An 83,627-nucleotide genomic window follows, 5' to 3' on the forward strand; every position below is an offset into this window, starting at 1 on the left:
TAGGCGGTCCGGACATCCTGCGGGCGGTGCTCGGCGAACAGATCGCCGAGCGGGACCTCACCGACGCGACCAACTTCTCCCTGGTCGAGGTGCTGGCCCCGACGATGATCTCGTACGCGAGCCCGGAGCTGGCCGCCCAGATGCTGCCCCGGTTGCTGTCCGGGCGCGAGCACTGGTGCCAGGGGTTCTCCGAGCCCGGCTCCGGCTCCGACCTCGCGTCGCTGAACACCCGCGCCACGCGGCGCGACAACGGCGACTGGGTGGTCAACGGCCAGAAGGTGTGGACCTCGCTCGCCCAGTACGCGCGGCGCTGCGTCCTGCTCACCCGGACCGCTCCAGGCCACGGCGGAATCACCGCGTTCTTCGTCGACATGGACACCCCCGGGATCACGGTCCGCCCGCTGCGCACCATGCACGGCATCGACGAGTTCGCCGAGGTGTTCCTCGACGACGTCGTCGTGCCGAACGAGCGGATGCTCGGCAGCCCCGGCGACGGCTGGCGACTCGCGAACGACCTGCTCCCCTACGAGCGGTCCACCTGCTTCTGGCACCGGATCACCTATCTCTACACCCGGCTCGACCTGCTGCTGGCGGACGTCGAGAAGGAGGAGACCGAGCCGACGGCGACAACCGACGCCGCCCTCGGCGCCGCCTACCTCGCGCTGCACACGATCCGCAGCCGATCACGCGACACGCAGCGGCGGCTCGCCGCCGGCGAGCACCTCGGCCCGGAGACGTCCGTCGACAAGATCCTGCTCGCGACAGCGGACCAGAAGCTGTTCGACACCGCACGCGACGTCCTGCCCGGCGCCGTCGAGCTGACCGACACGCACTGGCGCACCGAATACCTGTACTCGCGGGCCGCGACCATCTACGGCGGCACCGCCGAGATCCAGCGCAACATCGTCGCCCGCCGGCTCCTCGACCTGGGCAGGGAATAGCCATGGACACGGCGGAACGGAAACTGCCCGCCAGAGCCGCCAAGCCGGCGCTCTCATCCGCGCCCAGCACACCGCCCCCCGGCTGACCGGGGCGTAGCCGAACGGCCTGGGCCTACCAGCGTGCCGACCGGCATGCTGGCTGACGCGGCCGGTGACGTGCCGGCTGGGTGACCAGACGTCTGCGCCAGGTCGTCGATCTGCGTTCACGCGACGAGTTGTGCGCGAATGGTGAATATGTGGTTCCACCCGCACGGTCGACCCGGCCGCCGATCACACGCGGCGACCTTCGCGCGATCGTCCGCTTCGCCCTCATCCTCGGAGGCCCACGCGCCTACAGGTTCCCCGCGGCACTCCCCAGCGCCGACGAGGGGACATCCGAGACGAAGCGGACCAGATCGCCAACAGAAGACGGATACATCAACAGAAAGACTATCCAAACCGGATAGATTGATGGCCCGTTGTCATCTTGTCAACCCGAAGGATGATCGGACTCTGTTCACATCGCAAGGCGACGCCTGTGGCGGCGAATCCGCGCACACTGGGGGCACGCAGCACCCCTGACGGGCCATCCCGCGATCGCCAGGGCCAGGGCACAGCAGATCAGGGCACCACGAACCACGACCCAAACCGCACCGGAACAGACCCGGTCCGATCCGGTCACCACCGGGCGAGACCATGTCTGCCCAGGTCAGACGAGATCAGTGGCAGGTCGGCCGGCCAGCGGACATGCTGATCGGCTGGACGGCAACCGTCACGTCCGACCGGTGCCGGGTGCCGTTACGCCAGCACGTGCAAGAACCCGCAGGAAGCAGGAGGAGGACAGGTGTCGACGCAGGCCCCGACCCCACAGGATTCGATGTCTCCCGCCGGGCCGGGTGAGCCGGTCACCGCGCTGCCCTCCACCTCCGACTCGCGGCTCGCCCGGCAGCTCGGGTTCATCCTGGAGATCGACAAGCTCAAGTCCGTGCTGCGCCGCAGCCGCCTCGCCGACGACTCGCGTGCGGAGAACGATGCCGAGCACTCCTGGCATCTGGCGATGATGGCCGTGGTGCTCGGCGAGTACGCCGACGAGGAGGTCGACACCGGCCGGGTGCTGCGCATGCTGCTCGTCCACGACCTCGTGGAGATCTACGCGGGCGACACCTTCGTCTACGACCAGGCCGCGATCGCCGAGCAGGAGGCCCGGGAGAAGGCCGCTGCCGACCGGCTCTTCCCGCTGCTCCCCCGCGACCAGGCGGTCCAGCTGCGCTCCCTCTGGGAGGAGTTCGAGGCGCGGCGCACACCCGACGCGCGTTTCGCCCGCGCGCTGGACCGGCTGCAGCCGCTGATCCTCAACTACGTGACCGGCGGCGGGAGCTGGCAGACCCACGGGGTCCGCGCCCAGGACGTGCTCGCCCACCAGCGGGTCGTCTCCGAGGGCTCGCTGGCCCTGTGGGAGTACATCAACCAGCTGGTAGGGGACGCCGTCCGCCGCGGCTACCTGGCCGCCTGACCAACTGGCCGGCCAGGCCGCCTGACCGGCAGGTCAGCGGCCGGGTCACCGCCAGGCCAAGCCAGGCCGACGGTCCGCTCACCGCCAGGCCGGCGGCTGACTCACCGGCGGGCCGGCTGGCTCAGAGCTGGACCCGGCTGGCCGCCAGATGGGCGAGCATCGCCTGGTTGGCGGCCCAGCCGTCCGGGAACCTGACCGGCTCGCCGAGATGCACCGGGTCGCTGGTCGGGTGGGCGTCGAGCAGCTCCCGGATGCCGGCGCGGGCGACCACGAGGCAGGCCTGCCGATGCCTGGACGCCAGCACGCACAGCCGGCCCGCCTCCAGGTGGAAGGCGGTGGCGTCCCGCCGGCCGGACAGTGGGTGCAGCACCACGGTGACCTCGTACTCCCGGCCCTGCAGCCGGTTCGCCGTGTCCACCACGACCTGGCCGTCCCAGCCCGCCGAACCGGGCCCGGCACCGGACGCACCGGAGCCGGAGCCGGCCGCAGGATGATCCGCGTCCCCTTCGGTCGTGGCGAGGCCGCCGAGCGCGGCGCGGATGGCGACCACCTGGTCCCGGTGGGCGGCGCCGACGGCGATCCGTCCCGGGGTGATCCGTGTCTTTTCTCCGCCCGACGTCGCCAGGGTGCCCCGCTCGAGGATCCGTCGGGTGAGCTGCGCGACCGCCGCGACGGCTTCCGCGTCGGTCCGCATGGTGTGGCGGGCCGGCAGCTCCAGCAGGCCCCAGCCGGTCGTGGCGGCGACGTCGAGGACGTCGTCGACGGGGCTTTCGGCGCGTCCGGGCACCACCAGCCCACGCTCACCGAGGTCGGTACCCGTCCGGAAGCCGGTGAAGGGATAGAAGGCGTCCGCGACGACGTCCTGGGCCGTGCGCGGCAGCCGCCAGGACACGGGCAGGCGATGCACCGGCAGGTCGGGGTTGTTGCGCTGCAGCACCGCCACTGCGCTCTGCATCGGGTTCCAGACCAGCCCGTGCCAGCGGTCGCCCGTGACCGTGGAGAACGGGTCGAGCTGACCGGGGTCGCCGACGAACAGGGCGCGCTCGAAGCGTGCGGCGATGGCCAGCAGGGTGTCGGAGCGCATCTGGTAGGCCTCGTCGACGATCGCCCACGGCCAGGTTCCGTCACGGACGTAGGCCCATTTCGCCGCGGTCGAGATCGTCACCTCGGGATCCCCGAGGCTGTCGACGTCGCTGGCGGTGACGACGTTGGACAGGCCGGCCAGGCGGGCCGACGGAAGGTAGCCGGTGCGGCCGAGACGTCCGATGCGGGCGGCAGGCAGCTCGTCGGCCAGCCGGGCCGCGAGCCGTTCGACCAGGTCGTCGACCTGTTCGTTGGTCTGGGCGACGATCATCAGCGGGGCACCGGAGGCGGCGAGGACCGCCGCCGTCCGCACGACCAGGGTGGACTTCCCCGCTCCGGGCGGCGAGTCGACGATGACACCGCGATGCCGGCCGGCGCGCAGGTCGTCCAGGATGGCGAGGGTGACCGCCTCGGCCTGCGCCGCCGGCGAGAGCCCGGCGGATCCGGCGAGCCCGGCGGACCCCGCAGCGACCTCGCCGACAGCGCTCACTCCCAGGCCTCCGCGGTGTCCTTCTCGGTCGGTTCGTAGGGTTCGGGTGGGCCGCCGTGAGTCCAGGGGGTGTCGGCGGTGTCCGGCATCGGGGCGGAGCGCACACCGTCCGCGAGGACCGCGCTGTAACAGAGCGACTCGCCGACCTCCGCCACCGTGCCGGGCGCCGGTGCCGCCGACCGGCCCATGCCGCTGCGCGCCTCCAGGGTGATCAGCAGGCCACCGCCCGCAGGCGGGACGTCGATCGCCTCGATGACGCATTCCTGCCTGCGGCGGCTGCTCGCGACGACCTTGGCGCCGACGGTGAGCCGGACCGGGTCCTCGGTGCGCACCGTGAGCAGCGGACGGGTCACCAGGCGGCCCTTGCCCCGCCCGTTCGGGATGCGGCGGTCCCACTCGACGGCGACGACGGTGCCGCTGAAGGCCTCGCCGGTCACCCGGTGCTGCGCCATGACCAGTGGGTCGTCGAAGGCACGGTCGGCGTCGTAGCCGGCCTGTGCCTGCTCGATCCGGTTCAGCCGGCGCGCGGCGGCGACCGCGCCGTCCCGGCGGGCCTGCGGGAGCCCTTCTTCGACCATGTAGGTATGGAAGCCGGTGTAACGGGCGCGGTCGGTCTCCCACCGTGCCGGTACGGAGGCCCCGGCAGGCAGGCCGCCGAGCAGGTCGAGGGCACGCCAGACAAGGTCCCAGGTCGGCTGGAGCTGGGTGCGCAGCAGGTTCTCCAGGCGGGTCACCGCACGCGCGACGCCGGCCGGCCCCGCCGCCGGGTCGGCGGCGGGAGCCGCGGTGTCGGCTACGGTTGCCGCGACGGCCGTGTCGTAGGCGGCGATCGCGGGCGCGAGCTGCTCGGTGTCGAAGCCGGGGTCGGTGGTGGGCCCGGCCGGCGGGCAGTGCCGGGGATCCTCGGCCAGCCGGGCGGCGGCCGCCCCGGGCAGGCCCGGCGGTGGGTCGATCCATCCCAGCAGCGCGGCGAGGTTCGCGTCCTCCAGCGCGCTCTGCCCGGTGGCCCAGTGCAGGCCGAGCAGGTCGGTGACCGCGAGCATCAGCGAGGACCCTGGGATCTCGGCCCGCTCGGCGAAGAACGTCAGCCAGCGACCCAGCAGGGGCACACTCGGCGCGACCGCGTACTCGCCTTCCGTCGAGCGGAAGCGGGTCGACCGGGCGAACAGCCGGACAAACTCGACGCCGGCCGGGTTGGGCACGACAAGCTGCGGCGCGTCGAGCGACCGTGGCCCGTTGGTGAGCTCCTCGGTCGCCGCCGCGAAGCCCAGGACGTGCGGCAGCATGATCTGGGCAAGCTGGTCGGCGAACGCGAAGCGCAGATCCCGGTTCCGGGGCTGGGCCACCACGAGCAGCGTGGCCTCGTCCCGCGCGGTGCCGACCATCGCCGCGAGCGGGGCGTTCGCCTCCCCGGCCAACGTCAGCGGCACGAGGACGAACGGGCGCGCCGACAGGTGCGCATGGCGCACGGTCGCGGTCGGCGCCGCGTTCCCGGTCGCCACCGCGAGCGCCCGGGCGTACGAACTGATCGCCGTCACCCGCGCTCACCACCGGAAGCGGATGCCGCAGCGACAACCTGGGCCGGCGGCGGAGGCGGGGCCGGAGCCGGGCCCGGGCCCGTTGCCGGCGGAGGGACCGTTGCCGGCGGAGGGACCGGGGCCGGCGCGGCAGCCAGGACCTCCGCGTACATCCGCGCCGTGATCATGAGGTGGGCGGCGGCCTCGGCCTGGCTCTCGGTCGGTGTCCGGGTGCCGCCGGCGAGGTCGAGCACCTCGGCGACGGTGTCGATGCCGCCGAGTTCCTCACGCACGCTCGCGCCCAGCGCGGCGGTGCGGCCCGCGGCCTCCTGCCGGCAGCGGAACGCCAGCTCGCAGACGGACAGGCAGTCCGGCGCGTAGCGGGCCGGCAGCTGGTCGAGCGCCTCGGTGAGCTCCCCGGCGGGCCTGCTCGGGGCACCGTCCGCGGCCGGTGCGAGATCGAAGGTCAGCTCGGGCGGCAGTGCGTCCAGCAGGGTCTGCACCGTCGTCAGCCGGGCCAGCTGATGGTCGAGCGCGAGCAGCTGGCGCCGGACGTCGACCCTGGTCGCCATGGGCACGTTCGAGAAGTCCTTCGGGCAGACCAGGACGACGTCGTGGGAGACCGCCCCCGGCGTGCCGAGCATCCGGCGCAGCGCCAGCACGTAGACGGCGGCCTGCACCGCCGCGGCGGCGACCTTCTCCCCGTCCGCCTGACCGTCGACGACGGCGAAGGACTTGATCTCCACCACGTGCGCCCGCCCGTCCGGGCGGATCACCAGCAGATCGGGCTCGAGGTACACGTCCTGCCCGCCGACGGCGAGCCGCAGCAGCGGATGCGCCAGCAGCACCGTCCGCGGCGCCTCGGCACGCGACCCGGCACCGGCGCGGGACGCGGCCTCGGACCGCAGCACCGCCTCGGTGCGCTCCAGCCGCCGCGCGGGACCCTCCGCGTCCGAGCCGGCACCGGACGCACCCAGATCCAGGTAGATCACATCGCCGGACGTCGCCTCGTCGACGCCGGCGTCCACGTCCGCGTCGGAGTCGGAGTCGAGGCACTCCGCGAGCAGGGTGAGCAGCGCGGCGCACTCGTCCGCGGTCACCCGCGCCTCGAACACGTTGCCGCGGACGATCGCGAACGGGGACTGGCCGAAGGGGGCCGCGAACCCGATCTGGCGGGCCAGGAGCTCCTTGTCGATCCCGGCGGCGTCCAGCACGGCCCGGCGGGCACAGCCGGGGTTACGGGTCAGCGCGGCGATGGTGCGGGCGTCGTGACGCCGTCGCGGGGCGCGGCCACGGAGGCGGTCCAGGCGTTGCTCGGTCCGCTCCTCGGTCCGGTTCTGCACTGGCCTCCCGCGCCCCTCCCGTCGTGGCGGCCCTCGCCGCGGAGCAACCGCGGCAAACGATGCCTTCGACAGGGACGTCCGTCCAGTCTTGTGCCGGCATGTCGGTCAAAGAGTTGTCCTGGAAGCCGACTGGACCGGCCCCGGACTGCCGCCCGAACGGATCGCGGGCACGGCGGCGCGTGGACGGGCGGGGTGGCACCGGTCCCGCCCACGCACCGTTCGTCGGCAGTCAGCTCGTCGGCAGTCAGTCGGTCATCTGGAGATGGCGACGCGGTCGACGATCCACTGACCGAGCTCCTCGGTCATGGCGGTGTGCGGGGTCGGACGGGACGAACAGAGGAAGTCGTCCAGGTCGGACTGCTCCGGCGGCAGCGCGTTGATGTCGACGTAGAGGTCGTCGTTCGTCTCGACGCCGCGCACCGAGACAGCGCTGACCGACGGGACGAAGCACGCGGTGCGGTGGGCCACGTCCAGGCCCTCCCCGATCTCCTTGAGCGCGTCGGCGAGGATGCCGAACGAGTCGAGGGTGCCGCCCGGAGCACCGTCGATGTCGGGGAAGTCGTTCGTGGTGATCTTCCGCTCGCCGAGCAGCCCACGCAGGTCGGCGACGAGGCGGTCCCGCCCGCCCGCCTGGGTGTAGAGGACGGTGTCCGTCAGGTACGGGCCGCTGCTGCGCAGGGCCTCGACGCCGGGGGCGATGCCGTTGTGCCGCCCGTCGCCCACCCCGTTCGCGACGCCGATCAGGCGCGGAATCTGGGGCCAGCCACCGGCCCGCTCCAGGGCCTCCAGGAACTTCTTGCGAGCCGGATCGACCCGCGGCGTGCCGTCGACGGTCTCCAGGTGCCGCCAGAGCAGCTCCCGCGACGCCGGGCTGTTGATCTGCCGGGCCAGGGTGTCGTCGACCGGAGCCAGGTGATGCGCGATCGCCTGCAGCGCGATCGGGACGGACGCACCGCGGTGCGGGCTGTCGAATGACAGGTACACGCCGGTCTGGTGATCGATCCGCTGCGTCTCCAGCTGCGCCAGCGCGAGGCGGGTGACCAGCCCGCCCATGCTGAAGCCACCGACGACCAGACGCTCGTCACCCATCCGCTCGGCCATCGCGCGCATGATCGCCTCTTTCGCGACCTCCGCGTTGACGAGAATGGATTCGCTGCGCTCGTTGAATCCGATGAGCACGACGTCCCGCTGGCGGTCACGCAGCTGCGTGATGAAACGGTAGGGGTCGCTGTCGAGGCCCTCCCAGAGCCAGTCGAAGTCCGTGGGCCCCATGTTGAAACCGTCCGCCAGCAGTACGGGACGGACAATTCCGTTGTTGCCCTTTCCGTACCAGACGCGAGCCGATCCGTCCCGGAACTTCCAGACCGCGTCGGGCTTCGGCGCCACCACACCGGCGCGCGCGTCGGCGGGGATGACGAGCCCGACCGGGCCCATCGCCTGCTTCATCTTCCCCAGATCCTTGCCCGCCATCGATGAATCCCCCTCGGTAGGACGACGAGTACGCGAGGAGTATCACCGAGCACCGGAGAGATCGCCGGGCCGAGCCGTTCAGCCCCGGTCACGGCGAAATTCACCGGCGCGAGAAATCAGGTCAGATTCCGGCTCGGCGAAGGAACTGCCGGAATTCGCCGCCGACGTTACCGGTGCCTCCCGATGTCCCCGTTCCCGACGCCTTCCCGCCGCCCCCGGCACTCCCGCCGCCCCCGGTGCCCGAACCGGCGGCCGAGCCGGCCGAAGCCGACGACACCGACGAGGCGGACTTGGACTCCTTCGGATCCTTCGACTCCTTGGACTCCTTGCCGGTGGCCGCGGACTGCCGGGCGCGGGCCGCCCGGTCGGTCTGCCAGCGCTGCCCCAGGTGCACCGCGGCGGGCAGGATCGCGGCACGCACCAGAAGGGCGTCCACCGCGATCCCGATCGCCAGGCCGCCGCCGAGCATCTTGAGGGTTCGGGGCGGCTGGGCGGCGACGGACAGGAAGATGAACATCATCACGAAGTTCATCGTGAGCACGACGTGCCCGAGTTCGGCGTGGCCGCGCCGGATCGCGTCACGCCCGTCGCGGATCGGGTCGGGGCGCGCGCCGTCACGGCGGCGGGCGAGCAGCCGGGCCGCCCCCCGCAGTCCGCCTGCCCCGCCAGCCTTCGACGGTTCCGCCGCACCGCCACCGCCGCCCTCGCGCAGGCGGGCGAAGAGGATCAGGTTCATCACCGGGGCCAGGCCGAACACGCAGACCATCACCGGTATGAGGACGAACGGCTCGACCGGGCTGGTCATGACATGGAGGTGCCGGGCGGCGTCGACGTCCTGGAACACGGGGCGGAGCATGCCGCCGGCGGCCACCACGGCGAGCACCGCGGCCACGCCCAGCAGAACCGCGAGTGCGGGCAGCCCGGAGGCGACGAACACCATGAGACCGACGGCGACCAGCACCACGGCCAGGAACAGCGGCAGCGTCGAACGGAACTCGTCGGCCGAGTCGTCGAACATCGCGGTGGGTCCGCCGACCGCGGCCTCGGTGATGCTGCCGCCGAGGGTTGCGGGGAGCACGTCGTCACGCAGGTGCCGGACCAGGTCGCTGGCCTCGGTGGTGCGCGGGCCGGCGACGGGCAGGACCCGGATGACGGCCGGGCCGAGGGTCGGGTCGTCAAGGGAGATCTCGGCCGTCCGCACCCCCGGGGTCGCCCGGATCGCGGCCGCGACCTGGGCCGGCTGCACGATCCGGTCGGCGGGGTCCACGGGCGTGCCCCGGTCCACCGTCACCAGGATGGGGCCGTTCAGGCCGGGGAAGAATCCGTCACTCACGAGGTCGTAGGCGCGGCGAGTGGTCAGCGACGTCGGATCGGTGCCCGCGTCGCCACCGCCGATGCGCAGCCCGTCGGTCTGGTTGGCCAGGGCCATCAGGACCACGCCGACGGCCACCGCGACCAGCGCCGGGTACCGCCCGACCTGGGCCGCCCACCAGGACCGCAGGCCGGGCCGCCGGGCCAGGCCCGCGCCGGCCATGGCCAGGTAGTGCCGCTCGGCCCAGCCGAGCAGCCGGACTCCGCCGGTGGCGAGCAACGCCGGCAGCAGCGTGAGCAGCGCCAGCACGGCGATCATCACGGCCGCGGCGGCGGCGACGGCCAGGCCGCCGAACTCGTTCGGGAGCAGGCCCGCCACGACCAGCAGCGCGATGCTCACCCCCAGGCCGCCGATGACCACCGCGGCCCCCGCGGCCGTCGTCGCCGACGCCGCGGCCTGCTCCCTGTTCTGGCCGCGCAGCAGGGCCGACTGGGCCCGGTGCACGGCGACCACGGCGCCGCCCAGGCAGGTGCCGAAGGCGAGCACAGCCGCGGTCACCGGTGCGAACGGGGTCAGCTGCGCCGTGTGCGACAGCCGGCCGGTCACCGCGACGGCCTGCACCGCGCACACCCCCGCGGGCAGCAGGCAGACCACGACGCCCAGGCGTGACCGCAGCGTCACCCCCAGCAGGACGATCATCGCGAAGGCGGCGACGGCGAGCGGTGCCGGCGAGAGGTCGACGGAACCGATCATCGTCGCACCGGGGCCGGACATCTCGACCTGGATCTCGGGGCCGTCATAGGCCCGGGCGGCGGCGATCACCGCGCGGACCGCGTCGAGGTCCGGGGTGAGCGCGTCGTCGGCCATCAGGACGGACACCAGGGCGGTGCGCCGGTCCGCGCTGATCGGGTCCACCCCGGCCGTCGTCGCGCCGAGCGGTCCGGCCGGGTCCGCGACCAGGGTCACGCCGCGAAGCCGCCCGATCTCCGCCACCAGCGCGGTGATCCGTTCCCGGGCCCGCCCGGCGTCGACGGTGCCTCGGCGCGCACGGATCACGATCGTCTCGACGTCGGGCAGCTGTCCACCTGGCGACGCCCGCGCGACACCGTCCATCGCCCGCGCGGACTCGGAGCCCACGGGCGCGACCTCCTGGGCATACCGGGCGCCGCCCTCGCGGATGTGCTGCACGGCGGGCACAAACGCGACCAGCCATGCCGCCAGGACAAGCCAGCGATGACGGGAGCAGGAACGCGCGAGAATCCCCACGACCCCGGCAAGTTTCTCGGGCCTGTCGGTCATTCGAACACCCTAGAACGGAAAAATGACCCCCTTTCCGCCTTTGGTGGGGGCGGCGGCAATGGTCCGCGTACTCTCTTTTCCCACCCTTTGCCGGCGACCAGATCGCACCAACACCCGAAACGCCGTCGAACTCCCCCAAGGTGCTCTTCGTCTGGCCGGTCACGAGGGGCGTCCCGAGCCACCGCCGTAATTCCCGCTCAAGGCACCAGCGGCGACGCGAGCCCGCCAGAGGCTCATCCGGAACCGGCCAGTGATACGCCCCACCTGCCGCCGACCGCACGATTCCCCACCACCGCAGCGCCATCGCGGACGGCGCCGCGCCACTGCACCACCTCTCATCACGTCATCACCACCGCACCGGCGCAGCACCGCCGCGGTCATCGCGGCGACGCCGGAATTCCGGGCAAGGGCCACCCGGCTACCGCCACGGCGGCCGTGGCGGCGATGATGACGACGGTTTGACGATGGCGACGGTCTGACGGCACCGAGAATCGAGGACGCGCGATGGAGACGACCGCACCGTCCGGGCGGCAGCTTGAGCTGGAACACGGCGACAGCCGGGTGGTGATCACCGAGGTGGGCGGGGGCCTGCGTGACTACCGCGTCGGAGGGTTCGCGGTCCTCGACGGGTACGGGGCCGACGCCATGGCCAGCCGCGGGCGCGGCCAGCTGCTGCTGCCCTGGCCGAACCGCGTCGACGGCGGCCGCTACACCTTCCGCGGGACCGAGCACCAGCTGCCCGTGAACGAGGTCGCGCTGAACAACGCAAGTCACGGCCTGACCCGCTGGCTAGGGTGGGGCCTCGAACGCCTCGACGTGAACGCCGCCCGCGCCGACATCATCCTGCGGGCCCAGTCCGGCTACCCGTTCACCGTCGCGTTCTCGGCGCTCTACCGACTGGCCGACGACGGGCTGACCGTCACCGTCACCGCGACGAACCTGGGTGCGCAGGCGGCACCGGTCGGCCTGGGCGCACACCCGTACTTCGTCCTCCCCGGAGCGGACGGGGCCCCGGTGATGGTCGACGACCTGACGGTCACCGTGCCCGCCGAGACCCGCTTGCTCGTCGACGGACGCCTCCTTCCCGTCGGCACCGAGAAGGTCGCCGGCGGCCCGTTCGACCTGCGTCACCCCCGCCCGCTCGGGGATCTCGCGCTCGACACCTGCTTCACCGACCTGACCCGCGACGCCCAGGGCCGGGCCGTCGTCACACTCGCCGCGGCCGGCGGCGCGCTCACCGTCTGGCAGGACGAGACCTGGCCCTACCTGCAGCTGTTCACCGGAGACTCGTTCGGCCCCGGTCAGGCGCGGCGCAGCATCGCCGTCGAGCCGATGACCTGCCCGGCGAACGCCTTCAACAGCGGGGACGGGCTGCGGGTGCTGGAACCCGGCGAGTCGTTCGGCGGCTCCTGGGGTGTATCGCCCCAGCTGGGTGCCGGCCCGGGCTGACCCGGACCTCGCCGGCCCGGACCGCGCCGACCCGGACCGCGCCGTCGGGGGCCGGCGCCGCGCGGGACCGAGCGCCGGCGGCCACGCCCCGCTGGCGGCGCCGCCCCCCGACGACGGCACCTCGACGGCGACGTTCCCACCGGGCTCGCCCCGCGCGGCGAGCCCCTGACCAGAAGCCACCGCCTCCGGCAGCGCCTCGACTCAGTCGTGACGGACGCGAAAGAGCAGCAGGAACGCCGCGCCGGCCGCGGGCGCCCTCCGATCGAAGCCGAGCGGCTCCGGCCTCACCTGCCCGATCAGAACACGCCCGTGCTCCCCGCGGGTGAACACCCGCCCGTACCGGTCGACCTCCCCCACGCCGTGACCGCGACGCGAGACACCAGCCCCGCAGATGTATCCCCGCCGGTCCGCGTTCCCGACTATCGACTCCACGGGGCGCTCACCTCGGTAGATCTCCCCGTTTCGGTCCACCCGGCCGATCCGCCGGCACCCCCTGATACCGGTGGCGTACACCTCCCACGACGCGTCGACGAAGCCGATCCGCCGGAGCCCATAACGACGGTAGATGTCCATCGAGCCTATTTCCGCGTCGACTCGAACCCGCGATACACCCGACGATGCACCACAAGATCGAAAATGCTCATTGTTCCGCTCCCCCGAATCCGCTTCATTCACGACCGGCGCGGCGCGCGGTACCCGACCAAGGCCGCCCGATTCCGGATAATCGCGATCCGACCGGCGGCGACACGCCGATCCTCCCCCGCCACAGAACGGTGAACAACAAATCTGATTTGTTTATTTGTTGCCAGGTTTGTAGCTTTGACCCATACAGCCCCGACCGGTGCCCTGGTACCGTTACGCCCATCGGCCCGCGCGAGCGGAGCCCGGCCCGGCACCGGGAAACCGACGCCGGCAAACCATCCACGTTCGGGGGGGCGTCGGGTGTCGGTCAATCGTCGTGGGCGGCCCGAGGCTCCCATCAGGAGCGGCCCGGGGCCGCTCCGGGACTTCACGCAGGCGCTGCGCGCGCTGCGCGTGGCGGCTGGCACGCGTACCTACCGTGAAATGGCCGAGGCAGGGCATGTGTCGGTGTCGGCTCTCACCAGGGCCGCGAGCGGCGAGGCGTTCCCGTCGCTGGCGGTCACGCTCGCCTTTGTCCGCGCCTGCCATGGCGACCTCGACGAATGGCGCGCCCGCTGGCAGGAGACACACGCTCGCCTCGACGCGGAACGCGAACGCACTCACCTCGGTGCCGGCCCCGACACAACCGGCGCCGCACTCACGTCGGTCCCCGCCCACTGGTCCGTCCCGTGGCCACGCAATCCGCATTTCGTCGGCAGGCGCCTCGAGCTGGCCACGCTGCGGGCCCGGCTGACAGGCGACCAGCAGGCTGGGCTGCCCCAGGTGCTGCTGGGTCCTCCCGGGGTCGGGAAAACCCAGCTCACGGTCGAGTACGCCTACCGGCGGGCGGTCGACTACGACATTGTCTGGTGGATCGACGCGGAACAACCCGCGACAATGCTCGCCGCCCTCAGTGACCTCGCGTCCCGGCTTGGCATCGCCGTCCGGGGCGACGTCCAGGCGTCCACGCGGGCCCTCACCGAGCACCTGACCGCTCCCGGCCCGCACAGACGCTGGCTGCTCGTGCTGGACAACGCGGGCGCGCCAGCACCTCATTTCGGGCTGCTCTCCGCCGCGGCCCTGGCACCCGGCGGACATCTGCTCATCACGTCCCGAGATCCGGGCTGGTCAGCCTTCGCCGGCCAGCTCGAACTGGACGGCCTGCCATCGAGCGACGCGGTCAGACTTCTGGTCAGCCGGGTCCCATGGCTGACCGACGCCGATGCCGACCGCGTCGCGCACGCGTTGGGCTTCCTCCCCCTCGCCCTGGAACAGGCAGGATCCTGGCTGGCCGAGACCGCGACCCCGGTCGATACCTACCTTGAGCATCTCGCCGTCCGGATACGTGACGTGATGAGCCGCAACACGCCGCACGCCCATGCCTCGGTCGCCGCGACGTTCAGCGAGGCGTTGGACAACCTGGGCGACCCGGCCGCGGCGAGCCTGGCCCTGCTCTGGGCTCACTTCGGGCCCGAGCCCGTGCCACTCGGGTTGTTCCATCCGGGCGCGGCGACCGTCCTGCCCGAGCCACTGCGGACCGCGGCGAAGGATCCGATGCAGTTCCGGGATCTGGTGCGCGTCCTGGTCCACACAGGCCTGGTCCGCCCGGTCGGAGACAACCGGGTCGCGATGCATCGCCTGGCACGGCTGTTCCTGCAGGAGTCAGCTCCGCCCGCGCTGCGCCACGAACTGTCGACGTCCGTACACGGGCTCCTGACAGCCGCCTGGTCCGGGAACCAGGCCGCGCTCTCGACCTGGCACGGCTACGCGGAGATCTATCCGCATGTGGTCGAGTCCCGCCTGGTCCAGAACACCGCACCGGAATGCCGCGCCCTCATCCTCTGGCTGATCTGGGCGCTGCGGGCCGCCGGCGACTACCCGAGCAGCCGCCAGCTGGCGGAACAGGCGTACCAGCACTGGAGCACCTCCATCGGGTCCCACCAGTTGGACACCATGCTCGCCGCGGTCAACCTCGCGGCCACCAGGTGGGCGCAGGGCGAGCCGGAGGCGGCACAGCGAGTGATCGCCCACGCCTGGCGCCGGCACCGCGCACCCGCCACCGCGAGCTCCGACGGCAGCGCTTTCCCGGACTGTCCTGACGACATCGAGAACACCCTGCTCCCGCGGGTCCGGCGGACCTACGGCGCCGATCATCCTCATGCGATCACCGTCACCGCTCATGTCGCCGCCAGCAACTGGGCGCTGGGCGACTTCGCTGCCGCGGAGCGCCTCTTCCAGGAGGTCTGCGCCAGAGCCGGCCGAGTTCTCGGCGCAGACCATCCCCACACCATCCGGGCCAGTGCCTTTCTGGGCTCCGCCCTGCACGAACAGGGCGAGCGGGGCAGTGCGCGCACGCTGCTGCGCGCCACCCTCGTCCGCGCGCGGGAGTTCCTCGGCGACAGCCATCCGGACACGATCCGCACAGCGGCGAACCTGCTCACGGTTCTCCGGGCCGACGACGCCGACGGTTTCCCGGGCGCCGTCGCGCTGGCTCCCGATGCCGATGCCGATACCGGCGYCGGCGCTGATGCCGGCGCTGATGCCGGCGCAGTTCCGCTCTCGCTGTGCGTCGACATCCTTGCCAGGGCCGCCCAGGCTGCCCGGTCCGGAGCCGACAGGCCGGGCGACTGAGCCGGCCGGCGCGGCTGAGCCGGCCGGCGCGGGTGAGCCCGTTCGCGCCTCAGGTTGGTCGACGTGCCGCAAGCAGGTCGAACTCGGCCTGCGCCTCCTCCGGCGAGGAACGCAGCCGGCGGACCAGGCCGCGCACGGCCTCGATTCCCTCCGCCTGGTAGCGCTCCTCCAGGACATCCGCGCCGCGGTAGGGCCAGGAGCGCGCCGGGCCGGACCGGATGTAGTGGACGCATTCGCGGGCCATCCGCGGATCGTCCCGGTAGAAGTGCAGCTGCGCCCAGGTCGCGAGCGCCTCGTTCAGGCCGGTGCCGGCGGACCAGGCCGACGTCCCGACCGCGGCGGCACGGGCGCCGTGTTCGTCGAGGCCGGTCGCGATCGCCGCGTGGGCGTGGTCGTGCAGCAGGGCGAGCTCGCAGAACTCGGCGGCCCGTTCCCAGATCGGCTCGTCGAGCACCGCGTCGCCCCGCAGTGCCGCCGCGACCTTGGTCAGCGCCCCGGCGCCGATGAGCACCGCCGGCGCGGAGGTCGGCACCAGCATGCCGGACCGCCCGAACCGCCCCGCGCCACCGGAGAACCGGAACACGCCGAAGGTGTTCGCGCCCGAGCCCAGATAGTCGGAGACGACCTGTTCCCGGGCGCCGACCAGGGCGCGCAGCTCGTCCAGGGCCGCGGCGAGCCCGGCCCGGAACTCGAGGTCGACCGGCGGTTCGGCGACGACACCGCCCACCGACCGCTCGATCGCCGCCGCGGCACGCGGCCCCAGCTCCGCCACCAGCCTCGCCCGCACCTGCGGGTCGATGCGGTTGCGGGACCGGGCGCGGACGTGCCGGTCGACGTACCGGATGACCAGCTCGCAGTAGAGGCCGGCGAAGCTGGGGAAGTCCTCGGCGCAGCGCTGCCGCCAGATCATGGGCGGCTCCGGGAAGCCCGGCGGCACGGCGGAGTCTTCGTCGAGCCGGGTCGGGCGCCCCGCCAGCGCACGACGGACGTTGCGGACGAACCCGCCCATCGCCTCCCGCCGCACGTGCACGAGATCGGTGTCGGGGCCGACGTCGACGACATGGGCCCCGAACGTCAGCAGGAGCTCGCGGACCCGTTCGACCAGCTCCTCCTCACCGGCGTCGAGGACCCCGGGCGCGACCTCGCCGGCCTGTTCCTCCGCCAGGAAACGCGCGTCCGGTTCACAGGTGCGGCGCAGGCGGGTGGCCGTCGTGTCATCCGTGACGTAGGTCGGCGGCGGGTAGTACCGCAGGCCGGTGAGGTCCTCCAGGAACGGGACGATCGTGCGCAGCGACTCCCCGATCCGTTCCACGTTGCCGTTCGCCAACGTCGGCACCAGCGTGAAGACCGGGAAGGTGACGTCGACACGCCGAGGCCCCACCGGCGGTGGACCGGCGGCGGGCCCGGATCCGGCCGTGGGACCGAAACCCGCAGCGGGACCGGAACCGGCAGATTCGGCCGCGATGGGCACCTCGTTCTGCTCCGAGGCCCCGACGGGCCGGCCTGGCTGCGCCGGCTCGGAGCCCGCGGCCACACCGAGATCACCCAGCTCGGGACCGGTCGCCATCCCGAACTCCTCCGGCTCGGAACCCGCGGCCGCTCCGAACTCCGCGAGCTCGACCCCCGCCGCCACGCCGAACTCCCCGGCCTCACCCTCGCCGGTCACCGCCTCGCCGGACTCGCGCCGCAGGCCCTGGCGCGCCACCAGCGCGGACGACCAGGGATCCATCCGGCGCAGCCGAAGCTCGGCCAGGGGCGGCGGCGGGGCGGGCACCGACGGGGTCCAGCTCATCGGGCAGACGAAGGCGTCGAGGGAACCCCGGGAGCCCGCGACCTCCAGCGCGCGGCGCCATTCGGTCTCCACATAGCCGGACACCGCGCTGGCCTCCGACCAGAAAAGCCCGAACAGATCAGCACGTTCGATGGCGGCTTCGAGCTCGGGCTTCCATTCCCGGGGACCGGGCGTGTCGAACCCGTCGAGGAACAGCGTGATGCCCAGGCTCTGATAGTTCTCGCGGAAGCGGCGCACGATCTCGGCATCACTCGACGCATACGATCCGTACACTTCACGGAACATCGCGCCCGACCGGATGACGACCTGCGGCAGCCCCGACGACACCGCCGGCTCGCCGGCCGCGGCGGTATCCGCCACCTGGCTGTTCTCGACCGCGAGATCCAGCGGGAGCTGCGCGATCGGCAGCCCGCCCACGCTGACCTCCACCTGCCCGAGGCGCCGTCGCCGCGCGTCACCACCCGCCGTCGCAGCGACCTCGAACGACGCGGTCTGCGCGGTGCCCTCCCACTCGACAACACGGCGAGCGGGGCGGAACCGCAGGCCGGACGCACTGGGAACGATCTCGATCCAGGTACCGGACGCGATCCCGTCGGCCGCCGGCGGCACGGTGACCAGGACCGGATACCAGCCGGTGGCCGCGACAGCGGCGGGCTGCCGGACGACGAACTCCCCGGCGGCCGGAGCCGGACCCGACTCCGGCCGCGACTGCGGTTCCGGCTCCGACTGCGGATCCGGCTCCGACTGCGGATCCGGCTCCGACTGCGGATCCGGCTCCGACTGCGGATCCGGCTCCAGATCCGGCCGCGGACCCGACTTCGGCTGCGGTTCCGGCAGCGGTTCGGGCTGCAGATCCGGCTGCGGAACCGGATCCGGCTGGACCACAGCTGCCTGGGCATCCGGGCGCGACGCCCGTGCGGTGGGGCTGGGCAGCGCCTGCCCTGGCACCGTGCCGGCCGGGCCCGCTTCGCGCTGCAGCGACTGCTGGGCGACACGGCGGCCGGCCGCGGAGATCGCGCGGCCGAGGTCCTCCTCCCCCGGGGCCGCCTCCCAGGTTCCGCCGGTGACCTTGACGATCACTTCGGCCAGCTCGGCAGCACGCGGCGATCCGTCGAGGACGACCACGTCGACGGTGATGCCCGCATGCGCACAGTCGTAGGCGGCCTGGAGCAGGTCACCGGGAGCGGTGAGGGCATCGGTGACCAGCAGCAGGCGGGCGAAGGCCGGCTGCTGCTCCAGCCCGGCCAGGTGGCGCCAGGCCCGTTCCAACGCGGAGGCCACGGTCGCCTCACCACTGCCGCTCCCGGCAGCAGCGCCGCCTGCGCCCGCGCCGGTTCCCGCGCCGGTTCCGGCGTCGGCGCCCGGCGCGGTGGCGGTGGCGGTGCGCATCGTTCGTTCGAAGGTGGCCCGATCGCCGGCACGGCCCTCGTACACGACATCCGCGGAGTCGGTGAAGCCCACCAGCACCGTGGGCAGGGCCGGCGGCAGCTCGGCCAGTGTGTTCGACACGCTCTCGACCGCGACATCGAGCTTGCCGCGGCCGGACCGTCCGTGCTGATTCGAGTCCGCTTCCGTGGTTCCCGACTGGCCCGGCGGCCGGTTATCGGAATCGGGCCGGCCAGCCGGCTGCGTGGATCTGGCGAGTTCCTCGGCCAGCCGCACCCGGCGACGCCCGGCGGCGGGGAATGCCCGCGTTCGGGCCCGTGCACGGCCATCTCTACGGCGCCCGAACAGCGGGCGGGCAGAATCAACGGCGAACGGCCGCGCCATGGACGCCGAATGGTCAACCAGAACAATCCACACCGCGCCGACTCCCCCCTGACCGACGGCAACCGGAACGGGACCTCGGGTATGTGGATCAGCGTACGCGAAGGTCGGCCCACGGCCTGCCACGGGATGTCGTCAGGTGGTCTTCTTCGCACGGCTGGGCTGCACGCGGCGGGGCTCGCCGGCCATCTTGGGATGGTCCGGCGGGTAGGGCAGGTCCGTCAGGCCGCGCTCACCGACGTCCCGCTCCCACCACTGAAGCAGAGGTGTGAGCTCGTGCCGGGTGTCGTCGATGCCCGCCCACGGGTCGCCGAGGCGGGCGAGGCGGTCGGGCACGGTGATGACGGTGAAGTCGCGCGGTTCGAGGCCGGGCAGCTCGTCCCAGCTCACCGGGGTGGACACCGGCGCCCAGGGCCGCGGCCGCGCCGAGTACGCCGACGCGATCGTGCGGTCGCGGGCATTCTGGTTGTAGTCGACGAACACCTTGGCGCCGCGTTCCTCCTTCCACCAGCTGGTGGTGACCAGGTCGGGGCGGCGGCGTTCCAGCTCCCGGCCGAACGCGATGGCCGCCTGGCGGACCTGCGTGAACGTCCACCGCGGCTCGATCCGGACGTAGATGTGCAGGCCGCGGCCGCCGCTGGTCTTCGGCCAGCCGGTCCAGCCCAGCTCGTCGAGCAGCGCGTGGGCCTCGCCCGCGACGACGACCGCGTCGGCGAAGTCGGTGCCCGGCTGGGGGTCGAGATCGATCCGCAGCTCGTCGGGGTGGTCCACGTCGGAGCTACGCACCGGCCACGGATGAAAGGTGATGGTGCCCAGGTTCACCGCCCAGGCGACGACCGCCGCCTCGGTCACGCAGATCTCGTCGGCGGCGCGGCCGCTGGGGAAGGTGATGCGCGCGGTCCGGACGAAGTCGGGCGCGTTCCTGGGCACGCGTTTCTGGTAGAAGGCGTCACCCGGTGTGCCGTCGCGCTGGGTGAGACGAGCACCCTCGATCACGCCGTTCGGCCATCGCTCCATCGTCGTCGGCCGCTGGTTCAGCGCACGGACGATCCCTTCGCCGACGGCGAGGTAGTAACGGACCAGGTCGATCTTCGTGACGCCCGCCTCGGGAAAGTAGATCCGGTCGGGATTGCTGACCCGCACCGTCCGGCCGGAGACGTCCAGCTCGATGGGCTCGCCGTACTGCGCTGCCGCCATCGTGCGACGCTATCGCCGCCGCCGGTCATTGCAACCACCTCGGCCCGGGAATGTCCGCCGGTCCGTCAACCGTCCGCCGCACCGGTCGCATTCGGGACGAAAGGCCCGGGCAGCGGACCGGTCGCACGGCCCGGTGTCCCCGGCGTTCGACGGTCACCGGCCGGGCCGACCGGTCAGGGCAGGGCCATGACCAGCGCCGACGCCTCCGGTGCCCGCGCCATCACCCCGCCCGCGGGCACCGCCCGCCCGGGTGACCTTCCGCCCCCGAGGGTGCGACCTTCGGACGCCGGCAGCCCGACTCACGCACGCTGCGATCCCCGGGGGTCGACCGGCAGTCTCATTCCATGGGTATGGCGACGACCGGCATCGCGGTCCCCGTAGGCGCCGGACACGGTCTCGGCGCTGTGCCAGGCCTGCCCGCGGCTCTGTCCGAGACGCTGACGTCCGTCCTCGTGTTCCTCGGTGACCGGGTCTACAAAATAAAGAAGACGGCCGATCTCGGGTTCCTCGATTTCCGTACGCGTGAGGCACGTCTCGCCGCCTGCCAGGCCGAGGTCAATCTCAACCGCCGGCTCGCCCCCGACGTGTATCTGGGCGTCGCCGACATTCTCGGCCCCGACGGCACACCGCTGGACCACATGGTCGTGATGCGCCGCCTGCCCGCGGAGCGCCGGCTCTCCGCCCTGCTCGCCGCCGGCAGCGACGTCACCGGGCCGCTGCGGGCCGTCGCCCGGCTGCTCGCCGACTTCCACGCCCGCGCCGCCACCTCACCGGAGATCACCGAGGCCGGGTCCACCGCGAACCTGCGCTGGCTGTGGGACGAGGTGCTCGAAAGCATCGAGCCGTTCCTCGGGCCGGTGCTCGACACGACCACCATCGACGCCATCCGCCACCTCGCGAACCGTTACCTCGACGGCCGGGCTCCGCTGCTGCGCGAACGGCAGCGCGACGGACGCATCCGCGACGGCCACGGCGATCTGCTCGCCGACGACATCTACTGCCTCGACGACGGTCCGCGCATCCTGGACTGCCTGGAGTTCGACCGGCGCCTGCGGGTCGGGGACGTCCTGTCCGACATCGCCTTCCTCGCGATGGACCTCGAACGCCTCGGCCGGCCCGACCTCAGCCGGTTCCTGCTCGACCAGTACCGCGCCTACACCGCGGTGACCCATCCGCTGTCGCTGGAAAGCCTCTACATCGCGTACCGCGCGTTCACCATGTGCCGGATCGCCTGCACGCAGTACGCGCAGGGCGCGACCGCCGCCGCGGCGGAGGCCCGGGCGCTGGCCTCGTTGGCCCTGGCGAGCCTGCGCCGCGGGCGGATCCGGCTCATCCTCGTCGGCGGCGCGGCGGACACCGGCCGTTCCGCGGTGGCCGCCAGACTCGCCGAGAGCGAGGGCTGGACGCTGCTGCGGGCCGCGTCGGTCGAGCGCGAGCTCGCCCACCTGGCCCCGGCCGGCTGGACGGACGCCCCGGCCACCACCGCGGTCACCGCGAACGCCATCGCTGCCACCGCGACCACCGCAACCGCAACGACAACCGCCACCACCACCGGGACCGCCGCCACCGCGACGGCGGTCCGCGACGAGCTGCTGCGCCGGGCCAGAACCGCCGTCGAACGGGGTGAGACGGTGGTCATCGACGCCTCCTGGGCCCGCCGCCATGACCGGGAGCAGGCCGCCGCCCTCGCCCGCGCGACGTTCACCGACCTCATCCAGCTCCGCTGCGCGCCCCCCGGGCCCGGAGCGGGAATCGCCACCGCCGGCGCTGGCACCCACCTCGACCGGTCGACGTCGGCCGGTCCGGAGCACACCTTCCACACCGACCCGTGGCCGGAGGCGAAGACCCTTGAACACGGACCCACGCCGTCCGACATCCACCGGGCGGCGCGGCGGGCGGCCCGGTGAACCGCCGGCCACCCGCCCGCMGGAGGCCACCCACCCAGCCTCCGCACCGACCGCCCACCCGCTCCCGGGCCCGCTCGCGCCCGCGGCCGCGTCGCGGTCCGCCGCGTCCCCGCCTCCGGCCAGGCACCCCGCCCCGCGCCCCACGGGCACCAAGGGCCCTTCACTCACACCGCCCCTACCGCCGGCTGGGCCGCTGCCACAGGCCGGGCCATTGCCACCAGTGGCGCCCGTCGCGCCCGTCGCGGTCGCCATGACCGGCGGGCCCGGCGACGGCCTGATGTTCCCGACGGTTGCCCGGCTCGAGCTCGACGACCTGCTGACCCAGCTCGTCGAGCGGGCCCAGGACGTCCTGGCGACCCAGAGCCGGCTGCGCGGCCTGCTGCAGGCGAACCGGCTCATCGCCACGGACCTGCGGCTTCCGGTGCTGCTCCGGCACATCGTCGAGGCGGCGACGGACCTGCTCGGGGCCCGCTACGGTGCCCTCGGTGTGATCGCTCCCGACCGCACCCTCGAGGAGTTCGTGCACGCGGGCATGACCGACGCCGAGGTCGCCCGGATCCGCTACCTGCCCACCGGGCAGGGCATCCTCGGGCTGCTGATCGACGACCAGCGGCCGCGGCGCGTCGACGACATCGCCGAGGACCCCAGCGCCTACGGCTTCCCGCCGGGCCACCCGCCGATGCGGACGTTCCTGGGCGTCCCGATCATGGTGCGCGGCGCCGTGTTCGGGAACCTGTATCTGACCGACAAGCACGACGGCATGCCGTTCACCGCCGAGGACGAGGAGCTCGCCCTCGCCCTGGCGGCCAACGCCGGGGTGGCCATCGAGAACGCCCGGCTCTACCACGAGTCGCAGCAGCGGCACCTGTGGATGACCGCCTCGGCCGAGATCACCAGGCTGTTCATGGCCGGAGCCGACGACGCGCTCGACGCGCTGGCCCAGCGTGTGCTCGAAGTCGCCGACGCCACGTTCGTCGCACTCGCGCTGCGCGCCGAGAACGGCCCGGACGACCACGCCCGCATCGCCGTCGCAGCCGCAGGTGCACCCGGAGCGGCCGGTTCCGGGGCCGCCAGCGGCAACGGTGGCGGTGGCGGCAACGGTGGCGGCGTCGCAGGCCGGGCGGGTCGGCGGATCCCGCTGGAGCACACCCTGACCGGCCGGGTCCTCACCGAGCGCCAGGCACTACGGGTGGACAACGCCCAGCTCGACGCCCTTCCCGACGAACGCACCGAAGGTACCGGGCCGCTGATGGTCGTCCCGCTCGTCGCCGGCCTGGACCAGTGCGACGGCGCCCTGCTCGTCGGGCGTGACCACGGCGCGCCGGCCTTCACCGACACCGATCTCACCCTGGCCACCAGCTTCGCCGGCCACATCGCGATCGCCCTCGAGCTCGGCCACGCCAAGGCCGACCAGGAACGCCTGCTCGTCCTCGCCGACCGCGGACGCATCGCGCGCGACCTGCACGACCATGTCATCCAGCGGCTGTTCGCCGTCGCGCTCGGCATGCAGGACCTCGCGCAGTACGAGAACCCGTCCAACTCCGACCGCATCACCAGCTACATCGAGGACATCGACGCCACCATCAAGGACATCCGGCGCACGATCTTCGAGCTCCGCAGCGCCCACCCGACAAGGGTCGCCCGGCTGCGCGGCGCCCTGGAGGAGATCTGCGACGACATCCGGCCGGCGCTCGGCTTCACCCCGACGATCACGCTGACCGGCCCACTGGACTCACTGGTGGACGACCGCCTCACCGACCATCTCATCGCCGCCGCCCGGGAGGCCCTGACCAACACCGCCCGCCACGCCCGCGCCGGCACCGCCGAGCTGCGACTCGCCGTGCAGGGCGACAGCGTGACCCTCGACGCGATCGACGACGGCGTCGGCATCGGCAGCTCGACCCGCCGCAGCGGCCTGGACAACCTGCGCACCCGGGCGGAGATCGTCGGCGGCAGCTTCTCCCTGTCGACCCCACCCGGCGGCGGAACCCACCTGCGCTGGACCGCGCCTCTGTGACGTCCTGGTCCTGATCCTGGTACCTCCGGCTCCGAAGGGTGAGATCACGCGGCAATGATCGTTGCCGCAAAGGCGACCCGATGATCCTTTGCCCAGGGCGGCCCCAGCGTTGCCCGTGGTCGGCGCAGCACGTCATCCGTGCCCTCGCCCAGAAGGCGGGCCGCCTCAGCCTCAACGGTTCTCGAGTCATAGAGATGGATCGCCCAGCCGCGGTTCCGGGCCACGTCGGCCAGCACCTGCCGGTACATGATGGCGTCGGCACGGCTCTCGTACGGGACGCGTCGTTGCACGGCGATGTCGGCCGGGAAGCTGGCCGGCCAGGTCCGCAGCGAGAGTGAGGTGATCGGTGCGGGCACCGCCGCGGCCAGCTCCGCCAAGGCCGCCGAAGCGGCTCTGACCACCGAGGCGCGGACATCAGCCACCAGCACCGCGAGTTCGGTGTCGCGCAGCGGCTCCCCCGACCGGTGGAGCTGGTGAGGACCACCAGCATGGTGGATCGGTGCGACCGGCACGCCTGGTTCGATCAGCTCTATCCGCCGACGGTCCACGACCTGATGGTCCGCCGTAGCCGCGACAACCACAGCCCAGCCGAGATGATCGGCGGTACCCAGACGCATGGCGGTCATGGTGCCACCATGCGCGGGAACAGCCGCAACGTCGGGCTTGCCATCTATTCGCGATTACCGCATCCGCCCGCGGCGTCCTCAGGCTCCCAGCGCAGCAGGTCGCCCGGCTGGCAGTCGAGCACCTCGCAGAGCGCGGCGAGGGTCGCGAAACGCACCGCCCTGGCGCGGCCGTTCTTGAGTACCGCCAGGTTGGCGGGAGTGATCCCGACGCGGTCCGCGAGCTCGCCCACGGACATCTTCCGCCTGGCCAACATCACGTCGATGTCGACGGCGATCGGCATCAGATCACCGTGTCCAGCTCGGCCTGTAGCCGCGACGCCTCGACGTCGCGGGCGACGGCCTGGGCGAGCAGCATCCGCAGCACGAGCACGATGAGCGCGACCCCCAGGATGGCCAGGCCGACCCCGCCCATGATGACGGTCACGCCCGGATCGTCCCGCTGGCCCGGCGCGTTGAGGCCCGTGACCGTGAACCACACGACGGCGGCCACCACGATCGCGGCGATCACGCCGTCCACGTACCGGAAGGCGGCGTGCGAGAACACGGTTCCGTGCCGCACCATCGTCACCAGCCGCCCCACGCAGACCAGGACGACCTGGACCGACACCATGCCCAGGATCGTGATCACGCGCAGCGAAGTCAGTGGCAACGACCCGTCCTCGGGGTCGCTCCCACTGACCAACGCCCACAACATCCCGGCCTGTACGAACACGGTGCCGGCGAGCACCACCATGAGCACGGCGCGCAGCGCACCCACCGTCAGCTTCCCCATGACCCACCCTCCCATCGAGCCACGATGGGAATCTATCGAATCTCGATAGGTAGCGCAATGGCAGGGACGGGAGACAGGCGGCGGTGTCGCGCCGTGGCGGACGCCACCGCCACGCCTCCCTCGCTTCCCTCGCTTTCGGCCGCGGCCAGGGTCCGGCCCTGGGACCGGAGGACGCGGCACATTCACGGCCACGCCCGGTGGCGGGACATCCGATCAGCCGTTCATGACGTCAGCGACCCGCACCCGGCCCGTCGTGATGGTCTTCCGACCAGTCGAGGCCGCAGAACACCTTCACCCGCGGCCGAGTTCGGCGATGAGGAAGCGTGTGTCGAGCCAGGGCCGGGTGGCCTGTCCGGTGAACGGGTCAGTCAGGTCGCGGCCGTAGCGGTCGGCGACCTCGGTATCGTCGTCCTCGCGGACGGTCCAGCCATTCGGGTACAGCCACCGGGCCGGGTGCGGACGGGGCTCGGTGTTGAACAGCGATCGCGCCTCGATACCGGACCGACGGCTGAGCCGCTCCAATGTCGCGGTGTCGGAGGCCAGACGGTCCAGGTCCGCGAAGCGATCCAGCGCGAGGCGGCTGCCGACGGCGGACAGCTGGTGGATCCGCCGCAGCAGGTGTTCCTCGGCGGCGGCGGGCAGGTAGCCGAGCAGGCCCTCCACGATCCACACAGTCGGCGCTGTCGGAAGAAACCCTGCCGCGGTGAGCGCCCCCGCCCAGTCCTCCCGCAGGTCGGTGCCGACCGCAACACGCCGGCAGCCAGGCGCAGTCCGGCTCCCGCGCAACACGTCGTTCTTGAACGCGAGCACCTGCGGCTGGTCCAGCTCGTAGAGGGTGACGTCGGACGGCCAGGACAGTCTGAACGCCCGTGCGTCCAGGCCCGCGGCGAGCAGGACGACCTGGCCGGCGCCGGCGCGGACCGCGTCCAGGATGACGTCGTCGTAGAACCGCGAGCGCACGCCGATGAAGCGGGAGGCATGCAGCGACAGCTTGTGCTGGTCACTCACCGGCTCCCCGTCGGCGGGCCAGCGCAACGGGAACGGGACCGGCGAGTCCACCGCATCCAGGAACTCGGCCCCGAACGGGTCGTCGATGAGCGCGTCGGGCATCGACGACTCCACGCTCCGAGACGCGGCTATACCGAGGGCCGTGATGCCGGGACCGGTGACGATGTCCCAGGTCTGCTGCTCTGCCATGCGTGATTCCCTTCACCGTGGGGAAACGTCTGACACAGGATGGCGTCCCGCTGGCACATCGTGGTTCGACCGGACCGTCGCAGCCGTTCACGCCGATCCATGGGGGTAGCAGGTCGTGCACGTGGTACGCAGTGTTGCCACACGGGATCACCTGGAAGGCGTCGCGTATACGGCCTGGCCGGGACCCACCCCTCGTTCTGCCCTGACGGAGATCGCCGCTGCGAAGGGCGGGCCACACCGCCGTGGGCGCGGCCGTCGCCGTGTGGACCGACCTCCGGCGGCGACCGGGCGTGGACCAGCCATGAGAGAATGCGGCGGCGAGCACGGCCAGGTTCGGAGGCTGGAGTCGATGGACGATCGACTGACCGATGACGAGGTGCGGGAACTCGCGCGTGTCTTCTACGGACCCGCCGACGCCGCCCGCCTTCTCGCCCGGGCCGGTCTCGCGCGGCAGCGGCAGCCCCTGTGGCAGGCCGGGAACGCGGTGCAGTTCTGGGCCGAGGTCAGCGCCTTGCTCGATTCCGGGATCCTGGAGAACGGTCGGCTGCGGATCCTCGCGGGCGCCCGCGAGGCCTTTCCGGGAAACCCGGTCTTCGCCTCGGGGGCCTGGCCCGGCCCGCGGCCGGCCCGCGGCCGAGGCGAGACGGGAACTGGGGCGTCTCCCGGGGCCGCCGCGCCAGCCCGGGTCGAACCGGGCGAGTGGCGCCGTCATGCGCTGGTCGACCATGACAGCCCCTTCGGTATCGACGAGATCGTCGATACCGTGGCGACGACCCTGTGCTCCCCGTCCGCCGGGCAGTTGGTGAGTCTGTTCGGGGAGGGCGGAATCGGCAAGACGACGGTCGCCTATGAGGTCGCCGGCACCTGCGCGGCTACTGGTCACTTCGCGCGGATGGCCTGGGCGTCGGCCAAGCACGTGTCCGCAGCGATGCCGGGAGAGAGCGTCCCGGGCGTTGTCGGCGCCAACTGGCTGGATGTCGTGCGGAGCATCGCGGTGCAGCTCGGCCTCGATCTGGGTGTCAGTAAAGCGCTCTGGGAGAACGAGGTCTCGCGTGGCCTGCGGCGGCTCACCGCCGACCGGGCGTTTCTCGTGGTCGTCGACAATCTCGAGAGCACCGAGGACGCGCAGGACGCCGTCGAGCGCCTGATGGGCCTGGGCCTCACCGGCCAGCACCGGGTCGTCGTCACGACCAGGTGGTCCGTGCAGACGGGGTTCTCGCCGGTGCAGGAGTTCCGGGTCAGGAGGATGCGAAACAGCGATGCGATGGCCCTCATCCGTCACCTCGGGCGCTCCGATGGCGACCTCATGTCAGCACCCGAGGAACAGCTTCTACCCGTGCTGGAGGTGACCGAGGGCAATCCCTATCTCATCAAGCTCGTGGTCAAGCACTATCTGGCCAGCCATCGATCACTCGACCTGGTTCTCGATGACCTGCGGGATCTCGCCGACGAGTCGACGGGCGGTTCGCCGGCCCTTGGTGACCACGCTCGTGAGCATCTGTACCTGCGCTCGCTCGCCGAGCTGGGGCGCCGCTGCGGCGACGAGGCCGCCGAACAGCTGATGTTCTGCTTCTGCCTGAAGGAGAAGGGCGGGGCCGCCACCTACGAGGAACTCCTGGACAACAGTGGGATAGGGAGCGAACCGCTGTTCAGGGCCACGCTGGAGTCGGCGTGCAGGCTCGCGCTCGTCCGCGCGTCGGACATGAACCGGCGGTACTCGATCCATGGCCTCCTTCACGAGTTCACCTCCCGTCAGCTCGGGCTGACGTCGCCCCTCGGGCGGGAGGACCGACCGGCGCGGGCGTAGCGGTCACTCGTCGTCGTAGCCGTGCTCGCCGCACGGGCAGCGCACTCCCGCGGGCGGGCCCGCAGCGCTTCGGGGAACTCGCGACCTGGGCCGCGGCAGGGACCGAGGAATCGCCACGCGAACCCCCTCGCGCACTGCCTGGAGGAATCCTCGCGGGCTTCTCACCTGGGTGCGGAGAAAGAGGACGGCGCCCTGGGCGAGGGTGGTCGCGACCCGCGCGGGCCGGCGTGCCCAGGCGTGGATCCTGCACATCTCGTACAGGCACTGCAGCAGGGCGCGCGGATTCGGATCCTGCCCCGTTCTCCTCAGACATCGCCGAAGAATGAGCTCCGCCTCGTGTGGCCTGCCCCTCGCCCGTTCCAGGCGCGCGGCGACCAGGTTCATCTGGAGCTCGGCGTTGCTCGACTCACCGATAAGCAGCAGGAGCTCGGCACAGCGGTTCAGATGGTGTTGCGCGGCGGCGATCTCGCCCACCGACAGGAGAATCTCCGCGATGCGCAGGTTGTTGAACGCGGTCCCCTTCAGGTGCGGCCCGCTGTACCGCTCGCGGGTCCGGTCGCCGCGCAGCAGGAGATCGAGGGCCTCGTCCAGGCGACGTTGCGCGGCGCGAATCCTGCCCAGATAGTGCAACGCAAGGCCGACGCTACGCCCCTCGTAGTCCGTCAGCTCCGCCGCGGGTGCCATCTCGAGCACCCGCGTGAACGACTTCTCCGCGAGCGCCTTGTCGCTGTAGAAGTGCAGGATCCCCCGGGTGGCGTGCAGATCGAGGAGCGATCCCCGCAGCGCTGACGCTGGATCCAGCGCGCGATCGCAGGACTCAAGCAGAAGGCGGGCCTTTCGATACGCGCTCCCGTCAAGGTGGAACCTGACCAGCGTGAGAACGGCGCGGGTCTCCTCCTCATCCGTCGCCGCCGACGCGACGGCGCGGCTGATGCGGGCGAGCCGCCCCTGACCGAGATCGGCGAAGAAGGCGTAGTACTGCGCCTGGGTCAGCAGCAGGTCGGTGACCGGGGCGCCTCTGGCCTGCGCGATGTCGATGACGGCATCGGTGACCTCGAGGAATCTGGCGGGCTCGCGGAAATCCGCCCCAGGCCCCTCCGCGACCATCAGGTCCAGGACGCGCCGGGCGAAGTCGGTCAGCAGTGCCGTATCGATCGGAGCCTGGAGCACGACGACCCTGTCCAGAAGTGTGATCATCGACTGCGCGTCAGGACGTTGCGCCCCGTCGGCGCCGGCCGCCATCCTGGCCAGGTTCCAGCGGACMGAATTGGGTACGACTATGCGCGCAGCAGCCCGCAGCCGTTGCCCGTACAGGTCACTGCCCACCTGATCGGCCAATCCGTAGGTTCCTTCGTCCGGCACCCGAAGTCGGACGTCGGCCCGACAACACTCTGGCGTGGTCTGCGTGAATGCTGTCCGAACCTCCCCCCGTGAATGCTGTCCGAACCTCCCCCGAGACACCAGAAACATGCAGATCTGCCGAACCACCATCGGCGCCGACCCGGTGCCRGCGCCGGACCGCCCTGCACCGGATGTCCGTTCAGACCAGGTCCGGACGTCCGGATGCCACCGGGTAGATCAGCCGCCGCGGGTCAGCTGCGGCTGCGGCCGCGTAGGACGCGCAGCTCCAGGTCGTGCTCGATCACCGCGTCCTCCGCCGAGACGGGCAGCAGGTCGTAGGTGTGGTTGACGAAGTCGTTCACCCGGTTGGCGGGAAGTTCGATCAGCGCGTGCCCACCGGGGCTGGAAAGCTCGACGAGCAGCACCCTGCGGCGATCCCGCACCATCGGCCGGACCCGGACGTCGCCCAGGCCCGCGCAGCGGCGGGAGCCGTCGACGAAGAGGCGGCGGGCGAACGTCCACACGACGGCCCGCTGGTCGGTGACCCACATGCTCATGGTGATCGCGATCGGATCTGTCGGGTCGTAGCGCAGGCTGGTCGGCAGCGGTACCCGCTCACCGCTCTCGGCCAGGTACGTGGCGTTGAACTCCCAGGTCACGGCGTCTGACACGATCGGACGGCGGCTCATCAGGCCCTCCCACCCCGGCGGCTGGCGTTGTGTGAAGACACACGACTCTGTCGTTACAGAACGGTGTCATCCACGGCGGCCGGCATCATCCGGCCTTTGTCGCCGGGGTGAAGTACGAACGACCCGACCTGGCGGGACGCCGCCGTCAGGCCGCCCGCCCCGCCCCACCACGGCCGGGCCACCTCCCGGGCACCGCCACCACACCACCACACCGCCGCCCAGCCGCCCAGCCGCAGGCTCAGTGGTCGCCGGCCCAGCGACGGTCTTCCTCGTCCCAGTCCTCGTTGCGGCGGTCGAGCTCGTCCCGCCAGTTCTCGGCCGCCGCCGCGGTCGGGTACGGGCCGAGGCGCCGGTGCCCGGGGGCGTCCGGCGGGTTCTCCGCCCGCTGGTGCTGCATGCACCACCACCACCCGGACGGATTCCACGCCGAGCTGTCCACCCGCTCGCCCGCATGCCTGCCAGATGCCTGCCGCCGCAGCCAGTTCAGCATGGTCGATCACCTACCCAGCCCATCATGCGCCTATCCGAGCCGGCTGGGAAAGATCGTCGCGGGTGTGGCGGGAGCCCGGCGTACTTCTCAGGAGGACGTTCTGGCGCGGGCGTGGCTGCCCGCCGAGGACGGCCCGCCCGGTCCGGTGGGCAGGTGCGTCCGTGAGGGGGACGCGCCTGCACACCGACGAGGATCTCAGGCCGCCGGCTCCGCCTCGCCAGCCGCCTCGCCAGCCGCCTCGCCACGGGCGGCGGTCGCCCAGCGGATCGTCGAGACGACTCCCCTACCGGCGAGGCGCCCCCAGGTTGCCTCGGTGACGGGCAGGTAGGGCAGCCGCAGCGGCCAGCGGGTCCATCGCGGCATCAGCCCCACCGCCGCGCCGACGAGCGCGCCGTAGGGCACCCGGGCCACCGCCGGCAGCGGGGCGCGCACCAGCAGGTAGCGGGCCGCCGCGCGGGCCTCGGGGCTCCCTTCCAGCTCGTCGCGGAAACCGGCGAGCTGGTGGGCCAGCTCCGCGCGGGTGCGCGGCGGGTCGGGCACGCCGAGCCTGCTCGCGACGAGGCTGGCGTCCAGGACGTAGCCGTCGCACTCCGCCGGGCTCAGCGGCGCGGCCCCGTACCGCTGGTGGGCGGTGAGGAAGCTGTCGATCTCGGCCACGTGCACCCAGCGCAGCAGATGCGGGTCGGCCGCCGAGTAGGGCCGGCCGTCCGGCGCAGTGCCGTGGACCCGCCGGTGGACCGCCTGCACCGCGGCGACGGCCTTCTCGGCATCCTGCGCCGAGCCGAACGTCGTGACGGCCAGGAAGTAACTGGTCCGCTGCAGTCGGCCCCACGGATCCTGCCGATAGTCGGAGTGGTCCGCCACGCCCGCCATGGCCAGTGGGTGCAGGGACTGCAGCAGCAGGGCGCGCAGCCCACCGACGAACATCGCCGTGTCGCCGTGTACCCGCCGGATCGGGCGGTCCTCGCCGAACCAGCGTTCCCCCTCGGCGCGCAGGATCCGTTCCCGCCGTGCGGGGCCGCGGGTACCGGCGACCCGGCTGAAGACCTCCCCGGCCACGCGGGTGCGCAGGGATTCGGTGCCGATCCGCAACCTGGGGGACGTCACCCATCCATCATGCGCCCCAGCAAGGCAGGCGGGACCAACCGTGTGGAACCGCTCAACCCGCCGGCTGCCGCCGCCTTCCCGACGGCGGATGTCAGGCCGGCCGCGGCAGCATGCTTCAGTGGCGGGTATGGGGGCCACCGGACCGGCGCACGCCGACCACGTCATCGTGTGTGGGCTCAACGACCTGGGGCTGAGCATCGTCGAGCAGCTCGACGCCGCCGGTGTGCGGGCGGTCGTCGTCGACGGCCACGAAGCGCCTGGGCTGCGCCGGCGACTGGAGCGGATGGGTGTCACGCTGGTCCCCGAAAGCGGTCGGCTGTCGGAGTCGCTGCACGACGCCGGGCTCGGCACCGCGCTGGCGCTGATCACCTGCCACGACCGGGACCTGGAGAACCTGCAGATCTGTCTCGTCGCCGCCGACAGCGCGCCGCGGACCAGGATCGTCGCCAGCATCAGCAACGTCGGGCTCGGTGAGCAGCTGCAGGACGCATTCGCCCAGGTCCGGGTCCGCAGCGTCGGCGACCTGGCCGGGCCGGGCTTCGTCGAGGCGTGCGTGCGGTCCACGGTGATCCACGCCTTCACCCTGGACGCACCGGCCGACGGAGCCGGACCCGGGGAGATCTTCGCGGTGGTGGACGAGGAGGCGCCTACCGAGGCGCCCTTCCGCGCCCTCTACGGCGATCTGACGCCCGTCGCGCTGCGCCGGGCCGGTGAGCGGCTGGCCGAGCTGTGCCCGCCCCGGGACGTCGTCGTCGCACCCGGGGACCGTCTCGTCGTCATGGGCCGGCTCGCCGAGCTGCGCGCCAGCGGCCTGGCGGTGGACGACGTACACGACGCCCGCGTGTTCGCCTCCTTCACCGCCGACGGCCGGCCCTCCACTGCCGCCACGCCCACCGTCTCCCCCGTCGGAGCCGCCGCCGCGGCAGCGGGTGGGACGTCCGTGGAAGCGCCCGCGGGATTGTGGTCGGGGCTGCGGGCGGCCCGGCTGCGCCGGGCCGGGAGGGTACGGCTGCGCCGGCTGCGCGAGCTGTCCGCGACCGTGCGCGCGGAGCTCGACCGGCCGTTCCGCCGGGCGCTGGCCGTCGTCACCAGCGTGATGGTGGTGAGCACCATCGTGCTGACCCTGACGTACCAGGACAACAACCCGGCCGCGCCGGAGAGCTTCGACGCTCTCGACGCGCTCTACCTCACCGTCGAGACGATGGTGACGGTCGGCTTCGGGGACTACAACTTCGGTGCGGCCGACGCCTGGCTGCAGGCCTACGGAGTCTGCCTGATGCTGTTCGGGGCGCTGTCCGTCGCCGTGGTCTACGCCTTCATCACCAACGTCATCATCAGCCGCCGGCTGGAGCGGTCGTTCGGGCTCGGGCAGGCCAGCACCGTCCGCAGGCATGTGATCCTCTGTGGTCTCGGCTCGGTCGGGCTGGCGACGATGGAGGGGCTGCTGCGTGCCGGCGAGCAGATCGTCGTCATCGAGCGGGATGTGAACAACCGCTATCTGCCGGTCGCGCGGGAACGCGGGGTCCCGGTGGTGGTCGGGGACGCGACGGTGCGCTCGACGCTGCTCGAGGCGGGCGTCGCGCACGCGGCCACCATCGCGGCGATGACGAGCGACGGGCACGCCAACCTCGAGACCGTGCTGTCCGCCCGCGAGACCCGGGCCAGCACACACCGGGCGGGGTCCGGTGCCCCGCTGCGCATCGTCATGCGGGTCTTCGACGCCACGATGGCCGACGAGGTCGAGCGCCGGTTCGGTATCCACACGGCCCGCAGTGCGACGGCGCTGGCCGCCCCGCACTTCCTCGCCGCGGCCATGGGCCACGAGGTGATCAGCGCGTTCTACGTGGAGGGGACGCCGTTCCTGGTGGCCCGCCTGACGATCCGGGCCGGCGGCGGCCTGGTCGGCCCGGCCCTCGCGGAGCTGGCCACCGGCACCCGGGTCCTGGCGGTGACCCGGTGCCAGAGCAACGAGGGCCCCCAGGACGAGGCCCCGGGCACGGCAGGTGCGACGGACCCCGCGGGCGCCGCCGGCCCATCCGGCACCACGGGCGTGGCCGGCACCGCCGGCTCGGCGGATGGCGGCCCCGGCCCGACGGCGGACTACCGCCCCGGGCGGCACACCCGCCTGCAGGCCGGTGACGAGCTGCTCGTCGTCGGCCCGGTGACCAGGATCATCGGGATGGTCCGGCGCAACCAGCTCGCCGGCCACGCCCCGGCGCAGCCCTGACGATCAGGACACGGCGGCGTTCAGGATGCGGTGTGGTTCAGGACGCGGTGTGGTTCAGGACGACGCGATGCCGCTCAGGATGCGGTGACGCCGAGCAGTCCCGTGCGGATCCGATCGGCGACGACCTCGATCTGCTCGGTGAGGTAGAAGTGCCCGCCCGGGAGAACGAGCAGGTCGAAGTCGCCGGTGGTGTGCTCCCGCCAGGCCAGCGCCTCGTCCTCGGTCACCGCCGGATCGCTGGCGCCGATCGTCACCCACATCGGCACGCTGACCGTCGCGCCCGGTTCGGGGCGGTAGGTCTCGATGGCCTGGTAGTCCGCACGGGTCGCCGGCAGGATGAGCGCCAGGAGCTCCGGGTCGCCCAGCAGACGGGGGTCGGTGCCCCCCAGCGCCGCGATCGAGCCGATCACGGCCTCGTCGCCGCCGAGGTGGACGCCGCCGGGACGCCCCCTGGACGGCGCCGGCCGCGCGGAGGGGAACAGGATCAGCGGCTTCGGCGCCGCGGGGTCGGCCTCCAGCCGCCGGGTCACCTCGAACGCCACGATGGATCCCATGCTGTGCCCGAGGAAGGCTGTCGGACGGTCGTCGAGCTGCGCCACCCTGGCGACAACCTCGTCCGCGAGTGCGGCGATGCTCGTCAGCGGCGGCTCACCGAGCCGGTCCTGCCGGCCCGGGTACTGCACGGCGACGACCTGGGCGACGTCGGCGAGGGCCACCGACAGCGGATGGAAGAAGGTCGAGGCGCCGCCCGCGTGGGGGAAGCAGACCAGCCGCGGGCCGGACTCGTTACCTCGGTTGAACCGCCGGATCCACCGATCCACGTCGCCGGTCAAGGTCACCACCATCTGGACGGAGACAAACAGCGACAAGGCGGGTCAGCCTGGCGCCTTCGTCATCAGACCACTCACCAGGCGCCTTCGACCAGTCATCCCGCCGCGAGTGCCGGCTACCTCACGTTGCCGCCGCGGCGCGGGTGCGACGGGGCCGGTATGCACGCACGACTGTTCGCCGGTCACGAGCTTGACCTTGACACCGTGACAAGGTGTCCACTGGGTGCAGGAGGTGGTCCCGATCAACGCGACAGACGGAACCCCGCGAAGCACCCGGGTGGCCGACGCGCTGGGCGCCCGGGACTCGTCGGTCCGGCTTCAGGCGGCCCTGGCGGCCGGCTCTGACCCCGACCCCGGCGTTCTGGAGACGCTCGTCGAGCGGTGCGCGGTCGAGCCCGACTTCTTTGTGCGAGACATGCTGTCCTGGGCGCTGACCCGCCTGCCGCCGGAGACCACGCTGCCCCGGCTCCGCCGGGAACTCGGCTCCGAGCGCCCCGCGGCCCGCGGCCAGGCGCTGCACACCCTCAGCAAGATCGGTGACAGGAGTGCGTGGGCCTGGATCACAGCCGCGTTGCTGCACGATGCCGATGACGAGGTCGCGCGGACCGCGTGGCGTGTCGCGGTCGCCCTCGCTCCCGAGGACGGCAGGAGGGGCCTGGTCGACGAACTGGTCACGGAGCTCGGCCGCGGCGACCGCGACCTGCAGCGGAGCCTGAGCCGGGCCCTCGTCGAGCTCGGCGACGTGATCGAGCCGGCTCTGGAGAAGGCCGCCGCCGGCCCCGACCCGGCCGCGGCGGCGCACGCCCGTGCCACCAGGGTTCTTCTGCACGACCCGGAGACCGCATTCAACGCGGCCATCGACGAGGCGAAGCGCGTGGTCGCGCTCGGCCCCGAAGGAGCCGCTGTCACCGCCGGCACGAAGGCCGCCGAGGGGGCGGGAGCCACGGGGGCCGCGGATTGCTGATCGGGGATGTGGCCCGTCATTCCGGGGTGAGCACCCGGATGCTGCGGCACTACGACGCCCTGGGGCTGGTGCGACCGAGCGGCCGCACGGTCGGCGGCTATCGCGACTATTCCGACGAGGACATCCGCAGGATCTTCCACGTGGAGAGCCTGCGGTCCCTCGGACTTTCGCTCAGGCAGGTCGGACGTGCCCTGGAGGACCCGTCCTTCACACCCTCCGCCCTGGTCGGTGACCTCGTCCGGTGGGCGGAAGACCGCCTGGAGCGGGAACAGGAGCTACTCGGGCGGCTCCGCACCATCGACGCGTCGGCACCCACCGGCTGGCGGGACGTCCTGCGCATCGTCGAACTCATGCAGGAGCTTGCCTCGACCAGTGCCGCGCGCAGGCAGCAGGCCGTCCTGACCCGGCCGGAGAGTACGACGGTGGCCGCCGAGCTGCTGGCCGGTGCGGTGCTGGCCGAGCCCGACCCCAACGTGGCGGGCGCGCTGCGCTGGGCGCTCGCCCGGTCGGGCGGCGACGGCGTGGCGGCACTGGCCGCCGGCGTGCGCTCGGAGGACGTCGGCATCCGGCAGCGCGCCGTGCGTGCGATCGCCGGGATGTCCGAGGCCCCCGGTGTGGCCGCGGCGCTCGCGGACGCCCTCGAGGACCCGGACCCGACGGTCCGCGGGCACGCCGCTCTGGCGCTGGGCCGGCGTGGTGTGACCGCGACCGTGCCGACCCTCGTCGGCATGGTGGTCGAGGGCTCCTACGACGTCGACGCGGCGGAGGCTCTGGGAACACTGGCCCGGGATCCCGAGTGGGCGGGCCGGATCATCACCGCCCTGGCCGACGAGCTCGCCGCGCACACCGCGGACTCCGCGGTCCGGATACGCCTGGCCCAGGCCCTGGTCGAACTACCGGGAGCGGCCGCGCGGGAGATCCTGCGCCAGCTGGCCCACGACAACGACCCTGCCGTCGCCCTCGTCGCCTCGGCCTTCGTCGGAGTTCTCGAGGCGCGGACCCCCGAGGACCGAACGCGCGGGGACAGACCGCCCGGAAATCCCGACACCTGACCGGAAAATCCCAACCGAAATCTCGCCGATCCGGCGCCCGGGCCGCTTGCGTGCACAGGAAATCCACTCGTCATCCCAAAAAACCTTCGCACAATGCTTCCACAACCCCCGGGGCGGTTCTAGAATCACAGCGGCGGGTGGTGGAGCCGCAATCAGCAGGCCCAGCCGCCGACCGGGTCGGCCACCGCATTCCTGCACGGTGGCCACTCACGCCGCACCGGGGGGTAACGTGCGAACAATCAGCGGCCGGGCGTCCGCCGGCAGCTGCCGGCGAAGACGTCTTCCGGCGGTCCCGGGCGGGGTCCACACAGTTCCCGCACCCGTCATACCACCCGGCCATAGTAGCTCTGACCTGCGTAGATCTGCGCCAGTCTGACCGGTGGGCGGGGAACGACGCGCACCTGCCGCACGCCACGGCGAAGCCGGAGAGGCCGGCACCCAGCTGGCCGCCCGATATCCGTTGAAAGTCAGCTCGCCTTGACGCGTTTTCTCGGCTCCACCCTTCCGGACATTCGGCGACGTTGAATCCGCGAACGGATCAGACCAGGCTTCCACGGCCGCATTTCCGCATTTCTACGGGATCGGGCCGACCGGGTGCGGTGACGCGTTTCCATCCATCACCGGAATAACTGTCCGGCATCTCCCGGCGCCCGTTACCAAACTCTTCTGCACCGTCAGGAGCGACGGCTCCGACGCGTCGAAATTTCCCGAACACCAACGGCCCTCGCCGCTGCGGCTCCCGCGGCCCGGCCCCGCCAGGCGCCGCCTACCCGGTCCAACCCATCCATCCACCTGCGTTCCCGCGGAGAGGACCTCGCCATGACCGACCACCAGCCAATGCTCACCCGCGGCGGACCGACCCCCGACGGGCTGGCTCCCGACGGCCCGACTTCCGACCGCCCGACCTCCGACAGCCGGGATCCCGTCGGCTCGTCTGCCGGTGCATCCCGACGTGGTCTGCTCCTGGCCGCGACCGGGGTCCTCTCCAGCGCAGCCGTGGTGGCCGCGTCCGCCGCCCCCGCCGCGGCGGCGACCGAACCGGCCGGCGGCTCGGTTCCTGTCGCCCGGTCGGCAGCGGGTCTTCCCCCGCTCATCGACGTCCACCATCACGCGATGATGCCGACGGCGGTCCGTGACTGGCTGGTCGGTCACGGCGCGATTCCCGCCTCCGGCGGCTTCCTGCCCACCCGGTGGGACGTCGAGACGACACTGAGCACCCTGGACGGCCATGGAATCCAGCTCGCGCTGCTCTCCGCCGCGGTGCCCGCGGCGTTCACCCCCACGCCGGCGCTCGCCGTCGAGCTGAGCACCATCGTCAACAACAGCCTGAGCGAGATCGCGCACGGGCATCCGCAGCGGTTCGGCTGGCTCGCCACGATCCCGTTGCTGGACGCGGCGGACGCCGTCAGCGAGATCGACCGGGCCTTCGACGGCCTCGGCGCCGACGGGGTGCTGCTGACCACCCACACCGGCACTCGCTACCTGGGCGATCCCGGCTGGGAACCGGTGCTGGCCGCGTTGGACGAGCGGTCCGCGGTGGTGCTGGTTCATCCGTTCGACCTGCCTGGAGCCACACCGATCGCCGTGCCCGCCTTCCTGGTGGACTACGCGGCGGACACCGCCCGCGCGGCCATCCAGCTCGTCGTCTCCGGCGCCCTCGACCGCCACCCGCGCATCGAGTGGATCCTCGCCCACGGCGGCGGCGTCTTCCCCTACCTGGCCGGACGTCTCGCGCTCGGTCGCGCGCTCGGCTACGGGGCGGACCCGGGAACCATCCGCTCCGCCCTGCGCAGGTTCTGGTACGACACCGCCGGCCCGATGTCCCCCTATTCGACACCGAGCCTGCTCGCGGCCGCCGGCGCGGACCGGATCCTGTTCGGCTCCGACTACAACATGGTCCCCGCCGCCACCCTCGGCGACGGGATCGCGGCCCTGCGCTCCGACCCCGCGTTGGACGGACGGACCCGGGCGGCGATCGCCCGTGGCAACGCGCTGCGCCTGTTCCCAGCCCTGGCCCCACGCCTGCCCTGACCGCGGGGTGAGCACCGCCGGGTGAGCGCTTCGGAGGGAGACTGCTTCGGAGGGTGAGCGCCTCGGGGGTGAGCGCCGCCGCGGGCGCCGGCCGGGTCAGTCCTCCCGGTTCTCCCAGCGCAGCTCCACGGTGAGACGTCCGTCGTCGACGTCGACCAGGGCGGCCACGGCGCCGGTCAGGGTGGGTGGCGCCCGGTCCCCGGGCCAGGCGGCGGAGACGAACACGCTGCCACCACCGGCGTCGCTCCACATGGTGAGCAGCGCCCTGTTCTCCGGCAGCATCGCGAGCGTCCGGTCGAGCAGGTCGACCAGTCCCGCGCGCAGGTCGAGCGGGACGGGGAAGCCCACCCGGCCCGCTTCGGTGGCGATCTGGACCTCGACCGTCAGCCCACGGCCTTCGGCGGCGGCGACGACGGTCTCGATGTCGGCGGCCAGGGAGGCCAGGGTCGCGCTCTGGTCCTCCTGGGCGAGCTTGCGCCGGATGCCGGCCGCCTGCCGGGCGCAGAGCCAGCGCCAGCCCTGGTCCCGCGGATCGGCGTCGCCCGCGGCCAGGGTGTCGAGCATGGGCAGCACGTCGTCGCGGATGGCCCCGAGCCACCGGGCCCGCTCACGGCGGATCATCGCGTCGGAGTCCTGCCCGGCGTGCGTCTCGGCCTCGGCGCGGGTGGCCCGCGCGGTCGTGTCGGCCGTCCGCCGCAACAGCGAGCCGATGATCGCGACGAGGAGCTGGAGCCCGACGATTCCGTAGACCAGTGCCAGCAGCCGCGACAGGGTCAGCGGATCCGTCGCCTGACGGACGATCACGGTCACCACGATCGCGGCGAGGCCCACCCCGGCGGCGGCGACCGCCTGCAGGGGCGGGCGGGAAGCGGTCACGAAGGCCAGCAGCAGGGCGACGACGATGACGGGCCAGTTCGTGATCCGCAGCAGCTCGGCGTTGTCGACGTTGACGCTGGCCAGCGCCGCGCCGACGGTCAGCATGGTCACGCCCGCGGCATCCGCGGCCGACAGCGGCCGACGCCGCGCCACAGCCGCGAGGAGGAACGTCGCGGCACCGAGCGCGCACCACACCCCCACCGCGGCCAGCGGCGAGCGGACCCGGCCGAGGGTGACCAGCAGCGGCACCACCATGAGGATCTGCCAGGCCAGGGCCACCCCCGCGACCGCGACCCGCAGGCCGGCGGCGTAGTCGCGGCGAAGATCCTCAGCGGTCTCCTCCCGTGCCAGCTCCGCTCCGGTACGAGTCCCGCGATCGGCCCGGTCCCGGTCCGCTCCGCCGCGGACCGCCCGGTCCCGGACGGCACGGTCAGCGGATGCCCGCTCCGTCGGGGGCCGGGCGATCTCCGGCCAGCGCATCGTGACCACGGTCCCGCGGCCGGGCGCCGAGTCGACCGACGCCAGGCCACCCGCGTCACGGACCCGGGCGAGCACCGACTGGCACACGCCCAGGCGGTCGGGGGCGGACCGGCCGGGCTGGAACCCGCCACCGTGATCATGGACCCGGACCGTCAGCTGCCCCGATGCCCGCTCCAGCCGGACCCAGGCCTCACCGGTGCCGGCATGCCGCTCCACGTTGGCCAGGGCCTCACCGGTGGCTCCCGTCAGCGCGGCGACCACGGCGGCCGGCGGGTCGCCGGTCACCGCGCCGGTCGCCGCGCCGGTCGCCGTGTCACCCACCGCGGTCGCCGTACCGCCCGCCGCGGTCGCTGTGCCACCCGCCGCGACCGTGGCCGGTGGGTCGGTGAGGGGCGCGATCCCCTGAAGGTGCACGACAAGACCACGTTCCCGAGCCTGCGTCACCGCCGCGGTCAGGGCGGCGTCCAACCCGACCGCCGGCGGGCCGATGTCATGGGCGAGCAACTGCCGGATGGCGTCCGCACCCGCCGCGCAGCGCCGCCGCGCGAGCACCAGGTCCTCACCGCCGCCCCAGGCCAGCCCGGTCAGCGTGTTCAGGACCGTGTCGTGAAGGACCCGCTGCCGCTCACGGCGGTCACGGTCCAGGGTGAGCACGAGCACCCGGGCCCGATGCCCGAGCATCGCCGAGGTGAGACGGTCGTCGGCCCGGCGGGCGGTGGCCCGCAGCCGCCTCGTGGCGAACGCGAACAGGACCGGCACCACCAGGGTCAGCACCACCGCCGTGAAAACCTGTGGGCGGCCCTGGTGGCCGCCGACGGCGACGGCGGCGAGCAGCGCGGCCTCGGCGACCGCGAAGCCACGCCGAGGCAGCACCCACGCCGCGGTGAGGCCACCGTGCAGCACGCTGAGCGTCACCCAGTTCCCGGTGTCACCGACCGATTCGGGCGGCAGGCAGTGCGGGCTCAGCGCCGCCGCCACCACGGCCAGCGCGACGGTGCCGAGCGCGAGCCGCGCCCCGGCTCCGTGACGATAGATCCGGACCACGAGGAAGGCACCCCACGCGGCCGTGAACGCGACGAATCCCAGCGCGACCGGTTTGTCGCGATACCAGTCCCACCACAGCACGACGTAGATCAGGGTGATGGCGCAGGTGGCCATCCGCAGGACCGCGAGCGCCCAGAGCACCGATCGCTCGAGAGCCTGGCCCGCCCGTGACGACGACGCGAGCGGCTGATCGCCTGGCACCCGATCTCCGGGCAGCCGATCCTCCGGCGCCTGGCGCCCGACGGCGCCCGAACGGCCCGCGAGGCCTTGCTCCCGCACCCGCCGGCGCGGCACCGGCAGGCAGCCCGACGACTCGGCGCGCCGGCCGACGGCCTCCGGGCCGAGTGGATTCCGGCCGTCAGCCACGCCCCCGTAGCGTGCTCTCATGATTCCAGCCTGCCATGTCGGCCGGCCGGCATTCCGGATGTGTCACCTCCTGCCGTGCGGTGGTGGCGCCGGGCAGTGACCTGGTGGTCACTCTCGCCTGCGTTCACAGCGCCGGACGGATCAGCGGGTCGGCGCATCCGGACCCGGGCCGACCGCGGACGCACGTTCGATCGATGTGTTGATCAGGTGACGCGGGCGGGCCCGCCGTCCGGACTGGCTGCGCGGGCGGCTCGCGCCAGCGCCGGACCACTCCCGCGCCGAGGCGGACCGGACCGGGCGCCATCCCGCCACGACGAGTCCCAGGCCGGTGGACGCCAGGCCGCGCTCCGACGACGACACCGACGCGGACGCGGACGCGTTGGAGACCGCATCCGCGCCGGGCACGGCGCGTTGAGCACATGCACCTGCCCGGCCAGGTGCACCGTGGCAGGACAGCACGTCGGCGGACCACCACGCTCTGTCCGGACCCACGGAGCCGCACCGCCGGCACGGCACACAACCGGCGCGGCACACAACCGCAAGGCAGACGACCACAAGGCAGACGACCACAAGGCAGACGACCGCAAGGCAAGGAGGACTCGCATGAGCAACAGCACAGGGCTTCGGGACAGGAGCGTCATCGTGACCGGCGCCGGCTCGGGGATCGGGCGGGCCGCGGCCCTTCTCTTCGCGGCCGAGCACGCCAAGGTCGTCGTGTCGGACATCGACCAGAAGGCGGCCGAGGGGGTCGTCGCCGAAATCGACGCTGCCGGCGGCACCGCTGTCGCGGTGGTCGGCGATCTCAGCGAGCAGCCCGTTGTCGACGAGGTGACCAGCACCGCTCTCTCCGCGTTCGGCGGCCTCGACGTCCTGGTCAACAACGCCGGAATCATGGACCGCATGTCCGCCGCGGGCGAAACCTCCGACGCCGAGTGGGAGCGGGTCATCCGGGTCAACCTGACCGCGCCTTTCCTGCTCTGCCGCGCCGCCCTGCCGCACATGCTGGCGGCCGGGAAGGGCTCGATCGTCAACACCGCGTCCGAGGCGTCGTTGCGCGGCAGCGCCGCCGGCACCGCCTACACCGTCTCCAAGCACGGCATAGCCGGGCTGACCAGATCCCTCGCCGTGATGTACCGAGACCGGGGCATCCGCGCGAACGCGATCGCGCCCGGCGGCACAGCCACCGGAATCACTCTCGACCCGTCCGCCGGGGCCGTCGGCCCGACCGTGGTGCGCGGGTACGCCGCCAATGCCGGCCGCTGCTCCAGGGCGGAGGAACAGGCAGCGGCCATCGTCTTCCTGGCGTCGGATGCCGCCAGCAACATCAGCGGCGTCATCCTGCCGGTCGACAACGGCTGGTCCGCCGTCTGAAGCTGGCCTGCCGTCTGCCGTCTGCCAGCGCCCGTCTGCGGGCCGCTATCCGCCCAGGTCAACCCGAGCGATGCCGGCGGGAAGGGCAGTGATCAGCCGGAGCGCGCCGACGAAGGTCGGTTGCCGGCGCAGCTCGCCGTACCGGTCCTCCCAGGCACCGGACTCCAGATCCGACCGCAGCCGCGCGAGCCCCCGGTCCACCGCCACCGGGTCGACGAAGCCCCAGGCGGACTGGCAGCCCCGCACGGACGGGTCGAGAAATCGCTCAGGCCTGTTGTAGAAGGCCTCGGTGAACCCGTCCACACAGTCGGCGGGCACGGGCACCGGGCTCACTGTCGTGGCACCGCCCAGGACGGCCTGAACACGCTCGATCGCCGGGAACCTGCGGCGTTCGGCTGTGACCAGGTCGGGCACGTACTCGGCGAGCCACAACCGGTCGAGGGCGTCGCCGTCGAAGGTGAGCACCACAACCGGCCCGCGGCTGACCCTCCGCAGCTCCCGCAGCCCCTGGTCGGGATCGGACCACTGGTGCACGGTGACCATCGCCATCGCGGCGTCCACGCTGGCATCGTCGAACGGCAGATCCTCGGCCACCGCGTTGATCGCCGGGGGCAGGTGCGGCGGGCGCGCGGCACGCATCGACGCCGACGGCTCGACCGCGAGCACCTGACGGTCGTCGGGTTCGTAGGAACCAGCACCGGCACCCACGTTGAGAACCGTGCGCGCATCCCCGAGCGCGGCGTGAACGAGGGCCGCGATACGCGGATCGGCGCGACGCCCCCGGGCGTAGCCGCCTCCCTGGGCCTCATAGTCCACATCACCGAAGGCTGCGCCGGGCATGAGGTGACTCCCTGGGCCGGATCACGGGCACTCCCACCGAACAGCATATACGGATAACACTCATGCCCGGCCCGCCCGAGACCCGTTCAGGCGGCAACTGGTCACCGGAAAAATGGGATGCGTGAACAGCGCCTCGGCGCCAGAATCACGCCATGGTCAGCACAGGTTCCGAAGACGCCGTTCTCGGCGCGGCGCTTTACGGTGAGCAGATCGCCGGTGTCTACGACGACTGGTTTTCCCTTCCCGGTGGCAGGCCGGAAGGTGCTGCGGCCGTCGACTTCCTGGGTACGCGGGCCGAGTACGGGCCGGCGTTGGAACTGGGTGTCGGGACGGGCCGGGTGGCATTGCCGCTCGCCGCGCGGGGAACAACCGTCGTCGGAATCGACGCCTCGCCACGAATGCTCGCCCGGCTGGCGGCCAAACCCGGTGGGCAGGATCTCGAGGTCGTGGTCGGCGATTTCGCCGACGTCACCGCCCCGGGCGGCCCGTTCAGCCTCGTGTACGTCGTGTTCAACACCTTCTTCATGCTCTGTGATCAGGAAACCCAGCTGCGCTGCTTCGCCAACGTCGCCGCGGCGCTGCGCCCGGGTGGACTGTTCGTTCTGGAGGCGTTCGTCCCCGACCAGACGCGCTACGACCGCGGCCAGCGGGTCCTCGTCGACAGCCTGACCGCGGACGCGGCCAGGCTCAGCCTCGCCCTCCACGACCCGGTCGAGCAGCGGGTACAGGTCCGGCATCTGACTCTCGGCCCGGAGGGATTGCGTACCTATCCGATCGAGCTGCGCTACGCCTGGCCGAGCGAGCTGGACCTGATGGGCCGCCTCGCCGGTCTGGAGCTCGCCGAACGGTGGGGCGGCTGGTCCGGTCAGCCCTTCACCGCCGCCAGCCTCACCCATGTCTCCGTCTGGCGAAAGCCGGACCCGCGGCGATGATTTCGGGCCGGCCCGCGGGGGCCGGAACGGGCAGCGAGATGCCGAGCTTCGTGCTGCCACTGCCACTGCCGGCGAGCAATCCCTGACGGTATTCTCCGACGGAGATCGCATCTCAGGATCCCGAGAGGTGGTGGATCCGAGACCACCGATACTGGCCTGGTGGCCGGGTGCCCATTAACCGAATGCCGACCCGCCGGGGATCCCGCGCCACCAGAGCGTCTATCAAAGTCGCGAAAAGCGGCGGGGATCCGGGGTCCCCGGCTGGGCCGAGCGGCCCGTGCCCAGTCGCCGCCCGACCCCAGGGATCCGGCACCGACGCGCCACCCCCGACAATTCACCTCAATAGCGAAAAAGGGGTCGTGAAGTCGTTTGACGATCCGCAAGAGCTGAGGATTTCGGTTGCCGGAACGACCAAAAACCTCAACTCTTTCTTGGCAGTAGCCAAGGTTCGAGGCACGGGTTCTACCACAGTCTCCGCAGGAGCGGAAATCCTCGTTTGCTACTCAGGGGCGGCGGCAAAGAGGGCGGCAGCGGAAGCCCGGGGCTCGGCATTCTGCGGCAGTTCCGGTCCCGGGTGCGCACGGTGACGGCTGCCAGGCTTGCCGGTGTCCGTCCGCGGCGGCGTGGAATCATGGCGCGGTGCCTGAGCCTGCCCTCGTCCTGTGGGACATCGACGCGACCCTGCTGACGATCCGGCCGCTGGGCCGGGAGATACACGCGGCGGCCTTCGCCGAGACGATCGGACGTCCGCTGCGGGAACGGGCCGTGACGACGGGCCGCACCGAGCAGGCCATCGTGCTGGACACGCTGCGGGCCAACGACGCTCCCACCGACGACGACACCATCAGCGCGCTGTTCGAGGCGATGGGGCGGGCGGCCGTCACGATCGAGGACCGGATGCGGGAGTTCGGCCGGCAGATGCCCGGTGCGGCGGCAGCCATCGCGAGTCTCGCGGTCGCGGGGGTCATCCAGTCGGTGGTGACCGGCAACCTGCGGTCGGTGACCGGATCGAAGCTGCGTGCCCTCGGGCTGACCGACCACCTCGACCTCTCCGTCGGAGGCTACGGAGACGACGGCCTGGATCGTGCGGACCTCGTCCGCCGCGCGATCGAGCGCACGCAGGCCGCCTACGGCCGGACGTTCGCGCCCGCCCGCGTCATCGTCATCGGTGACACCCCGCATGACGTGCGGGGAGCATTGGACGTCGGCGTGCGGGCGGTCGCGGTGGCGAGCGGTGAGACCACAGTCGAGGATCTCGCCGCCGCGGGTGCGGACGCCGTCCTCGCCGATCTGACCGACCTCGACGCCCTGTGGCAGGCGATGTTCGGCGGTGCCCAGACCCGCGGTCTGCCGGTCTGAGCCCCGGCCGGCACAGGCAGCACGGGCCGCGCGGCCGGCACGGGCAGCACAGGCCGCACGGGCCGCACGGGCCGCAGGCGTCCTGAGAGGAACAGGGAGATGCAGGGATTCCAGGGCCCGGCAGGGCGGAGTCAGGGGCCGGGAGACGGACAGCCACCGAGACCATCGCAGCCAGGCCCGGGGCCGGCGCCAGCGGGTCCGGGGCCGAGCGATCCAGGGCTGATGACTCGGGGTTCGGCGGGTCCGGCGGGTCCGGCGGGTCACGGGCAGGCACAGCCAGGGCACGGTCCGGGGCAGGGACAGGCGGGGCTGGGGGCGCTCGCCGGGAGGGCGGCGCGGCTGGCCGGCCGGCAACCTGGCGGTCCAGCGCCCGTACCCGGACCGGTCCAGGGCCGGATCGTGTTCGACAGCGCGTGGTTCCCGATCCGCGAACACGGGTCCAGCGGGTTCTCCATGATGGGCAGTCGCCGGCTGCTGCTGACCGACCGTCCGGCTGTCTACGTCCACGAGACGAACGTGCTCGGCGCCGGGGTCTTCTCCGCCCTGGAACCTGCCGTCGACCCGGATGCGTCCGTCGAGCTCGTCGAGAGCAGCACCCGCCTTTTCGTCAACGCGCGACTGCCCGGCGACCGGACACTGAGCGCGTCCACAGTGGCGCCGCTGCCACCCGACGCTCTCGCGGTGCTGACCAGCCTGCAGGGCCGCCTGCTCGCGGACGCCGCCTCGACCTCGTTCGTCAGCCCGTGCGCGGTGTCGGTGACGCTGCTGTTCGAGGACGACCCGGCGGCCGGGGCAGCTGCCGAGTCCGGAGCTGTCGGCGGGGCTGGAGCGGAAGCAGCCAGCCCGGGCGTCGATCCCACGGCGCGCAGTGGCGCCGCGGTCGGGATCGGGCCCGTGGAAGCAGGTGCTACCGCGCCGGGGATCGGGGGCGCCGGCAGACCGCACTCGTCAACGTTCCCGTTCCCCGCGGCGCCAGCGCCGCCAGCCGCTCCCGCACGTCCGGTACCGCCAGCACCTCCGGTTCCGCCGTTACCGCCGGCGGCTCCGGCGGCTCCGGCGCTTCCGGAGCTGACCGCGTATGTCGTGCTGCGAGGAGGGCGGCTGGAGCTGCGTTCCCGCGGGCGCACGCTCGTCGACTGGCCCCGCAACCGGATCGAGCTGACCGCCATGGGGCCGACGGCCGCACGGCTGCGAGGCGGCGCCGTCCTGGATGGACGCTTCCTCACCGGCGTGATCCTGCACCTTGTCACCCCGCAGGTGCTGCACGCCTTCCTCACCGCGGCAGCCGCGGCCACAGCCACCGGGTCCCACCGGGTGGCCGGCGCGGCGAGACCGGCGGGATCGCCGGAGGCAGCGGGTGTCGCCGCGGCGCTGGGCGAGGGTGCGACAACCGCGGACGAAGCCGGCAGGGACCACTCCGGAGAACACCCCACGCCACCGCGGACAGGACCGGCACAGTTCGGGACGTCCGCTGCCGTCGCCGCGCGTGGGGTGGCAGGCAGCGCCGACGTCGCCCGGCTGGACTGCGTCCTTCATGACACCACCCTTGAGCTGCAGGAAGTGCACAGCTCCCAGGTCGTGGCACGTTTCGATCTGACGGACTCGCGGCTTCGGGTCGCCGGCTCCGCCGAGCGGTTCGTTCTGTTCGACCCGGAGCACGGCCCGGTGACGGTGCAGTGTGAGTCGGCGGCGTTCGGCCGGCGTCTGCAGGAGCATCCAGGCGTGCGGACCGCGGCCGAGCGGACGTTGGCCACCGGCCCCTACCCCGCCGAGCTCGCCGATGGACGTCCGGTGGCCTGCGCCGTTTCCACGGACGCGCTGCGGGTCCGTGGGCCTGGAGTGGACCTGTACCTGCCGTTCTCCGCCCTGCGGGAGGTGGCGGGGACATCCACCCAGGCGCGGGCGGAACTGCGGGTGACCGCGGCGGCAACCGCGGCGACCGGAATGGCCAAGGCGGCCGAGGCCGCTGACGCGACGATCGTGGGGCAGCTCGAGCTGGTGCGGGCGGTGCACACCGACATCGTCGCCGGCCGCAACGCGCTCACCGACCCTCGGCACATCGCGGACATGCTGCGCGCCGCCGCGGGACTCGAGGAAGACTATTTCCTCTACACGATCTTCGGCCCGTTCTACGAGCTGCATGCGGTGCTGCTCGGCGACGGGATCGGCGCCAGGCTGGGCGGCCAGGTGCCGTTGCCGGGTGATGACGAGGGGCGTGCGCGCACCGCCGCGACCCTCGCGGAGGGGCTGGTCGAGCTGCAGCGCCACCTGGACCAGGTCGGTTCGGTGCTGCCGGCGTTCGTCCGGCATCGCGACGCACGGCTGCTGGAACCGCTCACCGGGGGCCGCGAGCCGGCCTGGCTGAAAGCGCAGGAGGGTCGGCTGCGGGCCGCGCTCGCTCCCGCGCAACGTGCCGCCGCCGAGACCGGTCAGCTCGCCGCGCAGGTGTCGCGGCTGCTCGACCTCGACCCGGCGGCCCTGCCACGACCGGACTACACCGGCGCCGCCGTGTCTCTCGGGGTCGCCGCGTTGCTCAATCCGGTCTTCCTCGTCTCCGGTGCGAGCCAGGTCTACAGCCGGTACGCCCAGGGCGAGAAGCGCGTCGCGGCGGTCGGGGCGCAGTCCGCCCGCGGCTGGGCGACGGTGATCGACCGGTGGAACACTCTTGTCACCACCACACTTCCGGTGCTGGGCTATGTACTCACCGAGAACCTGTTCGCGCCACGCTGGGAGACCACCCGTCAGATGGCCCTCGAACTGCGCGGAGCGCCGGTCGACGTCCGCCACGAGGTGCTGCGGGCCGTCGCGCGACGCCTCGCCAGGCTGGACGTACTGCGGCGCTATCCCGCGAACTCCGGGATCCGGGTGGGTCGCGGCGCCATCGCCGACCATCTGCGCGCAGCCCGGGACGCCGTCAGCACCCCTCGGTTCGCCGACTTCTGAAAGGCGCAGGCCGCGGATATGCCCCTTTTCAGCAGCCAGTTCGACCGGACACGCCCCCACGTCGACACCTACGCCGGGCGGCACAACGACCCAGGTCTGCCGCCCCTGCTCGCCTCGGCCGCCGGCGGCGCGGTCGTCGGCGCCACGGTGGTCGCCACTGCGCTTCTCGCGGACACGTTGGCCGACACGGACCACCAGGCCCACGACCTCGACACGCCACACGACCAGGAGCCGGCCCACGAGCTGGACCCGGACTCGACGGCCCACCACGACGGCCGAGCCGACCAACACGACGGCAGTGCGGCCCACCCGGACAGCGATGGCGATGGTGATGGCGCAGAGAAGTCACCGGAGGACGACAGCCTCGCCAAGCACGCGGACGAGTCCGCCGAGCTCCGACTCACCGATCACGACAGTGGCAGTGACGGCGCCGCTGCCGGAAGCGGTGGCGGTGGCGGTGGTGAGGCCGAGTGGGGCCATGGATGGGACACCGGCTGGGATCTCGACCCGCACGCCGGCCAGCCGGAGATGTCCAACGCCGCGGCGGCACTGGCCGACAGCCGCACAGCCGCCGATCACAACGACGACCAGGCCGGCGCCAAGCAGGTCGCCGGGCCGGGCGCCCACGAGTTCCAGCACGCCTCCCAGGAACACGAAGGCGGCTTCGGTGACGGGTTGGATGACCACGGACCCAAGGAGCACGCCGACGACACCCACGACTGGAAAGGCCCCGCCGATCACAGCGATCACGTCGATCATCTCGACCCGGCCGCCGACTCGGTTCTCGGGCATGACGTCGCCTTCGACGACCACCCCCTGATGCACCCGGACGATTTCACCGGCGGCCCGGATCTCCTGCATGGCTGAGGAGGCGAGCAGCAGCGCCTTGTCTGCCCGGGCAGGCGGGCACCGACCTCGGTCCTGGTACAGGCGGGCTCTGGCGCAGAGGTTCTAGCGCGCTGGGGGCTGCGGGTGATGGGGTGCCGTCGTCCCGCCCATCGGGATCGGAGGCAGGCCAAGCTTGTGATGATCCCAGGAACGGACGCGCTCGACATCGACCCGCACGGCGACCCGCTTGTGCAGCATGTTCTCCACAAGCGGCTTCACCTCGTCGCTGTACGGGCCGTGATAACGCTCCCAGACGTTGACCCCGACCTTCCACAGCGCCTCGGCGTCATCGACCATCTCGGCCCGGCCCTCCAGGGACACGCCGCGCAGCGCGTCATAGGTCAGGCCATCCTCCATCAGGACGGTCACCCGCGGGTCGCGGCGAATGTTCAGCGCCTTCTGCGCCTTCGCCTTCGTCTCGAACCACAGGACCCCGTCGAGGACGGCGAACCACATCGCGACCGCGTGTGGATGCCCGTCCGGACCGAGCGAGACAAGCGTCGCCGTGCGTCGCGTGGCCACATAGGCCGAGACCTCCTCCGCCGTCATCTCGACCTGGGATCGCTGGTTGACGCCCACCGCTCAGACCCCTTTCCGGGAGGAACGCCCGATGACGAGCCGAGATATGCGGCTCTGGAACACCCGGCCGGCACGGCCGAGCCCACGACGCGGTGTCAGCGGCTGGCCCCGGCACGGCGGGGTGGGACGGAGATGCCGGCGACCGGGCGGGTCCGGTAGGGGGCTTCGAGGCGGGCGGCCTCGTCGTCGGTGAGCACCAGGTCGAGCGCGGCGACAGCCTCGTCGAGATGCTCGGGCTTGGTCGCACCGACGATCGGGGCGACGACGACCGGATTACGTACCAGCCAGGCCAGTGCCACCTGGGCCCGGCTGACACCGCGCTCAGCCGCGATCTTGGCGACCTCGTCGACGATCAGCCGGTCGTCATCGTGGTAGAGGGTCCGGGCGAAGGCGTCGGTCTCGGTGCGGGTGGTGGTGGTGTCCCAGTCCCGGGTGAGGCGACCGCGGGCGAGCGGGCTCCACGGGATGACGCCGATCCCCTGGTCCGCGCACAGCGGGAGCATCTCCCGCTCCTCCTCGCGATAAAGGAGGTTCAGATGGTTCTGCATGGATACGAAGCGTGTCCAGCCGTGGCGTTCCGCGACGAACAGCGCCTTGGCGAACTGCCAGGCGGCCATCGACGAGGCGCCGATGTACCGGGCCTTGCCGGCACGGACGACGTCGTGCAGTGCTTCCAGGGTCTCCTCGATCGGGGTCGAGTCGTCCCAGCGATGGATCTGGTAAAGGTCGATGTAGTCGGTGCCGAGGCGACGCAGGCTGGCGTCGATCTCGGTCATGATGACCTTGCGGGAAAGTCCCGCACCGTTGGCGCCGCGCCGCATCCGGCCCTGCACCTTGGTGGCGATCACGACCTCGTCACGCCGGGCGAAGTCACGCAGGGCTCGGCCGGTGATCTCCTCGCTGCGGCCCAGCGAGTAGACGTTCGCGGTGTCGAAGAAGGTGACGCCGGCCTCGACCGCCCGCTCGAAGAACGGCCGGGACGCCTCCTCGTCCAGCGACCACGGATGCGTCCCCTGCCCAGGCGTCCCGTAGCTCATGCAGCCCAGGCAGACCCGGGAGACCTCCAGACCGGTCGACCCCAGCTTCACGTACTCCACGAGAACAGCACCCACTTCCGCGGTGAGGAACCTGCGAGGATCCGCCAACCGGTAACTCTCCCACGGACCGGTCGCCGGGGATGTCCCACCATCACCGCCGCCGCCGACGCTCCTGATCATCCCGGCCGGTGGCCCAGCCGGTGGCGTCTGCCTCAGTCGGTGGCGTCGACGCCGTACCCGCGGGCCAGGTCGACCAGGCCGTGGTCGTGGCCCTGGCCGACCGCGCGGAACCGCCACATGCCGTTGCGGCGGTACACCTCGGCAAGCACCATGGTCCGCTCGGTGGTCGCCGCGTCCAGGGTCGCGTGCAGCCACGGCTGCCCGTCCGGGGTGCGGGCCGCCACGTTGACGGGCCCGATGTCACCGAAGGTCCGGCCGTCACCGAGTGCCGCCGCGATGACAACCCGATGCACCGAGCTTGGCAGGGTCATGAGATCGAGAGTGATCGCCTGCTCCGACGGGCCGTCCACGCTGAGGCTGGCGGCACCGTCGTCGGTGTGCGGCTGGTTGAAGAAGACGAAGTCGTCGTCGTCACCGACCAGCTCGTTCACGCCCAGCAGGAACGCGACCAGGTCGATCTCCACCGTGCTGTCCCAGGCCCAGGTGGCGGCGACGGTCCAGCGCGCACCTGCCGTCGCGACCGGGAGGTCCACGACGGCGCCCCGCACCAGCGACCGCGGCGCGCCGGGGCTCGGCTGGCCGGGCACCCGGCGCCCGGTGGCGAGCAGGTCGTCGAGCAGCCGCAGGAACGTGTCGGCGGTGGTCACCGGGAGTCCGAGGGTACGGATCCGCGCCATCCTGCGGTCGGCTTCCCCGCCGGGAAGGCACACCACGTCCGTCACGCTGGCGGTCAGGTTCACCGCCGCCAGGCCACCGGCGTCGATGACCCGTTCCCGCAGGGCGGCCGCCTCGGCGTGCGGCCCGCCGAGGACGAGGACGCGCCGCACCGCGAACGGTCGCCGCGCCGCCGGCCCACCACCGCCACGCGCGGCGGGAACCTGCGCGGCCGTGGAAGCAGCCGACGCAGCCGCGGGAGCCGCCGGAGCAGGTGCTGTGGCAGGAACAGGGGTGGGAACCAGCGCCGGGGCGCGAACCAGCGCGGGTGCGGGGACGTCGCGGGGGCTGCCGGTGGCGACGTCGGCAGCCAGCCGCAGGAAGGTCGCCTCGTCGATGACGGGAACGCCGTGCGCCACAGCGGCCTTCGCCTTGCCGCTGCCGGAGCCGGCGTGGTTCGTCACGAGCACGCTCGTGCGGCGGCTCACCGAGGTCGCGACGGCGAGTCCGGCATCGATGGCGAGCTGTTCCAACCGATCTCTGGGAGTGTCCGTCTCCCCGGTGAAGGCGATCCGCATGCCCTGGATCAGGCCGGCCTCGGCGAGCGGGCCCGGGTTGACGAACGCGCAGCGGGCTCGCGGCGCCCGGGCCGGCCGCGGTGCGGGCGTCCGGTCGCCGGCGGTGATGGGCAGCTCCAGGTCCTGCTCCCCGGCCAGGGCGAGCATRCGCGGCAGGACCTCGGCGACCACCAGGGCGTCGGCCAGCGCGTCGTGCTGGCGTTCGAAGGGCACCGCCCAGAAGTCGGCGATGGTCGCCAGCCTGAAGTCGGGGACCGGCAGGTCCAGCCGCCGGGCCAGCGCACAGGAGCACATCCGTCGTTCGATCGGCAGCTCCCGACCGACCCGCGCGGCCTCCGCGGTGAGGAAACGCCAGTCGAAGGACGCGTTGTGYGCGACCATCACCCGCCCGGCGAGGCGGGCGGCCAGCTCGTCGACGACGTCGACAAAGGTGGGGCTTCCGGCCAGCAGCTCCCGGGTGAGGCCGTGGATGTGTACCGGGCCGGGGTCGCAGCCGGGGTCCAACAGCGTGGTCCACCGCTCACCGACCGAGCCATCCGCGCCGACCTGCACGACCGCGATCGACAGGATCCGGTCCCGGTCCGCGGCCAGCCCGGACGTCTCCACATCGACCACTGCGAACGGGTGCGAGTGCGCTGCCGGATGGTTCGTGGGCGAGATGGCAGGAGCGGTCACAAGGTGCACTGTGGACGATTACACCCAACAAGGTACACACAAAAGAAACACCACTTGAACAAATAAGCGTTCATGGTCGACGCCAGAACACCCGCTCCGGCCCCCGGCCGGCTGCGGACCGGCCACGGCCGGTCCGCAGCCCCGTGCCGGATCAGAAGCCGATGGTCTCCCGCACAAGAATGACCGTCCCCCGGTCGGGGAAGGCTTCGCGCTCGAGGATCAGGATGCGCCCGATGAAGGACGACTGCCCGTAGAGGTCGGCCAGCCGCCGATGCTCGCGGGGCAGGCTGTAGGTGCGGAGTCGACGTAGGGCGGTTTCCAGGTCCGGGACAATCTTCTGCGCGCCCACGACCCAGATCGCGCGCCGGGCACCGGACGCATAGGGAGCGAACTGGCTCCCACTCGCCGAGCCGACCACGAGATGGCCGCCCTCGGTCACGGCGTGGACGCTGCCGACGACGACGTCCGGAGTGGCACCGAGCCGAATCGTGGCGTAGACGTCGGTTCCCGGCGCCGGCGCCGCGGCACGAACAGACTGATATTTTCCGGATTCGTCGATATCGGCCTGGATGCCGGACTCGCGCAGGGTCTCACTCGACGCGGTGAAGACCGACTGGTCCGTCGGCAGGATCTCGGCAACCAGTGCGCGAGCCTGCTCCACCGTGTCCACCACGTGCACGGCGAAGGCGTTTTCGCGAAGCGCGGTCGCCGCCCGCCCGATGCTGCTCTCCGCGGCGGCGGCTGCGAACGCCTCGTCCAGCGCAGGTGCCTCTATTGTCATTTCTTCCCTCTCCGAAAAAATGCCGTCCATCTCGGCGGCTCGTTGGCCCGGATCACATTCTTGTGACCGCGCGGAGTCCGGGGAAGAAGGCACTTTTTTCTGCCCTGGTTCGGTGCAGGTAACCAGGATGGCCAGCGGCGCCCGCCGCGCCGCGTGGGCCTGACGGGTGCCGGCTCCACCACCGGGCCCGATGTCGCGCCGACTCCCCTGCCGGGATGCACGACAGGCCGATCGACTGACGTATTACCTACTTGACCGGTGAGAAAAGTAGTATTCAGGGAGCAGGGCCACCGTCACCGCTGAGCGGAGGTCGCGTTGACCGAGAACACGCTGGACCGGACGGGGCGGGCCCACCGCCCGGAGCCCGGTGAGGGGACCTCCGGGGCCCCGCAGCCGCGCGACGACCTCAACTGCCAGGCCCGGTCGGTCATGGACCGCGTGGGCGACAAGTGGTCCCTGGCTGTGGTCAACCAACTCAGCGCCGGCCCGCGACGCTTCACCGAGGTCCGGCGCATGCTCCCCGGCATCAACCAGCGGATGCTGACCAGCACGCTGCGGGCCCTGGAACGTGACGGCCTGGTCAGCCGCACCATCCACGCGCAGATTCCACCGCGTGTGGACTACGAGCTCACCGCGCTCGGCCGGACCCTGCTCGACACGGTCTCCTCGCTGTTCGACTGGGCGGCAAGCAACGCGGCTGACATCGACGAGGCCCGGCGCCGCTACGACGCCAGAGACCGGCCCTGATCTGGCTGTCACCGACGACCGCCGCACCACGGCGTCACCGTGTGCCACCGCGTCACCGTGTGCCACGATGTCACCGGTGGGCTGCGTCAGCGTGCCACGGTGGGCTGCCCCTGGCGCTCAGGCTTCTTCGCCGAGCACGTGGCGCAACCAGTCTCGCGCCGCGGCCAGATAGGCGCGGCTCAGGTCGGTGTCCGGGGCCCAGGTCTCGAATCCGTGCGGTGCGCCGGGCACGACGTGGAAGGTCGTCGGTACCCCGGCGGCGCTCAGCCGTCGCGCGTAGTCCCTGTTCTCGCCGAGAAAGAGATCGACATCGCCCACCCCGACCCAGGCGGGCGGAAGTCCCCGCAGGTCCTCGCGGCGGGCCGCGACGGCGAACTCCGGCAGGGCCTGGGCTCCGGGATCGGTGGCCAGGTAGGAACGCCAGCCGAAGCGGTTGAGCCGGTTGTCCCACACCGGGTGACGGGCCGCGTCCAGCTCACGTCGTGCGGCGGTGCGATCGTCGAGCATCGGGGCGTGCAACCACTGGGCGGCCGGCGCGGGCCCGTCGGTGTCGCACAGCCGCTGGACCAGGCAGGCGGCCAGCCCGCCACCAGCGCTCTGGCCGCCGATCGCCACTCGCGACGGGTCCACACCCAGCTCACCGGCCTGCCGCACGAGCCATTCCCACCCCGCCTGACAGTCGTCGAGCGCCGCGGGAAACGGAAAGGCCGGGGCGAGCCGGTAGTTGACGGACAGGACGACGATGCCGAGCTCGAGCGCGGTCTGACCACATTGACGATCGTCCTGGACCGCCGACCCCATGATCATTCCACCGCCGTGGATCCACAGCAGCGCGGCGCCCGAATGCCGCACGTCCGGACGGTAGAGCCGGGCATCGTGGCCCGCGACAGGCACGGTCTCCACGGTGACACCGGCGGTTGTCACCGTGGGCATCCGACGGATCGCGAGCCGGACCAGGCCGCGAACCCAGGTGCGGTCGACGCGTACCCGTGGTGACCGGCGCAGCCTGGCTCGCAGCTGCGGCGCGACCGCGCCGGACGTCATCGACTCCCCTCCCATTTGCCCACGGTAGCCCGCATTCGCCCACACCCGCCACGGAACCGTGTGCAGGTGCGGCCGGGCACGATCACGGGCTTGGCCAGGAGCGCCGCCAGAAGTTGCCAGGGGTGTGTCCGGGCTCACCTCCCCGCCGGAAGGCCGTCTCACTCGTACCGCTGACCTGCACATATGCGATTTCGATCGGGCGGCTCGCCGCGCGTCACGGGCCCGCTGGCCTCGATGCGGCGGCCTCGGCCGGGAATTCCGAATCCGCGCGTGGACTTCTGCAGTGTCGATCGGCCGGCAGTGTCGATCAGCCGGTGGGGCCCGCTCACGTCGAAGGCGCAGGTAGGCGGGACTGTCCGGCTCTACAGACTCGGTTGTGGAAGGAGCCCGGTGCGTATGTCGGGCGGTGTCGACACAGCGGCGCGTCAGGCCGGGAGCGAACACAGCGGAGCCGGCGAACACAGCGGAGCCGGGAAACACGGCGCCGTCGGCGGCGTCAGCGGGGCCGCAGGCAACCCCGGGCCACCGGCCGCGGTGGTGGATTCGCGGCGGTGGCGGGCGCTCCCGGTGATCCTCATCGCCAGCTTCATGAGCCTTTTCGACGTCTTCGTCGTCAACGTGGCGGCACCGAGCATCGAGAGTGACCTGGGCGCGTCCAACGCCGGCCTCGAGCTCATCGTGGGCGGCTACTCGTTCACCTACGCCGCCGGTCTGGTCACCAGCGGTCGGCTCGGTGACCGGTTCGGACGCCGTCGCCTGTACCTGATCGGCATGGCCGTCTTCACCGCCGCGTCGGCGCTGTGTGGTGTCGCGCCGAACGAGGCGACGCTCATCGGTGGCCGGCTGCTGCAGGGCGCCGGCGCGGCCGCCATGGTGCCGCAGGTCCTCGCGCTGATCACCGTGACCTTCCCGCCGGCGGAGCGGGCGCGGGCCTTCGCCTTCTTCGGCGTCACGATCGGGCTCGGCGGCGTCTGCGGGCAGGTCCTCGGCGGGGTGCTGCTCGACCTGGACATCCTCGGTCTCGGCTGGCGTCCGATCTTCCTGGTCAACGTCCCGATCGGGCTGGCGGCGCTGGTCGGCGCGCGGCGGCTGGTCACCGAGTCGCGGGCCGCGCGTCCGGAGAGCCTCGATCCGGTGGGGCTCGGCGCGTTGACGCTCGGTATCGGCCTGGTGCTCGTCCCGCTCACCCTGGGCCGCGACGAGGGATGGCCGCTGTGGACATGGCTCGCGCTCACCGCCGGCCTTCTCGTCCTCGGCGGGTTCGTCGGCTGGGAGGCACGGCTGGCCCGCGGCGGCGGGCACCCGATCATCCCACCGGCGGTGGTGCGGTCCCGGCCGGTGGTCGGCGGCATGGTGATGAGCGCGGGCTACTTCCTGTTCTTCGGCGGTTTCCTGCTCTCGCTCACGATCTTCCTGCAGGCCGGCCAGCACCGCTCACCGTTGAACGCCGGGCTGATGTTCGCACCGCTCGGTGTCGTGTTCGCGCTGGCGTCGCTGTGCGCCCGGCCGCTGGCCGCCCGGTTCGGGCCGCGCGTGCTCAGCGCCGGTGCGCTGGCCACCTCGTTGTCGCTGGTCGGGTTCGCGGTGGCGGTCGCGGCGGAGGGCACCGGCGTCTCGGCCTGGGAGCTGACCCCGCTGCTGATGCTCGCCGGTGTCGGCAACGGTCTGGTGATCCCGGCGTTGGCGGCGACCGTGATGGCCGCCGCCCCGGCGGACATCAGCGGGACGGTCAGCGGCGTCCTCACCACCACCCAGCAGTTCGCCTCGGCGCTGGGGGTCTCCGGCGGTGGCGCGCTCTTCTTCGCCGAGAGCGCCCGGAACGGCCCGGACGCCGGACTGCTCGCCACCGTCCTCGTCGGCCTGGTCTCGGTCGCCGTCGCCTTCCTCGGCTCGCTCGTGCTCCCCCGCGGTACGGTCGCCACGCCGTCCGTACCGACGGCTGCTCCCGTCCCCGCGAAGGTCGCCTGACCAGGGTGTGCACCGGACGTCCGAGCGGTAAGGGGACGTCCGGAATGCCAGGAGATGTTCGGGCGGTCAGAAGGCGTCCGGGCGGTCAGTGGTCAGGGCCGAGCCGCCAGGCCGCCTGTGCCGGTACGCGCGATGCCGGCGGCGAGACGCGCGGCGGACGTCCCGAGCCCGGTCGGGGAGCCGAACGGCGGGACACCGGCCGCCGGATGCCGGCGCAGCTCCGACTCGTCGTAGCGGCGGGTCCCCTCGTGCCAGCGGAGCACGCCCGCCATCCAGTTCCGCAGCTCACCCACGTGACGCCCGACCGCGGCCCGGGCATCCTCGGCGAGGCCGAAGGCGTCGAACATGGCGGGCAGCTCACGGTCCACGATGTGCTCGAACTGCCGCATCCGGGCGGTCATCAGGTCGTTGACGACCGCCATGGCCCGCTCGGCGGGGCAGTCGAGGAAGTTGCGCACCACCAGAACACCGTTGTTGAGCTCGCCTTCGAACTGGATCTCCTTCTGGTACGAGTAGATGTCGTTGAGCAGGGCGGCGTAGTCAGCGGCCGAGTTCTCCAGCGCGCGGATCGGGCCCGCCGCACCGACCTCGGCCGGCAGTCTCGATTCGGAGCCGATCCGGGTGAGGGTGATGGTCAGGTCGGCGCCGAAGGTCGCCCGCCGCATCTCCAGGTAGTCCACCGGATCGGGTATCCGGTTGGCGGCGTGGTTCGCCAGCTCCCACAGCCAGCTGTCGAGCATCCTGTCGACCGCGCCGCGGAAGGCGCGGCGGGCGTCGCGGTCCAGCGGCGGCGCGGTGTGCGCCCACAGGTCGGCCAGCGCCTTTTCCAGGGGAATCACCGGAGGTGGAGCCGCCGCGCTCGCCCCGGGCTCCAGGGGAAGGAATTCCTTCAGCCGTTCGGTGCACGCCCGCGCGCCGGCGAGGTCCCGGGTTCGTCCGAAGACCACCGGATAGTAGTCGTCCGCGTAGGTTCCCCAGGTGAGCCAGCGCGCGGCCAGGAAAAGCGCATCCCGGTCCGCCGCGGGGTGGATGCAGGCGGCGCAGAGCGGGAAGTCGTAGGAGACGAGCTTGTGCTCGTCCCAGATGCCGGGGACCGGGTCGAGCAGGCCCGTCGCCCGCGACCATCGGACGGTGTCGCGCCGGGCGCTCGCCAGGTGGGGGTTCTCGCCCGTCTCGAAGGGCATGTAGGGAGCCGGAACAGGCATGGATCCGACGGCCTGGAAGGGCACGTGGCTGAAGGCCCGCAGCCGCTGCGGCGCCGTGGCGAGGATCGATTCCAGCACTCGGGCGGTGGACGTGCCCAGGCCACTCGGGCCGGGCGGCAGCAGGCTCGGCGTGGCCGCGCTGTCGTTCATGTAGCGGCTGGAGCGAAGATGCCATTCGTGGCCGCCGGACTGCCAGTCCTGCAGGCCCTTGACGTAGGCGAGAACGGCGGCGCGGGCAGGCAGGTCAGCGCCGTTCTCGTCCAGCAGCGGCGGGACCTCGACGACCGCGGTGTGCTCGAACTGGTGCAGCCGGGACGTGAGCAGGTCGTTCACGAGCTCGGCCGCGCTCTGGGTGTCGCAGCCGAGGAACCGCTCGAGCACCAGGACCCCGTTGCTCAGCTCGCCTTCGACCTCGACCTCGCGCTGGTAGGAGAACAGGTCGTTGCGCAGGTGGATGGCGTCGGCGAAGGTGTCGAGCAGCACGCGCATCGGACGCCGGTCCGCGACGGACGCCGGCACCTCGGCATCGGCGGCATGCTCGACAAGGTTCGCCGACCAGGGCGCTCCCCCGACCTTGCGCCGCATCTCGATGTACTCGATCGGGTTCGACACCCTGTTGTCGTTGATGTTGGCGAGTTCCCACAGGGATTCGTCCAGCAGGTTCCGGGTGTTCGCGACGAACCGCTGCCGCCACGCCGCGGTGCGGTCGGGAACGGTACGCGACCACAGGTCGACCAGGCCGTGTTCGACCGGGTTCGCCGGCGCCGGCGCGCTGCCGGAAGAGCCTTCGGCGGCTTCGCCGACGGCCTTGTCGACTGTCTTGCCAGCTGTCTTGTCGGCAGCCTTGTCCGCCGCTTTTCCGGTGGCCCGCTCGGCAGCGCCGTCGACCGGCATGAAGGCATGCAGCCGGTCCAGGTACTCGCGGGCGCCGGCCATGTCGCCGGTTCGCTTGAAAAGCTCGAGAAAATGGTCATCGAAGTAGAACACCCACACGTACCAGTCCGTGATGAGCGCAAGCCGCTCGGCGGCGGCGTCGGGATGGGTGTACGCGCACAACAGGGCGTAGTCGTGCGCCTCGAAGTCACGCTGCGTCCAGATCGCGGGCCCTCCGTCGGCCGGGCCGATCATTCCCATCTCGCCGGCCCAGACCAGACTGTGCGCGCGGGCGGCCTCCAGGTTCGGGTTGAGCCGCGCCGGATACGGTACGTAAAACCGGGGTAGCGTGAACGGTTGCATAACGCGCTGCACACCTTCCTCTGTGCTCGGATCACCGACGAGAAACATCCCGGGAAACCGCGCCGCCGCGCCAGGGTCTCCGTCGCGGCGGCGCCGGTCGACGGTGCGCGGCTAGTGCCGCCCGATCTCCACGTTCTCCAGGATCCCGAGGGCGTCGGGCACCAGAACGGCGGCGGAGTAGTAGGTCGTCACCAGATAGGAGATGATTGCTTTCTCGTTGATCCCCATGAACCGCACGGAAAGCCCCGGCTCCAGCTCGTCGGGGAGACCGACGTGGTGCAGCCCGATGACGCCCTGGCTCTCCTCACCGGTGCGCAGGGCGAGGATCGAGGTCTTCCCGGCCACGCTGACCGGGATCTTGTTCACCGGCAGCAGGGGAACACCACGCCAGGCCGGCACATGCTGGTCATGGAACAGCACCGTCGCCGGGTAGATGCCGCGCGCCGTGCACTCCCGGCCGAACGCCGCGATGGCGCGCGGATGGGCGAGCAGAACATGCGTGCTCCGCCGGCGGCTCAGCAGTTCGTCGAGGTCGTCCGGGGTCGGCGGCCCCGTCCGGGTGTGAATGCGCTGGCGCAGGTCCGCGTTGTGCAGCRGGCCGAAGTCGGCGTTGTTCACCAGCTCCTGCTCCTGGCGCTCACGCAACGCCTCGACGGTGAGACGCAGCTGTTGCTCGAGCTGGTTCATCGGCTCGTTGTAGAGGTCGGCGACCCGGCTGTGCACCCGCAGCACGGTCTGGGYGACGCTCAGCTCGTACTCGCGGGGCGCCAGCTCGTAGTCGACGAACGTGCCGGGCAGCACCGGCTCGCCGACGTGGCCGGCCGAGATCGCGATCTCGGCCTCGCCGTACCGGTTCTGCACGGGCACGACACGGGCGCGGTAGTCCTCCACCCAGGCCCGCAGTGTGTCGGAGGCGTCCAGAAGCTGCTGGTACCGCTGGCGAGACAGGACGAGCACCGTCGTGCCGGTGAGGGCACGGGCCGTGTAACCCCAGGTCGCGTCCGCCTCGATCAGGACCTCGTCACCGAAGTACTCGCCGCTGCTGAGGATTCCCAGTGACCGCTCGTCGTCGTAGGCTCCGGGCCCGAACCTGCCGACCTTGCCGTGCGCGATGAGGAAGACGGCGTCCGCGGCGTCTCCACTGGTGACGAGGACGTCGCCCGCGGAGTACTCCCGCTGGACGAAGCCGTCGGCGAGCGCGGCGAGCTCGTCACCCTCGAAACCCCGCAGCGGGGGGAGCTCGGTGAGCTCCGCAGGGACGACCTGGATCTGCGAGCCGGTGCTGGTGAAGGTGAGCAGGCCGTCGCCGGCGATGTAGGTGAGGCGCCGGTTCACCCGGTACACGCCACCGGCCGTGTGCACCCAGGGCAGGATCCGCAGCAGCCAGCGGGAGGAGATCTCCTGCATCTGCGGGACGGACTTGGTCGTGGTCGCGAGATTTCGCGCCGCGGCGGAGCCAAGACTCAACGGCTGTGCGGAAAGGTCGACATCAGCGGATACGCTGACCGGCTCGGTCATGGCGTGCATCACCCCTCTGTGGACTACGGAAGATCACCCTGGACGGGCGGTGGATCGGCGAACAGGCGACCAGAGGACCGCAAGCCGGACAGACGGGTACCAGCGGCGCAATATTTCTTGCATTTTTCTGCGGATCGCCGCAGATACTCCCCCGTCGTACAGCTCGACGGCGGAAACCACCGGTCGAGTTCAAGGCGCGCCGTCGGACGCAGTGCGAGCTTCCCGTATCCCGGCGATCCGGGATACGGGAAGCTCGCACAATTAGTCAGAAGTGGCCCGCCACCGTGGTCCCCCCTAGCCCTGTCCTTTTCCTGTTACGAACACAGACCGTGAGGATTGTCCACCACCCGACCAAACCGGAGACCACAGTGACCCATCCAGCGACTCGGCATTGGTCTGATTAATTTTTCCGTGGTCTCATGGTGGCTTCCGCCGACATCCCTCCGCTCGTCGACCGGGCCGCCCTGCTAGAAGCGTCCGCCACCACATCGCCGACGCGGCGCGGCGGTCCGTTCGACATCGCCCCGGCGCAATCTCCGGCATCGCCATCCCGTCCGGCGTCCCACCGCGAGTTCCGCTGAACCATCGCACCGTCAGTAGCGGATCCAGACTGGGCACTAGTACGTAATGACGATCCGTCGAGAATTCCATGACTCTTTGTGCCCACCATGAGCGGGCCGGACGCCCCGGCACCGTCGGGACGTTGTCCCTCGACAGCACGTCAGGATGCGGGATCGACACTGCCCCCAGGCCGGCACGGACCGCTCCTCACCGCACGCACAGTGATGGCCCGAGACCTCCCGCGGGCACGTGCGACAGGATCACCCCGGCGCCGAATATGACCGCTGACCAGCAGTTCCACCTGTTCGGCGGGCAGTTTCACACCGGATTCCCCGTAGCAAAGCGTGATCACCCGATTTTTCGCTTTGACAAATCGGTTTCAGTCGGACGTTCCGCGTTTCCCAGGCGGCCACCTCTCGTTGAGAGGCTGACACGCCGTCAGCCCCTCGACGAGGAAGGCATCGCGTGACGATGAGTTCTGAGTACTCCGCCGAACTGCGGGCAGCTGCCCGTGGCCTGGAACGGCGTCGGTTCCTCACTCTGTCCGGCGCGGCCGCGACACTCGCGTTCACCGTCGGGCTTCCCGGCCTGGCCTCGGCCAGTGCGCCCGAGCTCGCGGCGACCCAGGTGACGAGCAACCCGTTCACGCTCGGCGTGGCTTCCGGCGACCCGCAGCACAACTCGACGCTGCTGTGGACCCGGCTGGCACCGGAACCGCTCGTCGCCGACGGCGGGCTGCCCGCGGCCCGGATCTCCGTCAGCTGGGAGCTCGCCTCCGACGAACAGTTCCGTCGCGTCGTGCGCCGCGGCCAGGAATGGGCGCACCCCGAGTTCGGCCACTCCGTGCACGTGGACGTCCAGGGCCTGTCGCCGGACCGTGAGTACCACTACCGGTTCCGCGTGGGCACCTGGGTGAGCCCGGTCGGCCGGACCCGGACCGCACCCGCCCCGGGCGCCCCGGTGCGCTCGATGAGGTTCGCGAACGTCTCCTGCCAGCGCTACGACCAGGGCTACTACACCGCCCACCGGTACCTCGCGCAGGAGGACGTGCACGCCGTCTTCCACACCGGCGACTACCTCTACGAGTACGCGGTCAGCGCCGTCGGTGGCGCCCGTGCCTACACCGACCGGGTGCTGCCCGCCACGGTCAGCCTCGAGACGGCCACCCTGGACGACTACCGGATCCGCTACGGCCTGTACAAGTCGGACCCGGATCTGATGGCCGCGCACGCCGCCCACCCGTTCGTCGTCACCTGGGACGACCACGAGGTCGAGAACAACTACGCCGACGAGACCTCTGAGACCAACGGGCCGGTGGCGGACTTCCTGCTCCGGCGCGCCGCCGCCTACCGCGCGTACTGGGAGAACCAGCCGCTGCGCAGGCCGCAGTTCCCGAACGGGCCGGACATGCAGCTCTACCGGCGCATCAACTGGGGCAGGCTGGCGCAGTTCGACGTCCTCGACACCCGTCAGTACCGCACCGACCAGGCCAACGGCGACGGCTGGAAGCTGCCGACCGCGGCGTCCGAGGCCGAGTCCCAGACGCTGCCGGGCCTCGACCAGGAGAAGTGGCTCATCGACGGATGGGCGAGGTCGAAGGCGCAGTGGAACGTCGTCGCGCAGCAGGTCACCTTCTCCCGCCGGGCGAACCCCAACGGCGACGGGACCCTGTCGATGGACTCCTGGGACGGCTACCCGGCGTCGCGGCGGCGGCTGATCGACGGCTGGAAGAACGGCCTGCCCAGCAGGGGGAACTCCGGCAGGGAGCTGATGGTCCTCACCGGTGACGTGCACGTGGCGTACGGATTCGACATCCTCGACGACTGGGCCGACCCGGCGTCGAAGGTCCTCGGCACCGAGATCGTCGCCACCTCGATCACCAGCGGTGGCAACGGTTCCGCCCAGCCGTCGAACTGGGCCAACTACCTGGCCCGCAACCCGCATCTGAAGTTCTACAACGGGCTGCGCGGCTACGTCCTGGTCAACCTCGGCCGCGAGTCCGCCGACGTCGACTGGAAGACCGTCAGCAGGGTCACCACGCCCGACGGCACCCTGGTCACCGCCGGTTCCTTCACCACGGAGGCGGGCAACCCCGGCCTGGTCACACGCTGACAGGTCGTGCGCTGACCGCCCGCTGACGGCATCACGTTCAGGGTGTCCTCCCACCCCCACCGGGAGGACACCCACCCGGGTCTGCCGGACGGACCGGAACCGCACGCCGTCGTGGGCCATAGTGGTGGCAGAGCGCGGGTCGCACGTGCCGGAGACCACGCGCCGGAGCGGGACGGGCTCGTGCCGTGGGCTCTGTGGTCATCATCAGCGGGTGGTTCCTGTCGGCCCTGGTGGCGCTGGCGGTGATCTGCTGGGCCGGCTGCGCCCTGCTCGCGGTGCGCCGGCGCGGCCGGGCCGGTCCGATCGCGGCCGGGTGCCTCGCGTTCCTGCTCACGGTGGCGACGGCCGCAGACCTCGTCAACGCGCACTACGGCTACCTGCCGCGCCTCGACGACGTTCTCGGGGTGAAGTCCTGGCCGACGGCGTCGGCGGATGCGGCGCTGGCCCCGGGATCGGGGCGGCGCTATCCCGACGGGGTTGTCATCGAGTTGCCGATCACCGGCACGCACAGCGGTTTCGGCACCCGCGACGCCATGATCTACCTGCCGCCGCAGTACTTCACCGAGCCCCGGGCCCGCTTCCCCGTCGTCTACCTCCTGCACGGATCCCCGGGGGTGCCCACCGACTGGTTCCGCGGCGGCGAGGCCGCGCAGATCGGCGCGGATGCGGCAGCGGGCCGTTCGCCTGGGCGTGGGCCCCAGCCCGCGATTCTCGTCGCGCCGCGGGTGAGCCGCGGCTGGCTGGACGACAGCGAATGCGTCGACGGGGCCACGGAACACGTCGAGACATACGTGATCCAGGATGTGATCCCCACGATCGACGCCCGGCTGCGGTCGATCCCGGCCCGGGCCGACCGGGTCCTGGCCGGCATGTCCGCGGGCGGGTTCTGCGCGCTGAACCTCGGCCTGCGTCATCGCGACCTCGTCGCGACCATCATCGACCTGTCCGGCCTGACCAGACCCACCTACGACGCGGGAACGGCGAAGCTCTTCGGCCCTCGTCCGGATCTCGCGCAGGTCGTCGCCGCGAACACACCCGCGCGGTACGCCTCGACGCTGCCGCCGAACCCGCCGATGCGGGTCTGGCTCGACTGCGGCCGCGCTGATCACGAGCCGCTGGACGACATCCGGGAGATGGTGCGCGTCCTCTCCGGGCGCCGCGGGTTCACCGTCACGCTGCGGCTGCGACCGGGCGGGCACGACTTCGGCGTGTGGCGGCCGGCACTGCGGGAAGCCCTGCGCTGGGCGTTGTGACAGCCCTCGTGCCGCACACGCCGCGACGGCCTCCATACTCGGGAGATCATGTCGGGCTGGCATGTCCGTGAAGCAGGGGGAGCTGTTGCCGAAGTGCCATGGGTCCGGTCAGGCGGCCCGGGAGAAGCGACGGTGGATCCCGCGTGTCGCCGCGCTGCTGACACTCGCCATCGGTCTGCTGGACATGGCCTCGGCCGTGACCCCGGGGTGGCGCTCGCGCCTCGATGACCTGCGGGCGCTGCTGCCCATGGCGGTGTCACGGCAGGCGTCCGCGTTCACCGTCGTCGTCGGGATGCTGCTGGTGCTGCTCTCCGCGGGGCTGCGCCGGCGCAAGCGGCGGGCCTGGCGGGCCACCGTTGTCCTGCTGGCCGTCAGCGTCGTCCTGCACGTGCTCAAGGGCCTGGACTATGAGGAGGCCACCGGGTCGGCCGCGTTGTTGGCGGCCCTCGTGGTGACCCGCCGGGAGTTCCGAGCCAAGGGTGACCCGACGACGCGCTGGCGCGCGATCGGCGTCGGGTCGTTCCTCGCTGTGGTCTCCATCGTGGTCGGCCTGGTCCTGCTGCGGCTGCGCCACGATCGGATCGTCGGCCCGCACCCGCTGTCAGCCCAGCTGGAACAGGTCGTGCTGGGGATGGTCGGAATCCAGGGGCCGCTGACGTTCGTCTCGGCCCGTTTCGCTGATCTCGTCTTCCGGATCCTGCTGACCATGGGGGTGCTGACCATCGTCAGCACCGGCTACCTCGCGCTGCGGCCGCCCGAGCCCCGTCCGATGCTGACCGAGGAGGACGAGGCCCGGGTGCGTGTCCTGCTGGCCCGGCGCGGAGCGGACGACTCGCTGGGCTACTTCGTCCTGCGCTCGGACAAGTCCGTCGTCTGGTCGCCGAGCGGCAAGGCCTGCGTGGCCTACCGCGTGGTCTCGGGGGTGATGCTCGCCAGCGGTGACCCACTCGGTGACCGGGAGGCCTGGCCCGGGGCTCTCACCGAGTTCCTTCGTGAGGCTGCCGATCATGCCTGGGTACCCGCGGTCATCGGATGCTCCGAGGCGGGCGGGCTCGCCTGGACCCGCGCCGGCCTGTCGGTGTTGGAGATCGGGGACGAGGCCATCCTCGACACCGCGACCTTCAGCCTGGAGGGCCGGTCGATGCGCAACGTCCGCCAGGCCGTCGCCCGCGTCGAACGCGCCGGCTACACGGCGGTGATCCAACGGGTCAACGAGCTCACCCCGCAGGATCTGGCGTTGCTGCGCAGCCAGGTGGCCCGCTGGCGCGGCAGTGAGACCGAACGCGGCTTCTCCATGGCGCTGGGCCGCATCGGAGATCCCGCCGACGGCGACTGCGTCGTCGTCACGGCCTACTCGGCCGGGGCACCGCCAGCCRACCAGGAGACGCCCGGCACCGCGGCGCCGGACGACGCCGCCCTGCCCCCGGAGGAGGCGAAGCCGGACGAGACCGCCGAGCCCAGACCGCGCGCGGTGCTCCACTTCGTTCCCTGGGGGCGCGACGGGCTGTCGCTGGACGTCATGACGCGCGACCGCAGCGCCGACAACGGCGTCAACGAGTTCCTCATCGTCCAGGCCGTGCGCCAGGCCCAGCAGCTCGGTGTACGGCGGATCTCGCTGAACTTCGCGGTCTTCCGATCCGCGATCGAACGCGGCGAACGCCTCGGCGCCGGACCGATGATCCGTTGGTGGCGCGGGCTGTTGATCTTCCTTTCCCGCTGGTTCCAGATCGACAGCCTCTACCGGTTCAACGCCAAGTTCTCCCCGACCTGGTCGCCACGCTACGTCTGCTATCCCACCACCACCGACCTGCCCCGGATCGCCCTGGCCATGCTCGAGGCCGAGGCCTTCCTGGTCTGGCCACGCTGGCGGGAACACCTTCCCCTCCGTCGCCACCGCAGCAGGCGCTGCGAGGGATAGGCACCGGTCAGCGGTGCGGAGGCGCGGGCGCCTCCCGCGTGGCTGTTCCAGGGCCGGCCGTGATCTCCTCGGGTCTCAGGAACCGTCTGTTCGCCGCATGGTGACACCGATCTGCCGCGGGACGCCGGGGACCCATGTCACCGCATCGCCAACCCGCGCGATGCCGGCGTCGGAACGGGACGCCGCGCCGACGCCGACAGCGCCGGCGCCGATACCCGCGCCGACGCGGACGCCGACGCGCGAACCCGAGCCGGCACCGGGGCGATCCGCCGGAAAGCCGCCCCGAGACCCCGGGTGGCTACCCTGAAGCAACGATTCGACGAACAGCACGGTGAGCGCCGCGGCCAGCCGCGCACCCGGCCCGGACAGGACCCGGTGGCCACCCGGTACCGATTCCAGCCGGGCGGTCCGCACCGTCCGGGTGATGATCCGCGCGAGGTGGTGCGGGCTGACCTCGTCGTGGCGACCGTGGATGAGCAGGGTGGGAAGATCGGGAAGCGCCCGCGGCGGCAGGCCCTCGGGCATCTCGCCCGCGAACGCCCGGTGCAGCAGCGGCAGGCCGAGCAGGACGAGCGCGTCCGGCCGCAGCGCGGGTGAACCGGCCAGCTCCAGCGCACGCAACGCCCCGGTGTCGGAGCCGAACAGGACGAACGGCGCCCCGGGCCGCCGGGCCTCGGCAAGCGCGACGTCGGCATGTTCGGCCGACCCCAGGAACGTCACGTCGTAGCCGTCGACAGCCAACCGCAGCGCGACCCGTTCGAAGTGGGTGACGTCCTCGCCGCGGCCGGGCATGAGCACGATCGACGCGCGAGGCGGGCTGTTCCCGTCCATCGCGGGCCAGAAGCGGGTCGCGGCGCGGCCGAGATAGCCGCGAAGTTGGCGGTTGGAGCGCGCCGGGGTCTGTCGGCTGTCAGTGACGGAGGACATCTGTTGCTCCTGGAAACGGGGACAGCGGCGCCCGAAAACGCCGTTTGTCCCGGACGGGAGGGACGGGCCCGGTTTCTTCGCCAATGACCTCGGAAACCAGGGTGAGAACCGCCGGAAAACCGGCAACGGAAACGTCGACACAACAGTGCCGTAGAACTGTACGGGAAACCGTTCAGGATGCCGGTGACTGCACCGGGCCCGCGCGTCGTCGACCCGACGGAAAGCACCCCAGCCGGGGCCAGAACGCCCGGTGGGAGAAACTGTCAGGCGGGTACGGAAAACACCACGATCAGGCCATGGCGAGCAGCGGGGTGACCCGGCCGACAGCTGGCAACCTCAGTACGCGGATGACCGTCAACAGGCCGCGGAGGAAACCAGCAGGAAGTCGATGTGGCAGCGGGTCACGAGGCGCGTCGCACGAAAAAACCTGGTTGTTGGCGAACCCAGGGTTGTTGGCCAACCCAGTGGCGAACCCAGCCGCGACATACGACGACTCTGCGCCGCCGCGGCCCGGATGTCAACAGTTTCGCGGTAGGCCGCTGTAATTCTGACGCCGCCGCACCGACGCAATGCTCGGAAAGCGGCCGTCATCGGCTTCCGAACCGGGCCGGGCGGGCAGCCGGGGCGGGAGGCCGGGCACGGGCCGGGGCAGGAGGCCGGACGCGCGGCTGGACCGGTGCGTGTGAGGACGAGCTCGCGCTCCCACCCCTGCTCGGCGGACGCACCTGACGCGACGCACGCGGGCTGGCACTCCACCCCAGGGCGCGTCGGCGTCCCGCCGCCGGTCCGGGGCCGAGCCCCCTGCCTCGGCAGTTCCGGCGTCCACCGGTGGCCGGTCAGCGACCCGGGCATGACGTCGCCCTCGTCGGAGGACTGGCCGAGGCGCAGCTGGGCTGACTGGTGATGCTGTGCTGACTGGTACCGAGCGGGCGCGCACCGAGCTCGCGATACGCGGGTTGTTGTCGTGGCGAGCTCCGGGTTCAGGGGAGCTCGCGCACGGCCGATCCGCGCCGAGAGCGGGCTACGGCTTGCGGCCAACACCACCGAAGATGTGGAGCGACTGCGGCTCCTGCCCGGACACGGGCCGCCAGAACGGCGTCGAGACCACGCCCGGCTCGACGATCTCGAGCCCGTCGAAGAAGGACGTGACCTGCTCCGGGGTGCGCAGGTTGTAGGGGTGACCGTCGGCCTGGGTGATCTCGATCGCCTTGTCGACGTCCTCGCCGTGGGTGCCGTCGTTGAGCGCCAGATAGCTTCCCGACGGCACCTCGCCGAGCAGGTGCCTCACGATTGCCCGTGCCTCATCGGTGTCGGCGACGTTCCCCATGATGCCGAACATGACGAGCGCGACCGGCTTGGTGAAGTCCAGGAGCTCGGCCGCCCCGGTGAGAATTCCGGCGGGATCACGAACGTCGGAGTCGACATAGGCGGTGGCGCCGCCGGGTGCGCTGGTCAGCAGTGCGCGGGCATGCACCAGCACCAGCGGATCGTTGTCGACATAGACGACGCGGGACTCCGGGTCGATTCGCTGCGCGACCTCATGGGTGTTGTCCGCCGTCGGCAGGCCGGTGCCGATGTCCAGGAACTGGCGAATACCGACCTCGCCGGCGAGGAACGTGACCGCGCGGACCAGGAACTCCCGCTGCGCGCGGGCGACCCGGACAATGTCCGGGTAGACCTCGTAGACCTTGTCGCCCAACTCCCGGTCGGCGGGAAAGTTGTCCTTGCCTCCGAGCCAGTAGTTCCAGACCCGCGCGGAGTGCGGCACACCCGTGTCCACCCGGGACCATGCGCTCTGCGCCAACTCGTCAGCACCCATGTTGACCATCATGCACACCCTGGTGCATCCCGCAGCAGGATGGTCACGATCGGAGACTCCCGAGCCGGCATCTGTTGGGCGTAGGTCGTTGTCTTCCACCGGCAACCCGCCGGGTCGTGTGTGCTCAGGTCTTCCGCGCTGGGCTGGCCTCCAGCCAGAAACGTCTGCGCTGGAAGGCGTAGGTGGGCAGGTCCACCCTGCGGGCGCCGGTTCCGGTGAGGAATGCCTGCCAGTTCACCACGACGCCGCGGATGTGCAGCGCGGCCAGCAGATCCGTGATGCCCCGGACCGCTGTGCGGCCAGTGGGTAGCAATACCAGGTCAGCTGCGCCGTTCGACCCGCCGCCATCTGCCGCGGACGTCCCGATGACCACCGCCGTGGCGTTGGAGGGAACGCGGCGGTCGTCAGGGGACGCCGGGACCGACGACGGATGCGTCGCGATCAGAGCGCGCACGTCGTCGGCGGTCAGGGTGCCGTTCACATACGCGGCAGCCAGTTCGCCCGTGCCGAAGCCGAGAACCATGTCCGCGCGCACCCCGCAGGATTCCAGCAGCCGGCACAGCGCGACCTGCGAGGCGAAACCCGCCCAGGCCTCCGGGGCGGTGTTCCCGTCCGCGCGTTCGAGCCCTGGTTCGTCGAACGCCGTGCCGATGGCCCGCAGGGCGGCCGCGAAGGCGGCGAAGCGCTCCGCCAGCGCGCTGTCATGGCCCGGAAGCCTGCCGGGCCGGTCGGGGAAGACGAAGGCGAGCGGAACGCCGGAAGCCGCGAAGCCGGATGTCGTGCCGACCGGAGCGGCCCGGTCGGCGTGCCCCGCGCTGACAACGCCTCGCGTCACGGTCACCGGCTCCGCCGAGCCGGCGGCGCGCGAACCGCCGACGGGTGAACCGACGGCGGGTGAACCGACGGCGGGTGAACCGACGGCGGGTGAACCGTCAGCCGGACCGATGGCGGGTGCGAACTCCATCTCGGCGGCGTGGGTTCCCGCGGCGACGGCGGCGAGTCCCCGCCTGAGCTGGGCGGGGTCGGCGGCGACGAGCACCGCCCTGTGCTCGAAGGCGGAGCGGCCGGTCGCCAACGTGTACGCGACATCGGCCGGGGCGAGGTCGGGGTGTTCGTTCAGATGCGCGAGCAGTCGCTCGGCCTGACCGCGCAGGCCGGCCGCGGATCGCGCCGAGAGCAGCCAGGGCACGACGTCAAGGCCCCCGTCGCTGCCTTCGCCCGCGCGGCGGGCCGTGGGTTCCTCGAGCTCCCGCGGAACCTGTTCGAGCTCCCACGGAACCTGTTCGAGGACGGCGTGGGCCAGGGTGCCGTTGGCTCCGAAGGAGGAGACACCGATCCGCCTGGGGCGGCCTTCGGTGGCCGGCCAGGGGACGGATTCCCGCAACAGCGCCACACCGCCGTGTGCCCAGTCCGCGTGCGGGGTCGGCGCGTCGACGTGCAGGGTGCGCGGGAGAACCCCGTGCCGCATCGCCATCACGGCCTTGATGACGGCACCGGCACCGCCGGCGGCCTGGGTGTGCCCGAGGTTCGACTTCAGCGAACCGAGCCACAGCGGACGGCCGGCGGGCCGGCCGCGGCCGTAGGTGGCGAGCAGCGCGGCGAGCTCGATCGGGTCGCCGACCGGGGTGCCGGTGCCGTGGCCCTCGACCGCGTCGACGTCGCCCGGTTCGAGGCGGGCGTCCGCGAGCGCGCGGGTGATCAGCCGTTCCTGGGACGCCGCGCTGGGCGCGGTGAAGCCGTTGGTGGCACCGCTCTGGTCGACCGCGCTGCCCCGCACCACCGCGAGTACCGGGTGACCGTTGCGCCGGGCGTCGCTGAGGCGTTCCACCAGCAGGACGCCGACGCCTTCGGAGATGCCGGTGCCGTCGGCGGCGGCGGCGAACGACTTGCAGCGGCTGTCCGCGGCCAGGCCCTGGCCCGTCCTGGTGGTCTCCTCCCACAGCTCGGTGGTGGCGAGCACGGACACCCCGCCGACCAGCGCCAGGTCGCATTCACCACGCCGCAGGGCCTGACTGGCCAGGTGCAGGCCGACGAGCGACGAGGCGCAGGCGGCGTCCAGGGTGACGCACGGTCCTTCGAGGCCGAGGGTGTAGGCGACCCGGCCGGACGCGATGCTGCCGGCGCTGCCGAAGTAGGTGTAGCCGTCGATTCCCGGCGGGGGCGGGCGCAGCCGGTAGCCGTAGTCGTGGAAGATCACGCCGAAGAACACACCGGTACTGCTGCCGCGGGCGGTGAGCGGGTCGATGCCTGCGTGCTCGAACGCCTCCCACGAGGTCTCCAGCAGCAGGCGCTGCTGCGGGTCGGTCGCCAGCGCCTCGTTCTCCGTCAGGCCGAAGAACTCCGGGTCGAAGTCGGCCGCGTCGTGCAGGAATCCGCCACCGAAGCACGGCAGGGCGGACGTGTCCCACCCTCGGTTCGACGGGAACGGGGAGATCGCGTCGCCGCCGGCGGCGACGAACCGCCACAGCTCGTCCGGGGAACGCAGACCGCCCGGGAAGCGGCAGGCCATCCCGATCACGGCGATGGGTTCGGTCGTCGCGGCGAGTTGCCGACGCAGGCGCTCGTTCTCCTTCATCGTCGCCCGCAGCGCCTCGACGAGCCTGTCGGCGGTGTTGGTCACCCTTGCCTCCTGCGGTCGGTGTCGCACACAGGTCGGTCGATCACGAGTCGTCGCCGAGCGCCAGCCGGATCAGGGCCTCGGCGTCCATCTCGTCGAACGCGGTGTCGGTGTGCTCGTCCGGTTCCCCGCCGTGAGTGGCCACGACCACCGGCGGTCCCGCCGCCACGTCGCCGGGCCCGGAGCGGGGCGCGGTGCGGGGCGCGGTGTCGTCGCTCCCGGTGGCTGGATCGGGGGCATGCAGCTGATCCCGCAGGTGGCCGGCAATCGCGGCGGGCGTCGGGAAGTCGAAGACCAGCGTCGGCCGCAGCCGCACCCCGGTCGCGGCCGCCAGTCGGTTGCGGAACTGCAGTGACGCCAGCGAGTCGAACCCCAGCTCCTTGAACGGCCGGTGTGGGGCCACCTCGTCGGCGGACGCGTGGCCCAGCGCCGCCGCGGCCGTGGCGCACACGGCGTCCAGCAGGAGCCTGTCCCGCTCGGTGGCGCTCAGCCCGGCCAGCCGCTGGGTCAGGGTGCGGGCCGAGACCGCGGTGGCGCTGTCGACCGTCCGCCGGACCGGACGGCGGACGAGGCCGCGCAGCAGTGGCGTGACAGCGTCGGCCGGCAGCGAGCGCGGATCCAGCCGCATCGGCAGCAGGACGGGACGATCGTCGGCGAGCGCGGCGTCCAGCAGTGCCATCCCGTCGGCCGCGGAGATCGGGAGCAGTCCGCCCGCGGCCATCCGGCGCGCCAGCGTGGCTGGCTCGAGATGACCGGCCATCGCGCTGCGAGGAGCCCAGTATCCCCAGCCGAGGGCCACCGCGGGCAGCCCGGCGAGGCGGCGGTGGCGGGCCAGCGCCTCCAGGAAGGTGTTGGCGGCGGCGTAGTTGCCCTGCCCGGGGCTGCCGAACGTGGCCGCGGACGACGAGAACATCACGAAGGCGTGCAGGTCCTGGCCCTGGGTCAGCTCGTGCAGGTGCAGCGCGGCATCCATCTTCGGGCGCAGCACGCGCTCCAGGCGGTCAGGGGTGAGGGAGCCGAGCACGCCGTCGTCGAGCACACCGGCGGTGTGGACGACCGCGGTCAGCGGATGATCGGCGGGGATCGTGGCCAGCAGGTCGGCCACCGCGGCCCGGTCCGCGACATCGCAGGCCGCCACCGCGACCCGGGCGCCCAGCGCGGCCAGCTCGTCGGCCAGTGCGGTGGCGCCGGGGGCGTGCGGGCCGCCGCGGCTGGCCAGCAACAGGTGCCGGACTCCGTGCGTGGTGACCAGATGCCGCGCGACCAGCCCGCCGAGCGTTCCGGTGCCTCCGGTGATCAGCGTCGTCCCGGCGCGCCTCCACCCGGCGGGCGCCTCCGTCGTCGCCTCGGCACCCGTCGACGTCACCGCCGACCTGGCGGTTGCTCTGGTCGTCGATCTGGCCGTCGATCTGGCCGTCGACGCGCGGACGAGCCGCTGGCCCAACACGGCACCGGCCCGGATCACGACCCGCGGCTCCGGGCAGCTGACCGCGGCCGGCAGAGCTCGGGACGACTCCGGGGCGGAGTCGACATCCACGAGCAGGAAACGGTCCGGGTTCTCGGACGCGGCGGACGCGATGAGCCCCCAGACCGGCGCGGCGACGAGATCGACACCGCCATCGCCGGGCGCATCCGCGACCGCGCCTGCGGTGACGACGACGAACCTGGTGGCGGCGAAACGCTCGTCGGCGAGCCAGTCCCGCGCCAGGGTCAGGATTCGTCGCAGGGCCGCGCGCGCCGCCAGCGCGACGTCGCCGCCGGATTCGGTGGTCTCCGTCGGCCGCGGAGGGCAGGTCACCAGGAGGACGTCGGGAACAGGACGCCCCGTGCCGTCCCCGGCCGCCTCGGCCAGATCGGCGCAGCCGTGGATGTCCACGCCGGCCAGCGCGAGCGCGGTGCGCAGCCCGAACGGATCCGGCCCCACGACCGCCCACCGCCGCGCCGCCGGCGGAGCCGGAGCCACCTGGCCCGGCCCGGGCTGGGCCTGGACCGTCGCGGGTACCCATTCGACCGCGAACATCGCGTCCGCGAGCTGCCCGGGCCGCGCGCGCAGCCGAGTGGGCTCCACCTCCCGGAACACGATCGAGCCGATCGACGCCACCGGCGCGCCGGTATGGTCGGCGATCCGCACGCCGACCGCGTCCGGCCCGGCGCCGGCGACGACGTGGACGCGGAGGGTCCGCGCCCCGGTCGCGTACAGGCACACCTCGTGATATTCGGCGGAGGTGACGACCGGTGCGCCGGCGGACATCGGCACCGAGCCGGGGAGCCCTCCCGCCCCGGTAACCGGTCGGGAGGCCTGGCCGGCCTCCAGATGGTGCCGGAGAGCAAGCTGACCGGCTGCCGCGAGCAGCGCCGGGTGGAGCCCGAACCGGCTCCCGTCGTCGTCCCCGTCCGTGTCGGCGCCACCGTCGCGATCACCGTCGACGTCGTGGTCATGGCTGTGCCCGTGAGCACCGGCCGCGAGGGTGACCTCGGCGAACAGCCCGGTCGGTGCCCGCCAGACCGAGGTCGGCCGGGGGCCCTCCTGCGGATCTCCGTGGCCGGCGGCACGAAGGTCCGCATAGAGGCCGTCGACGTCCAGTGGCGAGGCGCCCGCGGGAGGCCAGACGTCCAGGTCGACGGTGGGCGCGGCCGTGTCGGTCAGCACCGCGGGGGTGTCGGTCAGCACCGCGGTCGCGTGGGCCGTCCAGGTCGCGTCAGCCGGGGCGTCGTCCGGGCAGGCGTGCACCGTCAGCGGGCGGCGCCCGGCACCGTCCGGCGGGCCGATCCGCGCCTGGATGCGAAGTCCGCCGGATTCGGGCAGAACCAGCGGTTCGGTCACGGCAAGCTCGGTCACCGTCGTCGCGCCGATCTCGTCACCGGCGCGGATGGCCAGCTCCAGCAGAACGGAGTCCGGCGCGACCGGGATCCCGGCCAGGGTGCGCCCGGCCAGCCACGGCTGCGTCGCGATGGCGATCCGGCCCGTCAACAGCTGGCCACCGTCGGCGAGCGGCACCACCTCGGCGAGCAGCGGATGGTCCAGCGGCTCACCAGCCGCGGTCACGCCGCTCGCGGGGCGCGGCGCGGCGGCCCGTGGCCAGAAACGCCGGCGTTGGAAGGCGTAGGTCGGCAGCGCGGCCGGGCGGGCCGGGGTTCCGGCGAACGCCGCCCGCCAGTCGACGTCGACGCCGCGGACATGCAGCTGCGCGAGCGCGTGGAGCAGGCGGTCCGCGCCTCCCCCGCCTCGTTGCAGGGTGCCGACGACGGCGGCGTCACGGCCGGTCTGCTCCACCGTCTCCGCGAGCGCGAACCCGACCACCGGGTGCGGGCTGACCTCGACGAACGTGTCGAAACCGGCGGCCAGCAGCGCGGTGGTGGCCGCTTCGAGCAGCACCGGTTCGCGGGTGTTGGAGTACCAGTACTCGGCGCCGGGCGGCGCCCCGTCCAGCAGCCCGCCGGTCACCGTCGAGTAGAACGGGATCCGCGCCCGGCTGCCCGTCACCGGCCGCAGGATCTCCATCAGCTCGGGACGGATGCCGTCCACCTGGGCGCAGTGCGTCGCGACCGACGCCGCCACGCTCCGCGCGCGAACGCCCTCGTCGGTGAGCTCGGCGAGCAGCTCCGTCAGGGCGGCGGTCTCCCCCGCGACGGTGACCTGGCGCGGACCGTTGACACCGCCGATGGCGAGCCGGCCGCCGAAGCGGGCGAGCCGGGCCTGCACGGCGGCGGCGGGCAGTGCGACGGAGGCCAACGCTCCGCGGCCACGCAGGCGCTCGGCCAGCAGCCGGCTGCGCAGCGCGATGACCCGGGCGGCGTCGGCGAGGGAGAGGATCCCGGCGACGTGCGCGGCGGCGACCTCGCCCTGGCTGGTCCCGACCACGGCGGCCGGGGTCACTCCGTAGGCCTCCCAGGCCGCCGCGAGCGACACCATCATCGACATCAGGGCGGGCTGGATCACCTCGATGTCGTCGAGCCCGGGGGCGTCCTCGGCGCCGCTGACGACGTCCAGCAGGGACCAGCCGAAGTAGGGCGCGAACACCTCGGCGCAGGCGGTCATCCGCTCGCGGAACGGTGGGCAGGACCTGAGCAGCTCCCGGCCCATGCCGGCCCACTGGGAGCCCTGCCCGGGGAAGACGAAGGCGACCCGTGGGTCAGGTCGCGCCAGGCCCCGGGCGACCAGCGCACCCGCCGGGTCGTCGGTGAAGGTGACGGAGGCGGTGGGGACGTCGCCGACGAGCCCGTCGGCGGGACCCGGCTCGGCGGCGAGCCGTGCGAGCCCGGCGCCCAGGCCCGCGTGGTCCGCGCCGACGACGACGGCCCGGTGGTCGAACGTGCCGCGGGTGGTCACCGTGGCCAGGGCGACATCCGGCACGGCCGTGTCGGGATGGTCGGCGAGATGGGCGGCCAGTCGTCGCGCCTGGGCACGCAGAGCCCGCTCGCTGCGCGCCGAGACGAGCAGCGGCACCGGGAGTGGCTCCGCCCGGGGCGACTGGCCACCGTCGGCGCCGGTCGGGACGTCCGGCCCGCCAGCCGCGGGGTCGTCTGCCGCGGGGTCGTCCTCCGCCGGGTCGTCGGGTGCCTCACGGACGATCACGTGAGCGTTGGTGCCGCTGATCCCGAAGGCGGAGATCCCGGCCCGGCGCGGGCCTCGCCCGTTCGAGTCAGGTCCGTCCGGGCCGAGCCCGTTCCGCGGGTCCGCGCCGGCCGGGCGGTCCGGCCAGGGAATCCGTTCGGTCAGCAGCCGGACGGCGCCCGCGTCCCAGTCGACGTGCGGGGTGGGCTCGGTGACGTGCAGCGTGCGCGGCAGCTGGCCGTGCCGCATCGCCAGGACCATTTTGATCACTCCGGCGACCCCGGCGGCGGCCTGGGTGTGCCCGATGTTGGACTTCAGCGATCCCAGCCACAGCGGTTGCCGCGCCGGCCGGTCCCGGCCGTAGGTGGCGATGAGCGCCTGGGCCTCGATGGGATCACCCAGCTTCGTCCCGGTGCCGTGGGCCTCCACCGCGTCGACGTCGGACGCGGACAGCCCGGCGGCGGCGAGCGCCTGGCGGATCACCCGCTGCTGCGCCGGGCCGTTCGGCGCGCTGAGCCCGTTGGACGCGCCGTCGGAGTTGACCGCGCTGCCCTCGACCAGGGCGAGCACCGGATGGCCGTTGCGGCGGGCGTCACCGAGCCGTTCCAGGACCAGGATCCCGACGCCCTCGGACAGCCCCGTTCCGTCGCCGCCCGCGCCGAAGGCCTGGCAGCGGCCGTCCGGCGACAGCGCGCGCTGCCGGCTGAACTCGACGTACATCAGCGGCGAGGACATCACCACCGCGGCTCCGGCCAGCGCCAGTGAGCACTCCCCCTGCCGCAGTGCCGCGACCGCCTGGTGCAGGGCCACCAGCGAGGAGGAACAGGCGGTGTCCACCGTGACGGCCGGCCCCTGCAGTCCGAGGGCGTAGGAGATGCGGCCGGACATCACGCTGGCGGCGTTGCCGATGCCGATATAGCCCTCCATCGGCTCGGCGGCGGCCATCGCCCGCGGTCCGTAGTCCTGGACGTTGGTGCCGACGAACACGCCCCCGGAGGTTCCGTGCAGACTGGCCGGGTCGATRCCGGCGCGTTCGAGCGCCTCCCAGGACACCTCGAGCAGCAGGCGCTGCTGGGGGTCCATCGCCAGGGCCTCACGGGGGCCGATACCGAAGAACTCGGCGTCGAACTCCGCGACGTCGGCGAGGAAGCCGCCGTGGCGCACATAGGAGGTGCCCGGGCGCTCGGGGTCCGGGTCGTAGAGGTCATCGAGGTTCCAGCCCCGGTCGGTCGGGAACCCGGTGATCGCGTCCTGTCCGTCGGCCACCAGCCGCCACAGGTCCTCGGGTGAGCGGACACCGCCGGGCAGCCGGCAGGCCATGGCGACGATCGCGACCGGTTCGGCCTCGGGGGGAGCGCCGAGGCCCGCGACCGCCCCGGCGGCGGTGGGGCCGGGGACGGTGTTCGTGTCGGTGCTCGTGCCGAGGCTCGCGGCGAGCTCCGTGCCGAGGAACTCCGCGAGCGCGGCCGGGGTCGGATAGTCGAACACCAGCGTGGCCGGCAGCCGCAGGCCGAACACCTCGCCGATCCGGTTTCGCAGGTCGACGGAGGTGAGTGAGTCGAAGCCGAGGTCCCGGAAGGCACGCTGCGCACCCACCGTCGCCGCGTCGGCGTGCCCGAGCACGGCCGCGGCCCGGGCCCGGACCTCGTCGACAAGCGCGCGGTCACGCTCGCCGGCGGGCAGGGCGGCGAGCCGGCGGACCAGCGGCGGCATCTCCTCCGCTGACGTCGTCCCGCCCTCGGTGCGACTATCGGCCAGCTCGCGTGCCTCGGGCAGCGTGTCGAGCAGCGGACGGGGGCCGGCCGAGGTGAAGACGGGGATGAAACGGCTCCAGTCGATCTCGGCGACGACCACCTCGGTCTCGTCGTGGCCGAGTGCCTGCCCCATGGCTTCCAGCGCCAGGTCCGGGTCGAGGAAGCCCAGTCCGCGCGCCCGCTGCCGCCGTGCCGTCGGATCGTCGCCGGCGCCGTAACTGTCGCTGTCGCTGTCGCCGTATCTGTCGCTGCCGCCAGGCGCGACGCCGACGGAATCGGTGGCGGGCGCGGTGCCGTCCGCCCGCAGCGGTTGCCACAGGCCCCAGGCGATCGAGGTCGCGGGCAGGCCCCGGGCCCGGCGCCGCTGCGCCAGCGCGTCCAGGTAGGCGTTCGCGGCGGCGTAGGCCGCGTGATCCGCGCTGCCCCACACTCCGGTGACCGAGGAGAACAGCACGAACGCGTCGAGCGTGTCGGTGTCGAACAGCTCGTCGAGGACCTGCGCGGCACCCGCCTTCGTGGCGAGGACAGCGGCGAGCTCGCCGGGAGTGACGTCGTCCAGGGGGCGCAGCCCCAGCAGCGCGGCGGCGTGCACGACCGAGCGGATCGGCTCGTCAGCGGTGCCGTGCGCGCCGACGACCGCGGCCAGCGCGTCGGGATCGGCCAGGTCACAGGTGGCGACGGTCAGTCGTGTCGGCTGCTGCGGCTGCTGCTGCCCAGGCCGCGGGTGCTGTGCAGGCCGCGGGTGCCGTGCGGGCCGCGACTGCTGGGACCGCCCATGCAGCGGGGCGAGGTCGGGGTCGTCGGCCCGGTGCGGCCCGACGAGCACGACATGGTCGGCGCCGTGGTCGAACAGCCAGCTGGCCAGATATGGGCCGAGCGGGCCGCCACCGCTCGTGACCAGGACCGTCCCTCGCGGACGCCACCGACGGGGCGCGACAGCACCGAGCGGAGCCCGTGACAGCCTGCGGGCGAACACGGCCTGGGTCCGGATCGCGAGCTGGTCCTCGCCGGAGGTTCCCCGCAGGATGTCCCTCAGCCGCCCCCGGGCCCTGTCGTCGAGTGACGCGGGAAGGTCGACCAGCCCGCCCCAGCTGGCCGGGTGCTCCAGCGCCGCCACCCGGCCCAGGCCCCAGATCTGCGCCTGGCTCGGGTCAGCCACCGGGCCATCGGCATCGGCATCGTCGGCTCCGGTGGACACCGCGCCGCGGGTGAGGCACCACAACGGCGTGTCGGTGCCCAGATCGCCCATCGCCTGCGTGAGCGCCAGCGTCGCGGCCACCCCGATTCCCAGGCCGGGCAGCTCGGGATGCGCGGTGTCCGTCAGCGCGAGCAGCGAGACCACGCCGCGGACGGCCCCGTCAGGGCCCGCCCCGGCCGAGCGCAGGCGGCTGGCGAACGCGTCCCGCGAGACGTCCTCGGCGCCGACCGGCAGGCTCACCACGTCGGAGCCGTCCTCGGCCAGGGCACGTGCCACGTCCGCACACACGGCGGTGACCTCGCCGGGCGCCGTCGGCGGAACGAGCAACAGCCAGGTACCGGCGGCCTCGCCGCCCGTGGGCAGGCTGATCGGCTGCCAGCCGACGCGGTAGCGCAGGTCGTCGAGGGCGGCCCGGTGTCGGTGGCCGCGGCGCCACGCGGACAGCGCCGGCAGGATGTCGTGCAGCGAAGCGGTGGGGCCCAGGTCGAGGGCGCCGGCGAGCGCGGGGACGTCGACCTGTTCGACCATGTCCCAGAACGCCGCCTCCGACCCGTCGCCGCGGTCGGCGGACCGGGTGGGGGCGGTGGCCGACAGCCAGTAGCGCCGGTGCTCGAAGGGGTAGGTGGGCAGGTCGACCAGGCGCCCCCCGGCCACCAGCGGACCCCAGTCCACCGCCACGCCGCGGACCCACAGCTCCGCCGCGCTGGTGGCGAGCCGCCGCGGCCCACCGTCGTCACGCCGCAGTGACCCGACGACGACCGCGTCGTGGACGCCGGCGGCCTCCGCCGTGCCCGCGACCGCCGCGGTGAGCACCGGATGCGGGCTGATCTCCAGGAAGACCCGGCAGCCGTCCGCGACAAGCCCCTCGATGACGGTCCCGAAGCGCACCGTCGACCGCAGGTTCCGGTACCAGTAGTCACCGTCCATCACGGCCGGGTCCAGCGGGCCGCCGGTCACCGTCGACCACACCGGCACCGTGCCCGCGGCGGGCACGAGATCCGCCAGCTCCGCGGCGAGCAGCTCGTGGACCCGCTCCACCTGGGCCGTGTGGGAGGCGTAGTCCACCGGCAGCCGCCGGGCTCGTACGCCCTCGTGCTCCCAGCGGGCCAGCAGGTCCGCCAGCGCCTCCGGCGGCCCGGCCACCGTGGTCGCCGACGGCCCGTTCACCGCCGCGACCTCCAGCCCGCCGGCCTGGGCCGCCAGCAGTGCCTCGACCTCACCGGCCGGCAGGGCCACCGACGCCATACCGCCCGCCCCCGCCAGCACCCGTGCGATCACCCGCGACCGGACCGCCACCACCCGCGCCGCGTCCTGCACCGACAGCACGCCCGCGACGCACGCCGCCGCGATCTCCCCCTGTGAATGTCCCACGACCACGTCGGGCCGCACCCCCCACGACTCCCACACCGCCGCCAGGCCCACCATCACCGCCCACGACACCGGCTGCACCACGTCCACCCGCTCGAGCGACGGCGCCCCCGCCACATCCCGCAGCACATCCAGCACCGACCAGCCCACCAGCGGCCGCAACGCCTGATCACACTCCGCCAACCGCCGCGCGAACACCGCCGAGGACTCCAGCAGCTCCACGCCCATCCCCGCCCACTGCGCCCCCTGCCCCGGGAACACCCACACCACCCGGTCATCACCACCGCGCACGGCCCCGCGGACCAGGTCCGTCACCGGCTCACCGTCACCGGCGGCCAGGATCCGCAGTGCTTCGGCGTGCCCGTTCTCGTCACCGTCCGCGAGAGCCCGTACCACGACCGCTCGGTGGTCGAGCGCCGCCCGCCCGCGGGCCAGGGACCAGCCGACGTCCAGCGCGGACGGAGCATCGTCACCCTGCGGTGGCGCACCGACGCCGGTGCCCGCCAGGCAGGCCGCCAGCCGCTCGGCCTGGGCCCGAAGAGCCGTCGCCGTCCGCGCCGACAGAACCCAGGGCACGACCCCGAAGCCACCGGCCACGTCGGCGCTTTTCGCCGAGTCGCCGCCGGAGGTGCCCGCGGCGGTCGGCTCCGAGCCGGAATCCGCGGTCGCCGGTTCCGCGGGGGGCTCCTCGAGGATGACGTGCGCGTTCGTCCCCGACATCCCAAACGACGACACCCCCGCCCGCCGCACCCGACCCCCCACCTCAGGCCACCCCACCGACTC

The 83,627-nt window shown here is 72.4% G+C and carries 51 protein-coding genes (1 of these 51 cut by a window edge); 21 read left to right on the plus strand and 30 right to left on the minus strand.

Annotated elements, in window-relative coordinates; all coding sequences use genetic code 11:
• On the plus strand, positions 1–941 hold the 3' portion of the coding sequence (locus CcI49_RS18790; RefSeq protein ID WP_083473809.1) for an acyl-CoA dehydrogenase family protein. 253 nt of this gene lie to the left of the window's left edge; the window shows 941 of its 1,194 coding nt (coding positions 254–1,194); the start codon falls outside the window, past its left edge; its stop codon occupies positions 939–941.
• A gap of 823 nt (positions 942–1,764) precedes the next feature.
• Entirely contained in the window at positions 1,765–2,433 is a 669-nt protein-coding gene (locus tag CcI49_RS18795) for an HD domain-containing protein (RefSeq protein WP_198955567.1), read from the plus strand.
• Between the two features lie 121 nt (positions 2,434–2,554).
• Here CcI49_RS18795 and CcI49_RS18800 read toward each other — a convergent pair whose 3' ends face one another.
• The 5 genes from CcI49_RS18800 to CcI49_RS18820 all read right to left on the minus strand — a co-directional run bounded on the left by CcI49_RS18800 (position 2,555) and on the right by CcI49_RS18820 (position 10,947).
• Complete coding sequence (locus CcI49_RS18800; protein WP_076828155.1) at positions 2,555–4,006, minus strand: AAA domain-containing protein; 1,452 nt, start codon at positions 4,004–4,006, stop codon at positions 2,555–2,557.
• Positions 4,003–5,544 carry a hypothetical protein gene (locus CcI49_RS18805; protein WP_076828158.1) on the minus strand — a complete coding sequence of 514 codons (1,542 nt, stop codon included), beginning with the start codon at positions 5,542–5,544 and terminating at the stop codon, positions 4,003–4,005. The genes CcI49_RS18800 and CcI49_RS18805 overlap by 4 nt, the downstream gene beginning before the upstream one ends.
• Complete coding sequence (locus CcI49_RS18810; RefSeq protein WP_076828160.1) at positions 5,541–6,866, minus strand: hypothetical protein; 1,326 nt, start codon at positions 6,864–6,866, stop codon at positions 5,541–5,543. The genes CcI49_RS18805 and CcI49_RS18810 overlap by 4 nt, the downstream gene beginning before the upstream one ends.
• A gap of 252 nt (positions 6,867–7,118) precedes the next feature.
• The gene (locus CcI49_RS18815; RefSeq protein WP_076828162.1) at positions 7,119–8,336 is read right to left on the minus strand and encodes a hypothetical protein; all 1,218 of its coding nucleotides are present in this window, start codon (positions 8,334–8,336) and stop codon (positions 7,119–7,121) included.
• Positions 8,337–8,457: 121 nt separating this feature from the next.
• Entirely contained in the window at positions 8,458–10,947 is a 2,490-nt protein-coding gene (locus CcI49_RS18820) for an MMPL family transporter (RefSeq protein ID WP_076828164.1), read from the minus strand.
• Between the two features lie 504 nt (positions 10,948–11,451).
• On the opposite strand from CcI49_RS18820, the gene CcI49_RS18825 reads away from it, so the two are divergent.
• Positions 11,452–12,396 (plus strand): aldose 1-epimerase family protein, encoded by a 945-nt coding sequence (locus CcI49_RS18825; RefSeq protein WP_076828167.1) that lies wholly within the window; start codon positions 11,452–11,454, stop codon positions 12,394–12,396.
• 201 nt (positions 12,397–12,597) lie between these two features.
• On the opposite strand, the gene CcI49_RS18835 is transcribed toward CcI49_RS18825, so the two are convergent.
• The gene (locus CcI49_RS18835) at positions 12,598–12,969 is read right to left on the minus strand and encodes a hypothetical protein (protein WP_054570289.1); all 372 of its coding nucleotides are present in this window, start codon (positions 12,967–12,969) and stop codon (positions 12,598–12,600) included.
• Positions 12,970–13,338: 369 nt separating this feature from the next.
• Here CcI49_RS18835 and fxsT point away from each other — a divergent pair, with 369 nt between their 5' ends.
• Positions 13,339–15,648 carry an FxSxx-COOH system tetratricopeptide repeat protein gene (fxsT, locus tag CcI49_RS18840; protein WP_076828171.1) on the plus strand — a complete coding sequence of 770 codons (2,310 nt, stop codon included), beginning with the start codon at positions 13,339–13,341 and terminating at the stop codon, positions 15,646–15,648.
• Between the two features lie 49 nt (positions 15,649–15,697).
• Here fxsT and CcI49_RS18845 read toward each other — a convergent pair whose 3' ends face one another.
• Together CcI49_RS18845 and ligD are read right to left on the minus strand one after the other, a co-directional pair.
• On the minus strand, positions 15,698–18,949 hold the full coding sequence (locus tag CcI49_RS18845) for a TIR domain-containing protein (RefSeq protein ID WP_131831130.1): 3,252 nt from the start codon (positions 18,947–18,949) through the stop codon (positions 15,698–15,700).
• A 393-nt stretch (positions 18,950–19,342) separates the two neighbouring features.
• A complete protein-coding gene (gene ligD, locus CcI49_RS18850; RefSeq protein WP_076828175.1) occupies positions 19,343–20,404 on the minus strand; it encodes a non-homologous end-joining DNA ligase in 1,062 nt (353 codons plus the stop codon).
• 344 nt (positions 20,405–20,748) lie between these two features.
• Between ligD and CcI49_RS18855 the strand changes: the two genes are divergently transcribed.
• Together CcI49_RS18855 and CcI49_RS18860 are read left to right on the plus strand one after the other, a co-directional pair.
• Positions 20,749–22,311: a hypothetical protein gene (locus CcI49_RS18855; protein WP_054570293.1), complete on the plus strand. Its 1,563-nt coding sequence runs from the start codon at positions 20,749–20,751 to the stop codon at positions 22,309–22,311.
• 277 nt (positions 22,312–22,588) lie between these two features.
• Positions 22,589–24,328 carry a GAF domain-containing protein gene (locus tag CcI49_RS18860; protein WP_054570372.1) on the plus strand — a complete coding sequence of 580 codons (1,740 nt, stop codon included), beginning with the start codon at positions 22,589–22,591 and terminating at the stop codon, positions 24,326–24,328.
• Between the two features lie 44 nt (positions 24,329–24,372).
• Here the strand turns inward: CcI49_RS18860 and CcI49_RS18865 are convergent, their stop codons facing one another.
• The 4 genes from CcI49_RS18865 to CcI49_RS18880 form a co-directional block, all read right to left on the minus strand.
• Positions 24,373–24,954 (minus strand): hypothetical protein, encoded by a 582-nt coding sequence (locus CcI49_RS18865; protein WP_076828177.1) that lies wholly within the window; start codon positions 24,952–24,954, stop codon positions 24,373–24,375.
• A 44-nt stretch (positions 24,955–24,998) separates the two neighbouring features.
• Positions 24,999–25,235, minus strand: a complete 237-nt coding sequence (locus CcI49_RS18870) for a helix-turn-helix transcriptional regulator (RefSeq protein WP_054570294.1) — start codon at positions 25,233–25,235, stop codon at positions 24,999–25,001.
• Positions 25,235–25,726 carry a DUF2975 domain-containing protein gene (locus tag CcI49_RS18875; RefSeq protein ID WP_076828180.1) on the minus strand — a complete coding sequence of 164 codons (492 nt, stop codon included), beginning with the start codon at positions 25,724–25,726 and terminating at the stop codon, positions 25,235–25,237. The genes CcI49_RS18870 and CcI49_RS18875 overlap by 1 nt, the downstream gene beginning before the upstream one ends.
• Before the next feature lie 291 nt (positions 25,727–26,017).
• On the minus strand, positions 26,018–26,923 hold the full coding sequence (locus CcI49_RS18880; RefSeq protein WP_076828182.1) for an SAM-dependent methyltransferase: 906 nt from the start codon (positions 26,921–26,923) through the stop codon (positions 26,018–26,020).
• Between the two features lie 349 nt (positions 26,924–27,272).
• On the opposite strand from CcI49_RS18880, the gene CcI49_RS18885 reads away from it, so the two are divergent.
• Positions 27,273–28,730 carry an effector-associated domain EAD1-containing protein gene (locus CcI49_RS18885; protein ID WP_131831131.1) on the plus strand — a complete coding sequence of 486 codons (1,458 nt, stop codon included), beginning with the start codon at positions 27,273–27,275 and terminating at the stop codon, positions 28,728–28,730.
• A gap of 3 nt (positions 28,731–28,733) precedes the next feature.
• Here CcI49_RS18885 and CcI49_RS18890 read toward each other — a convergent pair whose 3' ends face one another.
• The 4 genes from CcI49_RS18890 to CcI49_RS18905 all read right to left on the minus strand — a co-directional run bounded on the left by CcI49_RS18890 (position 28,734) and on the right by CcI49_RS18905 (position 32,357).
• Entirely contained in the window at positions 28,734–30,068 is a 1,335-nt protein-coding gene (locus CcI49_RS18890; RefSeq protein ID WP_131831132.1) for a tetratricopeptide repeat protein, read from the minus strand.
• A 254-nt stretch (positions 30,069–30,322) separates the two neighbouring features.
• On the minus strand, positions 30,323–30,760 hold the full coding sequence (locus tag CcI49_RS18895; RefSeq protein WP_054570297.1) for an SsgA family sporulation/cell division regulator: 438 nt from the start codon (positions 30,758–30,760) through the stop codon (positions 30,323–30,325).
• Between the two features lie 238 nt (positions 30,761–30,998).
• Positions 30,999–31,250 (minus strand): hypothetical protein, encoded by a 252-nt coding sequence (locus CcI49_RS18900; RefSeq protein WP_076828187.1) that lies wholly within the window; start codon positions 31,248–31,250, stop codon positions 30,999–31,001.
• Between the two features lie 195 nt (positions 31,251–31,445).
• Entirely contained in the window at positions 31,446–32,357 is a 912-nt protein-coding gene (locus CcI49_RS18905; protein WP_116437442.1) for an oxygenase MpaB family protein, read from the minus strand.
• A 127-nt stretch (positions 32,358–32,484) separates the two neighbouring features.
• Here CcI49_RS18905 and CcI49_RS18910 point away from each other — a divergent pair, with 127 nt between their 5' ends.
• Positions 32,485–34,584: an NAD-binding protein gene (locus CcI49_RS18910; RefSeq protein ID WP_076828190.1), complete on the plus strand. Its 2,100-nt coding sequence runs from the start codon at positions 32,485–32,487 to the stop codon at positions 34,582–34,584.
• 74 nt (positions 34,585–34,658) lie between these two features.
• Here CcI49_RS18910 and CcI49_RS18915 read toward each other — a convergent pair whose 3' ends face one another.
• Entirely contained in the window at positions 34,659–35,423 is a 765-nt protein-coding gene (locus CcI49_RS18915) for an alpha/beta fold hydrolase (protein WP_235498361.1), read from the minus strand.
• 214 nt (positions 35,424–35,637) lie between these two features.
• Between CcI49_RS18915 and CcI49_RS18920 the strand changes: the two genes are divergently transcribed.
• The 3 genes from CcI49_RS18920 (at position 35,638) to CcI49_RS18930 (ending at position 39,461) form a co-directional block, all read left to right on the plus strand.
• Complete coding sequence (locus tag CcI49_RS18920; protein WP_054570301.1) at positions 35,638–36,378, plus strand: HEAT repeat domain-containing protein; 741 nt, start codon at positions 35,638–35,640, stop codon at positions 36,376–36,378.
• The gene (locus CcI49_RS18925) at positions 36,372–37,430 is read left to right on the plus strand and encodes a HEAT repeat domain-containing protein (protein ID WP_076828192.1); all 1,059 of its coding nucleotides are present in this window, start codon (positions 36,372–36,374) and stop codon (positions 37,428–37,430) included. The genes CcI49_RS18920 and CcI49_RS18925 overlap by 7 nt, the downstream gene beginning before the upstream one ends.
• An 819-nt stretch (positions 37,431–38,249) precedes the next feature.
• Entirely contained in the window at positions 38,250–39,461 is a 1,212-nt protein-coding gene (locus tag CcI49_RS18930) for an amidohydrolase family protein (RefSeq protein WP_076828193.1), read from the plus strand.
• Positions 39,462–39,557: 96 nt separating this feature from the next.
• On the opposite strand, the gene CcI49_RS18935 is transcribed toward CcI49_RS18930, so the two are convergent.
• Positions 39,558–42,248 (minus strand): sensor histidine kinase, encoded by a 2,691-nt coding sequence (locus CcI49_RS18935; RefSeq protein ID WP_076828195.1) that lies wholly within the window; start codon positions 42,246–42,248, stop codon positions 39,558–39,560.
• 582 nt (positions 42,249–42,830) lie between these two features.
• On the opposite strand from CcI49_RS18935, the gene CcI49_RS18945 reads away from it, so the two are divergent.
• On the plus strand, positions 42,831–43,598 hold the full coding sequence (locus tag CcI49_RS18945; protein ID WP_076828200.1) for an SDR family NAD(P)-dependent oxidoreductase: 768 nt from the start codon (positions 42,831–42,833) through the stop codon (positions 43,596–43,598).
• Between the two features lie 45 nt (positions 43,599–43,643).
• Here the strand turns inward: CcI49_RS18945 and CcI49_RS18950 are convergent, their stop codons facing one another.
• The gene (locus tag CcI49_RS18950; protein WP_054570306.1) at positions 43,644–44,438 is read right to left on the minus strand and encodes a class I SAM-dependent methyltransferase; all 795 of its coding nucleotides are present in this window, start codon (positions 44,436–44,438) and stop codon (positions 43,644–43,646) included.
• Between the two features lie 152 nt (positions 44,439–44,590).
• Here CcI49_RS18950 and CcI49_RS18955 point away from each other — a divergent pair, with 152 nt between their 5' ends.
• From CcI49_RS18955 to CcI49_RS18970, 4 genes are all read left to right on the plus strand, one after another.
• The gene (locus CcI49_RS18955; RefSeq protein WP_054570307.1) at positions 44,591–45,370 is read left to right on the plus strand and encodes a class I SAM-dependent methyltransferase; all 780 of its coding nucleotides are present in this window, start codon (positions 44,591–44,593) and stop codon (positions 45,368–45,370) included.
• A 639-nt stretch (positions 45,371–46,009) separates the two neighbouring features.
• Positions 46,010–46,729: a haloacid dehalogenase-like hydrolase gene (locus CcI49_RS18960; protein ID WP_054570308.1), complete on the plus strand. Its 720-nt coding sequence runs from the start codon at positions 46,010–46,012 to the stop codon at positions 46,727–46,729.
• Positions 46,730–47,128: 399 nt separating this feature from the next.
• Positions 47,129–49,672, plus strand: a complete 2,544-nt coding sequence (locus CcI49_RS18965; RefSeq protein WP_241840135.1) for a hypothetical protein — start codon at positions 47,129–47,131, stop codon at positions 49,670–49,672.
• Between the two features lie 18 nt (positions 49,673–49,690).
• Positions 49,691–50,539, plus strand: coding sequence for a hypothetical protein (locus CcI49_RS18970; RefSeq protein WP_076828202.1), 849 nt, complete (start codon positions 49,691–49,693; stop codon positions 50,537–50,539).
• Positions 50,540–50,623: 84 nt separating this feature from the next.
• Here CcI49_RS18970 and CcI49_RS18975 read toward each other — a convergent pair whose 3' ends face one another.
• From CcI49_RS18975 to CcI49_RS18990, 4 genes are all read right to left on the minus strand, one after another.
• On the minus strand, positions 50,624–51,139 hold the full coding sequence (locus CcI49_RS18975; RefSeq protein WP_054570310.1) for a PPOX class F420-dependent oxidoreductase: 516 nt from the start codon (positions 51,137–51,139) through the stop codon (positions 50,624–50,626).
• Between the two features lie 95 nt (positions 51,140–51,234).
• Complete coding sequence (locus CcI49_RS18980) at positions 51,235–52,236, minus strand: aldo/keto reductase (protein ID WP_054570311.1); 1,002 nt, start codon at positions 52,234–52,236, stop codon at positions 51,235–51,237.
• A 152-nt stretch (positions 52,237–52,388) separates the two neighbouring features.
• Positions 52,389–54,263 carry a TerD family protein gene (locus CcI49_RS18985; RefSeq protein WP_076828204.1) on the minus strand — a complete coding sequence of 625 codons (1,875 nt, stop codon included), beginning with the start codon at positions 54,261–54,263 and terminating at the stop codon, positions 52,389–52,391.
• Positions 54,264–54,414: 151 nt separating this feature from the next.
• Positions 54,415–55,044 (minus strand): lactate utilization protein, encoded by a 630-nt coding sequence (locus tag CcI49_RS18990; protein WP_076828207.1) that lies wholly within the window; start codon positions 55,042–55,044, stop codon positions 54,415–54,417.
• Between the two features lie 315 nt (positions 55,045–55,359).
• Between CcI49_RS18990 and CcI49_RS18995 the strand changes: the two genes are divergently transcribed.
• Positions 55,360–55,791, plus strand: a complete 432-nt coding sequence (locus tag CcI49_RS18995) for a helix-turn-helix domain-containing protein (RefSeq protein ID WP_235498354.1) — start codon at positions 55,360–55,362, stop codon at positions 55,789–55,791.
• A 117-nt stretch (positions 55,792–55,908) separates the two neighbouring features.
• Here the strand turns inward: CcI49_RS18995 and CcI49_RS19000 are convergent, their stop codons facing one another.
• Positions 55,909–56,835, minus strand: a complete 927-nt coding sequence (locus CcI49_RS19000) for an alpha/beta hydrolase (RefSeq protein WP_054570313.1) — start codon at positions 56,833–56,835, stop codon at positions 55,909–55,911.
• 396 nt (positions 56,836–57,231) lie between these two features.
• Between CcI49_RS19000 and CcI49_RS19005 the strand changes: the two genes are divergently transcribed.
• Positions 57,232–58,803, plus strand: coding sequence for an MFS transporter (locus CcI49_RS19005; protein ID WP_076828209.1), 1,572 nt, complete (start codon positions 57,232–57,234; stop codon positions 58,801–58,803).
• A 92-nt stretch (positions 58,804–58,895) separates the two neighbouring features.
• Here CcI49_RS19005 and CcI49_RS19010 read toward each other — a convergent pair whose 3' ends face one another.
• A complete protein-coding gene (locus CcI49_RS19010; RefSeq protein ID WP_076828211.1) occupies positions 58,896–61,244 on the minus strand; it encodes a Geosmin synthase in 2,349 nt (782 codons plus the stop codon).
• Positions 61,245–61,355: 111 nt separating this feature from the next.
• Positions 61,356–62,762 carry a family 2B encapsulin nanocompartment shell protein gene (locus CcI49_RS19015; RefSeq protein ID WP_076828229.1) on the minus strand — a complete coding sequence of 469 codons (1,407 nt, stop codon included), beginning with the start codon at positions 62,760–62,762 and terminating at the stop codon, positions 61,356–61,358.
• A 1,032-nt stretch (positions 62,763–63,794) separates the two neighbouring features.
• Here CcI49_RS19015 and CcI49_RS19020 point away from each other — a divergent pair.
• The 3 genes from CcI49_RS19020 (at position 63,795) to CcI49_RS19030 (ending at position 68,606) form a co-directional block, all read left to right on the plus strand.
• Positions 63,795–65,435 (plus strand): alkaline phosphatase D family protein, encoded by a 1,641-nt coding sequence (locus CcI49_RS19020; protein ID WP_076828231.1) that lies wholly within the window; start codon positions 63,795–63,797, stop codon positions 65,433–65,435.
• Between the two features lie 185 nt (positions 65,436–65,620).
• On the plus strand, positions 65,621–66,688 hold the full coding sequence (locus tag CcI49_RS19025) for an alpha/beta hydrolase-fold protein (protein WP_076828213.1): 1,068 nt from the start codon (positions 65,621–65,623) through the stop codon (positions 66,686–66,688).
• A 61-nt stretch (positions 66,689–66,749) separates the two neighbouring features.
• Positions 66,750–68,606, plus strand: coding sequence for a phosphatidylglycerol lysyltransferase domain-containing protein (locus CcI49_RS19030; protein WP_083749591.1), 1,857 nt, complete (start codon positions 66,750–66,752; stop codon positions 68,604–68,606).
• A gap of 75 nt (positions 68,607–68,681) precedes the next feature.
• Here the strand turns inward: CcI49_RS19030 and CcI49_RS19035 are convergent, their stop codons facing one another.
• From CcI49_RS19035 to CcI49_RS19050, 4 genes are all read right to left on the minus strand, one after another.
• Entirely contained in the window at positions 68,682–69,533 is an 852-nt protein-coding gene (locus tag CcI49_RS19035; RefSeq protein ID WP_076828215.1) for an alpha/beta hydrolase, read from the minus strand.
• 1,021 nt (positions 69,534–70,554) lie between these two features.
• Positions 70,555–71,361, minus strand: coding sequence for an SAM-dependent methyltransferase (locus CcI49_RS19040; protein WP_241840136.1), 807 nt, complete (start codon positions 71,359–71,361; stop codon positions 70,555–70,557).
• Between the two features lie 115 nt (positions 71,362–71,476).
• Positions 71,477–73,972 (minus strand): beta-ketoacyl synthase N-terminal-like domain-containing protein, encoded by a 2,496-nt coding sequence (locus CcI49_RS19045; RefSeq protein WP_076828217.1) that lies wholly within the window; start codon positions 73,970–73,972, stop codon positions 71,477–71,479.
• Between the two features lie 40 nt (positions 73,973–74,012).
• Positions 74,013–83,564 (minus strand): SDR family NAD(P)-dependent oxidoreductase, encoded by a 9,552-nt coding sequence (locus CcI49_RS19050; protein ID WP_347280130.1) that lies wholly within the window; start codon positions 83,562–83,564, stop codon positions 74,013–74,015.
• Between the last annotated feature and the right edge of the window lie 63 nt (positions 83,565–83,627).

This window comes from Frankia sp. CcI49, from assembly GCF_001983215.1.
Classification (GTDB): Bacteria; Actinomycetota; Actinomycetes; order Frankiales; family Frankiaceae; genus Parafrankia; species Parafrankia irregularis.

What these genes read in the sequence shown, in the direction of transcription:
- CcI49_RS18815 (WP_076828162.1), bottom strand. Translation starts at nt 8,336, where the DNA reads ATGGCGGGCAAGGATCTGGGGAAGATGAAGCAGGCGATGGGCCCGGTC.
- CcI49_RS18820 (WP_076828164.1), bottom strand. Translation starts at nt 10,947, where the DNA reads ATGACCGACAGGCCCGAGAAACTTGCCGGGGTCGTGGGGATTCTCGCG.
- CcI49_RS18825 (WP_076828167.1), top strand. Translation starts at nt 11,452, where the DNA reads ATGGAGACGACCGCACCGTCCGGGCGGCAGCTTGAGCTGGAACACGGC.
- CcI49_RS18835 (WP_054570289.1), bottom strand. Translation starts at nt 12,969, where the DNA reads ATGGACATCTACCGTCGTTATGGGCTCCGGCGGATCGGCTTCGTCGAC.
- ligD (WP_076828175.1), bottom strand. Translation starts at nt 20,404, where the DNA reads ATGGCGGCAGCGCAGTACGGCGAGCCCATCGAGCTGGACGTCTCCGGC.
- CcI49_RS18855 (WP_054570293.1), top strand. Translation starts at nt 20,749, where the DNA reads ATGGGTATGGCGACGACCGGCATCGCGGTCCCCGTAGGCGCCGGACAC.
- CcI49_RS18860 (WP_054570372.1), top strand. Translation starts at nt 22,589, where the DNA reads ATGTTCCCGACGGTTGCCCGGCTCGAGCTCGACGACCTGCTGACCCAG.
- CcI49_RS18865 (WP_076828177.1), bottom strand. Translation starts at nt 24,954, where the DNA reads ATGACCGCCATGCGTCTGGGTACCGCCGATCATCTCGGCTGGGCTGTG.
- CcI49_RS18870 (WP_054570294.1), bottom strand. Translation starts at nt 25,235, where the DNA reads ATGCCGATCGCCGTCGACATCGACGTGATGTTGGCCAGGCGGAAGATG.
- CcI49_RS18875 (WP_076828180.1), bottom strand. Translation starts at nt 25,726, where the DNA reads ATGGGGAAGCTGACGGTGGGTGCGCTGCGCGCCGTGCTCATGGTGGTG.
- CcI49_RS18880 (WP_076828182.1), bottom strand. Translation starts at nt 26,923, where the DNA reads ATGGCAGAGCAGCAGACCTGGGACATCGTCACCGGTCCCGGCATCACG.
- CcI49_RS18885 (WP_131831131.1), top strand. Translation starts at nt 27,273, where the DNA reads ATGGACGATCGACTGACCGATGACGAGGTGCGGGAACTCGCGCGTGTC.
- CcI49_RS18895 (WP_054570297.1), bottom strand. Translation starts at nt 30,760, where the DNA reads ATGAGCCGCCGTCCGATCGTGTCAGACGCCGTGACCTGGGAGTTCAAC.
- CcI49_RS18900 (WP_076828187.1), bottom strand. Translation starts at nt 31,250, where the DNA reads ATGCTGAACTGGCTGCGGCGGCAGGCATCTGGCAGGCATGCGGGCGAG.
- CcI49_RS18910 (WP_076828190.1), top strand. Translation starts at nt 32,485, where the DNA reads ATGGGGGCCACCGGACCGGCGCACGCCGACCACGTCATCGTGTGTGGG.
- CcI49_RS18930 (WP_076828193.1), top strand. Translation starts at nt 38,250, where the DNA reads ATGACCGACCACCAGCCAATGCTCACCCGCGGCGGACCGACCCCCGAC.
- CcI49_RS18935 (WP_076828195.1), bottom strand. Translation starts at nt 42,248, where the DNA reads ATGAGAGCACGCTACGGGGGCGTGGCTGACGGCCGGAATCCACTCGGC.
- CcI49_RS18945 (WP_076828200.1), top strand. Translation starts at nt 42,831, where the DNA reads ATGAGCAACAGCACAGGGCTTCGGGACAGGAGCGTCATCGTGACCGGC.
- CcI49_RS18950 (WP_054570306.1), bottom strand. Translation starts at nt 44,438, where the DNA reads ATGCCCGGCGCAGCCTTCGGTGATGTGGACTATGAGGCCCAGGGAGGC.
- CcI49_RS18955 (WP_054570307.1), top strand. Translation starts at nt 44,591, where the DNA reads ATGGTCAGCACAGGTTCCGAAGACGCCGTTCTCGGCGCGGCGCTTTAC.
- CcI49_RS18970 (WP_076828202.1), top strand. Translation starts at nt 49,691, where the DNA reads ATGCCCCTTTTCAGCAGCCAGTTCGACCGGACACGCCCCCACGTCGAC.
- CcI49_RS18990 (WP_076828207.1), bottom strand. Translation starts at nt 55,044, where the DNA reads ATGACAATAGAGGCACCTGCGCTGGACGAGGCGTTCGCAGCCGCCGCC.
- CcI49_RS19000 (WP_054570313.1), bottom strand. Translation starts at nt 56,835, where the DNA reads ATGACGTCCGGCGCGGTCGCGCCGCAGCTGCGAGCCAGGCTGCGCCGG.
- CcI49_RS19005 (WP_076828209.1), top strand. Translation starts at nt 57,232, where the DNA reads ATGTCGGGCGGTGTCGACACAGCGGCGCGTCAGGCCGGGAGCGAACAC.
- CcI49_RS19010 (WP_076828211.1), bottom strand. Translation starts at nt 61,244, where the DNA reads ATGCAACCGTTCACGCTACCCCGGTTTTACGTACCGTATCCGGCGCGG.
- CcI49_RS19020 (WP_076828231.1), top strand. Translation starts at nt 63,795, where the DNA reads ATGAGTTCTGAGTACTCCGCCGAACTGCGGGCAGCTGCCCGTGGCCTG.
- CcI49_RS19035 (WP_076828215.1), bottom strand. Translation starts at nt 69,533, where the DNA reads ATGTCCTCCGTCACTGACAGCCGACAGACCCCGGCGCGCTCCAACCGC.
- CcI49_RS19040 (WP_241840136.1), bottom strand. Translation starts at nt 71,361, where the DNA reads ATGGTCAACATGGGTGCTGACGAGTTGGCGCAGAGCGCATGGTCCCGG.